This window comes from Sphingobium sp. 15-1 (genome assembly GCF_013375535.1).
Classification (GTDB): domain Bacteria; phylum Pseudomonadota; class Alphaproteobacteria; order Sphingomonadales; family Sphingomonadaceae; genus Sphingobium; species Sphingobium aromaticivastans.
Map to the genome: position 1 here is coordinate 1,878,251 of NZ_JABXJG010000001.1, position 115,343 is coordinate 1,993,593.

101 protein-coding genes, 1 tRNA gene and 1 other annotated feature (1 of these 103 cut by a window edge) are annotated in these 115,343 nt (G+C 62.7%); of the genes, 43 read left to right on the forward strand and 59 right to left on the reverse strand.

Going from position 1 to position 115,343, the window contains the following annotated elements; all coding sequences use genetic code 11:
* Together HUK72_RS08820 and HUK72_RS08825 are read right to left on the reverse strand one after the other, a co-directional pair.
* A protein-coding gene (locus HUK72_RS08820) for an MATE family efflux transporter (RefSeq protein ID WP_176596455.1) crosses the window boundary here: on the reverse strand, window positions 1-230 show its beginning. The gene continues 1,219 nt to the left of window position 1, outside the view; 230 of the gene's 1,449 nt are visible here — the first part of the coding sequence; its start codon is at window positions 228-230; the stop codon falls past the left edge of the window.
* A 42-nt stretch (window positions 231-272) separates the two neighbouring features.
* Entirely contained in the window at window positions 273-3,122 is a 2,850-nt protein-coding gene (locus tag HUK72_RS08825; RefSeq protein ID WP_176597799.1) for a valine--tRNA ligase, read from the reverse strand.
* Window positions 3,123-3,198: 76 nt separating this feature from the next.
* On the opposite strand from HUK72_RS08825, the gene HUK72_RS08830 reads away from it, so the two are divergent.
* Window positions 3,199-3,915, forward strand: a complete 717-nt coding sequence (locus HUK72_RS08830; RefSeq protein ID WP_176596456.1) for an alpha/beta fold hydrolase — start codon at window positions 3,199-3,201, stop codon at window positions 3,913-3,915.
* Between the two features lie 54 nt (window positions 3,916-3,969).
* Here HUK72_RS08830 and HUK72_RS08835 read toward each other — a convergent pair whose 3' ends face one another.
* The 4 genes from HUK72_RS08835 to HUK72_RS08850 form a co-directional block, all read right to left on the reverse strand.
* Window positions 3,970-6,012, reverse strand: a complete 2,043-nt coding sequence (locus tag HUK72_RS08835) for a S9 family peptidase (RefSeq protein ID WP_176596457.1) — start codon at window positions 6,010-6,012, stop codon at window positions 3,970-3,972.
* Between the two features lie 218 nt (window positions 6,013-6,230).
* Complete coding sequence (locus tag HUK72_RS08840) at window positions 6,231-6,722, reverse strand: DUF2497 domain-containing protein (protein ID WP_176596458.1); 492 nt, start codon at window positions 6,720-6,722, stop codon at window positions 6,231-6,233.
* 69 nt (window positions 6,723-6,791) lie between these two features.
* The gene (locus HUK72_RS08845) at window positions 6,792-8,258 is read right to left on the reverse strand and encodes a TolC family outer membrane protein (protein WP_176596459.1); all 1,467 of its coding nucleotides are present in this window, start codon (window positions 8,256-8,258) and stop codon (window positions 6,792-6,794) included.
* Between the two features lie 19 nt (window positions 8,259-8,277).
* The gene (locus HUK72_RS08850; protein WP_176596460.1) at window positions 8,278-8,910 is read right to left on the reverse strand and encodes a protein-L-isoaspartate O-methyltransferase; all 633 of its coding nucleotides are present in this window, start codon (window positions 8,908-8,910) and stop codon (window positions 8,278-8,280) included.
* Between the two features lie 204 nt (window positions 8,911-9,114).
* Between HUK72_RS08850 and HUK72_RS08855 the strand changes: the two genes are divergently transcribed.
* A tRNA-Cys gene (locus HUK72_RS08855) sits at window positions 9,115-9,188 on the forward strand.
* A gap of 29 nt (window positions 9,189-9,217) precedes the next feature.
* Here HUK72_RS08855 and HUK72_RS08860 read toward each other — a convergent pair.
* Window positions 9,218-10,420, reverse strand: a complete 1,203-nt coding sequence (locus tag HUK72_RS08860; protein WP_176596461.1) for a site-specific integrase — start codon at window positions 10,418-10,420, stop codon at window positions 9,218-9,220.
* A 197-nt stretch (window positions 10,421-10,617) separates the two neighbouring features.
* Between HUK72_RS08860 and HUK72_RS08865 the strand changes: the two genes are divergently transcribed.
* The 3 genes from HUK72_RS08865 (at window position 10,618) to HUK72_RS08875 (ending at window position 12,903) form a co-directional block, all read left to right on the forward strand.
* Window positions 10,618-10,839, forward strand: coding sequence for an AlpA family transcriptional regulator (locus tag HUK72_RS08865; protein ID WP_255325651.1), 222 nt, complete (start codon window positions 10,618-10,620; stop codon window positions 10,837-10,839).
* Window positions 10,836-11,129 (forward strand): hypothetical protein, encoded by a 294-nt coding sequence (locus HUK72_RS08870; protein ID WP_176596462.1) that lies wholly within the window; start codon window positions 10,836-10,838, stop codon window positions 11,127-11,129. The genes HUK72_RS08865 and HUK72_RS08870 overlap by 4 nt, the downstream gene beginning before the upstream one ends.
* Before the next feature lie 412 nt (window positions 11,130-11,541).
* Window positions 11,542-12,903 carry a hypothetical protein gene (locus HUK72_RS08875; protein WP_176596463.1) on the forward strand — a complete coding sequence of 454 codons (1,362 nt, stop codon included), beginning with the start codon at window positions 11,542-11,544 and terminating at the stop codon, window positions 12,901-12,903.
* Between the two features lie 135 nt (window positions 12,904-13,038).
* Here HUK72_RS08875 and HUK72_RS08880 read toward each other — a convergent pair whose 3' ends face one another.
* Both HUK72_RS08880 and HUK72_RS08885 read right to left on the reverse strand, forming a co-directional pair.
* Window positions 13,039-13,467, reverse strand: coding sequence for a hypothetical protein (locus HUK72_RS08880; protein WP_176596464.1), 429 nt, complete (start codon window positions 13,465-13,467; stop codon window positions 13,039-13,041).
* A gap of 4 nt (window positions 13,468-13,471) precedes the next feature.
* Window positions 13,472-13,924, reverse strand: coding sequence for a hypothetical protein (locus tag HUK72_RS08885; RefSeq protein ID WP_176596465.1), 453 nt, complete (start codon window positions 13,922-13,924; stop codon window positions 13,472-13,474).
* Between the two features lie 394 nt (window positions 13,925-14,318).
* On the opposite strand from HUK72_RS08885, the gene HUK72_RS08890 reads away from it, so the two are divergent.
* Window positions 14,319-14,654 (forward strand): hypothetical protein, encoded by a 336-nt coding sequence (locus tag HUK72_RS08890; protein WP_176596466.1) that lies wholly within the window; start codon window positions 14,319-14,321, stop codon window positions 14,652-14,654.
* 281 nt (window positions 14,655-14,935) lie between these two features.
* On the opposite strand, the gene HUK72_RS08895 is transcribed toward HUK72_RS08890, so the two are convergent.
* Window positions 14,936-15,301, reverse strand: coding sequence for a hypothetical protein (locus HUK72_RS08895; RefSeq protein ID WP_176596467.1), 366 nt, complete (start codon window positions 15,299-15,301; stop codon window positions 14,936-14,938).
* 1,079 nt (window positions 15,302-16,380) lie between these two features.
* Window positions 16,381-16,959 carry a recombinase family protein gene (locus tag HUK72_RS08900; RefSeq protein WP_176596468.1) on the reverse strand — a complete coding sequence of 193 codons (579 nt, stop codon included), beginning with the start codon at window positions 16,957-16,959 and terminating at the stop codon, window positions 16,381-16,383.
* 191 nt (window positions 16,960-17,150) lie between these two features.
* Between HUK72_RS08900 and HUK72_RS08905 the strand changes: the two genes are divergently transcribed.
* Entirely contained in the window at window positions 17,151-17,381 is a 231-nt protein-coding gene (locus HUK72_RS08905) for an AAA family ATPase (protein WP_176596469.1), read from the forward strand.
* Between the two features lie 36 nt (window positions 17,382-17,417).
* Here the strand turns inward: HUK72_RS08905 and HUK72_RS08910 are convergent.
* From HUK72_RS08910 to HUK72_RS08925, 4 genes are all read right to left on the reverse strand, one after another.
* Window positions 17,418-18,646, reverse strand: a protein-coding gene (locus HUK72_RS08910; protein ID WP_169576924.1) for an IS3 family transposase whose coding sequence is annotated in 2 segments (ribosomal slippage) — window positions 17,418-18,358 and window positions 18,358-18,646 — 1,230 coding nt in all. Because the reading frame shifts where the segments join, the coding sequence is not laid out codon by codon here.
* Window positions 18,249-18,365 (reverse strand) — a sequence feature (AL1L pseudoknot). (Overlaps the previous gene by 117 nt.)
* A gap of 15 nt (window positions 18,647-18,661) precedes the next feature.
* On the reverse strand, window positions 18,662-20,170 hold the full coding sequence (locus HUK72_RS08915) for a hypothetical protein (RefSeq protein WP_176596470.1): 1,509 nt from the start codon (window positions 20,168-20,170) through the stop codon (window positions 18,662-18,664).
* A 5-nt stretch (window positions 20,171-20,175) separates the two neighbouring features.
* Window positions 20,176-21,258, reverse strand: a complete 1,083-nt coding sequence (locus HUK72_RS08920) for an IS630 family transposase (RefSeq protein WP_176595971.1) — start codon at window positions 21,256-21,258, stop codon at window positions 20,176-20,178.
* A 61-nt stretch (window positions 21,259-21,319) separates the two neighbouring features.
* A complete protein-coding gene (locus tag HUK72_RS08925) occupies window positions 21,320-21,718 on the reverse strand; it encodes a hypothetical protein (RefSeq protein ID WP_176596471.1) in 399 nt (132 codons plus the stop codon).
* Between the two features lie 74 nt (window positions 21,719-21,792).
* On the opposite strand from HUK72_RS08925, the gene HUK72_RS08930 reads away from it, so the two are divergent.
* The 7 genes from HUK72_RS08930 (at window position 21,793) to mobF (ending at window position 30,390) form a co-directional block, all read left to right on the forward strand.
* Complete coding sequence (locus HUK72_RS08930; protein WP_176596472.1) at window positions 21,793-22,824, forward strand: IS630 family transposase; 1,032 nt, start codon at window positions 21,793-21,795, stop codon at window positions 22,822-22,824.
* 263 nt (window positions 22,825-23,087) lie between these two features.
* Window positions 23,088-23,903: a hypothetical protein gene (locus HUK72_RS08935; RefSeq protein ID WP_176596473.1), complete on the forward strand. Its 816-nt coding sequence runs from the start codon at window positions 23,088-23,090 to the stop codon at window positions 23,901-23,903.
* A 473-nt stretch (window positions 23,904-24,376) separates the two neighbouring features.
* Window positions 24,377-24,550 carry a helix-turn-helix domain-containing protein gene (locus tag HUK72_RS08940; protein ID WP_176596474.1) on the forward strand — a complete coding sequence of 58 codons (174 nt, stop codon included), beginning with the start codon at window positions 24,377-24,379 and terminating at the stop codon, window positions 24,548-24,550.
* 112 nt (window positions 24,551-24,662) lie between these two features.
* Window positions 24,663-25,217 (forward strand): hypothetical protein, encoded by a 555-nt coding sequence (locus HUK72_RS08945; RefSeq protein WP_176596475.1) that lies wholly within the window; start codon window positions 24,663-24,665, stop codon window positions 25,215-25,217.
* A gap of 207 nt (window positions 25,218-25,424) precedes the next feature.
* Window positions 25,425-25,796 (forward strand): hypothetical protein, encoded by a 372-nt coding sequence (locus HUK72_RS08950; RefSeq protein WP_176596476.1) that lies wholly within the window; start codon window positions 25,425-25,427, stop codon window positions 25,794-25,796.
* The gene (locus tag HUK72_RS08955) at window positions 25,793-27,628 is read left to right on the forward strand and encodes a type IV secretion system DNA-binding domain-containing protein (RefSeq protein WP_176596477.1); all 1,836 of its coding nucleotides are present in this window, start codon (window positions 25,793-25,795) and stop codon (window positions 27,626-27,628) included. Before HUK72_RS08950 ends, HUK72_RS08955 begins: the two co-directional genes overlap by 4 nt.
* Window positions 27,628-30,390 (forward strand): MobF family relaxase, encoded by a 2,763-nt coding sequence (gene mobF, locus HUK72_RS08960; RefSeq protein WP_176596478.1) that lies wholly within the window; start codon window positions 27,628-27,630, stop codon window positions 30,388-30,390. Before HUK72_RS08955 ends, mobF begins: the two co-directional genes overlap by 1 nt.
* Before the next feature lie 220 nt (window positions 30,391-30,610).
* Here mobF and HUK72_RS08965 read toward each other — a convergent pair whose 3' ends face one another.
* The 4 genes from HUK72_RS08965 to HUK72_RS08980 form a co-directional block, all read right to left on the reverse strand.
* Window positions 30,611-33,748, reverse strand: coding sequence for a type I restriction endonuclease subunit R (locus tag HUK72_RS08965; RefSeq protein ID WP_176596479.1), 3,138 nt, complete (start codon window positions 33,746-33,748; stop codon window positions 30,611-30,613).
* Between the two features lie 127 nt (window positions 33,749-33,875).
* Window positions 33,876-35,474 carry a restriction endonuclease subunit S gene (locus HUK72_RS08970; RefSeq protein WP_176596480.1) on the reverse strand — a complete coding sequence of 533 codons (1,599 nt, stop codon included), beginning with the start codon at window positions 35,472-35,474 and terminating at the stop codon, window positions 33,876-33,878.
* Window positions 35,471-35,881, reverse strand: coding sequence for a nucleotidyltransferase substrate binding protein (locus HUK72_RS26975; protein ID WP_218035938.1), 411 nt, complete (start codon window positions 35,879-35,881; stop codon window positions 35,471-35,473). The genes HUK72_RS08970 and HUK72_RS26975 overlap by 4 nt, the downstream gene beginning before the upstream one ends.
* The gene (locus HUK72_RS08980) at window positions 35,871-37,469 is read right to left on the reverse strand and encodes a class I SAM-dependent DNA methyltransferase (protein WP_176596481.1); all 1,599 of its coding nucleotides are present in this window, start codon (window positions 37,467-37,469) and stop codon (window positions 35,871-35,873) included. Before HUK72_RS08980 ends, HUK72_RS26975 begins: the two co-directional genes overlap by 11 nt.
* A 525-nt stretch (window positions 37,470-37,994) precedes the next feature.
* Between HUK72_RS08980 and HUK72_RS08985 the strand changes: the two genes are divergently transcribed.
* The 7 genes from HUK72_RS08985 (at window position 37,995) to HUK72_RS09015 (ending at window position 48,021) form a co-directional block, all read left to right on the forward strand.
* On the forward strand, window positions 37,995-38,600 hold the full coding sequence (locus HUK72_RS08985; protein ID WP_176596482.1) for a hypothetical protein: 606 nt from the start codon (window positions 37,995-37,997) through the stop codon (window positions 38,598-38,600).
* Complete coding sequence (locus tag HUK72_RS08990; protein WP_176596483.1) at window positions 38,597-40,123, forward strand: HEPN domain-containing protein; 1,527 nt, start codon at window positions 38,597-38,599, stop codon at window positions 40,121-40,123. Before HUK72_RS08985 ends, HUK72_RS08990 begins: the two co-directional genes overlap by 4 nt.
* Before the next feature lie 679 nt (window positions 40,124-40,802).
* Window positions 40,803-41,543 (forward strand): ArdC family protein, encoded by a 741-nt coding sequence (locus HUK72_RS08995; RefSeq protein WP_176596484.1) that lies wholly within the window; start codon window positions 40,803-40,805, stop codon window positions 41,541-41,543.
* 152 nt (window positions 41,544-41,695) lie between these two features.
* Complete coding sequence (locus HUK72_RS09000; protein WP_176596485.1) at window positions 41,696-43,045, forward strand: site-specific integrase; 1,350 nt, start codon at window positions 41,696-41,698, stop codon at window positions 43,043-43,045.
* The gene (locus tag HUK72_RS09005) at window positions 43,042-44,829 is read left to right on the forward strand and encodes a hypothetical protein (protein WP_176596486.1); all 1,788 of its coding nucleotides are present in this window, start codon (window positions 43,042-43,044) and stop codon (window positions 44,827-44,829) included. The genes HUK72_RS09000 and HUK72_RS09005 overlap by 4 nt, the downstream gene beginning before the upstream one ends.
* Window positions 44,826-46,988, forward strand: a complete 2,163-nt coding sequence (locus tag HUK72_RS09010) for an integrase (RefSeq protein ID WP_176596487.1) — start codon at window positions 44,826-44,828, stop codon at window positions 46,986-46,988. The genes HUK72_RS09005 and HUK72_RS09010 overlap by 4 nt, the downstream gene beginning before the upstream one ends.
* Window positions 46,989-47,157: 169 nt before the next feature.
* Window positions 47,158-48,021 carry an ArdC family protein gene (locus tag HUK72_RS09015; RefSeq protein ID WP_176596488.1) on the forward strand — a complete coding sequence of 288 codons (864 nt, stop codon included), beginning with the start codon at window positions 47,158-47,160 and terminating at the stop codon, window positions 48,019-48,021.
* A gap of 84 nt (window positions 48,022-48,105) precedes the next feature.
* Here HUK72_RS09015 and HUK72_RS27205 read toward each other — a convergent pair whose 3' ends face one another.
* Window positions 48,106-48,237, reverse strand: a complete 132-nt coding sequence (locus HUK72_RS27205) for a hypothetical protein (RefSeq protein ID WP_255325652.1) — start codon at window positions 48,235-48,237, stop codon at window positions 48,106-48,108.
* A gap of 109 nt (window positions 48,238-48,346) precedes the next feature.
* Here HUK72_RS27205 and HUK72_RS09020 point away from each other — a divergent pair, with 109 nt between their 5' ends.
* On the forward strand, window positions 48,347-48,601 hold the full coding sequence (locus HUK72_RS09020) for a zincin-like metallopeptidase domain-containing protein (protein ID WP_176596489.1): 255 nt from the start codon (window positions 48,347-48,349) through the stop codon (window positions 48,599-48,601).
* A 41-nt stretch (window positions 48,602-48,642) separates the two neighbouring features.
* Window positions 48,643-48,903, forward strand: a complete 261-nt coding sequence (locus tag HUK72_RS26980) for a hypothetical protein (RefSeq protein WP_218035940.1) — start codon at window positions 48,643-48,645, stop codon at window positions 48,901-48,903.
* A gap of 21 nt (window positions 48,904-48,924) precedes the next feature.
* Here HUK72_RS26980 and HUK72_RS09025 read toward each other — a convergent pair whose 3' ends face one another.
* Entirely contained in the window at window positions 48,925-49,317 is a 393-nt protein-coding gene (locus tag HUK72_RS09025) for a DUF5818 domain-containing protein (protein WP_176596490.1), read from the reverse strand.
* A gap of 9 nt (window positions 49,318-49,326) precedes the next feature.
* Here HUK72_RS09025 and HUK72_RS09030 point away from each other — a divergent pair, with 9 nt between their 5' ends.
* Both HUK72_RS09030 and HUK72_RS09035 read left to right on the forward strand, forming a co-directional pair.
* Window positions 49,327-49,500 carry a hypothetical protein gene (locus tag HUK72_RS09030; protein ID WP_176596491.1) on the forward strand — a complete coding sequence of 58 codons (174 nt, stop codon included), beginning with the start codon at window positions 49,327-49,329 and terminating at the stop codon, window positions 49,498-49,500.
* A 174-nt stretch (window positions 49,501-49,674) separates the two neighbouring features.
* The gene (locus tag HUK72_RS09035) at window positions 49,675-50,016 is read left to right on the forward strand and encodes a hypothetical protein (protein ID WP_176596492.1); all 342 of its coding nucleotides are present in this window, start codon (window positions 49,675-49,677) and stop codon (window positions 50,014-50,016) included.
* A gap of 4 nt (window positions 50,017-50,020) precedes the next feature.
* On the opposite strand, the gene HUK72_RS09040 is transcribed toward HUK72_RS09035, so the two are convergent.
* From HUK72_RS09040 to HUK72_RS09105, 14 genes are all read right to left on the reverse strand, one after another.
* Window positions 50,021-50,161 (reverse strand): hypothetical protein, encoded by a 141-nt coding sequence (locus HUK72_RS09040; RefSeq protein ID WP_176596493.1) that lies wholly within the window; start codon window positions 50,159-50,161, stop codon window positions 50,021-50,023.
* A gap of 65 nt (window positions 50,162-50,226) precedes the next feature.
* Complete coding sequence (locus HUK72_RS09045) at window positions 50,227-51,834, reverse strand: long-chain fatty acid--CoA ligase (protein ID WP_176596494.1); 1,608 nt, start codon at window positions 51,832-51,834, stop codon at window positions 50,227-50,229.
* Window positions 51,835-51,967: 133 nt separating this feature from the next.
* A complete protein-coding gene (locus HUK72_RS09050) occupies window positions 51,968-52,876 on the reverse strand; it encodes a TIGR03620 family F420-dependent LLM class oxidoreductase (RefSeq protein ID WP_176596495.1) in 909 nt (302 codons plus the stop codon).
* A gap of 155 nt (window positions 52,877-53,031) precedes the next feature.
* A complete protein-coding gene (locus tag HUK72_RS09055; protein ID WP_176596496.1) occupies window positions 53,032-53,820 on the reverse strand; it encodes an SDR family NAD(P)-dependent oxidoreductase in 789 nt (262 codons plus the stop codon).
* Between the two features lie 30 nt (window positions 53,821-53,850).
* A complete protein-coding gene (locus HUK72_RS09060; protein ID WP_176596497.1) occupies window positions 53,851-55,377 on the reverse strand; it encodes a class I adenylate-forming enzyme family protein in 1,527 nt (508 codons plus the stop codon).
* A complete protein-coding gene (locus HUK72_RS09065) occupies window positions 55,374-57,122 on the reverse strand; it encodes an MFS transporter (protein ID WP_176596498.1) in 1,749 nt (582 codons plus the stop codon). Before HUK72_RS09065 ends, HUK72_RS09060 begins: the two co-directional genes overlap by 4 nt.
* Window positions 57,119-59,479 carry a TonB-dependent receptor gene (locus tag HUK72_RS09070; protein ID WP_176596499.1) on the reverse strand — a complete coding sequence of 787 codons (2,361 nt, stop codon included), beginning with the start codon at window positions 59,477-59,479 and terminating at the stop codon, window positions 57,119-57,121. The genes HUK72_RS09065 and HUK72_RS09070 overlap by 4 nt, the downstream gene beginning before the upstream one ends.
* Window positions 59,480-59,893: 414 nt before the next feature.
* Entirely contained in the window at window positions 59,894-60,571 is a 678-nt protein-coding gene (locus tag HUK72_RS09075) for a nitroreductase (RefSeq protein WP_176596500.1), read from the reverse strand.
* A 50-nt stretch (window positions 60,572-60,621) separates the two neighbouring features.
* Window positions 60,622-61,074: a nuclear transport factor 2 family protein gene (locus HUK72_RS09080; protein WP_176596501.1), complete on the reverse strand. Its 453-nt coding sequence runs from the start codon at window positions 61,072-61,074 to the stop codon at window positions 60,622-60,624.
* An 85-nt stretch (window positions 61,075-61,159) separates the two neighbouring features.
* Window positions 61,160-62,101, reverse strand: a complete 942-nt coding sequence (locus HUK72_RS09085) for a hydroxymethylglutaryl-CoA lyase (RefSeq protein ID WP_218035941.1) — start codon at window positions 62,099-62,101, stop codon at window positions 61,160-61,162.
* 17 nt (window positions 62,102-62,118) lie between these two features.
* Entirely contained in the window at window positions 62,119-62,928 is an 810-nt protein-coding gene (locus HUK72_RS09090) for an enoyl-CoA hydratase/isomerase family protein (protein ID WP_025547197.1), read from the reverse strand.
* Window positions 62,918-64,069 carry a CaiB/BaiF CoA-transferase family protein gene (locus HUK72_RS09095; RefSeq protein ID WP_176596503.1) on the reverse strand — a complete coding sequence of 384 codons (1,152 nt, stop codon included), beginning with the start codon at window positions 64,067-64,069 and terminating at the stop codon, window positions 62,918-62,920. The genes HUK72_RS09090 and HUK72_RS09095 overlap by 11 nt, the downstream gene beginning before the upstream one ends.
* A 14-nt stretch (window positions 64,070-64,083) precedes the next feature.
* A complete protein-coding gene (locus HUK72_RS09100; RefSeq protein WP_176596504.1) occupies window positions 64,084-65,817 on the reverse strand; it encodes a hydantoinase B/oxoprolinase family protein in 1,734 nt (577 codons plus the stop codon).
* Between the two features lie 5 nt (window positions 65,818-65,822).
* Complete coding sequence (locus HUK72_RS09105) at window positions 65,823-67,868, reverse strand: hydantoinase/oxoprolinase family protein (RefSeq protein ID WP_176596505.1); 2,046 nt, start codon at window positions 67,866-67,868, stop codon at window positions 65,823-65,825.
* A gap of 508 nt (window positions 67,869-68,376) precedes the next feature.
* Between HUK72_RS09105 and HUK72_RS09110 the strand changes: the two genes are divergently transcribed.
* The gene (locus HUK72_RS09110; RefSeq protein WP_176596506.1) at window positions 68,377-69,129 is read left to right on the forward strand and encodes an SDR family NAD(P)-dependent oxidoreductase; all 753 of its coding nucleotides are present in this window, start codon (window positions 68,377-68,379) and stop codon (window positions 69,127-69,129) included.
* Window positions 69,130-69,187: 58 nt separating this feature from the next.
* Here the strand turns inward: HUK72_RS09110 and HUK72_RS09115 are convergent, their stop codons facing one another.
* The 4 genes from HUK72_RS09115 to HUK72_RS09130 all read right to left on the reverse strand — a co-directional run bounded on the left by HUK72_RS09115 (window position 69,188) and on the right by HUK72_RS09130 (window position 74,646).
* Complete coding sequence (locus tag HUK72_RS09115) at window positions 69,188-69,598, reverse strand: nuclear transport factor 2 family protein (protein WP_025547189.1); 411 nt, start codon at window positions 69,596-69,598, stop codon at window positions 69,188-69,190.
* A gap of 44 nt (window positions 69,599-69,642) precedes the next feature.
* Complete coding sequence (locus HUK72_RS09120) at window positions 69,643-71,769, reverse strand: PQQ-dependent dehydrogenase, methanol/ethanol family (protein WP_176596507.1); 2,127 nt, start codon at window positions 71,767-71,769, stop codon at window positions 69,643-69,645.
* 237 nt (window positions 71,770-72,006) lie between these two features.
* Entirely contained in the window at window positions 72,007-72,510 is a 504-nt protein-coding gene (locus HUK72_RS09125) for a hypothetical protein (RefSeq protein WP_176596508.1), read from the reverse strand.
* Window positions 72,511-72,615: 105 nt separating this feature from the next.
* Entirely contained in the window at window positions 72,616-74,646 is a 2,031-nt protein-coding gene (locus tag HUK72_RS09130; protein ID WP_218035942.1) for a TonB-dependent receptor domain-containing protein, read from the reverse strand.
* Between the two features lie 432 nt (window positions 74,647-75,078).
* Here HUK72_RS09130 and HUK72_RS09135 point away from each other — a divergent pair, with 432 nt between their 5' ends.
* Window positions 75,079-76,164, forward strand: a complete 1,086-nt coding sequence (locus HUK72_RS09135; protein WP_218035943.1) for a LacI family DNA-binding transcriptional regulator — start codon at window positions 75,079-75,081, stop codon at window positions 76,162-76,164.
* A 62-nt stretch (window positions 76,165-76,226) separates the two neighbouring features.
* Here HUK72_RS09135 and HUK72_RS09140 read toward each other — a convergent pair whose 3' ends face one another.
* Window positions 76,227-76,994: an SDR family NAD(P)-dependent oxidoreductase gene (locus tag HUK72_RS09140; RefSeq protein ID WP_176596510.1), complete on the reverse strand. Its 768-nt coding sequence runs from the start codon at window positions 76,992-76,994 to the stop codon at window positions 76,227-76,229.
* A gap of 242 nt (window positions 76,995-77,236) precedes the next feature.
* Here HUK72_RS09140 and cofH point away from each other — a divergent pair, with 242 nt between their 5' ends.
* The 7 genes from cofH to HUK72_RS09175 all read left to right on the forward strand — a co-directional run bounded on the left by cofH (window position 77,237) and on the right by HUK72_RS09175 (window position 85,845).
* Window positions 77,237-79,678: a 5-amino-6-(D-ribitylamino)uracil--L-tyrosine 4-hydroxyphenyl transferase CofH gene (cofH, locus tag HUK72_RS09145; protein ID WP_176596511.1), complete on the forward strand. Its 2,442-nt coding sequence runs from the start codon at window positions 77,237-77,239 to the stop codon at window positions 79,676-79,678.
* A complete protein-coding gene (gene npdG, locus HUK72_RS09150) occupies window positions 79,675-80,352 on the forward strand; it encodes an NADPH-dependent F420 reductase (RefSeq protein WP_176596512.1) in 678 nt (225 codons plus the stop codon). The genes cofH and npdG overlap by 4 nt, the downstream gene beginning before the upstream one ends.
* A gap of 86 nt (window positions 80,353-80,438) precedes the next feature.
* Window positions 80,439-82,067, forward strand: coding sequence for an MFS transporter (locus HUK72_RS09155; protein ID WP_176596513.1), 1,629 nt, complete (start codon window positions 80,439-80,441; stop codon window positions 82,065-82,067).
* Window positions 82,068-82,173: 106 nt separating this feature from the next.
* Window positions 82,174-83,595, forward strand: a complete 1,422-nt coding sequence (locus HUK72_RS09160) for a hypothetical protein (protein ID WP_176596514.1) — start codon at window positions 82,174-82,176, stop codon at window positions 83,593-83,595.
* A 56-nt stretch (window positions 83,596-83,651) separates the two neighbouring features.
* Window positions 83,652-84,443: a hypothetical protein gene (locus tag HUK72_RS09165; protein WP_176596515.1), complete on the forward strand. Its 792-nt coding sequence runs from the start codon at window positions 83,652-83,654 to the stop codon at window positions 84,441-84,443.
* A gap of 110 nt (window positions 84,444-84,553) precedes the next feature.
* The gene (locus tag HUK72_RS09170; RefSeq protein ID WP_025547170.1) at window positions 84,554-85,138 is read left to right on the forward strand and encodes a hypothetical protein; all 585 of its coding nucleotides are present in this window, start codon (window positions 84,554-84,556) and stop codon (window positions 85,136-85,138) included.
* A gap of 74 nt (window positions 85,139-85,212) precedes the next feature.
* A complete protein-coding gene (locus HUK72_RS09175) occupies window positions 85,213-85,845 on the forward strand; it encodes a VOC family protein (protein WP_176596516.1) in 633 nt (210 codons plus the stop codon).
* A 94-nt stretch (window positions 85,846-85,939) separates the two neighbouring features.
* On the opposite strand, the gene HUK72_RS09180 is transcribed toward HUK72_RS09175, so the two are convergent.
* Window positions 85,940-86,731, reverse strand: a complete 792-nt coding sequence (locus HUK72_RS09180; protein ID WP_176596517.1) for a sulfite exporter TauE/SafE family protein — start codon at window positions 86,729-86,731, stop codon at window positions 85,940-85,942.
* A gap of 336 nt (window positions 86,732-87,067) precedes the next feature.
* Between HUK72_RS09180 and HUK72_RS09185 the strand changes: the two genes are divergently transcribed.
* Window positions 87,068-87,742, forward strand: coding sequence for a glutathione S-transferase family protein (locus HUK72_RS09185; protein ID WP_176596518.1), 675 nt, complete (start codon window positions 87,068-87,070; stop codon window positions 87,740-87,742).
* Window positions 87,743-87,923: 181 nt separating this feature from the next.
* Here HUK72_RS09185 and ndk read toward each other — a convergent pair whose 3' ends face one another.
* The 3 genes from ndk to HUK72_RS09200 all read right to left on the reverse strand — a co-directional run bounded on the left by ndk (window position 87,924) and on the right by HUK72_RS09200 (window position 90,362).
* Complete coding sequence (gene ndk, locus HUK72_RS09190; protein WP_046766171.1) at window positions 87,924-88,346, reverse strand: nucleoside-diphosphate kinase; 423 nt, start codon at window positions 88,344-88,346, stop codon at window positions 87,924-87,926.
* Window positions 88,347-88,452: 106 nt separating this feature from the next.
* Window positions 88,453-88,902: a DNA polymerase III subunit chi gene (locus tag HUK72_RS09195; protein WP_176597803.1), complete on the reverse strand. Its 450-nt coding sequence runs from the start codon at window positions 88,900-88,902 to the stop codon at window positions 88,453-88,455.
* A gap of 14 nt (window positions 88,903-88,916) precedes the next feature.
* Window positions 88,917-90,362, reverse strand: coding sequence for a leucyl aminopeptidase (locus tag HUK72_RS09200; RefSeq protein WP_176596519.1), 1,446 nt, complete (start codon window positions 90,360-90,362; stop codon window positions 88,917-88,919).
* A 373-nt stretch (window positions 90,363-90,735) separates the two neighbouring features.
* Between HUK72_RS09200 and HUK72_RS09205 the strand changes: the two genes are divergently transcribed.
* The 5 genes from HUK72_RS09205 to HUK72_RS09230 all read left to right on the forward strand — a co-directional run bounded on the left by HUK72_RS09205 (window position 90,736) and on the right by HUK72_RS09230 (window position 96,931).
* A complete protein-coding gene (locus HUK72_RS09205; protein ID WP_176596520.1) occupies window positions 90,736-93,000 on the forward strand; it encodes an LPS-assembly protein LptD in 2,265 nt (754 codons plus the stop codon).
* A gap of 86 nt (window positions 93,001-93,086) precedes the next feature.
* Entirely contained in the window at window positions 93,087-94,472 is a 1,386-nt protein-coding gene (locus HUK72_RS09210) for a peptidylprolyl isomerase (RefSeq protein ID WP_176596521.1), read from the forward strand.
* Complete coding sequence (pdxA, locus tag HUK72_RS09215) at window positions 94,450-95,487, forward strand: 4-hydroxythreonine-4-phosphate dehydrogenase PdxA (protein ID WP_176596522.1); 1,038 nt, start codon at window positions 94,450-94,452, stop codon at window positions 95,485-95,487. The genes HUK72_RS09210 and pdxA overlap by 23 nt, the downstream gene beginning before the upstream one ends.
* Before the next feature lie 5 nt (window positions 95,488-95,492).
* Entirely contained in the window at window positions 95,493-96,350 is an 858-nt protein-coding gene (gene rsmA, locus HUK72_RS09220; protein ID WP_176596523.1) for a 16S rRNA (adenine(1518)-N(6)/adenine(1519)-N(6))-dimethyltransferase RsmA, read from the forward strand.
* Between the two features lie 257 nt (window positions 96,351-96,607).
* Window positions 96,608-96,931, forward strand: coding sequence for a hypothetical protein (locus HUK72_RS09230; protein ID WP_176596525.1), 324 nt, complete (start codon window positions 96,608-96,610; stop codon window positions 96,929-96,931).
* Between the two features lie 277 nt (window positions 96,932-97,208).
* On the opposite strand, the gene HUK72_RS09235 is transcribed toward HUK72_RS09230, so the two are convergent.
* The 9 genes from HUK72_RS09235 to ptsP all read right to left on the reverse strand — a co-directional run bounded on the left by HUK72_RS09235 (window position 97,209) and on the right by ptsP (window position 108,606).
* Window positions 97,209-97,727 carry a tetratricopeptide repeat protein gene (locus HUK72_RS09235; RefSeq protein WP_176596526.1) on the reverse strand — a complete coding sequence of 173 codons (519 nt, stop codon included), beginning with the start codon at window positions 97,725-97,727 and terminating at the stop codon, window positions 97,209-97,211.
* A 92-nt stretch (window positions 97,728-97,819) separates the two neighbouring features.
* On the reverse strand, window positions 97,820-99,007 hold the full coding sequence (locus HUK72_RS09240; protein WP_176596527.1) for an RsmB/NOP family class I SAM-dependent RNA methyltransferase: 1,188 nt from the start codon (window positions 99,005-99,007) through the stop codon (window positions 97,820-97,822).
* A gap of 123 nt (window positions 99,008-99,130) precedes the next feature.
* Window positions 99,131-100,588: an IMP dehydrogenase gene (gene guaB / locus HUK72_RS09245; protein ID WP_176596528.1), complete on the reverse strand. Its 1,458-nt coding sequence runs from the start codon at window positions 100,586-100,588 to the stop codon at window positions 99,131-99,133.
* Window positions 100,589-100,986: 398 nt separating this feature from the next.
* Window positions 100,987-102,936 carry an ATP-dependent zinc metalloprotease FtsH gene (gene ftsH / locus HUK72_RS09250; protein ID WP_176596529.1) on the reverse strand — a complete coding sequence of 650 codons (1,950 nt, stop codon included), beginning with the start codon at window positions 102,934-102,936 and terminating at the stop codon, window positions 100,987-100,989.
* Between the two features lie 75 nt (window positions 102,937-103,011).
* The gene (locus tag HUK72_RS09255; protein WP_066555398.1) at window positions 103,012-103,203 is read right to left on the reverse strand and encodes a hypothetical protein; all 192 of its coding nucleotides are present in this window, start codon (window positions 103,201-103,203) and stop codon (window positions 103,012-103,014) included.
* A 131-nt stretch (window positions 103,204-103,334) separates the two neighbouring features.
* Window positions 103,335-104,279: a tRNA lysidine(34) synthetase TilS gene (gene tilS / locus HUK72_RS09260; RefSeq protein WP_176596530.1), complete on the reverse strand. Its 945-nt coding sequence runs from the start codon at window positions 104,277-104,279 to the stop codon at window positions 103,335-103,337.
* Between the two features lie 7 nt (window positions 104,280-104,286).
* Window positions 104,287-105,189 (reverse strand): hypothetical protein, encoded by a 903-nt coding sequence (locus HUK72_RS09265; RefSeq protein ID WP_176596531.1) that lies wholly within the window; start codon window positions 105,187-105,189, stop codon window positions 104,287-104,289.
* A 99-nt stretch (window positions 105,190-105,288) separates the two neighbouring features.
* Window positions 105,289-106,227: a helix-turn-helix domain-containing protein gene (locus tag HUK72_RS09270; RefSeq protein WP_176596532.1), complete on the reverse strand. Its 939-nt coding sequence runs from the start codon at window positions 106,225-106,227 to the stop codon at window positions 105,289-105,291.
* A 102-nt stretch (window positions 106,228-106,329) separates the two neighbouring features.
* The gene (ptsP, locus tag HUK72_RS09275; protein WP_176596533.1) at window positions 106,330-108,606 is read right to left on the reverse strand and encodes a phosphoenolpyruvate--protein phosphotransferase; all 2,277 of its coding nucleotides are present in this window, start codon (window positions 108,604-108,606) and stop codon (window positions 106,330-106,332) included.
* A 142-nt stretch (window positions 108,607-108,748) separates the two neighbouring features.
* On the opposite strand from ptsP, the gene HUK72_RS09280 reads away from it, so the two are divergent.
* Together HUK72_RS09280 and HUK72_RS09285 are read left to right on the forward strand one after the other, a co-directional pair.
* Entirely contained in the window at window positions 108,749-109,906 is a 1,158-nt protein-coding gene (locus tag HUK72_RS09280; protein WP_176596534.1) for a pyridoxal phosphate-dependent aminotransferase, read from the forward strand.
* A gap of 232 nt (window positions 109,907-110,138) precedes the next feature.
* Window positions 110,139-111,308 (forward strand): pyridoxal phosphate-dependent aminotransferase, encoded by a 1,170-nt coding sequence (locus HUK72_RS09285; protein WP_176596535.1) that lies wholly within the window; start codon window positions 110,139-110,141, stop codon window positions 111,306-111,308.
* A gap of 241 nt (window positions 111,309-111,549) precedes the next feature.
* On the opposite strand, the gene HUK72_RS09290 is transcribed toward HUK72_RS09285, so the two are convergent.
* Genes HUK72_RS09290 through HUK72_RS09310 form a run of 5 tightly spaced genes read right to left on the reverse strand, consistent with a single transcriptional unit; the run spans window position 111,550 to window position 114,154 of the window.
* Window positions 111,550-112,017, reverse strand: coding sequence for an SRPBCC family protein (locus HUK72_RS09290; RefSeq protein ID WP_176596536.1), 468 nt, complete (start codon window positions 112,015-112,017; stop codon window positions 111,550-111,552).
* On the reverse strand, window positions 112,014-112,505 hold the full coding sequence (locus HUK72_RS09295) for a VOC family protein (RefSeq protein ID WP_176596537.1): 492 nt from the start codon (window positions 112,503-112,505) through the stop codon (window positions 112,014-112,016). The genes HUK72_RS09290 and HUK72_RS09295 overlap by 4 nt, the downstream gene beginning before the upstream one ends.
* An 11-nt stretch (window positions 112,506-112,516) precedes the next feature.
* Window positions 112,517-113,311: a VOC family protein gene (locus HUK72_RS09300; protein ID WP_176596538.1), complete on the reverse strand. Its 795-nt coding sequence runs from the start codon at window positions 113,309-113,311 to the stop codon at window positions 112,517-112,519.
* Between the two features lie 12 nt (window positions 113,312-113,323).
* Entirely contained in the window at window positions 113,324-113,686 is a 363-nt protein-coding gene (locus tag HUK72_RS09305) for a DUF1428 domain-containing protein (RefSeq protein WP_176596539.1), read from the reverse strand.
* Window positions 113,687-113,713: 27 nt separating this feature from the next.
* Window positions 113,714-114,154: a VOC family protein gene (locus tag HUK72_RS09310; RefSeq protein ID WP_176596540.1), complete on the reverse strand. Its 441-nt coding sequence runs from the start codon at window positions 114,152-114,154 to the stop codon at window positions 113,714-113,716.
* A 128-nt stretch (window positions 114,155-114,282) separates the two neighbouring features.
* Here HUK72_RS09310 and HUK72_RS09315 point away from each other — a divergent pair, with 128 nt between their 5' ends.
* Window positions 114,283-114,954 carry a winged helix-turn-helix transcriptional regulator gene (locus HUK72_RS09315; RefSeq protein WP_336950692.1) on the forward strand — a complete coding sequence of 224 codons (672 nt, stop codon included), beginning with the start codon at window positions 114,283-114,285 and terminating at the stop codon, window positions 114,952-114,954.
* Here the strand turns inward: HUK72_RS09315 and HUK72_RS09320 are convergent.
* Window positions 114,938-115,249, reverse strand: coding sequence for a multidrug efflux SMR transporter (locus HUK72_RS09320; protein ID WP_176596541.1), 312 nt, complete (start codon window positions 115,247-115,249; stop codon window positions 114,938-114,940). The two genes, HUK72_RS09315 and HUK72_RS09320, sit on opposite strands and share 17 nt — an antisense overlap.
* Between the last annotated feature and the right edge of the window lie 94 nt (window positions 115,250-115,343).

Here is a 115,343-nt window from a genome sequence, read left to right on the forward strand (position 1 = left end):
GCCGCCATGCCGAAACCGAAGACGACGGAGAACATGAGGAACATGATGATGTTCGCGTTCGCCGTCGCCGCCAGCGCCCGCTCACCCAGGAAGCGCCCGACCCAGATCGCGTTGATCGACCCGTTGAGCGACTGGAGTATGTTGGAACCCAGCGTCGGCAGCGCGAACAGCAGCAAGGCCGGACCGATCGGCCCCTGCGTCAGATCCCTTGCTTTCGTCCCTCCGTCCATCGTCTCTCTTCTTCCGTCGTGACGCCGATGAACGGAGGCCGGTCAGGCCAGCCGTTCCAGCGCTGCTTTCAATCTCTCCGCTTCGGCGGCCTTTTCGGCATGGTCCTCGCGCGCCTTGGCGACGGCTTCGGGCTTGGCCTTTTCGACGAAGCTGGGGTTGGAAAGACGCCCGGACAGGGAATCCCGTTCCTTCTCCGCCGCCGCCAAAGCCTTGGCGAGCCGCGTCTTTTCGGCGGCGATGTCGATCACGCCTTCCAGCGGGATGATGAAAGTCGCCTCATCGACCACGATCTGCACGGATGCCCCGGCTGGCGCGGGCCGGTCCGTCACGACCTCCAGCCGGGCCAGCTTGGCCAGGGCGGCATAATGCTGGTTGATCCGGTTCTGCGTGCCGCCATCCGCATCGCGGACATAGGCAGTCAACTTGGTTCCGGGCGCGATGCCCAGCTCATTCTTGGCGGCCCGCGTATCGCCCACCAGCTTGATGAACCATTCGATCGATGCCTTCGCCTCCGCATCGACCTGCGCCTGCGGATTCGGCCATTGGGCGACGATCAGATTGCCGTCGCGCTCGCCCAACGCGCCCCACAGCTCCTCGGTGATGAAGGGCATGAAGGGATGCAGCATGACCAATATCTGGTCCAGCACCCAGCCGGCGACCGCGCGCGTTTCCCTGGCCTGCTCCGCGCCATAAGGCGGAATTTCCGCCTCCTCGTTCAGCGTCGGCTTGATCCGTTCCAGATACCAGTCGCAGAACTGGTCCCAGACGAAATGATAGATCGCATGGGCGGCGGCGTCGAAGCGCAGTTCCGCCATCGCCTTGTCGAGCGCGGCGACGGTCTCCACCACCTCCCCGATGATCCATTTGTTGACCGGCAGGGTCGCGGCGGGCGCGGCGACGGACGCGCTGGCGCCGATCCCGTTGGACATGGCGAAGCGGGTCGCGTTCCACAACTTGGTCGCGAAATTGCGATAGCCCTCGACCCGCTTCTCATCCATCTTCACGTCGCGGCCCTGGCTTTCCATGGCCGCCATGAAGAAGCGCAACGCGTCCGCGCCGAACCTGTCGATCAGGCCCAGCGGGTCGACGACATTGCCCTTGGACTTGGACATTTTCTGCCCGTCGGCGGCGCGCACGAGGCCGTGCAGATAGAGCTTGCGCCAGGGCACGTCGCCCATGAACTCCAGCCCCTGCATCGCCATGCGCGCATCCCAGAAGAACAGGATGTCGAAGCCGGAGATCAACAGGTCGTTGGGATAGTGGCGCTTGAGCGTCTCGGTCTGCTCCGGCCAGCCCAGCGTGCCGAACGGCCATAACGCCGAGGAGAACCAGGTGTCGAGCACGTCCGGATCGCGATAGAGAACCGCTTTCGTCGGATGATGCCCGATTTCCGCCGCCTCGATCCGCGAGGCGGCAATGACGATCTCGACGCTCTCGCCATAATAGTCCCGCGCCTGGGCGAGCATTTGCTCCTCGGTCTCCGCGACGAAGATATGCGTGCCCAGGGAAGGAATGATGGCGCCGTTATTGGTATGGGGTCCGAACCAGGCCGGAATCTGATGCCCCCACCAAAGCTGGCGCGACACGCACCAGGGCTGGATATTCTCCATCCAGTTGAAGAAGGTCTTTTCCCACGTCTTGGGCACGATCTCGATCCGCCCGTCGCGCACCGCCTGGATCGGCGCGACGGCCAGCTTTTCCGCATCGACATACCATTGGTCGGTCAGCCAAGGCTCGATCACGACGCCCGAACGGTCGCCAAAGGGCGTCTGGATGGTGCGCGGCTCGGCGTCGGCTTCGACCTCCTCGCCTTCCTTGGTCTTCGTGACGTGCGGGACCAACAGGCCCAAGGCCTTCATCTCCGCCACGACCAGCTCGCGCGCGCCGTCAACGCCGTCGCGGCGGAAGCGGTGCAGGCCAAGGAAGCGCTCCGGAATCAGCCCGTCGGAGGTCTGAACGACATTGGCGTCGGCATCGAACATGTTGAGCATGTCGGCCGCCCTGAAGCCCGCCCGCTTGCCGACCTCGAAATCGTTGAAGTCATGCCCCGGCGTGATCTTGACCGCGCCCGACCCCAGTTCGGGATCGGCATGTTCGTCGGGCACGATCTTGAATCGGCGGCCAGTGATCGGCTGGAGAATCTCCTTGCCGATGACATCCTTGTAGCGCGGGTCTTCGGCATTCACGGCAACCGCCATGTCCGCCAGCATCGTCTCGGGCCGCGTCGTCGCGACGACGATATGGTCCGCGCCATTGGCCAGCTTCACCCCATCGGCCAGCGGATAGCGGAAATGCCAGAAACCGCCCTTCACTTCCCTGGTCTCGACCTCCAGGTCGGAAATGGCCGAACGGAAATGCGGGTCCCAATTCACCAGCCTTTTGTCGCGATACAGCAGCCCGCGCTCGCGCAGTTCCACGAACGTCTTGACGACGGCCTTCGAAAAGCCCTCGTCCATGGTGAAGCGCTCATTGGCCCAGTCCATCGAGCAGCCCAGACGGCGAAGCTGGCGCGTGATCGCGCCGCCGCTTTCGGCCTTCCACTCCCAGACCTTCTCGACGAACTGGTCGCGGGTGTAGTTGGTGCGCTTGTCCTGTCGCGCCTCCATCTGCCGCTCGACCACCATCTGCGTCGCGATGCCCGCATGATCGGTGCCCACCACCCACAGCGCATCCTTGCCGCGCAGCCGCTCATAACGGATCACCACATCCTGCAACGTATTGTCGAGCGCATGGCCGATATGCAGGCTGCCCGTCACGTTCGGCGGCGGGTTGACGATGGTGAAGGGCTCCGCGCCCGGCCGGGCGGGGCGGAACAGGCCATTCTGTTCCCAATGGGCATACCAGCGGGACTCGATTTCGGCGGGGTCGAAAGTCTTGGGCAATTCGGTCATAGGCTGGCCTTTACGCAAGGCGGCGGCGGCGTCAAATATCCGCTGCATCTTTCCTCCATAAGAGGCCAAAAAAGCCGTGACCGCGACCCGGAAACCACTCAGCATCGTCCTTATCCCCGGCCTGATGAACGACGGCTGGGTGTGGCATGGGGTGATCGGGCCGCTCAGCCGATGGGGACAGGTCGTGATCGCACGCACCGACGGCTGCGATTCTCTTGCCGCCATGGCGAGCCGGATCGCTGAGAGCGTCAGCGGCCCGATGGTCGTGATCGGTCACAGCATGGGCGGCCGGGTGGCGCTGGAACTGGCGGATCAGGCGGCGGAGCGGATGGTGGGGCTGGTCCTGCTCGACACCGGCGCCGCCTTGCCCGATCTGCAAGAGATCGAAGGACGGCGGAAACTGGCCGCCCTTGCCCGAGCGGAAGGCATGGCGAGCGTCGCGGAAAAATGGCTCCCGCCGATGTTGGCGCCGGATCGGCGGGAGGATGCCGCACTGATCGGCGGCATCACCGCCATGCTGCAACGGGCCGATCCCGACATCTTCGCCGGCCAGCAGCAGGCGCTGATCGACCGTCCCGACCGGCTCGCCCTGCTGGCGTCGATCCGATGCCCGATGCTCGCCATTGTGGGCAGCGAGGATGAATGGTCACCCCCCGCCCAGCATCGGGACATGGTCGATCGCGCGCCCAATGCCCGGCTGGAAGTGGTGGAGGGTGCAGGGCACATGCTCCCGGTGGAAGCGCCCAAGGAACTGACGGAGATTTTGACCGGATTTATCGAGACGCTCGCATAACCTCCTTCCGTCATTCCCGCCTTCGCGGGAATGACGATAAAATATGGGACGGCCTTATTTCTTCGTCCACCTGTCCAGCCAGCCCAGCGCCTCGTCATACCATTGCAGCGAGTTGCGCGGTTTCAGCACCCAATGATTCTCATCCGGAAACACCAGCAGCTTCGACGGCACATTGCGCCGCTGCAACGCCGTGAAGGCCGCCAGCCCCTGGGTATAAGGAATGCGGAAATCCTTCTCGCTCGTCACCACCAGCATCGGCGTCTTCCACTGGGTCACATGGTTGACGGGGTTCCATTTCTCGAACTCCTCCGCCTTCTCATAATAGGGCCCGCCATGTTCCCACTCATCGAACCATAGTTCTTCGGTCTCATAAGCCATGGCGCGGGCGTCGAACACGCCGTCATGCTGGACGATGCATTGGAAGCCGTCGGACCAGTTGCCCTCGATCCAGTTCATCATATAGCCGCCATAGCTCGCCCCGAGCGCGCAGGCCCTGCCCGCGTCGACCTGCGCATCCTTCGCCGCAGCCGCCGCCAGACCCAGTTTCAGATCCTCCAGCGGCTTGCCGCCCCAATCCTGGTTGATGCTATCGGTGAAGGCCTGGCCATAGCCGGTCGACCCATGGAAATCGACGATCACCGCCGCATAGCCATGCGCCGCGAAAGCCTTGGGATTCCAGCGATAGGACCAACTGTCGTTGAAGCTGCCCTGCGGCCCGCCATGGACCAGGAAGGCCACCGGCAGCTTGCCCGTCACGCCCTTGGGCTTCACGATCTGGCCCCAGACCGTGTCGCCATTGGCGCCCTTGAAGCTGTAGCGCTGGACCGAGACGTCATCGACCCCCGCCAGCTTCTCCGCATTGACGCTGGTGAGGCGCACCGGCTTGCCCTTGGCGGGCATCTTCCAGAAATCGGCGGGCGTCTGGATGCTGTCGAGCGCATAGACGAAACCGCCCTTGGGCAAAGGCACGACGCTGCCCGCATGGCCCGCCTGCGTCAGCCGCGCGACCTTGCCGGAGGCCGCGTCCACCCGGAATACCGGATGGTCCAGCACATCGTCGGCAGTGACGAAAAGAACCTTCCCATCCGCCGTCCAGACGATGGAGGCGACCGAGCGATCCCACGCCTCGGTCAGCGCCCTCGTCTCGCCGGTCGCGATGTCGCGCAGCATCAACACTTGCCGGTCGCTTTCATAGCCGGGCCGCTTCATCGCCGCATAGGCCAGCCATTTTCCGTCCGGCGACACGGCGGGCATGGTGTCCGTCGCATCATTGGCGTCGGTCAGATTGACCGGCGCCGCGCCGCCATCCGCCGGAACCGCGAAAATATCGAGATTGGTCGACAGCGATTCGATCCGACCCGCTTCGCGCAAGGCGAAGAACAATGTCTTGCCGTCGGCGCTCCAGGCGATTTCCTCGGCCCCGCCAAAGGGCTTGGACGGGCTGTCCCCGACCAGCGTGCCCATGACCGACACGGCCTTGCCCCCCGAAAGCGGCATCACGAAAATCTGCGAGCGCTGGCCGTCCGCCCATGTGTCCCAATGGCGCGCGAAAAGCTGGTCATAGACCCGCCCCGTACCAGCGCTGGGCGGCGGCGTGGGCTTCGCGTCCTCCAGGGTCTTCGCCCCCACCGGCCGGTCCGCCCACAACGCGACCCGATCGCCTGCGGGACTCAGCAGAAAGCCGGAAATCCCGCCCGGCGCCTGCGTCACCTGCTCGCTTTTGCCGCCCGCGAGCGCCATGCGCCAAAGCTGGTCGTCCCCGCTCTGGTTGGACAGATAATAAAGCGCCTTGCCGTCCGCCGAAAAAGCCGGCGCGCTTTCATTCCTGTCCGCGACCGAGGCGATCATGCGCGGCGCCGCGCCCGCCTTGCTCAAGTCCAGCAGGTAGAGGTCGGTCCGGCCCTTGTTCCCCGCAAGGTCGGTCACGCGCATCTGATAGGCGAGCCATTGCCCGTCGGGCGAGACCGCGGGCGCCGACACGCGATGCAGGCTGACCATATCGCTGGGCGTGAACGGACGGGCAGAAGCCGGCGTGAAGGCGAGCGCCGATTGGGCCAGGGCCAGAGCGCCAAGTCCCGCATGCAGAAGATATTTCATGGATAAACACCCTTGAATCGGGTCGTGCCGCTCTCTTGCGGGCGGCGTCGACAGCTATGGACAAGGGTGTAGGCAGCGCCTTGCCAACTCGCAAGGATCAACCACCAGCGCGTAACAAAAGAACAAAGACGGAGGGAATCAGCGGCAACCAAGCGCAAGCGGAACGCGGGATGAGCAATCGCCCGTTCCGCGTCCGCGAATCGGCCCGACCTGTCGGCTCAACGGCCGGTGATGCGGGCGATTTCCTTGGCGACCATATCCTCGACCATCTGCGGCAGCCGCGCGTCGAGCCATTCCCTCAGCATCGGCTTCAGCATCGAGCGTACCAGCCCGTCGAGCGTATTGTCCTCGCCCTCCTTGGGCGCCACCAGCATGGAGGACAAGGCGGACAGCGAGTGCCGGGCCGCGACTTCGCTCTCGACGGACAGGATGGACGCATCTCCCTGCTCGGCCACGGGCCGAGGAGCGCGGGACGTTCGATGGGCGGGCATGGGTTCCTCCACAGCAACCTCGTCGGTCAGTTCCAGCACTTCATCGCTGGCGGGGTCCTGCACCGCCTCCGCGACGGGAACAGGCCGGGCCTTCTGCGCCGCCTCGCCACGCACGCGGCGCGGCAAAGTCTGCACCGCTTCCTCGCCCTCTTCCGCGATGATCCGCTTGATGGACGAGAGGATGTCCTCCATCGAGGGTTCCTTGCTCATGTCGCCCATGGTTAACCCCTGTTCCAGTGCCCGTTAACGCTATACCACCAAAGGAACGCTTTTGGGGTTAAAATTGCGTTAAGGCTGCGCCAAACCGGGGTCCACATTGGCGTTTTGCGCCGGGGAGTCAACGGTGCGCGTCGATTGCAGCTTCGGCGCCGGGTCGAAATCCCAATCGAACCACTTGCCCTTCACCCGGTCGTAATTGACCATCGGGTCGTAGAGCGCGCCCGCCTCCAGGTTCAGATCGTCCGCCTCCGCATGGCCCATGGCGGCGAGCAGGCTGAAACCCGCGACATAGGCGTTGCGCCGCGCCGTCACCAATTGAACCTTGGCGTTCACCGCCTCCTGCTCGGCATTCAATATGTCGAGGATGGTGCGGCTACCGACGGAATTTTCCGCCCGCACCCCTTCCAGCGACAGGTTCGCCGCGTCGACCGCCTTCTGATTCGACTGGATGCTCTCCAGCGAGGCCTGCCAGCTCGCATAGGCCGACCGCGCCTGCGCGATCACGCTGCGCTCGACCTCGATTTCCTTCTCCATCGCCTGCGATTCCAGCGCTTGGCTGCGCCGCACCTGCGCCGCCGGACGGCCGCCCTGATAGAAGGGGATGTTCAGTTGGACGCCCGCCGCCGCCTGCTTGTTGATCTGCGATCCGGTGGCGCTGCTGGTCAGCGTGTCGAGATAATTGGTGTAGCCGGCCTGGGTGAAGGCGGTCACCGTCGGCAGCACCGTGCCCTTGGCCGCGCGCACGTCGAATTGCTGCGCTTCCCGCAGCTTTTTCGCAGCGAGAATGTCCGGATTGTCCTTGAGCGCCACCTGCACGGCGCTGTCGGGCGTCGCGGGCAGGCCCGGCAAGGGCGGCGGCGGCTCCAGATTGTCCGGCGCATCGCCCACCAGCGCGATGTAATTTTCGCGGGCAGTGATGAGATTGGCATCCGCGCCCTGCAGGTCGGACCGCGCCAGCGCCAGCCGCGACTCGGATTGCGCGACGTCGGTGCGGGTCACGTCGCCCACCTCGAACCGGTCGCTGGTGGCCTGGAGATTGACCTCCAGCGCCCGCACATTGGCCTGGTTGAGCGCAACCACCGCGCTGTTGCGGATGACGTCCATATAGGCGGCGACGACCTGCGAAAAAACGGCCGCCTCCGTACCGCGCAGATCGGCCTGCCCGGCCGCCACCCGCGTCTTGGCGGCCTTGATGCCGTTGCGCACGCTGCCGCCCGTATAGAGCGGCACACTCAACTGAGCATTCGCGTTCAGCGTCCGCTGCGGCGAGGTGAAGCTGATCGTCGGCTTCAGGATGCTTTCGGAATAGCTGCCCGTCGCGTCCAGCCCGGGACGCCCCGCCGCCTTCTGGATCGGCACGGTCTCATCGGTCGCCCGCTGCCCGGCGCGCGCGCCCGTCAGGGTCGGATTGGACCGATAGGCCTTGGCGAGCGCGCCCTGCAACGTCTCCGCATGGGCCGCGCCGGCCAGGGCGGAGGACATCGACAGCAGCAGGAATAGGGCGTTGCGCCCCGAAAACTGAACTTTCGCCGTCATGTCCTCCCCAATCGCTCCCTCAGAACACAAATCGTTCCGGCGCGGCAAAGCCCGGAAGCACAACCATTTCCAAATCAGCGAGGCGGGACAGACCCAGCACGCCCGACACCACCCGGCCGCTGCACAGACGGGTGACGCCGCGCTCGACAATACCCGTCACCACCCGCGCGCCATCGGCAAGCTGCTGAACGAGCGCGGCGGGCACTTCCTCCACTGCGCCGTCGATGAACAGCATATCATAGGGCGCGCCGGCGGCGGAACCGGCCTTCAGCGGACCGCGAACGACCGAAACGCCAGCCACCGCGATCTCCGCCCCGCCCTCTTCCTCGACCGCCGTCACCTTCGCGCCCAGCGTCGCGAGCAGCGCCGCGCTGTAGCCGGTAGCGGCGCCGATCAGCAGCACCTTGTCGCCCTCGACGATCTGCGCTTCCTTGAGCAGACGGCCCGTCACCAGCGGCGGATTGAGCGCGCGCCCGCCAGCCAGCGGGATCGGGCGGTCGACATAGGTCATGGCGCGCCGCTCGGCCGGCACGAAATCCTCCCGCGCGACATGGGCCATCGCCGCGATCACGCGCTGATCATCCACATCGCTGGTGCGAAGCTGGCTTTCGACCATGGCGGTCCGCATCGATGAAAAATTCTGCTCGGTCACGACAATTCCTCGATCAGGATAGCTTCTATGATGACTGTATTAATAAGGCAATACAGCAAAGGATATAATTTCGGGACCTCTAAATCAGCGGACTGGCCACGCCAAGCGGCTTTCCGCGCCCGATCGCCAGAATCTTGCGGGACAATATCATAGCGCTGCTTGACTTTGCATAAAAAGCCGCACATTTGCGGCCACCCACGCCGAGGCCCGATGGCGGAGTGGTGACGCAGCGGACTGCAAATCCGTGCACCCGAGTTCGATTCTCGGTCGGGCCTCCAGTAAGCCATTGATTTATAATGACTTTTTTCTAAGCCGCAATAGCTTGTCCTTGACCCCTGATATTTGTGTGTAATTCTGGTGTAATGCCGACAGGAATTGGGCGGTCGATGGCGTTAATAGCCTCATCGATATGCTGGCCGTAGATATGGGTATAACGCAGCACCATTGCCAAGGTCTTGTGCCCGCTGATCCTTTGTATCGTCGGTAGATCGACACCAGCCTGAACCAACCGCGTGATCGCCGTATGCCTCATCGTATGCGGGGTGATTTTCGAGGTATCTAGCTTCGCCCTTTCCACAGCGCGAGCAAACTGACGCCCCATATTGGTCCGATAGCCTACCTTTGATTCGTCACCATTAGCGGCAGGAAAAATCCAACCAGACGAATCACCATCTGCCTTACGCTGGCGACGAAGAGCCGCTGTCAGGCTTGGCGTGATAGGCTGCTCCCTCTGCCCTGCTTTAGCTTGAGGAATAAATATGCGGCGGTGTTCGAAATCGATCTGGTCATAACGAACCCGTAGAATCTCACGATGACGCATGGCTGCACCGAGTCCAAAAGCGACAAACAACCAGAGACGATCATCGTCATCCGCCATAGCTGCCGCCATTAGTGCATCAGACTCCGCCTCTGAAAGGATCGTGATCGGCTTTAGTTCTTCGGCAGCCTTCTTCAATTCAGGCACGCGATCAGCACCGATCCATTTCCAAGATACTGCCGAACGGAACATATGAGATAGGGTAGCAAATTCGCGGTTGATCGTGGCATCCGAAGCGCCAGCCTCTCCCCTCTCTTTCCTGTAACAATCAACATCGAATGTCGCGATCTTATCCAGCCGATCCTTACCGAAATACGGCTTGAGGTGCATTGCCAGATGCTGTCGCTTTGCCCGAATGTTTTTACCACCCGACTCTCCCAACCGAACAAGATAGTCGTCTGCCGCTGCGGCGAATGACATTGCAATCTTCCTACCCTTGGGAAGGTCTAGCCGATCTTCTCTCGCCTTGGTTCTCAGCGTTTCGATGGCATCTTCAACTTGCTGCCGTGTGACGCCATCACTCTCCCGACCGATAACCCGGTGGATTCGCCGACCATCCACCATGATGTTGATTTTATAGCGGGCATCACCGTTAGCCAGCTTTTCTACATGGATACCATGCTCATGCAGTTTGCCGCCCGGTTGCAAAGCTCGAATTGCAGGACGAGTAAGTTTAGAGAATTTAACTGACACAACGACTCCATAAAAATGAAATTATCGTGCACCAGCAAAATCGATGGAGTCAAACTCTTTTTTAGAAACAAAATCTTATTTATAACCACTACATACCTACAACTAAAATAGACACTATACTGTACCAACATCGATTGACGGCCGATTTTTCATCACGCTAAGCGATGGCCTTCCCCAATTAAGGAAGGATTTTTTAAATGCACCAAAGTAATATGAGAATATCGCTGTCCCAAGCTCTATCCGGCATCCGTGGAAGACTCACCCGTGAGGATGCTGCCGCCTTTTTGGGCTTTAGCTCGAAGACGCTGGCTGAATGGCAGGGGAAAGGGCTTGGTCCCAAAAGCCATAAGCTAGGCGGACGGCGTTTCTACTATGTGGCCGATCTGGAAAGCTTCCTGCATCAGGAGGCCAGCCGATGAGCCGCCCAGCGAAGATGATCGACAGCCCTTACACCGCCTGCTTTATTCCTCTTTCCGAACACGAATATCTCAGGAAGCTGGTGGAAGCCAAGGCGTTGAAGGTGGACGGGGGCATCACCAAACGCAAGGCCATCACCATTACAAGCAAGACCTCTGAGACAACCCTACTCAAGGTTGCCAAGGCATATGGCTTTGGCGTTGTGCGGGCTGGCACTCATTACCTAATCTTCAACGGCAAGATAGTTTTTGAGACGCTTCTAGATAGCCTTGCAATGTCAGTAATGGACTGAAAATGCTTATAAAATCACATCCCCATGTGAATTTGAGAAAAATCTCCATGATATCTGATCATCGAGCCATAACCCTGCCGATATTCCTTCATTTTCGATTATTTTTACCCGGATTATAAATCCATTTCCTTTCTCAGATTGATGTATGTTTAAAAGCTATGGATTCATTTCGTATTTCAGATAACATAATTATAAATATACCTAAACGTTATATATAAGAATATAAATTAAGAAAAAAAATAATAATCATAGAGAGAAGTTATCTATAACTTGTTACGTTTTTATTTTTTGATCTCTTTATGAGAATACAAAGACATCATACAAAACAATCTTATTAAGAAGCATTGCGCCGTGGTATTTGGCCACTACCCCAAATGGACGCCTGTATCGGCTATACATTTGGAGAAACAGATTGCTTACTATCCACCCTGCCGTTGATGACGCCTCACCCGTCACGCATGATGGTGATATTGATGCGGAGGCATTAGCAAATGCCCGCTATTTGACGCTTTCCAGCACGCCTTCATCCCCTGCCATGATTGCACTGGTCGACGCTCTCTATCTTGAAGTTCACGCCCTCGCCTGTGGCAAAAACCAGTCAAGCAAGCTTCGGCAGACCGTTGGTGGTCTATTAGCTGATCTAATGCGCCATCCGGCGGATTATCATTACCGTTCGCTGCATCCGTCAGGTTTCAAAGGGGCTGCGGTCGGCTACCGTCCATTCACAACCGCTATTCAAGGCATGAAGGCTCTTGGGTATCTGGAAGTGGTCATGGGCTTCTGGCAGTCGGAAAAGCCCAATCAACCGGGAATGGCCACCCGCTATCGGCTTACGCCAGCCTTCCTCAAATATGCTGCGGATTTTCGCGTCTGCGCTGTTGATTGGTCCGGTCATTTCCGACCCCCGCCCACCGGATCATATAACCCGAACCCGGTTTTGGTGCGCTCTGCGGCGGTGAAGGACTGGAATAAGCGATTGAAAGGGGCGCTCCTTCCCATCAGCCCAGATGATGCCGTTGCCGCCGCATTGGGTCAGCAGGTCAACGAGATCAACCATTGCCGCCCCTCCTTCATTCTTTGGGCAGAGGATAAGCGCCCCAATGAGCCTTACCGCGCCTATAGTGACTATGAGGTCCACAGCCTATTTTATCGTGGGTTTAGCAACGTTAATGGCGGCCCTAACGGCTGGAACAAGGGCGGCAGGCTTTACGCCTTAGGAGGCTATTATCAGCAATTTCCTGAAACGGTTCGGGCCACCATTACCATCAATGGGGAGGCAACGAAGGAAATAGACCTCACGGCCTCGCATTTGACGATTCTATATGCCTGCCATGGCATCCCTATCGATTCCGTTCACGCCTATGAAATAGAAGGCTTCCCCCGCGCCGTCATAAAAGCTTGGGTGACGATGACCTTGGGCCACAAGGGCTTTCACACGCGCTGGCACAAGGACGTAGTTGCAAAGGTCAAAGATAAGAAGGGCATCGACCTTAAGGCATATTCCATCAAGGCCGTTCAAGCCGCTGTTCTGGAAAAGCATCCCCTGCTGCGGGATTGGGAAAGCAGCGAAATCCGATGGGGCGATCTGCAATATCTGGAAAGCAAGGTCATCGTGGATACCGTTCATGCCCTTACAGTGGGTCAAGGCATTCCAGCCCTGCCGGTTCACGATTCCCTCATTGTTCCTGTTTCGAAAGTGGAAATTGCCCGGAAAGTGCTGATCGAAATGTTTGAGAAGCACATCGGCATGACCCCCGCACTTAAAACGGAGTAGGTTTAGCCGTGAATATGCTCTCATGGTCATTTTAAGACCCATACAGTGCCATTGCGGCCTTCTGGCTGCCCAAACGGCCAAGTCAAATAAAACGCCCTTAGAAATATTCTGGGGCGCTTTATTATATTCGTATTTCTATGAGAGCTTTGATCTTAACCGTTCCATTCTCACATAGCTGGCGGCTTCCTGATCGGTCTGGAATGATTTTCCTAGCGCTTGATAGGAATTCCCATCAGGCACTACCCCCAAATCAGCCAATTCTTCCCCAGTGTAGGTTTTTAGGCTGGCTGGCGCATCGCCGGATGGCTGAGCATTCGCCTGTGTTTCACGGCTGGCGTTGGCCGCCGTTGTGAATGATATGCCATATAGAACGATGCCGCCGATAAAGAGCGCGGCCCCAGCGATTGCCATCATCATTTGTTGCTGTTGAAGGCCGATGTTGATGACCCTGCCGCCGCCATACCCTCCATAGCTACCGACCGCCACAGAGGGATCGAATAACAGCATGGCGTACAGGAAAAGGGCAGCGCCTACCGCTATAAGGATGAGACCAGTTCGCTTCATGGCATCACTCCTGAATTATCTGACACACGCCAGCGCCGCCGCCTAAGCCCAACATGCCCTTTTTCGGCCCCCACATGCCGAAGTTCTCACCCTCAATAATTTGAAAGGCATTGTCGCCCACGAACAGCACTGTGTGCGGCTGGTATCCGGTATAGCCGCCATAAGAATTGCGGGCATTGATGAGGACGTTGACTGCCCATCCTTTCCAAGACACGCCGTTGCCTTTCAACCAGCCCTCTTTGCAGTAGCCGGGGTACAGAGCGCCTATTTCATATTGCGCGCTATAGGGGTCTTTGAGGTAGCTTTGTGCGGCTGCGCGGACGCCCGCCATGATGTTCGCCGGTGATGCACTTAGCTCGCCAAGCGTGACAGGGGGCTGCCCCTTCTTTGCAATTGCAGGTGAGGTTATGAGCGCGGCCCCAATTGCGGCGGCTGTCCAATAACGTTTAAATGGCATTCTGCCCCCTATTTATGTTGGAGGCATAGCCCGACCGAAGCCGGGTGTTGGAATCCCTGCACAAGGACAAGGCCCTGCGCTTTTGGGCCGAAACCTTGGACAGCACGCAGGCACCCGGCCGAGAAACTCGACCGAGCCTTGTGACAAAGGGGATTCCACGCCCCACAGCCTGCTTACCTCAAGCTGCCTCATCCTCATGGCAAAACAGGGTGTTGCCGTAAACCCCTTGGTTCCGACTATCTGTTTCGAACGCGAAACGCCTTCACCAAAGCGGCAAGGCTGGTAATCAGCGCCGCCACGCCCATCAGAAATGAACCATCGATATTGCCCATTGCCGACTCCTTTCCTGCCACATATGTTCTCTTTTTGTTCTTAAATAGGAAAGGCGATTCTCATGGGTGTGCGTATTGAACCCATTCCCGATTCTGTCCGGGTGAAAATATCGGGTGATATCGAAACGGTTCTTTCCGTCCCTTATGAGGATGATGATAGATTCTTGGTTGGGTTGAGCGACGGAACGCTACTGGTAGGCCACTATGATGAGAATCTACGCTGCCGATTTGACGTGGCGCGGGATGGCGCTGGAATAATCCATTTTGAAAATGGATCAGCGGTAATTAACTGGAAGATGGAATGGGCAACCATCGGGATATACGATCCCAATGTCGTAGAACCACCCGAACCAAATCCAATGCCATTGTTTCCAGATTTAGAGGAACTATTGCATTAAACCTAAAAGTCTTGATTGTTGTCTATTGCATTTACTTAAAGATGTTCGATCTATATTTGAACATGGGAGATTTTAAAGCCCGTTGGAGGTCTTTTATTGGCGAGAGGTAGGGTAGTAGCCTCAAGCCTCCTATCCGTGCCTGACGGGCCTCTGAGAGGGCTGTGGGGGCATTTCAGATGGACAGGTCAGGTCGATTGACCTTCATCCATCTGAAATTTGCCGTTTTATGGCTGAGAAGGGTGGATAGGAGACCGGCGGGTTAGCAGCGCAGCCGCCGGTTATCACGCTTGGCTGATGTAGTGATCGAACTGGCGCATTTTGCCCCAGCATTCCAAATCATGCTTTTCAATGGAGGCCATCAACACATCCTGAAGGGCTAGAAATTGTTTAAATACGTAGGCTCTATCCAAGGCAGTGCTAGATGCCGCAGTCTGAATATCGAATATGAAATCCTTTTTAGTGGTTCGCAGTAAGCCAGCAATGGCCTCGACCATAGCAAGAGCCTCTTCGGCATTGTCCAATTGAAGGGTTATGTTGATGGGATAAGGTTCTACAGGCGCACATTCATCAATGTAGCCGATAATTTGCTTGTCAGTTGCATCGGTAATACCACGATCCATAGTTAACTCCATCGAAGTGCCGTTCATCAACCCGCTTTTCTCATAGCTTGGTGAATGTCCGGTTTCGAGAAGATGTCAGGAACGAAGAACCGGCAGAAAGTGGTCGTTTGCCGCCGGGCAGCTTTCCAAACCGACCGGCACCTTGCTCCGCATATGGAGAAACCTAGCCGGATGATTGCCATAATATGGGGAGCAAGCGAGATAGGTCATCGGCATGTAGGATCGCAACGTAGCCCAACAATAACGGGACCACAGCGACCACACACACGGTTGCAAAAGCAAGCCGGGTCGACCCTTGCTCATTGAAGGATTTCACAATTTCGACAAGCGCCTGCCAACGATTCATAACCACCTCGAAAAAACACAGCCACTAAAATCAATGCGATTTTTGTGAGGTCATGTTTGTTCAGCAGGTGGTCTCCTTAGCCGAAATCAGGGAGTTAAGTCCTACGGACTATGAACCCCCATGTACGCGCCCAAGTCAACAGGGTCGGCGGTCAAAAAAGTGAAATGAAAGCTTTGACAAAGCAAATACGTTTAAAATCAAATCCTTATAAAGAAAGATGTCCACAGGAAATTTCGCGGATGTCTAGGTCCACTTGGAACACCAGCCTGCCCAGGATGTCGCTATAGCTGAATTCGGATACAAACAGGGCGTAGGCAATGGTGTTTTGCGCCTAGGATTGGCCGCCTATTCCTCCGCAAACTGGATAGAAGAATATGGATCGATGCTCCTGTGAGGATGACATTTTCCCTACGGAAAATACTGCACGGACCGGTTTCATCCGGGTCATGAAACTGTAGGACATCGCCCTTTCTCAAAAGGCAAAAAAATACCCCGCCGGAATGGCAGGGCATTGCGTTGGGGGTGAAACGGCTGGCGAGAAAACCGGCCACCGATCAGAATGAAAGAAGGTAGGCCAATCCCGCGCCTACCATCAGTCCGATAGGCACAATGATGAAGGGGCTGATCCCCTTGTTCGACAATGGCATGAAGCGTAGGCGCGGGCCTTCACATTCCTCTAATGACTTCAATCGCCTCTCAGGTCGGAATGGTCGAATGTCAGCCATGCTGTTCCCCGCGCATACCGCTGCACCACTTCGGCTTATGCAGCGCGCTTTTCCACTCTTTGAATAGCGGCGCGGCTTACCTGATATTCCCTTGCCAATGCACCAAGGGAAATTCCTTGCTTCCGCTTTTCAATGATAATGCGCTGCTGATCATCAGTAAGAGCCTGCGGACGGCCTAACGTCTTGCCTTCTGCCTTGGCCCGCTTCAACCCTGCCTGCGTCCGTTCAACCAGCAAATCGCGTTCGAATTCGGCAACGGCAGCGATGACACCCATAGTCATCTTTCCCGCTGGGCTGGTCAGGTCCACGCCACCAAGAGCAAGGCAGTGAACCTTCACACCTTCTGCTGCCAGCCGCTCGACCGTGCCCCTTACGTCCATAGCGTTGCGGCCTAGCCTGTCGAGCTTCGTGACGATGAGAATATCCCCGGCTTCCAAACGGTCAACCAGTTTGGCAAAGCCCTTGCGCTCCATCGCAGCGATAGAGCCGGAAACAGTTTCAGCAACGATGCGCTTGGGATCGACCGCGAAGCCAGCCGCAGCAATCTCCCTTACCTGATTATCTGTCGTCTGATCACCAGTGCTAACACGGCAATAAGCAAAAGCGCGGCTCATTTCGTCATCCTTGTATCGAATCGGTATAACGAAACTATCAATGTAACGAATATATGTAGAGTCTAATTTTCGATACATGCGGGAAGATTGTATCGGAAACGGACGATTAAGATCTACCTTGCCGCCGCCCCGGCATCATGAGTAATCCCATTTGCATATAAGCTGCGGCTGCAACGGCAAAGAGGGGCACAATGCGGATCGAAGAAATCGATGTTAAAAACTTTCGCGGTATCAGGGAATTGTGCCTCAAGGGTTTGAAAAGCACCGTTGTAATCGCCGGTGCAAACGGGTCAGGTAAGTCCTGCGTGTTTGACGCTATTCGCCTTTTGAAGTCCGCTTACGGCGGATATCAACAGAATGAGTGGCACCACTGGATGGCGGAATTCCAGATCAATTTTACCAACAATGCCGAAGCATTCTGAACCGCCCCGGGATTGCCGGAGGCCATTTGGTTTAAATTATGCGGCCATGGGTGTTTCGTCCAGCATGGCGTAGTAGCGCTCCTCGGCTTCGGCAGGCGGGATGTTGCCAATGGGCGCGAGCAACCGCCGGTTGTTGAACCAGTCTACCCATTCGAGAGTGGCGTATTCAACGGCTTCAAAGGATCGCCACGGTCCTCGCCGGTGGATCACCTCGGCCTTGTAAAGGCCGTTGATGGTCTCCGCCAAGGCGTTGTCATAACTGTCGCCCACACTCCCGACCGATGGCTCGATCCCAGCCTCGGCAAGGCGCTCGGTATACTTGATCGAGACATATTGGCTGCCGCGGTCGCTGTGGTGGATCAGGCCGCCATGATGAACTGGTCGCCGATCATGGATTGCCTGCTCCAGGGCGTCGAGCACAAAGCTGGCATGGGCCGTCCTGCTCACCCGCCAGCCCACAATATAGCGGGCGTATACGTCGATCACGAAGGCCACGTAGACGAACCCCGACCACGTCGCGACATAGGTGAAGTCCGACACCCACAGCATGTTCGGTGCCGGCGCATGGAACTGACGGTTGACCTGATCGAGCGGACACGGAGCCGCCTTGTCGCTGATCGTCGTCTTCACCGGCTTGCCCCGGATCACGCCCTGCAGGCCCAAATCACGCATCAACCGCTCCACTGTGCAGCGGGCAATATCAAAGCCCTCCCGCTGCATCTGCCGCCACACCTTGCGCACGCCGTAGACCTTGAAGTTGGCATCGAACACGCGCCGAACCTCGGGCTTCATGGCCTCATCACGCTGGACACGTGGTGACAGGCGCGAGGGATCGCGTCGCGATGCCACACGTTCATGATAGGTGGATGGGGCGATCGGCAGAACCCGGCAGATCGGCTCGACCCCATACTCATCCCGATGCTCGTCAATGAAGGCAGTCATCGCTTGAACGGGCGGTCGAGCTCCGCCTGGGCAAAATATGCCGACGCCTTGCGCAGAATCTCGTTGGCCTGGCGAAGCTCACGGTTCTCGCGCTCCAGCGCCTTCAAACGGTCTGCCAGTTCGGTGGGAACGCCAGGACGTTTGCCGCTGTTCACCTCAGCCTTCTTTACCCACTCTAGCAGCGTGTGCCCCGAACAGCCGATCTTCTCGGCAATGGATATGATCGCCGCCCAGCGGGACGGATGGTCGCCTTCGTGGTCCAGCACCATGCGGACGGCCCGCTCACGAACCTCCGGTGCAAACTTGTTCGTCGTCTTGCTCATCGTAGACCCTTCCTCTCAGGAGTTAGGGCCTCCGGCAATCCCGGGGCGGTTCAGTGTCTGATAGTCGGAAAAAGCCTCAAGAAGTGCCACTAAGCAGTCGCGAACCATTTTTGGAGGTGTTACCTTTTCAAATAGCTCCCGAACGTAAACTGGATGACGCGCCGAATATCTCTTGTCGTTGGATACGACGACGCCTTCCGTTTCCCTTGTCATCGCGTTCACGTCTTGCGCTATGCCAAGGCTTATCAAGGAAGAGCCGACTATCTGGGCGCTAAGAGATGAACGGTGCGTACTTGCTAGTCCGACTAAAATCAAAAACTGCTGATGTTCTACGCTACCTAAATGAGAAAAATCGTTCTTGATAATTTCGATGAATCCTAATCCGGTTGTCGCCTCAAGCATACCGATTAGGAGCTGCCGATCCGCTTTTTGAAAGAGTTCTGCTTGACGCTGGGCACTGGTCATTGCCTCAAGGCGAGTCCACGGTCCGAACGTTTTAAGCTTGTCTAAGATCGCTTTAACGTCAGGCTTCGTAACACGTCCAATTGTTTGAACTGTTGGCGTGACAGAATCTAATGTAGCCTTCACCCGCCGGCTCCAGATATTCTGGCGCTCGGAGAATACAATGCAGATATTTCTTGTACTTGCGCTCGCAAGCGCCTCATAAACTTCGCGCGCCATCGGATCGATTTTATCTATAAATAGATAAAATCCACCTGTGTTTATCTGTTCGAGAGAAATTATGACATTCTTTATGTCAGAAACTGAATCCCTCAGAAAATATACAGGGAGCCGCGTCGTGCGACTTATGTATAGCGCTGTCGTCATTAGAGCCGTGGTCTTACCAGATCCAGCAGGCCCTACGAGGGCAATACAGGTTTTCCCGTTATGATTGTCCAACACAGCGCTGGAAAATGAATCGAACGATTCTAGCGACGCAGGAACCTCATCGACAATATCGCTCCACGACGGTTTGTATCCCTTGTAAAACTCTCTTATTGTGCCGGTAGAGGCCTTTTTGGACAGCGGAATAGTCGTTGGACCCACGACGGTGACGCTATTTAGCGCCCGCTTCTGTGCATCCGATAGCTTATCGCTGATATTGCGAAGCTCAGGCCGCCTCGCTGTCGCGAGTTCCCATGTAGTCGGCGGCTTTGGGATTTCAGTTTCTAGCCATGTAGCAAAATCAGCTAAGGTTCCTGGGACGTGCTGGAGGTTGAGGCTATCAAGGTGATAAGCCTCAATTTGCGTAGCCGATGGGGTAATGACATACCCGCGGATCGGAGATCGCTTTACGGTCGATCGCATTTCCGAAATCGCGTGCTGAAACAAAGGCTCATTAAGACTGCTGCCGATAAAAACAAAAACGAAGTCGCTATAATTTTGGCCAAGCTCCCGATACCAAATCGGCAACCGTGAAGATCCATCTCCGTATTCTTGGGGAGAAAATATGAAGCCGTCTTCTGGCCTATCGGCACTCCCATTAAGTTTTACTAATTGTACTCGATTGAATACCGGGTCCATACTCTCTAGTGGATTGATTCCAACGTTTGGAACCCTCGGTTTCGGGCTGCGATGATGTCGTCGGGATTGGCTTTCCAGATGAAGGGTTTGGGGTTTGCGGCGTTGTATTCGCGGATGAAGCGATTGATGGCGGCCTGGAGATCGACGAGGGAATGGAAGACCCCGTGTTTGAGCCGGCGTCGGGTCAGCTTGGCGAAGAAGCCCTCGACGGCATTGAGCCATGAGCTGGAGGTTGGCGTGAAATGGAAGGTCCAGCGCGGATGGCGGGCGAGCCATTGCTGGACCTTGTCCTTTTTGTGTGTCGCATAGTTGTCGAGGATCACGTGGATCGCTTTGTCCGCCGGCACTTCGCGCTCGATACGGTTGAGGAAACGGATGAACTCCTGATGACGATGGCGCTGCATGTTCTGCCCGATGACCGTTCCGTCCAGCACATTGAGAGCGGCAAACAGCGTGGTCGTGCCGTGCCGCTTGTAATCATGGGTCATGGTGCCTGCGCGGCCCTTCTTCATCGGCAGGCCGGGCTGGGTGCGGTCGAGCGCCTGGATTTGCGACTTCTCATCGACGGACAGCACCACCGCATGAGCCGGCGGATCGACATAGAGGCCGACGATTTCGGTGAGCTTCTCGGCAAACGCCGGGTCGTTCGACAGTTTGAAGCTGCGCCAGCGGTGCGGGCTGAGACCGTGCGCCTTCCAGATCGCCTGCACCGTCGAGGCGGCAACGCCAGCCACCTTCGCCATGGCGCGCAACGTCCAGTGGGTCGCCTCGTGCGGGGGCGGCTCATGCGTCAGGCGGACGATCTCGGCGACATGCGTGGGCGGGATCGGCGCCTTGCCGGGCGGACGGGATTTATCGCGAAGCAGACCCTCGACGCCTTCGTTCATGAAGCGTTCCTGCCATCGCCAGACGCAGGTCTTGGACTTGCCCGTCGCGGCCATGATCGCCGAGGTACCCAGACCATCGCCGCTCAGCAGCACAATACGGGCCCGCCAAACGTGCTTCTGCGGGCTCTGCGGGGCCGCTGTAATGTCGCACAATCGCTGACGGTCGGCGGCGGACAGGGTGAAAGTGATGCCATCGCGCATCCTCTCAGACTCGCACGCCAGCAAGCCGATGGGAATCCCCCATCGGACTCTTTTGTTCCGGTCAATCCACTAGAGGTGAATTGCGTGCAAAAACGCGCAATTTCTGCGTCTTGGACAAGCCCAATGCGACTTCCATACAGTCGTCAATGTTCAGGGTGTAGATGCGCGGCCAAGGATAAGTCGCAATTTTCTTGAGATCGGAAGATGGCCTCGTCGATGTGAGCCGATCTCTCAAAAATTCGTGTAGCTTTGCAGAATCTTTAGCATTGATGGCGGAATAGACAGAGCCAAGAGGTTCGTTGTTATAATTCCATTTCTTTAGAGCAGCGAGTTCGGCAGCGAGGGCAGGCCCCATCGGCAGATCATCGAAATTGGCATCTTTGGATTTGTAGGACGCCCCTGCTCCAAGAAGTAGAACGAGCCGTCCTTCTAGGTATGCCGTCTTGATATCCGGTAACACGGTGTATGGCCTCGATCTATAGACCGGGCATGAAAATATATTGATTTCGAGTTGGTTGATGGGTATGATTGACCATGGAAACAGACGCCCGGAAATTGAGCGCATCAGCGCTTCACGAGCTTCGCCGGCAGGTGATCCGCCTTCACAAGTCGGGCCACAAGGTGATGCGGATTGTCGAGCTGACGGGCCTTTCGTGGCCGGCAGTTCGCAAAGCGATCGACAACTATGAAGCGGAAGGCAGCAAGGGTCTTAAGCCCAAGGAGCGTGGCCGGTCCCAAGGTGACGGACGGAGCCTGAGTCCAGAGCAGGAGTTGCACATTCGCCGGCTGATCAGCGAAAAGCGTCCCGAACAACTGAAGATGGAATTTGCGCTGTGGACCCGCGGCGCGGTGATGGAATTGATCGCGCGGGAATGTGGCATTCCCCTGAAAATCCGAGCGGTTGGGAATTATCTCAAGCGGTGGGGGTTCACACCGCAAAAGCCGATCCGTCGCGCCTATGAGCAAAACCCTCAGGCCGTGAGGGCCTGGCTGGAGACGAGTTATCCTGCGATCGAAAAGCGGGCAAAGGCCGAGGACGGCGAAATCCACTGGGGGGACGAGACCGCAGTCGTCAACACGGACGTGCGCGGTCGATCTTATGCTCCAAAGGGAGAAACTCCAGTGGCCTACGCGCCTGGGAGCCGTGCCAAGTTGTCGATGATCTCAACGGTCACCAATCAGGGCAAGACGCGCTGGATGATCATCGAGGACAACTTTGGCGCCGAACGGCTGATCGAGTTTCTCGAAGCCCTGATCAAGGACGCTGATCGCAAGATATTCCTGATCCTCGACAATCTTCGGGCCCACCACTCAAAACTGGTCAAAGCATGGCTCGAAACGCGCAAGGACAAAATCGAGATCTTCTATCTCCCCAGCTACTCGCCCGAATTGAACCCGGACGAGCGGCTCAATGCCAGCCTGAAGCATGCCATCAGCACCACCGTGCCGGAGAAAACCAAGGCCAAACTCAAAGCCGCGGCCCAAAACCACATGACTGGCCTCGCAAATTCTCCAGAAAAAGTCCGCGCTTTCTTCAGAGACCCCCGTTGCAAATATGCAGCCTAACTATCAACGTGCCGGATCAATAATTTGCAACAATGAGACGCTTTTACATAGCTATCCTGTCTAGGAAAGAGCGCGATTGCCTGTATGTCGAACGGCGCCGCCAACGCCGGCGCCGAAACTGAAGATGCGTGTGATCAAGCTGGACGAGGACGAGGGGACGTTTGTGCTTGAGCGGATCGACAAGCCCGCCAACGCCAGCTAACGGACTTCGACGAAAGCCGCGTAATCCCTACCTAGGTGGACCGTCAGAGGAGGCTGGGTTGATGGGCGACTATCGGGACGACGCACGAAAGCAGCTGAAGCGCGCGCAGGCCGAGCTAGCCAGCGGCGACGACCAGCGCCTGAAATATGCCGCGCTAGAACTGCGCGAGGCGATGGAGTCGGTGACCTACGATCGCGCCGAGGCCTACAAGGACGACTTCCCACCTGAGCAGTATGAGGCTTGGCAACCGCGCCGCGTGATGGGCCTACTGCTCGAAATCGATCCCAATGCCGACAAGGATAGCACGATCGCGTTTGGCGAGGAGCCAAGCCTCGGCGTGAAGCCCGCCGTCATGCACACTCTGGGCACCGAGAAGGTGCTCAACATGAAAATGCTGAAGAAGCACTACGACGCGTTGGGCAGCTACCTTCACGTCCCGACGCTCAAGCAGATGGCGGTGTCAGACAAGATTGACTTCGCCGCAATGCGCCAACGGTGTGAGATCATCGCCGCCTTCATCACGGACGTCTTGGGATCGCCGGTATTCAACTCGACCTTCGGCAACTTCGCGACCATCGACTGCATGAAATGCGGCAAGCCGATCAAGCGCCGGTGGCCGGAGGGCAAGGAGCAGATCGAGGCGAAGTGCTTCGAATGTGGCGCCGGCTACCTCGTAAAGGACATCGGCAACGCGCAGTGCGAATGGAAGCCGGACGTGGTCGAGCTGGCATGCGCGAACAAGGAATGCGGCACGAAGATCAACCCGTTCCGGCATGAGGTCGAGCTCGGCGTCGGTTGGGATTGCGAGGACTGCGGCGGTCGGAACGTCATGCGCCTGGGTGTCGCGCACATCCCCAAGGCAGAAGACGGCTTCTGACTTGTTCCAGGAAGCCGTGATGACCGAACATCGCGGCCATGCGCTGCGCGATCGGCACCGGCGTCGAGAACAGCCCTCAGAAACGGCTGCAAAGTCCCAGTCCCTGTCATCATGGCCAAAGCGCAACGTCTGCTCCGGAGCGCCGAAAAATCTCATTTGAATGGCGTGAAATGGCGCAGGGCAGTCGACAAACCGTCACTGGGGAATCGTCTTCTTCCTCAGTCTGCGCACACGAAGGCAGTCTATCTGATACCCCATGCCCCTCATTATCTGGTTCGCTGAGTCAGGTTGGCTGGAACCAGCAACACGTTCGATTTTTGGCTACAGCAAAGATTTTCGGACGACGCCATCCATTTTCGTATATGCGCGTCATCGGCAGTTTCCCAAGGCTTTCCCATTGCTGGACGACGCACAGGCGAACGTGTGCAACCTGAAACGTCTCTCGCCGCGAATCGGCAAACACGGAGACGCACATGGAACCTCTCGCCATTTCCATCAATGATACCTGCAAGGCGCTCGGCGTCGGGCGTTCATCGGTTTACGTCCTGATCAAATCTGGTGGCCTGGACGCGATCAAGATCGGCAGGCGAACCTTGCTGACCACCGAGTCTATCCGGCGCTTGGCGCTATCACGATCCATCGCCTGATTTTCAGGCGCTCGACCACCTAGCCTGATTGGTGGGGCGGGCCGCTCCGCGCCTGCGCTTCCCCTCAACCCCAATAAAAACACGCCATCGTGATTTCACGAAAGGATATCCCATGCCCATTTTCGATCGCACCTTGGATCGGCTTGCCGATTTCATCTGGCAGGGCCGCAAGGTCACTCTGCGTTTCACCGTCGACTACCGCACGGCCTGCTTCACCTTGCCACTCATCAAGAAGCTGCTTGCCGACAGCGAGGACGGTGAGACCTATCGTTGCTCCATCACGCATTGGCATTTGAACGAGCGTCCGCCGCTCCATATTCACCGGGGCGAGGTTTCGACCGTGCGTATCGACGGCCCATTGCAGACGGCGGGCACGAGCTATTTGCCGCTTGGCGGATTGATCGAGTCTCCCGGCGTGACCGCGCATCTCGATCCCGTCGAAGCCGATCGGCTCGACAGACGGGTGCAGGAAGCTGTCGAGCGGGCGATTCGTGACTGGATCATCGAGCATGGCCTTTACGACCAGCCCCGCCCCCGCCGGGAGATCGACCGGCGCAAGGCTGACCGGGCGGCCCGCACAGTAATCGCCCGATGGGTGACGGAGCAGTTCGGAGAGCCGGAACCGGCGTCCCCGTCCGATAGCCGGAAAGGGCCGGACCATGCCTGAGCCGGACGCCAATAGGATAGTGTTGTGGGGCTGCGATGCTACGCATCGAGCCAGCAATTCAGATACACACCTCACGCACGGGTGCATCCAGCTTTTCCGCCATTTTTCGGGACAGCGATCCGACAGCACCGTTTTCCGGCGCTCCGAAAATGGCGGATTTCCTCCACTTTCCGAGACAGCGGATCGCTGTCGCGGTGGAGGCGGACGATGAAGCTGGTCCGTCACACCCTCCGCCTGCCCGTGGCGCTCGACAAGACCCTTCGGACGCTGGCTGAACGGCAAGGCGTCAGCGCCTATGCGATGCTCCAGCGCAGCGTCAAAGCCGGGATCTCGACACAAATGAACCCGCCAGCCCGCGACACTAGCAATAGTGAAATGGTCGCCGAACTGGCATCGGTCAGCACCCGTATGGTCGATGTTGAGCGGATGCTGGACCGGGCGCTGTTCACCGCCTGCGCCGCCTATTGCTACGCCCGCAGTGCGGCGACAGGCGCGCGCAAGTCGGATGAAGTCATCACCGCCGAGATCAACGCTGCCTACGACCGCCAGCGCCGTCTCTCGCAGGAGAAGCGACCATGACGCAACCCCATGACCGCCGCATCCACGCAGACGCCTTGCGGCGGCAATATCGCGGTAACCAGTGGTCCCGCTTCAAGCGGCAGGCCGGTATGATGCTGTCATCCGTTGCCTTGGGCGCAGTCGCCGCACCTTATGCGACGCTGAATCAGGACAGGCTGGATGCCCTTACCGCCTGGTCCGTGGCGAGGGCGAAGCTGTGGCTGGCTTCGGGCACGTTCGCCGATGCCGAGGTCAGCGTCCGCATTGGCGGCCAGACCTATCCCGGCCGGTCCGCCCGCGCCGTGATCGCGCATCCCTATTGCCGACAGTCAGTTGAGATGGCCTATGCTGATGCCAAGCGCGGGGGCGGACTCGGCTTCGCCGCTTGGCTGTCCTGCCTGTTTCTGTTTCGCGGAGCCGTCCGGCGGCGGCATGAACGCGCCTTGCGGGATCGCGTCATCGCCGGAACCCTGGTCACGACCGAGAAGCAGCTTGCCAAGATGACCGGCGCCGAAGCAAATTCCTGCGCGCTCGCCATCGGCACGGTGCCGATTCCGTCGCGGCTGGAAACCCGGCACTTGTCGATGATCGGCACGACCGGCTCAGGTAAGACCACGGCGCTGCGTCAGTTACTCGACGGCATCGAGGCGCGCGGCGAAGCCGCCTTGGTCTACGACACCAGCGGCGAGTTCATCGCGCATTACTACCGTCCCGAACGCGGCGACGTGATCCTGAACCCGTTCGACGCCCGATGCGCCTTCTGGTCGCCCTTTGCCGAGATCGCCCATCCCGCCGACGCCGACCGCATCGCGCATCAGCTTATCACCGAGACGGGCCAGAGTGACCGCGACGTCTGGCTGGAAACCAGCCGCATCCTTGTCGCCAATATGATCCGCGCCTTGTGGCGAGAAGGCAAAGGCACCTTGCCGGACCTGTTGGACGCGCTTCAGGACCGGACGAAAGATGACCTCAAAATCTGGCTGGCGGGCAGTTCGTCGGCGCGGACCTTCGCCGAGGATGCCGATCGGGCGACGGGCAGCGTGTTGTTTATGCTCGCCAAGGCCGCAAACCTGATCCAGTTCCTCCGCGCAGATGGCAGCGGCGGCGAACCTTTTGCCTTCCGGAACTTCATTCACGGGCTGGATAAGCGCACCGGGGCGCGCCCGTGGATTTTCGTCCCCCGCAAGGAGGATTATTTCGAGGCGTCCAAGCCCTTGCTCGCCTGCTGGCTGGAATGTGCGGCGAGCGCCGTGCTGGGGCTGCCCCCCTCGCCCGACCGGCGCATCTGGTTTGTGCTGGACGAGTTGGCCGATCTTCCCCGCGTCGATAATCTGGCGCGTCTGCTACCCGAAGGGCGCAAATTCGGGGCAGCTGTGGTCCTGACCTTTCAGGCGCTGGGCCAGATGCGGCATCGCTACGGGCCGCAGATCGCTGAATCCATGCTGGGCTGCTGCAATACCAAGCTGTTCCTGCAAACCATCGACAGCGAAACCCGGCAATGGGCCAGCCAGACCATCGGCGAGTGCGAGGTCGAAATCCAGACCATGACCGACGCGCTGGCCGAAGGTGACGACGAGGCCCGCACCACCTTGGGGCGGATGCGTAAGATGCGGCCCGCCGTGTTGGAAAGCGAATTGCGCCTGCCCAAGTTCGAGGGGTATTTGCTGTTCCCTGACGGCTTGCCGGTAGCACGGATCAGGCTCACCGCCGATCATGTCGCGCAACGCGGCCCTGCCCGCCAGCCCGGATTCGTCGCAGGCGATCCCGACACCACGCTTTGGAAGCAGGCGGGAGCCGTCGCGCCCGCGCCGCCTCCGACCCCGCCCTCATCCAGCAGCGAAGGACCGGTGTGATGGTGGCGTCAGTATCGGCGCTGACCAGTTCGGCGCAGGCCAGCAGCTATTATGAGGCCGACGACTATTATTCGGAAGGCGGGCTTTCGCCTTCCGAATGGCAGGGCGCGGGCGCGGAGGCGTTGGGCCTGTCCGGCGAGGTGGACCGCGACCAGTTCCGCGCTTTGCTGGACGGCAGGATTGCCGATCAGCAGCTTGGCACCTTTCGCGACGGCCAGCTTGAGCATCGCCCTGGCTGGGACGTGACATTGAGCGCGCCCAAGTCAATTTCCATCATGGCCGAGGTGGCGGGCGACCGGCGGTTGATCGCCGCGCATGGCGAAGCGGTCAGAACCGCAATGGCCCATGTCGAGAAACATATGGCCGCCACCCGCGTCCGGGACGGCGGCACCGTCGCCCGCGAGGCGACCGGCAATCTCATCATCGCCAGCTTCCTGCACGGCACCAGCCGCGCTCAAGACCCGCAGCTTCACACCCACAATGTCATCATGAACGCAACGCGGGACGAGGATGGCGCTTGGCGCAGCCTGGAACCCCGCATCCTCTACCAGCTTCAAAAGCAGATCGGCGCAATCTACCGGCAGGAACTGGCCTTGAAGGTACGCGAACTGGGCTATGAGATCGAGACGGGCAAGGACTCGCTGTTCGAGATAAAAGGCGTTTCCGCCGAGGTGATGACCGCGTTCAGCACCCGCAGCGCCGAGATCGAGGCGGCATTGGCGGAACGCGGCACATCCCGCGATACGGCCAGCGCCGTTGAGAAGCAGGTCGCCACGCTCGACACTCGGCAAGCCAAGGTTGCGACCGATCATGTCTCCCTTGTGGCAGACTGGCGCGAGACGGCGAGCAAGGTCGGGTTTGAGCCGGAGGCGCGTCTGGCGATGATCGAGTTGGCCGAAGGGAAGGCCGCCGACCCATCCCGCCGCGCCGATATAGAAATGCAGAGCGAGGGAGCCGCCGACCGCGCTGTTGCCCATGCCGCCGATAAGCTGGGCGAACGGCAATCAGTGTTTTCCGCCGCCGCCTTGCAGGAAGAAGCCGGGCGGATCGGGCTGGGCAAGATCGGTTATGTGCAGATCGAGACCGCCATAGAGGCAGCGACGAAACAGGGCGAGTTGATCGACCGAAGCTTTCAGGATCGGCGCGGTGCGGAGTTTGCGGGGTTCACCACCCGCCAGAATGTCGAAACCGAATCCAAGATGCTGCGGATCGAGGCGGAGGGGCGCGGCATGTTCGCGCCCATCACGTCAGAGCTTGCTGCCGCCAAGGCCATCGCTGCCGCATCGGCGCAGGCGGAACGGGCAGGTTTCGGTTGGAACGCGGATCAGCGCGCCGCCACTGAGCAGCTATTGACCAGCCGTAACCGAATCACCGCCTTGCAGGGCTACGCGGGCACCGCCAAGACTACGACCGTCTTGGCGACCTTTGCCCGCGAGGTCGAGGCGCGCGGAATGGCGGTGACAGCATTGGCCCCCACCGCATCGGCGGCGATGGTGTTGGGCGAGGCGCTAGGCACGCGCGGCGATACCGTCGCGCGACACCTGTTGTCGCCGGAGCGGCCCCAACTGGGCCAGCCCGCCGGATGGATCGTGGACGAGGCTTCCTTATTATCCGCCCGCGATACCGCCCGGCTGTTCGACCTGGCCGACAAACATAATGCCCGCGTCATCCTTGTCGGCGACGTGAAGCAGTTGGGATCGGTCGGGGCGGGCGCGGCGTTCGCGCAGTTGCAGGGCGCTGGCATGGAAACCGCCAAGCTCGGCGAGATTATACGGCAAACCAACGATGCAACCAAGGAGGCGGTGCGGGCCTCCATCGAAGGCGATGCCAAGAAGGCGCTCGCCGCATTGGATAATGGCGGCGGCCAGATTGTCGAGAATGCTGATCGAGCCGAACGCTTCGCCGCCATCGCCGAGCGGTATGCGGCGCTGGACAAGGCCGGTCGCGCCCGCACCCTTGTTATCGAGCCGTCGCGCGAAGGTCGCGACGCGCTTACCGCTGACATTCGCGCCGCGCTCTCCAGATCGGGGGCACTGACCGGCCCCGCCGTCACCATGCAGAGTCTCGCCAACAAAGGACTGACCCGTGCCGAGGCGCGCGATCCCCTGAGCTACGACAAGGGCGATGTGGTCCGGTTCACCCGCGACTATGCCGACAAGGGCGTGACGCGCGGCAAAGCCTACAGGGTGGAGAGCATCGACCCGGCGAAAGCCGCCATCGCGCTCAAATCCGAAGATGGGCGCGAGATCGATTGGCGGCTACGACAGTGGGGCGCGGGCAAGGTCCAGACGTTCACAGCACAGTCGATGGACCTGAAAACCGGCGATACCATCAAATTTACCCGCAACGACCGCGAGGCTGGGCGGATCAATGGCGCGTGCGGCTCGGTGATCGCGGTAGATGAGCAGACGCGCACCGCCATGATGCAGACTCCGGACGGCAGGACCGAGGCGCTGAATCTTGATGCCGCCCGCGACCGGCATATTGCCCATGCCTATGTCGATACCGCCTTTGCCGCCCAAGGCCGCACCGCCGATCATGTGATGATCCATGCCGACAGCCGTGCGACCAATCTGATCGATCAAAAGAGCTTTTACGTCGGGATTTCCCGTGCAAGGGAATCGGCGACCATATTCACCAATGATCGCAGTAAGCTGGTATCGGCGATCAACGAACGGGCAGGCCAGGTGCAAACCGCCATCGCACAAGCCGTTCGGCCTACGCCTGTGGCCGATAAAATAGCGGAGGTCGGGTTGGGCTAGGTTTCAGTCCCGGCATATGGCGGATCGGTCTGGTTCTGGAGTCTGGAGTCCATATCTTGGCGATGTATTCGTAGGGCGTAAGGCCGTTGAAGGTCTGAGCCTCCGTCGAAATTGTAAGCGGCAATTTGCGTGCATAGTTGCGCTTCTGCGGCAACGCGCGACGCTCGGCCCTGACCAGTTAACCGTTTTGAAATTTGAAGCGGGTCGTCACGCTTCCGCCTTATGCCGAGATTTCCCGCAGCAGGACTTCCGCCTGCGCGAGAACAGTTTGTACTGCCTCGTCCGCCAGATCGGGCGGGTAGCCGTATTTTTTCAGGATACGCTTGACCAACACCCGCATACGCGCGCGAGCGCTTTCGCGCTGATGCCAGTCAACGGTCACGTTGCCGCGCAATTGTTCGAGCAGTTCGTGGGCGATCAGCCGGAGCTTTTCATTGCCCATTGCCTCCACAGCGCTCTCGTTCTCAGAAAGGGCATCGTAAAAGGCGATTTCTTCCGGGCTTAACCCCTGCTCCTCTCCCCGCGCACGAGCGGCCTGCATATCCTTGGCCAGCGCGATCAGTTCTTGGATCATCTCCACGGCAGAAATCGCGCCCGCATGATAGCGGGCCACGGCTTCTTCCAGCCGGTTGGAGAACGCGCGGCTTTCAACCAGATTGGTCTTGGACCGGCTAACAATCTCGCCGTTGAGGAGCTTCTTCAACGCCTCCAGCGCAAGGTTCTTTTTCTCCATCTTCTCGACTTCCATCAGGAATTCGTCGGAGAGGATCGAAATGTCGGGCGACTGGATGCCCGCGACTTTCAGAATGTCGATGATTTCCGAAGAAGCAACGGCCCGATCCACCAGTTGCTGGACAGCAAAGGAGCGATCCTTCTCGCTGATTTTTCCGGTGGCTGTCGTCTTGGCGAGCGCCGCCCGGATCGCCTGAAAGAAGCCGACCTCATCGCGGATCGTCCGCGCCTCGTCGCTGGCAGAAGCCAGCGCATAGGCTTTGGAAAGCTCCAGAACCATGTCGAGATAGCGGCGATGGGCGCGCTTCTTGTCCTCAGCATCCTTTTGCTTGGCGGCCTGAGATTCCTGCCACTTGAGTACCCAATCGATAGCCCCGCCAAGGCAGATGAGGCGTTCGCGCGGCTGGCCATCGATGCCGGGCCGATAATCAAACCCGTGGAACAGGTCGCGGATGGCCTCATACCGTTCCATCATCGCGGCTACGGCGGCGGCTTCATCAATGCCGGTCTTGTCGCGGTCTGAGTCGGTATATTGGCCAAGAGCACTGCGCAGGTTCTGCGCCACGCCAATGTAGTCCACCACTAGCCCGCCGGGCTTGTCCTTGAACACCCGGTTCACGCGGGCGATCGCCTGCATCAAGCCGTGCCCGCGCATCGGTTTGTCGATATACATCGTGTTCATGCAGGGCGCGTCAAAGCCGGTCAGCCACATATCGCAGACGATCACCAGCCGCAGCGGATCATCGGGGTTGCGCGCTCGCTTGGCGAGGTCGTCCCGCCGCTTCTTCGCGCCGATATGTTGCTGCCAGTCGAGAGGGTCGGACGCAGCCCCGGTCATCACGATTTTGACCGCGCCCTTATCATCATCGGTCGAATGCCATTCCGGGCGGAGGGCGATAATGCGGTCATATAGCGCCACGCAAATGCGGCGGCTCATGCAGACGGCCATCGCTTTGCCGTTCATCGCCTCGATGCGCGCTTCAAGGTGCGCTACCATATCCGCCGCGATTTGGGCCAGTCGCTTATCCGCCCCAACCAGAGCCTCCACGGCGGACCACTGTGCCTTCATCTTCTCGGCTTCGGTCAGCGACGCATCTTCGATCAACGCTTCTATTTCCGCGTCGATGAGAGGCTTTTCGTCCTCGTTCAATTCGATGCGGGCAAGGCGGCTTTCATAGAAAATCGGCACGGTTGCGCCATCTTCCACAGCGCGGCTGATGTCGTAAATGTCGATATATTCGCCGAAGATAGCCGGGGTGTTGATGTCCGCCGCTTCAATCGGGGTGCCGGTAAAGCCGATGAATGAGGCGTTCGGCATCGCCTGCCGGATGTAATGGGCATAGCCATAGCGCCGCAGCCCGGTTTCCCGGTTGAGCTTGGACTCAAAGCCATATTGGCTGCGGTGGGCTTCGTCCGCGATAACGATGATGTTGCGCCGGTCGGACAGCAGCGGGAAACTCTCTTCCCCGCGCTCCGGTGAGAATTTCTGAACGGTGGTGAACACCACGCCGCCCGCCGCCTTGTCGAGAAGCTGTTTCAAATCCTGGCGACTGTCGGCCTGCTCCGGCTTCTGCCGGATCAGGTCGCGGCAAAGTCCGAAGGTGCCGAAAAGCTGATCGTCCAAATCGTTGCGATCGGTCAGGACAACCAGCGTCGGGTTTTCGAGCGCCTCGGATTTCACCGCCAGCCCGGCAAAGAAGGCCATCAACAGGCTCTTGCCCGATCCCTGCGTGTGCCAGATGACGCCAATCTTGCGATCCCCGTCCGGGCGGGTTGCCTCTACCGCCTGCCGCACCGCCTTTTGCGCGCCGTGGAACTGGTGATAGCCCGCGACAATCTTGAATGGCCCTTCGCCCTTGTCGCCAAACACGATGAAATCGCGGATCAGCGCCAGCAGGTTTTCGCGGGTGAATACCCCGCGCAGCAGCGTTTCCAGTTCCGGGGTTCCCCGATGGGCAAAGTCCTGCCCGTTCACCGTCCGCCACGGCATGAAGCGTTCCGCATCGGCGGTGATCGATCCGATCCGGGCTTCCATGCCATCAGACGCGACCAGCACCGCATTGGTGCTAAACAGGCTGGGGATTTGGTGGAGGTAGGTTTGAAGCTGGTTGAAGGCGTCGGCAATCGTGGCGTTCTGCGACGCGGCATTCTTCAATTCCAGAACGGCGAGCGGCAGGCCGTTGACGAACAACACCACGTCTGGGCGGCGATTGGTTCGGTTCTCGACCACAACAAACTGGTTCACCGCCAGCCAGTCGTTGGCATCGGGGGTGCTAAGATCGATCAGCCAGATTTTGGTGGAAGCGGACTTGCCGTCATCCCCTCGAAACTCGACATCGACGCCTTCGGTCAGCAGCTTGTGGATGCGCCGGTTTTCCTCGACCAGCGAGGGAAGATCGCCGGTTAGAACGCGCCGCATGGCCTCGTTGCGGGCGGCCTGTGGTGCATCGGAGTTGATCCGCGCGACCGCCGCTTCCAGCCGCCCGACAAGCACGACATCGCCGAAAGAACGCCGCTCCGGGGCGCTGCCGTCGGGTGCGATCACAGAGCCGTGAAGGTAGGACCAACCAAGCTCTTGTAGCGTTTCCAGTGCCGCCAATTCGACAATGTCTTCGGTAATGCTCATCTCGACGGTTCGCCGTTCGCGGGGTATGAGGAGGGCATGGGCTGGTTACTGCGTAGCGGGGGCTGGCCCGCCATGTCTGAGAACAATGCGACAACAGGTGCCGGGCAATGACTGCGGCGTCCGGCCATCAGGCAGCCTCAACCTTCGGCGCGACGCGCACCGCACCGGACATCAGCCGGGGCAGGAGGTAGTCGCGGGTTTCGGCGAGGCTCTTGCTCTCGGCACGACTTTCCAGCAGCCGTTCCAGCATCACGCCGACGAATTCTTCAAACGCCGGGAAGAGCTTTGAATCTGCGGCGATCACTTCCTGTGCCAACAAGGCAGGCGGCGAAATGCGTTGGTGGCTCTTGGACGTGCCGGTGACCATGCCCTGCATCAGTGTCCGGAAATCGGGATCACGGAAGAGCGCAAAGAGCAAACTCCGCGAAGCGCCAGCCTTCGGAACAAACACGAGAAATTCTGTTGAAGCGATCTGCGCCAAGCCCGAATTGGCATTCGGCAACCAAACCCTCAGAATTTCCGGGTTAAGCTTGGAAAGCAGGATCGCCCCCGCAGGCACTGGCGTCTTGTTACTCTTGATAGTCGATCCAGTATCCATAGACGGCTCTTGCCCCTTATCGAACGCGGGCAGGCTGTAGTGCTCGAAGGCGACTTCCGGTTGAACTTGTGGATTGACGCTACCCTTTCCTTGGGTCGCGATGTCAGCAAGTTTCAGTCGCTTCCACCCCACCGGCAAGCCGTCGTCGCCGAAGGCAGCGGGGAAGAGGGCGGCGAGTTCGTCGGCGCGAGCGGGGTCCGGGGTCAGGCCGCCCATGATCGCCACCGGATCAGCCTCGCCCGCCGCCTTGCGCCGCACGGGTCCGAAATCGACAAACCAATCGCGAAAGATCGCCTGCGCTTGTCGCTCCAGCGTCTCATTCATCCGACGGTTGAGTTCGATGCGGTCGTCAATGGCCCCTATCGTTTCAGCAATATTCCGCTGTTCATCAAGCGGAAGTGCGGGGATTTCCAGCGAACGAAGTCGGTCTGTGTCCAGCACGCCAGTTCCGTGCCCGGCAGCACTGACCAATCCCAGCAAAACCGGCTTGGCTGCGGTGAGCGCGAAATACAGGAAGTCGGGGTCAATCGTCGGCCCAGCGACAACTGCCTTGATGTCCTGATTGAATGAGATTGGCCGGGCGCTCCGCACGACACGAATTTCATTGTGCAGCGACATACCCCGCACGGCAACAAAGGATGCGTTTTCGGGCGCAAGCCTTGTGCCTTTGCCGATAGCCGCCTTGGTGACATGCGCATCGGTTGCGCCTTCCCACTGACCCATGTCCTTTGGCGTGAGCCACGGAATGTCCCCGTTCCAGAAGGCGCTATTTGCCTTGCTGGGGGTGCCGCCGGAAAGCAGGGTTGCAACCTGACCAAGCGGGACTGTCAAAGGAAGCCCGTCCCGATCAATCACCGCCTGAAAGCTCGGCGCGACCGTATGCCAATCGACCACATCGACCCGGAACGGCAGGTCGCTTTCCGAAAATGCTTCGGCCAGATCGCCCAGCGCCGAACGGGGCAACGGCCCCTTGCCCTTTACCGCAAGGTCCAGATCGGAATGGGGCTTGGCGCTCCACTTCGCCCGGCTGCCAAACACGCGCACGGATACCCCGGCGGGCAGGTGCCGGGCAATGATCTCATGAACGATCCTCGCATGGTCCGGGCGCAAATCTATCGGCTGTTTCATGCCAGCCCTTCACGCAGGCGATCCCGCAGGAACCGTGCTTCGGACAGAAAATCGGGCACGATAGCGAATACCTCGCGCGCCTTTTCCTCGTCATAGGTGTGGCTGGTGGTGCCACGCGCCCGGCGATATTCCTTCCACAGCGACCAATCGCTGCGCAGCAGGCCGCGTTCGCTGCCAGAGCGGATCAGGTCCTGAAAGGTCATGGTGTCAAACTCGTCCGGGTTGGCCGAAGTCGCCTCCAGAAACCGCTTCAGCATCTTGTGGGCCAGTTCATAGGTGAACTCGAACCGCTGGATGCAGGCATCGCGCACCAGATCGTCGCTGCTGTCCTGCGCATGCCGGTCCAGCGCCACCTCCAGCGAGGCGATGGCCTTTTCGAAAGGTTCGATAGAGAGGTCAATCGGCATCGGGAACCACCATTGCCAGCCGCTCGCGGATCAGCGCGGTGAGCCGGTCACTTTCGTTGAATTGATCGTCCAAAGCTGCGGTCAGCGCGGCGAAGCGCTCCGCAAAGGGCACGCCGTCGTCCTCGGCATCTTCCGCCCCAACATAACGCCCCGGTGTGAGAACATGGCCGTGTTTGCGGACTTCCTCAAGTGTGGCCGATTTGCAGAAACCGGGGATGTCCTGATACTCGCCCAGTCCCGCTTCGGGCTTGGCCCGCCAGCGGTGATAAGCTCCTGCAATCGTCGCGATGTCGCTTTCGGAAAACTCACGCCGGGTGCGGTCCACCATACGACCAAGGTTGCGAGCATCGATGAACAGGAATTCGCCGCGCCGGTCGCGGTGGCCGTTCGCACTTTTGTCGCGGGCCAGAAACCACAGGCAGGCGGGAATCTGCGTCGAATAGAAAAGCTGGCCGGGCAGCGCGACCATGCAATCCACCACGTCGCCCTCAATCATCGCCTTGCGAATGTCGCCCTCTCCCGATTGCTGCGAGGACATCGAGCCATTGGCCAGCACCACGCCCGCCGTGCCACGCGGGGCCAGGTGGTGGATGATATGCTGCAACCACGCGAAGTTGGCATTGCCCGCTGGCGGCTGGCCGTATTTCCAGCGAACATCGCCCTCAAGCTGCGGCTGCCACCAGTCCGAAATGTTGAACGGCGGGTTGGCCATCGCATAGTCGAACTTGAGCGTAGGGAAGGCGTCGTTGAGGAACGATCCTTCGTTGTTCCACTTGATGTCCGCATCGATGCCGCGCACCGCGAGGTTCATCTTGCAGAGCTTCCACGTGGTATGGTTACGCTCCTGACCATAGATGGCGATGTCGCTGCGGCGGCCCTGATGGTTTTCAATGAACCGCTCAGACTGCACGAACATGCCGCCGGAGCCGCAGGCTGGATCGTAAACCCGGCCATGATGTGGCTCCAGCATCTCCACGATGGTCTGCACGACGGAGCGCGGCGTGAAGAACTCGCCCCCGCGCCGCCCTTCGGCCCCGGCAAACTGGCTGATGAAATACTCATAGGCGCGGCCCAGCAGGTCTTTCGACTTGCCATCGGCGCTGCGCATCCCGACCTTGGAGAACAGGTCGATCAGTTCCCCCAGCATCGTCTTGTCGAGTTGCGGGCGGCCATATTCCTTGGGCAACACGTCCTTGAGCACGGCGGCATTGGCGCGCTCGATGGAGTCCATCGCATTGTCGATCAGGTTGCCGATGTCGCCCACCCGCTCTTTGCCGGTGTTCACATCGATGAAATTGATCTGCGGACGCTTGGCGTTGGCCTGTAAATGCTCCCAGCGGGCATCCTGTGGCACCCAGAACACATTGGCGGCGAGATATTCTTCGGCATCTTCGGGATCGGCAAATTCTTCTTCTGCCAATTTCGCGCGATGCGCCTCGAAAGCCTCGGAAATATACTTGAGGAAAATCAGGCCAAGCGCCACGTGCTTGTATTCGGACGGCTCAAGATTTCCACGCAGCTTGTCAGCTGCCTTGAAGAGATCAGCCTCAAATCCAAGATCACTGCCGCTATTCAATTGAGATGCCATTGAATCATAGTCCCCTTCGCCGGGGAGGCTTAGCGGAGATGTCCGTCAACGGGCAACTGAGCAATGACGGCAAAGATGAAAATTGAATGATGCCGATGTGAGTTCTTCCATCGGGCGAAAAGTCAGTCCGTGGTTGGCTTTGACCCTTCCCGGCGCTGCAATTCGTTTTCCACCGCCTCGCGAATGAATAGGGCAAGCCGCCGATTGCCGACAAGCGCCTCGATCCGGCGGATTGTGTCAGTTGATAGCCGGATCGTCGTCGGCTTCATTCCAAGTGGCGGGCGTCCCATCGAACTGTCGCTATCGGGCATGGCTCAAATCTCCAAATCAAACCCATTGACGCTACCGTTTATTTGTATATACGCCATCGTTTATTGAATAAACGATGGCGTATATGCGCCGATGCAGTGCCCAGAAAGGCCCGCTTCGCCACCGTCATCGCGAATCACGAGGAAGTGTCGGGACCGTTCCGCATCCGTCCGTCACGCCCCCTCTCTCTGCGATGGATGCGAAACGGAGGTAAATATGGTTGTCTCCAAATCCCGCCGCGCCTTGTTGCACGGCTTGACGATTGCGCCGATCGCGGCGTCGGCAATCGCTTCTTCCTGGACGAAGGCGCTGGCGTCTCTCCATCAGCGCTATGAGGACGAACCGGCTATGCTCGTTCGGACCAAAGCAGGCCGTGGACTAAGCGCTGACCGTTATGGCAGCGCGGAGATCGCCTTCACTCCGATCGAGGCGGGTTTCTTTGCGCGAGACATTCGCGTGACCCTGCATCAGGCGGGGGCCGTCGCCAAGCTGGCGCTTTGCGCCCATCTTCTGGACATTGGTTTTCCCGATGACTGGAACGCAACGCATATCCGCCAGGACATCGCAAAGGCGCTGGCCTACGCCAACGCCACGGGTTTAGGGCATGACTGCCCCGACATGGCGCGACTCGCGATCATTCTCTCGCCCTATTGGAAGTGGGGCTATCCGCATCTGATTGGCGACCCGCCTATGGATGACGGCGACTTCACGCCTGATAGGGTCCGTCCGCTTGTGCGCGCCTTGCTAGACCGCGTGGCAGACGGAACCGGCCACCCCCGCCCACAGGGATTTGAGCGCCGCCAGCGGGAGGCGCAGTCATGATGCTGCGCACCGATGCCGATCATCTGCCCGTGCCGATCCGGGCGGAGCTTCTTCGCATCGCAACGATCCTGTTCGAGGCATTCGAGGAAACAGCCAAGGGCAGGCTGTCGCAGCAGTATCGGGCGGGCCAGATTCTGACCCTGATCCTGCATGGCTCCCATGCCGAGAGGGATTGGGAACAGGTCGCGCCGGGAGAAGCGTTCCGCCTGCTGGCGATCGTCAATTATCCCCGCCTCGCCCGCAGTGAAGGCGACTGGCGGCTGGTGCAGGACCGGTTGCGCCGCGCATGGGAGTTTGGCGAGATCACCCGCCCGGTGCGACTAACCGTCGAAAGTCTGGAGCGGATCAACAGCGCTCTTGTCGAGGGCGTTCCGCATTTCGTCACCATCGCGGAGCAAGGAATAGCCCTCTACCAGATGGATGGCCTGCGCCTGCAAGCGCCGCGTCATCTCCCTGTGCGCGACCGGGCCATACGCGGCGTCGCGGAGTATCGGCGTTGGCACAGGAACGGATGCGATTTTCTGGCGGGCGCGATCTTCTACCGGGATCAGGGCAACACGCCGATGGCGGCGCTGCTGCTGCATCAGGCGTGCGAACATTTCTATCAATGCGTGCTGTGGTCGATCACCCTCCACGGCCCGCGCACCCACGCGCTGGACGAATTGCGCGAAGCCGCCGAAGCGCTCGACGCGCGCCTGTGTTCAGCGTGGCCGCGAGTCAGCCGGTTCGAGCGCCGCGCCTTCGGTTGCATCCGCCGAGCCTATGTCGAGGCGCGCTATGGGCGATCCTACCGCATCTCGCCGCAGGAACTGGCATGGGCGTTCGCGCGAGCCGAAATATTGGCGGAACGGGCGGAGTGCGTCTGCGCCGATCATCAAGCCTCGCTTGTCGCAGGGCCGCCAGCGCCGATGCTCCCGCCACCCAAAGAACGAATCATGATTGCCACGCTTCCCCAGCCCATCCACCGCGCCAATATGCTGCAACGGACATGGCGGGTTGCGCGCCGCGCGCGCCCTTTGCGGGTCCGATGGAATCGGCTCATTCCCGTTCACCGTTTCTGGCGTTCGGACAGGTTCATGCGATGGGTTGACCGTATCCCCTTGGCTATGATCGGCCTGTGTTTCTTTATGGCTGGCGCGGAGGCCCTATGGCAGGTGAGGTCCGTCTATCCAGCGCAGGCAGCCCGTTCCAAACCCGCCGACCCGTCCGCCGTGTTGGACTTCAATGTGCGCGCAGATACGGTGCTGGGCGCAGTCATGGTCGTTGCAGAGCGGGCGGGCTACCGCGTCAAAGCCAACGAGGACATTTGGGCGGTACGTTGGACCGGAGCCTATCGCGCCAAGGCAACGACCTTCGACGCGCTGGCGGACATTCTCTATGGTTCCGGCCTTTGCCCTGCCATCAGGGACGAAACCATTGCCGTGCGCTATTGCGACAAGAGCCGTCCACCGATTGTCGCGACAGTCGCTTGCGTTTCGGGCGCACAAGAACGTTTGAAGAAAAGCGCGCGAACGAATCGGTAGGCTGACAAAATCAGTCGGGATTGCAGTGTTTCAGGCGCTCATTCCGCGAAACTGACTTTTCCAATTCAAAGTTGAGAAAAATTTGCCTCCATTCACTCAAACTGACTTTTTCAATCGAAAATTGAGCTCTTCAATCCTTTACTCGGAAATGCCAACACAGCTTCCCGGTCGTCCACTCAACTTCCAGCTTATGGGTTGGGTTAGCTGTCACCTTGCTTCCCACATCACCGGCGCTCAAGCCGCTGCAAGGTGCAGCCTGCTGATCCAAACCCAGCGCAAGTAGGAAGCGGTGAATGACGGGCCGATTCGCCGCACTTGTTGCGGTGAATAACCTCGACAAGACCGGGCGGTTGCCACTTGTCCGATATACGGAACGCACGCGCGGAAGCCGACATTTTCGGCTTGGTAGGCAGGCTTGCCATCCCTGACGTTGAATAGGAGCGGCTGCGCCACCCCGCCTTGAGCGCCGCAGCGGCGCGGCCTTTTTCCGTTTCGAAGAAGAAAGAGGCGCTGCCTCTCTCTCCCTGCAAGGCCATGCTTTGGTGGCCGTGGCTCGCTGCGCTGCGCCCGCACCACCCACCGGCACCAGACCTTGCCCCCTCTCTCTCCGCCCCTCGCCGGGTCGGCAGGGGTCATGCGCGGCATGACCCGCTGCGCGGATTGGATGGGAGTGAAGATCATGACCAAGCAAGACCCCCACAGCCGCATCACCGACCGCATATTGGCCGAGTTGGAACAAGGCACCCGCCCGTGGCTCAAACCGTGGAGCGGGGGAGACATGGCCGCATCGGGGCAGACCCGACCATTGCGCGCCACCGGCCAGCCCTATCGTGGGATCAATGTTCTGTTGTTGTGGATCGAGGCACAGGCATCCGGCTTTGTCAGCCCGTCATGGATGACCTACAAGCAGGCGCAAGCCTTGGGCGCGCAGGTGCGCAAGGGCGAGCGCGGCGCAACCGTAGTCTATTACGGCGACAGCAGCAGGACCGTGCATGACGAGGCGAGCGGCGAGGAAAGGGAATGGGCGTTCCGTTTTCTGAAAAGCTACACCGTGTTCAACGTGGCGCAGATCGACGGATTGCCTGAGCGATTCCGTATCGTGCCGGAACCATCGCCGGAGGTGGAGCGAATCGGATCGGCCGAGGCGTTCTTTGCCAGCATCCCGGCAACCGTGAACCATGGCGGCGATAAGGCGTATTATGTGCCGTCAGCCGACCGCATCCAACTTCCGCCCTTTGCGGCCTTTCATGATGCCCACGGTTACTACGCCACCCGAGGTCATGAAACTTGCCACTGGACTCGACACAAGAGCCGCCTTGATCGCAGCTTTGGCCGCGAGAAATGGGGCGACGAAGGGTATGCACGCGAGGAGCTTGTAGCGTTATCTGGACAGTCTGCGCCGGATGCAACCGTGCGGTAAAATCCGCAATGTACATCGACGGCGGGCAGTTATCTGGCTGGCCGTAGCGCTGACCCAAGAGCTGGCGGAGGCCAGCCTGATGACTGCCGAGTCAACCACGCATGGGCCGGTCCACCTTCCGGGAGGGGGGGCAGGGGGAGGGTTTCACGTCGGTGTCTGTCATCGTCGTTTCCGAGGGGCGGGAGATCTCTGGCCTCGATGCGCATGTGCCGCGGATCCTTCGAGATGGCGCGCTCTATGACGCTGACCTCGACCGCTTCTTTCTCGACCTACCGTTGTCGGGTGTCCGTTCGCGCCATTCGCTGCGCGCCTACGCCTATGATGTTGCGGTCTGGCTCCGCTTTCTCGATGCCTGCGGCAAGACGATGTGGACCGCGGAGCGCGATGACGTGACCGCCTATCATCGTGCGCGTCGACGCGACGAAGCCGCCCAGCGGATCAGCGCTGCAAGCTGGAACAGGGCGGTCGCGAGCCTCGATCGTCTCTACCGTTGGGGTGAGCAACAGGGACTGATCGCCGAGGCGCCGTTCAGTCGGCGTGCTGTATGGCGCCCGGCGCATGGCGGCGGTCGCGGCATGATCGCGGCGCGCAACGATGCCTATGAACGTGTCGCCAGGCGATCGGATGTGCGGTTCGTCACGATGGACGACTACCGCATTTTCCGCGAGGTCGGCCTGCGCGGGCTCACCCCTGACGGCACCGAACGCCCCGGCGCTCGCGACCGTAACGGGCTGCGCAACGCACTGTTCGCCGATCTTCTCGTCACCACCGGCCTGCGCCTCGAAGAGGCGTCGGGCTTGCTCACCGCCGAGCTCGCGGCGATCGACCGCGCGGACGGCGATGCCCGACAACTTTGGCTGCCTCTCCCGCCGCCGCTCACCAAGGGCGACCGGGGACGTAGCGTTCTGCTCCCGCGTCGGCTGCTTCGCCAGATCGCCGCCTATGTCGCCGTCGAGCGAGCAGCGGGCGTGGCCAAGTTCGCCGCGCGCGATGGGGCGGCCAGCTTCGAGCGACCGATCCCTGTCCCCCGCGCCGGTCTCGACCGTATGCGCGATGTCTGCACCCCGGAGGAACGATGCCGCCTGATCCTGTGCGACGAGGATGCAACGCCCCGCGAGCCGGCGGCGCTATGGCTGACCGAGGTCGGGCAGCCTGTCCGCCCCAACTCGTGGGAGGTGATCTTCACCCGTGCCTGCAACCGGTGCGAGGAGAACGGCTTCCCGCTGTCGATCAGCCCGCACCAGCTTCGCCACACCTTCGCAGTCCATATGCTCGCCTTGCTGATCCAGCAGCGGCTGCGCGAAGCAGCATTGCCGGCGGGACCGGTGGAGAGCTATCGGCTGATCCTCGGCGACCCGCTGCAACAGGTGCAACGCCTGCTCGGCCACGCCAGCCTCGCCACCACCTATATCTACCTCGACCATATCGCGACCCGCGCCGATACGGTGGACGCAGCCGTTGAGGAACTGCTGGCGTTGCTGCCGGGGCCGCAAAGCGTATGAGCGGTCATCCCCGTAAGGGCCGGCCTGTCGCCTTCGCGCCGATCACGCCGGAGCCGCAGAAGCCCGATCCGGTGCTCGGCCTCAAGTTCACCATCGAGGCCCGGCATGGCGGAACGGTCCAGGTTGATATGGCCGCACTCGATCCTCGCCCGCTCGCTATCGCCTTCGCCGGCGCGCTGCGTCGATCAGCAGCGCTCGGCGGCCCCATCGGTGCGGCCAGCGTCATCAAGCAGTATGTGCAGGTCTATCGTCACTTCTTCGCCTGGCTTGGCGATGGTGCGCCCGAGGTGACCGGCGTCAGCGATCTGCGCGCAGTCCATATCGATGGGTTCGCCTCCGCGCTCGAACAGCGCGGGATGGGCGCGATCCACCGGCACATATCGGTCGGCAAGATCGTCAACACATTGCGCGCGATCGAGGCAGACCGGCCCGATCGGATCGCGCCCGACCTGCATGAGAGGGTGCGCTACACGCTGGCCACATCGGCGGGCCGCTCGACCCCGCGCGATGCTTATAGCCCCTTCGTCGCCCGCGCGTTGCGCGACGCCGCGAGGACCGATGTCGAGGCGATGTTCCGCCGTCTCGGCGCCGACGACCGCACCGATGAGGGCGATCCGGTCATCGCCAGGGCGCGCGCCGATGCCGAAGCGATCATCGCGCGGCAGGGCTTTATCGTTGCAGACCATCCGGCGCTGAAGAGCCTCTATTTCATGCGCATGCGGCGCGGTCTGCCGATCAGCACGCTGGTCGATGACCTCCATGGCCGGCACCATCTGCTCGCGAGCGACCTGCCGGCACTGCTCGTGCTGCTCACGCTCGATACCGGCCTCGAGCCCGAGTGCCTGAAGGCGCTGACCATAGATTGTCTCACCAACCCGCATGCCGGCACGGTGGAGCTGCGCTATCTCAAGCGCCGCGCCCGCGGCGCCGAGCACAAGAGCATGCGCATCCGCGACGGCGGGGGCGGCACGCCTGGCGGTCTTATTCGTCGCCTGATCGAGGTCACGGCGACTACCCGCAAGCATCTGAACGACGATCGTCTTTGGGCTTATCACAACGCTGGCGCCCTGCGGGCAGGTATCCGCCACCCGACGGAACGGATCGATGCCTGGGTAGCTCAGCACGATATTGTCGATGACGACGGCAAGCCCCTCCACCTGCTGCTCTCCCGGCTCCGCAAGACCCACAAGGCGCTATGGTACATCAAGACCGAGGGGCATATGACCCGCTTCGCGGTCGGCCACTCGCGCGAGGTGGCGGCGCGCCACTACGCCGATCTGCCGTCGCTCCGGCCCCTGCACGAGATGGCCGTCGCCGATGCTTTTCGCGCAGCAGTCGCCGCCGCGATACCGACCGTGCTTCCGCCCACCGCCGAGCAGGCGCTGCGCGAAGCACCCGAACAGGCCGCGCCGTTGCTGCCGCCCGATACCGTGGGTCCGTTGCTCGACGGCGAACAGGATGTCTGGCTCGCCGCCTGCGCGGGCTTCCACAACAGTCCCTTCGCCGAGGCCGGATCACCCTGCGCGCAGCCCTTCTGGGGTTGCCTTGATTGTTCCAACGCCGTCATCACCGTGCGCAAGCTCCCCGCGATCCTCGCCTTCCTCGCATTCGTCGAAGAGCAGCGGTTGAGTCTGTCCGCGACCGACTGGGCGGCCAAGTTCGGCCGCGTCCATGCTCGCATCACCGCCCAGGTCGTGCCGGCCTTCTCCGATGCCGTCATTGCCGATGCGCGCCGGCAGATGGAGAGCGAGCGGCTTTATCTGCCGCCGGAGGTCCGCGCATGACCATGCCCGCCCATGCCCAGGCACCGGCCTTCGACGATCGCCCCGTGCTGGCGAGCGCGCCGCTCAAGGAAGGCCATATCCGTGAGGAGCTATCACGCGTCGGCGACCCGAGCTGGGATCTCGGTCCCGCCGTCTTCCGCGAGAACGCCCGGCGCTGCCACGTCACCGTGCATTTCGACGTGCTCGAACATGCCGATGTGCAGGCGGCGATGCGCGCCTATCTCTACGCGCGCCTCAACGTCGATCTTCCGGGCTATCGAACGAAGTTACCACCGGCGAGCATCCGCCAAGTATTCAACCGTGCCCGCCGGTTCCTCGCCTTCGCCCGTGAGCGGCTCGGACGGCTCGACGTTTGCCGTATCGATCAGGCATTGGTCGATGCCTATGCCCGTCATCTTCGTGACGATCCTGCCCGACGACCCGTCATCGTCGGCCACCTCCTCGAAGTGGTTTCCGATCTCTATTACTATCGTGACCACCTCGCTGGCGGAGGCCTTGCATTCGAGCCTTGGGCCGGACAGGCGCCCGCCCGCGTTGCGGGCTACCGCCATGTCCTGGAGAACCGCACGCCGCGCTTCCCGGAAGAGGTCATCGCCGCGCTACTCGCTTGGTCGTTGCGCTATGTCACCATGTTCGCAGACGATATTCTGGCCGCCCGCCGCGAGCTTGCGCGGCTCGAAGCGCGCCGGGATCGCCTTGCCGCCGCCGACGCCGGCCTTCCGGACGCTGATCGCCGGCAACGTCGCCGCACCCGCCTGAAGGCCTATTTCGGTCGCCGACGCCGCGAGGGGCGCGGCGCACCGATCTGGGGCACCGCTCATAACGGCAAGCTGCGCATCGACCCCAACACCGGCGCCGTGACCCCACCGATCAACGCCCATCTCCTGCATCTCCATGCCGGGATCGACGTGCAGGCCGAACCAGGCGCGCATTTCATGCTGACCGGCGGTGAAGCGAGGTTGATCGACGCAGTGGCGGCCGAGCTGGGGGTGGAGGTCGGCGGCATGGACACGCCGATCTCGATCGATCCCGAGAGCGGTCAGCCATGGCGCGCACGTTTCGATGCGAAGACCCTCGCACATGAGGAACGGATGCTCCAGGCGGCCGCCTATATCGTGTGTGCCTACCTGACCGGCATGCGCGACTGCGAGGTGCAGGCGATGCAGCGCGGGTGCCTCTCGATTGTGCGCAGTGAGAATGGCCTGATCGAGCGGCATCGCATCCGGTCGACCATATACAAGCGCCGGGCGGCCATGGGCGAGGCGGCGAGCTGGGTGACGATCGAGCCGGTCGCAGCCGCGATCGCGGTGCTCGAACGCCTGTCGGCACGACCGGCGCGCGCGAGCGGCAGCGATACGCTCTGGCCGGTGCTGCGCACGAGCGCCGTCACCAAGACGCATCTGTCGAGCGAGGTGGTGCGCCAGCTCAACGCTTTCCGCGATCACCTCAACACCGCCTTCGGCAGTCCCGATGCGCCGGTCATCCCACCCGGACCCGATGGCGAGCCGTGGCGCATCACGACGCGGCAGTTTCGGCGCACGATCGCGTGGCACATCGCCAACCGACCGTTCGGCACCATCGCCGGCATGATCCAGTACAAGCATGCGTCCGTCGCCGCGTTCGAGGGCTATGCCGGGACCAGCGCATCGGGGTTCCGCGCCGAGGTCGAGGCGCAGCGCCGGCTCGGTCAGATTGACGACCTGCTGGACTATTTCGACCGGCGGCAGGGCGGCGCATCGCTCGGCGGTCCGGCGGGACCGCGTATCGCGCGGACGCTCGACGATGCCGCCGTCAGACAAGGGCCTTTGCCCGCCATGATCGCCGATCGCGCCCGCCTGCGCGTCATGCTCGCCAGCGTCGCGCGCACCTTCCATGTCGGCCCGCTCGCGGATTGCTTCTTCGATCCCGCGACCGCGCTCTGCCTCAAGCGCGTGACGACCCCCGATCCCGCGCAGCCGCTCACTGCCCTGTGCGAGCCGACCCGCTGTCCCAACGCCTGCATCACCGCTCGCCACAGGCCGGCCTGGGACCGCGCGGCTGCCGATGCCAGGGCGCATTTACGCGAACGGCGCATTTCCGATCTCCAGCGTCAGGCGCTCCAGGGCGAGCTGGATCGTCTGACCGCGGTGATTGCCGGGATCGATCCTCCCGCGCCGTAGACCACCCCGGCTGTTGGCGGAGTCCTGCGCCGGTCGGCGCGCCCGCGCAATGGCTTCGCCGTCCTTCGCTTCGCTGCGGCCCTGACGGGTGCGCGAGCCCCCCTGTGCCCGGCGCGAACAGGCCTCCGCCGCCGGGGATGGTCCCCGGCGCGAGAACGGAGAACAGATCATGTCAGCCTCACCACGTGTCGACATCTACGCTCGCGTCACGCAAGCGATCGTCGATGCCATCGAAGCCGGCACCGGCACTTGGCGCATGCCGTGGCATCATTCCGGCGCCGACGTCACCCGCCCGACCAACATCGCCAGCGGCAAGCCTTATCGCGGCATAAATACGGTCTCGCTCTGGGCCGCCGCCTATGGCAGCGGCTATGCGAGCGGCGTCTGGGGCACTTATCGCCAGTGGCAGGCGCTCGGCGCGCAGGTCCGCAAGGGCGAGCACGCCAGCCTCGGCGTCCTCTGGAAGGAGTTTCGCGCGAAGAGCGACGACGCCGGCGACGATGACGAACACCGACGGCTTTTCGCCAAGGTGTTCAGCCTGTTCAACGCCGACCAGGTCGATGGCTATGCGCCCGAACCGGGGCCGGATCTGCCCGAGAGCGAACGCCTCGCCGCCGCCGAAGCCTTCATCGCCGCCCTCGGCATCGATACCGTCTACGGCTCGGCCAGCGCCTATTATCATATCGCCGAAGACCACATCCACATGCCGGATTTCAGCGCCTTCCACGATGCCCACGGCTTCTACGCCACCCATATTCATGAGGCAGCCCACGCCAGTGGCGCAGCCCATCGGCTCGACCGGGATTTCAGCGCCAAGTGGACCAGGCACGCGCTCGCCATGGAGGAAGCGACCGCCGAGTTGACCGCATCGTTCCTGCTCGCCGATCTCGGGATCGCGCACGAACCGCGACCCGATCACGCGGCCTATATCGCTTCCTGGCTGCAACTGCTCAAGGACGAGCCCCGGGCGATCTTCACCGCGGCGAGCAAGGCGCAAGCGGCAGCCGACTGGATGCACGCCCAGCAGCCATGATCCAGCAGCGACCAAGGCTGAGCGGCCGATCCCTCGCGGGCTCGGCCGCTTCGTCGCGCATGCCGATGCGCGGGCTTCGCCCGCTCACCAGCGGACGCCGCTGGCGCGGCGGCGCTGATTTCTTTGGCCTCCCTCGATGCGGGTCTGGTCGGCGCTCCCTGCTAGGCCCGCCACGGCGCGCCGCAAGCCCGGCTTCGCCGAACTGCTCCATTTCATTTCGCCCCTCCGGGTGCGGCCCGCCGCTTGCGCGGGCCTCTCCGGTCGTTCTCGCCGCCAACCCCGCCTCGGGGGAGCCATGGGGTTTTGGGCAGTGCTGGAGGCACCGATGGTTTTTACCTTCCAACCGCCATTTTTGGCTGGACTGTCAGGATATGTAGCCGAATTAGGCGCGGCGTTCCTGGCCGCCGATCTTGGCTTGGCCGCCGAGCCTCGTCCGGATCATGCCAGCTATATAGCGAGTTGGATCAGGGTGCTGCAAAACGATTCGCGCGCCATTGTGCAGGCCGCAGCCCATGCCGAGCGCGCCGTGGCCTATCTGCATCAACTGGCGAATCCCGACGAAGAGAAAGAGGCGGCATAGTCAGCCGATGAGCAAGGCCGCCCCGGACAGGGGCGACCACCTTGTTTGGTCCGCCCACCCAACCCCATGTGCGGGACATTCCCTTCGGCCTGCCCTTGTGGTATAAGTATTGGGAAACCAATGTGATTCCTGATTGCAGCCTGACCGAACTGTGGCCTTTTTGGGGGCCTATTTTTCGACTGGCAATCAATAAATCTCTGAAAAATCAAACAAATTTGTTACCAATTCGATTCCGGCTCGGCCTCCAGGGGTTGTGGATTCCGCCGCTTTCCGCGGCTTTCAGCTTATCGGAAGCCGGTTGACGCAGGAGCCCCAGGCAGGGTTTACATGCCTGCGGTGCTGATCAAACGCTGCAATGGCTCGATGGCCTCGATCCAGTTCACGGATATGGCCTCGGCCCCTGTCCGGATGCCTTCGACGACGACGTTGGCTTGCAGGAGATGACCGACATCCCCAAGGCCGCTAATCTCCCAGAACACGCCGTCGCGCGCCTGCACATACAGGCCGACGGCACCCGCTAGGAGAATCCCTTCAAGGCGAAAATAGGAGCCGATGTTCATGCAGCCCATGTAGGCGGCATCGGTGACAATGCCATGAAAGAAGCTTTGCGCCGTGGGTCGGACAGGACAGGCCGAGCCGTCCGCGCCGATTTCCAAGAAATGACGGCGCGGGCATTGATTCGTTTTGCGGTTGCCGGAAGCAGAACCGATCCGCATAGGTCGAGCATGGACGACAAGACGACAAAGCTGATCATGGCGGTTCTGCATCGCGCGCCGCAATGGATCAGGCATGACCTGCTCTCCAAGGATGCGGGCGTCAAGCAGCGCGCGGAGGAAAGCCTCGCCGCCATGATCGCCAATGCGCTCGTTTCAGGAACCGAGGATTCGGCGGCGAGTTAGGGTGTGTGGGGATTCAGTTCAGGGTGGAGCGAAAATGGTGGATTTCGAGAACCGGCGCGCAGCGTACTCAAAGTATGTGAGCACTGGAAGCGCAGAAAGCCGCCATTTGCAGCCCGCCATGGGCTGAATCCCCACACACCCTAGAACGGCATCCGCCCCTGCAAGGCCCCATCCATGGCATGTCGCAATTTCCCCGTCGCCCTCATGCCCGCTGCCATTGCCATTTCCGCAATGCTGGCCGCTCCCGCCGATGCGCGACAGCCGGGCATCGATGCGGAAGTCCAGTGCGCCGCCGGCCGCCGCTTCCTCCTGCGCGCGGACGCCGATCGCGCCACGATCATCTGGAAGGAGGGGCAACTCACGCTGGAACGCGGAACCCTGACGCTCGGCCGATATTATCGCAGCCCGCAAGCGGCCCTCATCATCGATGGCGACTATGTGTCGTTCGTTCCCAAAGGCGATGGGAGCTGGCGCGACTGTCACATCATGCCGAAGGCCGCGACGCAGGGCGATTGACCCGCTATATATCGATGTCGCCCGCGAGCTCGCGCGCCACGATCATCTCGAACAGCCGTTGCCCCGGGTCTTCGATCACGTCGATCCCATCGCTTTGGCCATGCCGCCCGATGACATTATCGTTCGCCGGCCACCAATATCCCACATGGGATCGCCCGCATGTGAATGCTTCGGGGACTTTATGCCTGTCCCCGTTACGGGAAACATCGCTCATATTGGCGACAGCTCGTCGGCAAAATTTTCCCTCAGCCGTTTCTTGTCGATCTTTCCCGTTGCCGTCAGGGGGACGGGAGCGAATATGACCTTGTCGGGCATCCACCATTTGGCGATTTGCGACGCCAGATGATCCAGGATGACCTGCTCCTGAAGTTGCGCGCCGTCATGTCCCTCTATGATGAGGATCGGACGCTCCTCCCATTGGGGATGACGGACGCCGATGACCGCGGCGACCTTCACCCCGGCACAGGCGGCCGCGACATTCTCTATGTCGATCGAACTGATCCACTCGCCGCCCGATTTGATCACATCCTTGCTGCGGTCGGTGATCCGCAGGAAGCCATGTTCATCGATCGTGGCGATGTCCCCGGTGTCGAACCAGCGGTCGTCGGATGTGGCGTCCTTCTCGCTTCGGAAATAGCGCTGCACGGTCCACGGCCCTCTCGCCTGCAACGCGCCAGGCGTGGCGCCGTCATGCGGCAGCGCCGCCCCATCCTCTCCGACGATGCGCAGTTCGACGCCGAACTGCGCGCGGCCCTGGCGGGTCCAGAGTATCTCTTCCTCCGCTTCCTGGCCCAGATGCGCGATCTGCGGAGTCGGGGTCGATATGACGCCCAGCGGGCTCAGCTCGGTCATGCCCCAGACCTGGCGGACCTTGACGCCATGGCGACGCTCGAACGTCTCCGCCATGGCGCGCGGAACCGCGGAGCCGCCGATCATGATGCGGTCCAGGGTGCCGCTATCCTCGCCGGTGCGCGCCAGATGGTCCAGATACATGGTCCAGACCGTCGGCACCCCGCCGGAGAAGGTCACGCCTTCGTCCCTGATGAGGGAATGGAGGCTCTCCCCATCCATGCGGTCGCAGGGCAAGGCGAGCTTGCAGCCGCTGATGGCCGCCATATAGGGCATGCCCCATGCCGTCGCATGGTACATCGGCACGCATGGCATGATGCAGTCGAAGGCCGAAAGGCCAAGCGCGCCGGGAAGGCCGTTGGCGAGCGCATGGAGCACGATCGACCGATGGCTGTAGAGAACGCCCTTCGGATCCCCGGTGGTCCCTGACGTATAGCATAGGACGGCGGCGCTGTTCTCGTCGAAGCTCGGCCAATCATAGCCGTCCGCTTCGCCCGCGATCAGTTCCTCATAGCTCTCAAACCCCTCATCCGGGGCGCTGGCGAGCAATATGACCGCCTCCACCGCCGAAATCCGGTCGCGCAGCCTGTGGACCAGCGGCAGGAAGCTCCTGTCGACGAAAAGAAGGCGGCTGCCCGCATGGTTGATCGTGTAGACGATCTGATCGTCGGAGAAACGCGGGTTTACCGTGTGCAGAACGGCGCCCATGCCGGGAACCGCGTAGAACAGCTCAAGATGCCGATGGGTGTTCCAAGCCAGCGAGGCGACCCGGTCGCCGGGCCGGATGCCGCGCCGCGCCAGCGCCAGCACAGCCTGGCCCGCGCGGCGGCGCAGTCCGCGATTGTCATAGCGCCAGGCCGGTTCCCCGACGAGACGCGAGACGATCTCCCGGTCGCCGTGCGCGGTGGCGCAATGGCGCAATATGTCCCCGATCATCAGGGGAGTCCGCTGCATGAGGCCTTCGATCATGCCTTCCCCTCCCCTGGCTCGTTTTTGGACCGGCGATGTTGCTCCTGCCGGCGTTCACGCAATGGCGGCACGTTATTCTCCATGGTTGGCGCGCGCTTTTGCCGCGGGCGAAAGGTCGCCTGCGGTCCTCCGCCTATCTTGCCGGCGCGAGCAGCGCCAAAGGCGCCTCTTCCGGATTTTCATAGGCGCCCGCCGGGTTCAGGCCGAAGATGCAGACATGGTCCGCGCCAGCGTCCCAATGTTCCTGAATCCGGGCGCGGATGGTCCGTTCATCGCCCCAGGCGACGATCGCATCGATCAGCCGGTCCGATCCGCCGTCCGCGAAATCATCATCGTCAAAGCCCAGCCGCTTCCAATTGTTGCGATAATTGGGAAAGGTCAGGTTCCAGGCCAGAGCCCGGCGCCCGGTGGCGCGCGCTTCATCGGGATCGCTTTCCAGCGAAACCAGAAGGTTGACGCACAGCAGCTTGTCCGGTCCCAATATGGCGCGGGCCATGGCGGTATGGGCGGGCGGCGAATTATTGGTGTAGGCGCCGTCGGCATGGGACGCCGAAAGCTCGATCATCTTGGGCCCCAGCGCCGCCAGGACGGTCAGCGGCCGTTCGCTGGGCAAGACGGTCGAATCCATCCTGAAGCGTTCCATGGCTTCCAGATAGGCCTTCATCGTGGCGACCGGCTTCCTGCTGTAGGTCTCGCCCCGCAATTCCTCCACCAGTTCGGGATGCGAGACGCCAAGGCCAAGGAGGAAGCGGTTGCCGGATTGTTCGGCCAGGGCGATCTGGGCGCCCCTCATCGAGACATGATCGCGGCCGTAGATGTTGACGATGCCGGTCACCATGTTCAGTTCCCGCGTGTTCGCCAGCATCCAGGAGGAATGGACCAGGCTGTCGCGCCCGGCGGACACGTCCGGCACCCAGAGCGTGCGATAGCCCCAATTTTCCACGCGCTGCGCGAATTTCGCCGCTTCGGCGGCGGGCATCAAATCCGTGAAGGCAAAGACACCGAGCGGCCCCATGCGGGAGGCAAAGGTGGATTCCGCCATAAATCAGTTCTCCTTGCTAAAGCTGTATCTCATCGCGCCGGGAAAGCGCTTTCCCCGACGGTCGGCCTGGCAAAGCCCAGCGGGATAGCGTGCGGGCCGCCTCCCGAAATGCGGCTTGTTCGTCCCTGTGCGGCCCGGCAACGGGCCAGCCTGCCTCACAGAAAGACGAAACCGCCGTCGACCATCAGGCATTGCCCGGTCATATAGTCGGAGCCGGAAGAGGCGAGGAACCGCGCCACTCCGGCCAGATCTTCAGGGACCGACGCGCGGCCGAGCGTGATCTGGGGAATGAGATTGTCCATCGCCTCGTCACGCTCCCGGGTCAGCCCCTCTGCGCGGAAATCCCCCTCTATGCTATCCCAAAGGTCCGTCTTCACGACGCCGGGCCCGATGGCGTTGACGGTGATCCCATGCTGTCCGAACGCGCGCGCCCCGCCCTGGGTCAAGGCGGCCACGGCGAATTTGCTGGCGCCATAATGGACCAGTGGCTCATGACATTGTTTCGAGGCGATCGACCCCGTGTTGACGATCTTTCCGCCCTGTCCCTGCTCGATCATCCGCGCCGCGGCCTCCTGCATGCATATCAGCACGCTCAGCCCGTTCACCGTCATCATCCTGTGCCAATCCTCCTCGGTGATCGAGAGCAAGGGCTTTCCCTGAGCGGTGCCGGCATTGTTGAACATGACGTCGAGCCTGCCGAATTGGGCGACGGCCCGCGCAATCATGGCGCGCACGCTCGCCCGGTCGGTCACGTCCACCTTCACGGCGATCGCCCGGCCGCCGGCTTCCTCAATCTCGGCGGCGACGGCCGACGCGGCGGCATGATCGATGTCCGCAATCGTCAATTGCGCGCCGTCGGCGGCCAGCGCCCGCGCCATCGCCCGGCCGATGCCGCGCCCGGAACCGGTGACGATGATGGATTTGGTCGAAAGATCAGAGCTCATATTTCCATCCCATTTGGACGTTGATCGTCTTCATGCGTCCTCGGCTTCGCGCATGCGCAGCAGCATCGGAATCACCTCCCGCCGCAAAACCTTGCCCGACATGTTATGCGGCAGCGCCTCGACTATCCGGATCATGCCGGGCACCTTGAACGCCGCCAGCCGGGCCGAGCAATGCTCCTGGATCGCCGCTTCGCTGGGCGCGGCGCCCGGCATCGGCACGATGGCCGCCGCCACCATCTGGCCGTGATCCGGGTCGGGAAGGCCGACCACGGCCGCCTGCCCCACATAATCCAGTTCACTCAAGACCTGCTCGACCTCGGCCGCATAGATCGGCCTGCCGTCCCGGTTGATGAGGTCGCTGGCGCGGCCCAGGACATAGACATAGCCATGCTCGTCGATGCGGGCATAATCGCCCGTGCGATACCAGCCGTCCGGCGTGATCGCCTTTCCGGTGAGGTCGGGCTCCTTCCAATAGCCCATCATCATCGCCGGCCCGCGCCCCTGCGCCTCGCCCACTTCGCCCGGCGCGACTTCCCGCCCGTCCGGCCCGAGGAAGCGCATCCGCGCGCCCGGCGCGATCTTCCCGGCCGATCCGGTCGGCGGGGGAGCGCCCGCCGGGTCGTTCATGACAAGCGGCCAGCATTCGAACGCGGCATAGGCGTCCAGCACAGGCGTTCCGGTGATGCGGCGCCAATCCTCGAAAACGGCTTCGTTGCGCGCCTCTCCGCCGGAAATGCAGCAGCGCAGATGGAAGTCCGCCACCGCGTCGCGCCGGTGCCAGGCATTGGCGATCTTCACATACATGCTGGTCGACCCCGCGAAGAAGGTGATGCCATGGCCCAGCATTGCGTCCAGCACGCCATCCGGGGAAAATTCGCGCATCAGATGGATTCTGGCGGCGCGGGTGGTGGCGGTCAGCGAGAGGATGACAAGCCCCATCATCCAGGAAAGCGGCACGGCGACCAGGATCGTGTCGGCAGCGTCGATCCGCCAGATGTCCGCCACGCCATCCGTTCCCTCCGCGATCGAGCGATGCGAATGCGCGACCGGCTTGGGCACGCCCGTCGTCCCGGAGGTATAGCCGATGACGCCGACCGCGTCGCAATCGACCTGCGGCAAATCTCCGGCGAACGGCGCGATGTGGGGAATGAGTTCGGCATCGCGGACAAGATCGAAGATTTCCGTGCGCGAGCCTGTCCTGCTGACGGCGGCCGCCGCGGCGGTCCGGCTCTCCCCTTCCGCAAACAGGAAATGCGGTTCGGCATTGGTCAGCGCATAGTCGAGCTCGTTGGGGCCCGTAGAGGCGTGGACGACCGCCATCACGCCGCCCGCGCGCCACACGGCGAAGCTGAGTATCAGGAACTCCGCGCAATTGCCGCTCATGATGAGCACGCTCTGCCCCGGCGCGAGTCCGGCGGTGATGAGCCGCCGCGCCAGACGCTCCACGGCCCGATCGAAATCCGACCAGAGGATTTCGCGATCGCCGTCGACGATCGCCACCCCCTGCGGAAAGGACTGGGCCGCCCTGCGAAGATGGTCGCTTGCCAGATTGATCACGATAGCTGCCTTTCGAATTGCCGATGCTCTGCATGGGCCGCGACGCCGACGGGCTCCTGCTCGACCGCTTCGCCCGCTGCCCGCGCCCGCTCGACCTTCGTCGCCTCCGCCGACTGGACGTGCCGGGCCGCCATCCACAGGGCGGCCACCGCGATCGGCACCGCCAGCAGGCCCGCCATCAGCCCGGTGGCCAGACTGCCCTGCGCGGCGGAAACCTTGCCGACCAGATAGGGCCCCAAGGCCGAACCCACGAGCGTGCTGACAAGGATATAGGTGACCGACGCCGTTCCGCGCATGCGCGGCATGACGATTTCCTGAATGGTGGCGGCGCCGGCCGCCATCCACATGATGCCGACGAAGATGACGGGAAGGTTCAGAAGGAAGAAGATCCAGGGATTGTGCGTCAGGCACATGCCGATCACAAAGGGAACCGGGATCACCGTGGACGCGATGCCGACATGGATTCGCCCCGCCGCGTGCCGACGCAACATGATGTCCGACAGGCGGCCGCCGACGAAGACGCCCGCCATGCCGCAAATGGCCGCCGAAGCGCCCAGGACCATGCCCACCGTCGCCTTGTCGACCGGCAGCGAACGCAAAGCCAGAGGAGCCGTCCAGAAACCCATGTTCAGCACCAGCATGGAGGAGAAGCCGAAGCCGATCGTCGTGTAGAGAAAGGCCGGCGCTTTCCATGTCAGCGCAAAGGTCGCGGGATCGCGCGCCCGCAGCATCTGGGCGGCGGTGAAGGCGGCATACCATCCGATGGCGATCGCGATCCATTGCATCCTGTCGCCGGAAGCGGCGATCAGCCCCCATGCCGCCGACGCCACGATCAGGGCTGCCGCGATATTGACCGCAAGGACCTTCGGACCGGTGCGGGCAGCCTGGTAAAAGGTGAAAGGAGGAATGACGCTGGCAATATCGTCGAACAGGCGCAGCCAGATGTCCTTTTCCGCCGGAGGATAAGTGCCGTCGGACAGCCCCCTCCTCGGTTCGCGCAGGGTCGAGACGAGGATCGCGATCAGCAGGCCCGGAAGACCGACAACCATGAAGGCCGCCTGCCATCCCCGCAGGCCGAAGGGTCCAGCCTCCCCGAAGGACGAGAGCCACGAAGCCACGACCAGCCCCCCGATCGCGAACGCCAGGCCCTGACCGAGATAGAAGCCGGTGCTGAAGATGCCCAGCGCCGTCCCGCGCCGCCCCCGCGAGAACCAGTCGGATAAAAGCGAATAGGCGGAAGGAACGGCGGACGCCTCCCCAATGCCGACGCCGATGCGGGCGGCGACCAACTGGCCGACGCTGCCGGCCAATCCGCAAAACACCGTCATCATCGACCAGATCGAGATGCAGATGGACAATAGGCGCACCCGCTTCCACCGGTCCGCCAGACGGCCGAACGGAAAACCGAACAGGGCATAGAAGACGCCGAAGGCGGTTCCGTGCAGGAAACCAAGCTCCGCGTCGCTGAGCCCGAAATGCGCCTTGATGTCTTCGGCCAGGATCGAGAGGATGGTGCGGTCCATCCAGGTCAGGGTATAGACTCCGACAAGCACCATCAGAACATAACGGGCATAGGGACCGTCGACCGCATTCCGTTCCGCCGCGGCTCCGCCCATGACCTTGTTGTCCGGTGCAAGCGATGCGCTGCTGGCTTCCAAACCCGTTCCTCCTTCACCCGCCCGCTTATAACGCCGCTGAAGGGCGACCGGCTGCACGACGGCAAGCCGGCCACCCTTGAACGTCACTGGATATTATATCGCAGCTTCAGGCCGATCTGCCGGCCGCGCGAATAGGAGCCGAACGTCGACGTCGAAGACCCCACGCCTGTATAATCGACTTCCAGCAGCCGCTTGTCAGTCAGATTCCGGCCGAACAGCGACATCGCCCAGCGGCCATCCTCCGGCCCGAAATCGATATGCGCGTCCAGTTGGGCATAACCGTTCTGCACCATGCGCGGATCGTTGAACGATCCCGCATTATATTTGGTGCGCGCAAAGACGGACGCGCCGGCCGCGATCTGGTTGCCGTTCCCGACCGGCTGCACATATTCGACATTGAAGGAGCCCGTCCATTTGGACGAATAGGGCGTCGGCGTCCCGGAAAGATCCTGCGCGCCGCCGACACAGCCGGGCGCCAGCCGCGCATTTTGCAGCGTGTTGCAGGCCGCCCCCACGAAGGAAATATATTTGGCGTCCAGATAGGCGCCGTTGAAGCCCAGCCGCAAATTGTCGGTCACCCGATAATTGAGGTCCAGCTCGACGCCCTGCGACCGCGCCTTGCCGATGTTCGACACGACCAGGTTGAAGCCCTGCCGCACCGACTGCTGCAGGCCGTTAAATTCCTCGCGGAACACCGCGATCGAATAATCGAGGCGGTTGTCGAGCAGGAGTCCCTTTATCCCGGCCTCCACCATCCATGCCTTTTCCGACCCGAAGCCGGCATTGGCCGGGCTGGTGGTATAGGTATAGTCGAAACCGCCGACCTTGGCCCCCTTCACATATTTGACATAGGCCATGTTGTTGGAGGAAAATTTATACTGCACGATCGCCTGCGGCTGCCACTGGCGGTCGACCAGATGGAAGGTGCCCATGGGGAAGGCGTGCTGGATTCCGCCGAGCACCGCCGCGAGGACTCCGTCCAGCGAGGGGTCGCGCGCGGCCAGCAGCGCGGCGCGCGAGGTGTCAAGATCGATGTTCGGAATGATGCGCGCCGCGAACATGCTCTGCCCGGCCTTCTTCCGCGTGTCGGAATAGCGGACGCCGCCGGACAGGCTCAACTGGTCGGTCAGATGGTAGGTGAGATCCACGAAAGCCGAGAAGACCCGGTTCTTCTGGTCGAAGGTGAAGTTCCGCGAGAAAGGCGTCGCCGCGGTTCCGGTGAGCCCCAGGGCGCCCAGATTGAGTTCCTGGTTCGCGTCGATCGCCAGGGTGTCGCGCTGATAATAGCCGCCGACGGTGGCGTCGAGCTTGCCGAAAGTGCCGCCGAAGCGCAGTTCCTGGCTGAACTGCTTATAGTGGGTCCATTGCCCGTTCACGAATGCGGGACTGTGGTTGATGCCGTCGGTGCCGTATATCACGACGCCGTCGCTCTTCCGCCATGCCGTGGTCGAGGTCAGCGTCCCGCCCGCAATGTCGTAATTGATGTCGGCCTGATAAAGTTGCGCTTCCAGCTCCGCCAATTCGTCGGTGAAGAACGGCGCGACATTGGTGTTGACGTAGCGCGTGTCCTTGTCGCCCACCACGGGATAGAGCGAGGTATTGCCCACCAGCGGCTGGTTGGTCGGCACCAGCGTGTTGCCGCGGTCCTTGATCCGGTCAAGCTCGGCGCGCAGCACGATGTCCAGCCCGTCGGCCGGCTGCAGCCGCAGCGACGGACGTATCGCATAGTTGCGCGTTTCGGGTTCGCGTTCGCCCTTGACCGGATTGTCATATCGTCCCCGGTCCAAATTCTGGAAAAGCCCCGCCACGCGCAGACTCATGCCCTCGCTGAGCGGAACGGTAACGCCGGTCTGCGCCTGAAATTCGCGGCCATAAAATTCGTAGCCGATCGAACCGTCAGCCTCGAATTCGTCGCCGGGCTTCTTGGTCGAGATATTGAGCGCGCCGGCCGTGGCGCTGTTGCCGAACGTCAGCACCTGCGGCCCCTTCAGCACTTCCACCCGCTCGACATCGAAGATCGGAATGCGGGCTTCCTGGTCGCGGCCATAGGAGACGTTGTCGACGAATTTACCGACGGCCTGTTCGAAACCCGCATTGCCGCCCGACCCGAACCCGCGGATGACCGCCACGCTGTTCGCGGCGCCATAGGTGTAGTTGAAGCTGGGCGTGATCTTACCGATGTCGATCATCTGCGTGATATTCTGCCGCTGCAAAGTCTCGCCGCTCAAGGCGGTGATCGCCACGGGAACGTCGCGAAGGCTTTCGGAACGCTTGCGCGCCGTCACGACAATGTCGCCAACCGATGAGCCGCCGCTTGCGGCCTGGTCCGCGCCCGCCGCCTGGGGAGCTTCCTGCGCCTGCGCCGCCCCGGCCGCCAACGCCACGGCGGAAACCCCCGCCAGTGCCTTGGCCGCCGCGATATGCCATTTTCCCATTGCGATCATCCTCTTTCCCCTCCTTATGATGCGCCGGTCTCGTCGCCGTCGCGCGCTTTTCGATGCTGTGGCTCGGGTCCGTTTCGAAACGGATCGCCATTCAGGCCGATCCGGACAAACGTCCTCCCGCCCACGGACAGAAAAAATTTAATATAGGTACAGAACACGCCCCTTCCGTCATCGCGCACCGCGATTTCAGGATATTTTGAGGTCGCGCTATTCAACGATCTTCGACGAAGAGAGATTTCTCTGCTTCACGAATATCCATGGCATGGATTTTCCGCAGCTATCGTCCATCTCTCCCGTCCTGGTCCTGGAGGCCGATCTGCACTTCCCGACATCTTTCGGGCCTTATGCGCAATCAACCTCTTCATTATCGATTCGTATCCTAGGACACAGGGCGGCGCGTGTCAATGAAACGTTTCATTTATGAAAAGTGACATGATCCTGGACGGCTGTCTTGCCGATCCAGTAGCGGCTGGCCGCCGAATCCAGGTCGGGATAGCCGAAGGATATGCCGAAAAGCATCTTGAGCGACGGATCGATGCCCAGCACCTCACGAGCCGTTTCCGCGAAAAAGCCGAGCAAGGTCTGGGGCACGCCCCCCAGGCCATGGGCCGCAAGCGAAAGCAGGAACGTCTGGGCATACATGCCCACATCCCCGGCGATCCGGACGCTGTCGTAGAATGACGGCATGAACAGCAGGCAGGCATGCGGCGCACCAAAGAATTCGAGATTCCGCAGCATCGTCATGCGCCGCTCGTCGAACGCCTCGCGCGCGACGCCCAGCGCTTCGTAATAAGCGGCGGCCTGCGCCTTCTGGCGGTCGCTGTAGGCGCCGTAAAGTTCATCATATCCAAACGGAAAATCAGGCGTCAGCCGTCCCGCCGCCTCCGCCTCCAGCATCGCCTTGCTCAGCTCGTCGCGCTTCGCGCCGGAGACGATATGCACCGACCAGGGCTGGATATTGGCGTTCGACGGGGCATGGCGCGCATCGTCGACCACCGCCTGCATCAACGCGTCCGGCACCGGCGTTGGAAGAAAGGCGCGAACGGACCGCCTTTCGCGAACGACATCGTGAAACAATTTGCTCTCATGCATCGCAAATTCACCTTATTGAGATAGAAGCGGATACCGCCGGGCGCCGTTCGTCAAGCGTCGACCAGTCGTTTTCCGAACAAGGCGACGTCCAGTTGGAGCGGGTCCAGAAATTCGACAAGCTCGGCAAAACCCTCGCCCTCGACACGCAGGTAGAAACCGTAGAAGGGCTGGGCATAGGGACCATATCGGCCCGCGCCGCCGGTGCTGGACGCCCGCAAAAAGGCGCGATAGCCGTCGATCATGATTTCCGAGAACGTCATCTGCGGACGCGCCGTGAAATGCACGAGCAGGGGCGCCAGCCGCTCCATCGTGTCGTCCGGGCCATAATAGGTGCCCGATACCGGGGATTCGCCTATGAGCGTATACACCGCATCCGCATTGAGCATGCGGTAGCAAGCTTCGAAATCCCCGGCCACATCACGCTCTATGAAGCGATCGACCAGTGCGCGGGTCTTCTTCTCCGCGACCGCCCGCTCTTCGGGGCTCAGACTATAATCAAGCATGTCATCTCTCCCAAACGGCCCATGGCAGGGATACCGCGCCCCACTAAATTATGAAACGTTTCATATCTCACTTTCCAGCCAGACATCAAGACGCGACGCGCATCGTCTTGGGCAGGCCCGCGCGGGCGAGCTGGCCGCCAAGCGCGCCGGGTGGCAACATCGCGGCGACGGCCGATCGCGCAACCAGCAGCCGGGCGAGATCGATCCCGGTATCCACCCCCATCAGCTCGAACATGAATATGAGGTCCTCGATCGCGACATTGCCCGTCGCCCCCGGCGCATGCGGACAGCCGCCCAGTCCGCCGAGCGACCCATCGAAGATCCGGATACCCGCCTGATAGGCTGAAAAGGCGTTGGCAAGCGCCAGCCCACGCGTATCGTGCAGGTGGATGGCGATGGGCAAATCGGCAAAGCGTTCCAGCATCGCCGCGCTCAACCCGGCGACCGCGATCGGATCGGCATAGCCCACCGTGTCGGCTATGGTGATGCCGTCGACGCCGGCGGCGGCGACCTCTTCAGCCAGCCGGAGGGTCGCCTCGGGATCGACCCTGCCTTCGATCGAACAGCCGAACGCGGTCGACAATCCGACATCGATCCCGGGGCGACGATCCGCAGGAAGGCTTGCCAGCATCGCCACGATCTCGCGCAATTGGCCGATCGATTCCCGGGGCGTGCGGCGGACATTGGCCAGATTATGGCTTTCGCTCACCGAGATGACGAAGTTGATCTTGTCGACGCCCGCTTCGGCGGCGAGCTGCGCGCCCTTGAGATTGGGCGCGAGCGCCGTCACCGCCAATCCCTCAACCCCCCGGGCGTAGCGGACGATGTCGGCCGCGTCGGCAAATTGCGGCATGAGCGCCGCGGGCACGAAGGAGCAGACCTCCATCTCCCGCAGTCCAGCCGCGCGTTCGGCGTCGATCCAGGCTTGCTTCTGCCCGGTCGTCGGACCGGCGGCCAGCATCTGAAGACCGTCCCTAAGCCCGACTTCCCGAATGACGACAGGCCGAATGACGACAGGCCGAATCACGACAGGGTCCATCGCGCTCACCGCCCCTGAAACACCGGCGGGCGCTTCTCGTTGAAGGCCGCGATCCCCTCGCGCCGGTCTTCCGTCCCGATCAGGCGGCTATAGGCCTCAACCTCGAAGAACAGCCCCGTCCGCAAATCCATCTGCAGGCCAAAGCCGATCGACTTCTTCGCTTGCGCGATCGCGATCGGCGCGTTGGCGCAGATCGTCGCCGCGGTCTCCAGCGCGGCCGCCATGATGGCGGCGCCGGGCATGATCTTGTTCACCAGCCCCCATTCCAGCGCCTCGGCCGCCCCGAAAATGGCGCCGCTCAGGATGAGTTCCTTGGCGCGGGGCGCGCCGACGATCCGGGCCAGATGCTGCGTGCCGCCGCCGCCAGGCATGATGCCCCGCATCACTTCGGGAAAGCCGAAGCGGGCATGGTCCGCGGCATAGGCGAAATCGCATCCGAGCATCAGTTCCAGCCCGCCCGCAAGCGCCGCCCCATTGACGACCGCGATCGTCGGGATCGGGCAGTCGCTGATCGCGCGCACCATCCGCTCGAACAGATAATGCTGTTCCTGAAACGCCGCATCGTCCATGCCGTTGCGTTCCTTGAGGTCGGCGCCGGCGCAGAAGATGCGATCGCCTTCAGCCGTCAGGATTATGCACCGATAGAGGGACGGTTTCGCCTCCAGAGCGCCGAAGATCCGGACAAGCTCCTCGCCCATCCTGGTGTTCAGCGAATTGCCGCGGCCCGCCCTTGCAAGCGTGATGCGCAGCATATGATCGCCGGGATGATCGAGGCGGACGGTTTCCAGACCGTCGAAGCTGAGTTCATGCGCCATGATGGCTCCGCGTTTCCAGGGGATCGTGCGCGCCCAGCCGGGGGCCGGGCCGGCCGAGCGGCGGGCGGCAACTGTCAAAAGCGAGCGGAAGGCCGACCGTCTTCAACTCATTGCCGGAGGTGGCGCCGATGATGCCCAGCGCGCCGACCTGCGCGCTGCCCATCACCTGATCGATGCTGTTCACCCGGCCGCAGGGAACGCCGGCCGTCTCAAGCTCCTTCTCCAGATTCGGCCGTTTGCGTTCGCAGATCATGGCCTGCAGCATGGGAAGAAGCGCGCTTCGGTTGCGGACGCGCATGTCGTTGGTGGCGAAACGCGGGTCGCCGCCCAGCTCGGGCGCGCCAAGCACGGAACAAAGCGAACGGAACAATTTGTCGTTGCCCGCCGAAATCATCAGCTCCTCGCCATTGCGGCAGAAGAAGGTCTGATAGGGCACGATATTGGCATTGCCCGAACCATGCCGTTCAGGCGCTTCGCCGGAATTCAGATAGTCCGAAATCTGAACCGTCTGCCAGGCGAGCGCGGTTTCATAGAGGGACGTGTCGATCGTCGCGCCCACGCCCGTCCTCGACCGCTCGATATAGGCGGACAATATGCCCATGCACGCCCACATTCCCGTACCCATGTCGTTCACCGAGATCGGAATGCGGATGCTGGGATCGCCGGCGCGGCCGAGCAGGCTCATCATGCCGCTCACCGCCTGGATCAGCGGATCATAGCCGGGACGATCGCGCAACGGCCCGGTCGAACCGAAAGCGGTGATGTTGCAATAGATGAGCGCGGGCTTGGCCGCGCGCAGCGTCGCCGCATCCAGGCCGACGCGCTCGACGATGCCCCGCTTGAGATTCTGAACGACGATGTCGGCTTCGCCCAGGATCAGATCCGCGATCTGCCCGACCGACCGGCTGTCGCGAAGATCGGCGGTGACGCTCTCCTTGCCCAGATTGACGGCGTGGAACATGATCGCCGCGTCGCCATGGCGCACCGAACCCCATGCGCGGGCGTGATCGCCCATCCCCGCATTCTCGATCTTGGTGACGGTCGCGCCAAGCTGGCCCAGAATATGGCCGGCATAGGGCGCCGACAGGCTGTGGCCGATCTCGACCACCTTCACGCCCGCCAGCGGAAGGGGACGCGTCATGTGCTGGTCCCCCATCAAACGGCTGCCTTCCCGGTCGCGGAACCGCTATCCGGCGCCGCCTGGCGATAGTCCCGGCGCGCAGCGGCCACCGTCACGTAGCCGTCGGCCAGATCGGCGGCGATCGCCGCCTGATCGCGGGCCTCCGGCTTCCCGAAACCGCCACTGCCGGCCGGTTGCACCAGAACCCGGTCGCCCTTCCGCACGATGACATGGCTGCCGCGCGCGGGAACCGTCTCCACCGTGCCGTCGGACCGTTCGATCTCGCATTTGAAGCAACTGCCGGGCAGGCCACCTTCCAGACCGTCGGGCACCTGGCGCTCGCGCTCTCCGGCGACAGTGAAGGTCGCTTCGTCATAATCGACGCGATAGACCCGCCGCGCGGCAAGGCCGCCGCGATGGCGGCCCGCGCCGCCGCTGTCCGCCACCAGGCTCCATTCGTCTATGCGCAACGGATAGGCCTGTTCAATCGCCTCCACCGATTGCGCGCCCGCATTGCCGACATAGACGCGGATCGCGCTCACGCCGTCCTTGTCGCTGCGCGCGCCCATGCCGCCCGCATGCACGTCGAACAGGCTGGCGAAGCGCCGGCCCGTCCGCGCCACCCGATCCTCGTCCGGATCGGAACCGGCGAAGATTCCCGCGCACGCCGCGCAGTTGCTCTGCGCCGTGACGCGCTGGGGCACCGCAGGCGCAAGGGCTTTCAGCAGCATGTCGATCACCCGCGGCGACGTCTCCGTCACGCCGGACACGACGGAGGCGGGAAAGCTGCAGTTGAGGACGCTGCCTTCCGGCGCGATCACCTTCACCGGCCGATAGCAGCCCTGGTTGATGGGGATCATGTTGTCGGTGATCGCCTTCACCGTGAACCAGGTGCTGTTGTAGGTGACCGACAAGGGGCAGTTGATGCCGCCGCGCACCTGCGCTCCGCTGCCGCTATAGTCGAATTCGATCGTGTCGCCCTGCTTGGTGATCCTGACCCGAATGGGGATCAGGGGCCGCTCGCCGTCGACCTCGTAGACGGCGTCGATCTCATCCTCGCCCAGATACACGCCGTCGGGCATGGCTTCGAGCGCCTGGCGCATCAGCGCCTCGGAATGGTCCAGCGACCGCGACATGGCCGACTTCAGGGCGTCGGCGCCATAGCGCTCGACCAGAGTCAATATGCGCTGGCCGCCGACGAAGCAGCCGGCATATTGCGCCTGCATGTCCAGCAGCCGCGTCTCGGGATCGCGCGTATTTTGCAGGATCAGGGTCTTCACATCCTCGATCAGCTTGTCGTCGCGATAGAGCCGGACGGGAGGAATGCGAACGCCCTCGCCAAAAATGTCCCAGGTCTCCGCCGCGAAGCTGCCGGGGGACTGGCCGCCTATGTCGCTCCAATGCCCCTTGGTCATCACATAGGCGACGATCCTGTCGCCCGCGAAGACGGGCCTGGTGAACTGAACGTCGGGGTGATGATTGCCGCCCCCCAGATAGACGTCGTTGCTGATGATGACGTCGCCGGGCCGCAGATTGTCCGCGCCGATCGCCTGGACCGTGGCCTTGGTCGAGATGACCGCCGCGCCGAGCATCGTGGGTATGTCATTGCCCTGCGCGACCAGTTGCATCTCATCGTCGAAGATCGCGGCCGATGCGTCCCCGCCGGAATGGATGATGGGGCTTCCCGCCGTGCGGGTCATGGCGATCTTCATCTCGCGCGCGATCGCATACAGGCTGCTGCGGATGATTTCGTAGGTTATGGTATCCATCGCTGTCAGAGCTCTACAATGAGGTTGCTGAAGGCATCGAGGTAAGCCACGTGCCCGGTGTCGACGACGAGGCAACTGCTCGCTTCCTCGATCACGGCCGGGCCGTGCACCCGGTCGCCATCGCGAAGCCTGCCGCGCTTGAAGACGGGAACGTCGATCATCTCCCCACCCAGATAGAGGCGGCGCACGCGCGAAGTCTGCAACGGTTCGAGATCGGATGTCCCGTCGCTCGACCTTATGGTTCCGCGCCAACCCGTCTCCGCTTCGGCGCGCGCCCGGATGTTGACGCAGATGATCGGCTGATCCGGCTTGATGAAATTCCACTGCCGCATATGCGCGGCCTCGAAAGCGGCGCGGATGCCCGCCACGTCCACCGCGCCTTCCCCGATGTCGACCGTCATCGCCTCCGGCTGGCCGGCATATCGGCAATCGACCCGCCGCGTCACCCGGATGTCGGCGCCGCCGCTGACATAGGATGACAGGTCGGCCCGCACTTCGGTCTCGAGCGAGGCGAACATCGCCGCCAGCGCTTCAGGATCAAGCGCGGCCAGTTCGCTCTCGATCGAGGTCTGCCTGTCGATCGACTGATCCGCGACGGTCATGCCGAAGGCGCTGAACAGGCCCGGCAACGCAGGCACGACGACCTTCCTGATCTCCAGCTCGCTGGCGAGATCGATGGCGTGAACGGGACCGGCGCCGCCATAGCAGACATAGACGAAGTCCCGCGGATCATAGCCCCGCTCGACCGTCATCAGCCGCATCGCCTGCGCCATCAGGGCGTTGGCCACCGCCCGGACGGTCCGCGCCGCCTCCAGGACGGAGGTGCCGAGCGGTTCGGCAAGATGCTTTTCGATCGCCCGCCGCGCCGCCTCTACATCCAGCGGGAAAGTGCCGTTCAGGAAGCTGTCCGGATCGATATAGCCAAGCACGAGGTTGCAGTCGGTCACGGTCGGCCGCGTGCCGCCGCGCCCATAGCAGGCCGGGCCTGGGTCCGCCGCCGCGCTTTCGGGGCCGATGCGCACACCGCCGCCCACATCGATCCAGGCGATGGACCCGCCGCCGGCGCCGACCGAGTCGATGTCGATCGTCGGAGACCGCACGGTATAGGAATGAAGCAGGCCCGAAGTGCGAAGCTCCGGCTTGCTGTCGCGGATCAGCGACACGTCGAAGGTCGTGCCCCCCATGTCACCCAGGATCGAGTTCGAAAGGCCAAGCCGCTCCGTCACGCGGGTGGTCGCGCTCACGCCGCCCGCAGGCCCGGATTCGAGCAGCACGACCGGCCGCGCCTCCACGAAGTCGGGATGGGCCAGGCCGCCGTTCGACTGCATGAAGAGCAGCTCGCCGCCGAAGCCGAGTTCGCGCAGCGCGCCCTTGAAGGTGCGGATATAGCGGCTGCACACCGGACCCAGCATCGCGTTCATGACGACGGTGCTGGTGCGCTCATATTCCATCAGTTCCGGATTGACGTCGTGGGAGGTGGTGATGAAGCGATCCGGCAACCTCTCCCGCAATATCTCCGCCACGCGCAGTTCATGCGCGGGGTTGGTGTAGGAGTGAAGCAGGCACACGGCGACAGCCTCGATGTCCGATCCGGCGAGCTGGTCGGCCAGCGCCTTCACCTCCTCCTCGTCCAGCGGCTTGGCGATATTGCCTTTGGCGTCGATGCGTTCGTCGACCTCCAGCCGCCAGCGCCGTTTGACCAGTTCGCGGGGCGCCTCGAACTGAAGATCGTACAGATCGGCGCGATCATGCCGCGACACCCGGCGGATCTCCAATATGTCGCGAAACCCCTTGGTCGTCACCAGGGCGGTCCTGGCCCCCTTATGCTCGACCACCATGTTGGTCGCCATGGTCGTGCCATGACCGACGAAATCGATGTCCTCGCTCTTGTAGGCGCTGATCTCCAGGATCGCCTTGAAACCCTCGATCGCCCCTATGACGCGGTCGGCGGGCGTGGTTGGGACCTTCACCGACCAGTGACGGTCCAACTCATCGTCGATGAGAACGACGTCCGTGAAGGTTCCGCCAACATCGATACCCACTCGCCTCATGCCAACATCCTCAGTTGAATTCGAATTTCTTTTTGCGCCGATCGGACGAGACCATCTTACACCTAACCGCCGTCTCCGCCGCCCCGCGGCAAGAAGCCCATTGGAATCTTCCCGCAATCCAGCGCTCCTCCTGCCCCTACCGCACCCCATGGCGGCTGTCAATGAAACGTTTCATATTTATTGTGGCGTTTGCATGAAACCCGGCTCCCGCATGCCCCTTCCGCCGCCGTTATTCCGGGAGGAGCACCCTATCGCTCGCGCCCAAGCCGACGGGGAAGCGGATGCGGATCATTTCGACATGAATCGTTTCATTGACACTATGCCATGCATGCCTATATGCCGTGATCCAGGGAATGCGCCCGGCGCGGGACCGGATATTTCTCCCTCCCTTGCAGACGATCCAATCGCGGAGACGTTCCGTCACCCATCTGCGGACATCGGCGCCGGGCCTTTCTTGTCGCGCAGCCCATCATTGGCGGCTTTGACCGCCGCGAACGGAGAAGAAGGCATGAGCAAATTGGCCGGAAAGGTTGCGGTCGTCACGGGAGGAAGCAGCGGCATTGGCCTTGCCACCGCGCAAGCCTTCGTCGAGGCGGGCGCCTTTGTCTATATTACCGGCCGCCGCAAGGCCGAACTGGATGCCGCGGTGGCGCAAATCGGCGGGAATGTTGCCGGCATCCAGGCCGACTCGGCCCGGAAGGACGATCTGGAAAGATTGTTCAGGACGATCGCGGCGGACAAGCGGCGGATCGACGTGCTGTTCGCCAATGCCGGCGGCGGCGCGATCATCCCCCTCGCGGACGTGACCGAAGCGCATTTCGACGATGTTTTCGACCGCAATGTCAAAGGCGTGTTCTTCACCGTCCAGGCCGCCTTGCCCCTGCTGGTGGAGGGCGCGTCCGTCATCCTGGTGGGATCGACGGCGGGGAGCATGGGCAATGAGTCGTTCAGCGTCTACAGCGCCAGCAAGGCGGCCGTCAGAAATTTCGCCCGCAACTGGATATTGGACCTGAAGGACCGGCATATCCGGGTCAATACGCTCAGCCCCGGCCCCATTCGCACCCCTGCCCTGGTCGGACTGGCGGGTCCCGATGCCGATCAGCAACAAGCCCTGCTGGACCGCATGGCCAGCCTGGTGCCGCTTGGCCGCGTCGGGGAGCCGGAGGAAGTGGCGAAAGCGGCCCTCTTCCTCGCCTCCGACGATTCGAGCTACGTCACCGGCTCGGAGCTTTTCGTCGATGGCGGGCGCGCCCAGATTTAGCGGGGCGCCCCTTGGCAAAGCGCGCAGGCGGCATGTCCGCCTGCGCCTGCTCCATCCGCTATGCCGACACCAGCTTCTTGCCGAAAAGCGCGACCTCGATCTGCACCGTGTCGAGAAACTCGACTATCTCCGCAAAGCCATCGCCCTTGGCGTGCAGGAAAAAGCCGTAATAGGGCTGATCATATGTTCCATATGCGGCCGCCGCGCGCCCGGACGCGCGCAGAAACGCCTTGTCGCCATCCACCAGCACGTCCGAGACCTTGATGTCCGGCGCGCCCGTGAAGCGCGAAAGGTGCGGCGCCAGGCGGGTGAAAAGATCGTCCACCCCCTCATAAACGCCCGACGCGGGCGTTGTGCCCGTCAGGATGTAGCGCCCGTCCGCATTGAGCATGCGGAAGGCCTGCTCAGGCCGTCCGGACTCAAGATGATCCGCGAATTGGCGGACCAGTTCACGCGTTGCTTCACACATATCGCCATCTCCTTGTTCGCCCCGAAAGCCGTTGCCGTGCAATCTCAGAGCCCCCCTCTCACCTCGGCCTGCTCCGTGTCCCGCGCACGCGCGCGGGCGCGGATATATTGGTAGAGATCCTCTATCTCCTGGTCCGAAAGGTCGTCGAACAGAGGCATTCCCCGCGAGACGAGCGCTCCGCCTTTCAGAATCTCCTTGAATGCGGACCGGTCCAGCGCCACGCCCGACTCCCGCAAATCCGGCGCGTTGCCCGAAGCGATCGCGGCAGCGCCGTGACACATGCCGCATGTCAGCACGGCGTAGACTTTCGCCCCGGCCCGAACCCGTTTCGGGTCAAGCGCAAGGCGCAGATCGTCCAGCTTATGCACTGCGAAATCCGGAGGCGGCGTCGCGGGCAGGCTCGCCTTTCCGCCCAGGGCGAAGCTCAGCAGCCGCCTCGGCTGAAGCCCATATTTCCAGCCCTGATCAGGGCCCGGACCACCCATGCCGCCCATGGCGCCATAGCCCACGAGGATAGACACATATTGGCGACCATCCACCGAATAGCTGATGGGCGGAGCGATAATGCCCAGCTTGGTATCAAAGCTCCACAGTCTTTCCCCAGTCGTCGCGGAATAGGCGTATAATTTTCCTCTATTCGTGCCCTGGAAAACGAGATTGCCCGCAGTCGTCAACGTACCGGCGTTGAGCGAAGTCGGATAATCCACGCGCCATCGCACCTTTTGCGCGACCGGATCCCAGGCCAGCAGCGACCCTTTGCCGTCGAGCCGATCGCCGGGATCTTTCATGGGCTCGATGGCGGCGCCAATGCGGAAGCTGATCCGCTTTTCGTTCGGATCGACGTCCACGGCCTCCGCCCTGGTCAGCGCGGGTCCATATTTCATGCCCGACTGCATATAGGGAATATAGGCCAGGCCGGTCCGGGGATTATAGGACATGGCCTGCCAATTATGCGCGCCGTAATTGTCCGGATAGATGATCGCGGCCCCCTTTTCGCCGCGAATGCCGGGCCGCTCGACCGGCCGGCCGGTGGCCAGATCGATATGGTCGGCCCAGGTCACCTTTCCGATCTTCCCGGCCGAAATCAGCTTTCCGTCGGCGCGATCTATGACATAGAAGAAACCGTTGGTCGGCGCCTGCATCATCACCTTGCGCGTCTTGCCCTGCACGGCGATGTCGGCCAGGATGATGTCGGCGGTCGCCTTATAATCCCAAACCTCGTTGGGATTATATTGATAGTGCCATTTATATGCCCCGCTATCCGCATCGACGGCGACGACCGACGCCAGGAACAGATTGTCCTGGCCCTTGGGATCATTCGATCGGAACTTGTTGTTCCAGGGGCCGCCATTGCCGGTGCCGATCAGTATCTGATTGAAGCTTTCGTCAAAGGTGATGGCGTTCCACGGCGTACCGCCGCCCCCATATTTCCACCATTCCCCCGACCAGCTTTTCGCGGCCATGGCCATCGCATCATTTTCAAACCCCTTCGCGGGGTCTCCAGGTACGGTGAAGAAGCGCCATGCGAGCTTGCCCGTATTCGCATCGAATGCGGTCACATAGCCCCGGCTTCCGAATTCCGATCCGCTGTTGCCGATGATCACCTTGCCCTTGAAGGCCCGGGGCGCGCCGGTGCTGGTCGAATTGCTGCCGGGAACCAGGAAGCTGCTCTGCCAGACGAGCTTGCCGGTCCGCGCATCGACCGCCACCATCCTGCAATCGCGGGTCGCCACGAAAATTTTGCCGTCCGCATAGGCCACGCCGCGATTGGTCGCCCATGCGCGCCGAATATCGCGCGGCGCCGCCTCATTGGCCTGCGGATCATAGGTCCACAGCAGCCGTCCGGTCCGCGCATCGACGGCATATATATGGCCGAAGGCGCCGCTGAAATAGAGCGTCCCGCCCACCTCGATCGGGGTCGCCGCCAGCGCCGATTGCTCATCCAGATCAAGCGACCAGACGAGTCCAAGCTGGCCGACATTCTTGTCGTCGATCTGCGCGACAGGCACGAAACGCTGCTCGTCATGCCCATTGCCATAGCCGACCCAGTCGACATCGCGCCCCTGGGTCGGCGCGCCAGACGACCGGTTGCAGGCCGGCAAGGCCAGCAGCGGGGCAAGGAGCAGAAAGGCGCCCCATCGGCTCTTTCGACGAACGGCCGGGCACGGCATCAATATCCCCCTTTCCCAATGACTGAAGCATAGGCCGCATTCGCAAGCCGAACCGACGCCGCGAAGCATGTGGCGCGCCGGCATGCCTTCAGCGGCACGCCGGCCCGTTCAATGGATTGCAGCGCCTTCGCCGTCACCGACGCCTGAGCAAGAACTCCGGCGGCAAGGCGCCGGCGGATGCGGGTGGAATGGGCATTGCCGGCCGGGAAAGCCTCTAGCCCGGACGGTAGGCCGCGTTCAGGCGCCCGCCATGGTCCAGACGTCCCGATCGTCCTCCGGCGGCACCACTGCGGCGCCATACATTTTGGTCGCCATTTCGATCGGATCGTTCCATTCGATGATCTCGGCATAGCCTTCTTCCACGGCGCGGAACCAATAGCCGTAATAAGGCTGCGAATAGCTGCCGTAACGGGCCTTGCCGCCCTGCCCCACCGCGCGCAGCAGCGCCATGTCGCCATCGACCATGATGTGCGAGAATTTGATGGTAGGCCGAACAAGATAGCGCTCATATTGCGGGGCCATCTTGGTGAAACATTCTTCCTTGCTGAACTTGCCCGAAACGGGGGTGTTTCCCAGTAGCACGAAATAGCTGTCGGGCGTCATCTTATCCAGGACTTCCTCGTAAGTCTGCCCTTCGACATTATCGATGAAATGCTTGACCCATTTGCGGGTGTTCTTCTCGATCCGCAGCTTCTCTTCGATGTCCATATTCTCCGTGGACACTATATTGCCTTCGGCCATCCTCTCTCGCCTCTCTCCATGGGGGTGCAAGCCATCGGCATTCCGCCGACCTTGGACCATATTTACCCTTCGTCCGGCACCGCGTCAATGAAACGTTTCATATGATCAATAGCGGTAGGACAGCGTGGCGCCGAACGTTCTGGGCGCGGCCGGAACCTGATTGTCGCCAACGGGCGTGGCGGAAGGCCCCGCAATGACGAAATAATATTTGTCGAGCAGATTCTTGCCCCACAGCCTGATGTCCAGCGGGCCGTCGCCGGGCGTCCAGGAAATGCTGCCGTTGATCAGCGTATAGGAATGTTGGCGCAGCCGCTTGTCCGCCACCCAATAATAGCCGTCATTATATTGGACGCCCAGACTGGTAACGATCTCCCCAATTTGGGTGGGCAGACTGTATCTTGCCGACATATTGCCGACGAACTTCGGCGTGCGAGCCGTGGTCTCGCCCTTTGCGTTGACGGGGCCGCCAATATTGTTGCCGTTGGCGTCCCTCGGCTGATAGTTGAAATAATCCGTATAATGACCGTCCATGATCGACAGGGCGCCGCTGAGCTTCAGCCTTGCGGTGGGAACATAGTCGAAATTCGCCTCAAAGCCCTTTATCCTCGACCCGGCAGCGTTATCGACGACATTCCCGCCAAATTCGGAGACATTCACCTGCTGATTCGTATAGTCATAATAGAAGCCGTTGATGTTCAGGCGAAGCTTGCGATTGAACAATTCGGTTTTCAGGCCGGCTTCATAGGATGTCAGCTTCTCCGGATCGAATTTTCCGCCGGGCTGAAGCAGATTATATCCGCCGCTCTTGAAGCCCGTATTGAAGGAGACATAGCCCAGAATGTCCGGCGTGAATTTATAATCGAGCGCGACCCTGAACGTCGGCTTCTTCACGCTTTGGCTATCGGTCAATCCACCCGCCGGAAAGAAGAATCTCTGCTTTTCCCAGGTATAGCGCGCTCCACCCGTCAGTTTCAGGCCGGGCAGGACTTCAACGGTCGCCTGAGCGAAACCGGCCAGGGATTCCGTCCGCTGCTGGTCGAAAGGCACATAGACCGTGCCGTTGACCGCGAAATCGTCATAGGACCCTCGCGCATTATAGTAGAATGCGCCGACCATCCAGCTCAGGGCCGCATCGCCCTGACCGGCGATCCTCAGTTCCTGCGAAACATTGCGGAAGCGCGTATTCCAGAGGATGTCGATGACGGGCAAGTCCGTTTGATCCTGATCCAGCCCGTAAACGCTGCGCAATTTCCGATAGGCGGAAATGCTGGTGAGATTGCCCCAGCCGAAATCATGATCGACTTTCAGTGAGACGCCGCCTGACTTGACGGAAAGAGAATCGGGTTGATTGATGTTCACGTTGAACTTTCCCGGATAACCGATCGGTTCGGAAGCACCCGGAAGGGGGGAAGAAGACCCAGCTATCCGCTGATAACTGATCGTATTGGCGATGTCGGTATAGTCGGCCGAGACATGGACGATCGTCGCGTCGGACAGATCGATTTTCCATTTGTTGCGGACCGATATATTGCCGATCGCCTGCTTGTTGATCTCCGACCCGTCGAAGAAATTGCGGCCATATCCTTGGCCCTGATCCTCATACAAGGCCGAAATGCTGGTCGATACCGCATCGCTCAGACCGGTCGAGGCGTAGACCGAAGCGCTGACATAGTCGTAATTGCCATATGTCACGGCGAAATCCAGATGGGGCTCTTGCGTCGGCTCCAGCGTCTGGACCTGGATGACGCCGCCCGTCGCATTGCGGCCGAACAAGGTGCCCTGCGGCCCGTTGAGCACGTCGATCTGCTTGACGCCCTTCAGGGAAAAGAGATTGGCGAGCGGCGCCGCCATATAGACATCGTCGACATAGATCGCGACCGCGGCTTCCGATGTGGGATCGAAGAGGTCCGATCCGACGCCCCGGATATAGGGGCTGGCGCCACCGACCTGACTGTTGAAGATCAGGCTTGGCGTCGCCTGGGCGAGATCGGAAGTGCTCGACACGCCCTGCTGCGAAAGAGCCGCCGCCGACAGGGATGTCACGGCGATCGGCACGTCCTGAAGACGCTCGCTGCGATGCTGGGCGGTGACCACAATCTCTTCCAACTGCGCCGTCGATTGGTTGGCCTCGCGCACGCTCGACGTCGCTGACTGGGCGTTTGCGGCAGCAGGAGCCGATGCGGCGGAGAGCGCCAGCAAGGAGCCATGCAACAGCCGGGACCGCACGCTGTTTGAGCGCGAGCCCGTCCGACCGGAATATAGTGCCTGTGACCGCATATTCGCGTCCTCCCCCTTCTTCATTGTCGATTTTCCGCAGCCGAGCATGGCTCAGGCATGGCGAAGCCGTTTCGCGCACCTATACCGTTCGAATCGAACTTGTCAATGAAACGTTTCATATAAGAGCGAATATCGATTGCTCCGCCGCCAGGGGAATCGGGAAGGGATGCTTCTGATGTTTGCATCGATCCCGGTTTCGCCCTATGTCGTAGGGGACAGGCACATAATCGATAAACGGCGGGTCCCTTATCCATCGGGCCGACATGCCGGGAAGATGCGGGTAAGAATAAGGTGGCGAAACAGGATACAAGACCCACGATCAGGCATGTCGCCGCATTGGCGGAGGTATCGCTTGGAACCGTTTCCCGCGTCCTCAACAATCATAATTCCGTCAAGCCGGCGATCCGCAAGAAAGTGCTGGAGGCCATCGACCAGCTCGGCTTCAAGCCCGACGCGATCGCCCAGAGCATGCGCGTGGGATCGACTCGCACGATCGGCTGCATCTTGCGCGATCTCACCATCCCGCCGCTGATGGCGTTCATCAGCGCCGCGCACGACACGTTGGACGCGGCGGGCTTCTCGCTCCTCATCTCCAACACCGAAGGCCGCGAGGAACGCGAGCGCACCCTTCTTTCCAGCCTGTCCCGGCGCCGGATCGACGGGATCATATTCGGCAACTACACGCCGATCGTCGGGGAATTCCGGGATTTCCTGCTGGAACTGAACGTGCCGATCGTGCTGTTCGATCGCAACGAAGCATCCTTCGACGCCGTCATCGTCGACCATCGCGCCGGCGTTTTTCAGGCGACCAAGAGCCTGCTGGAGCTGGGCCACAGGCGCATCGCGCTCATCACCGGCGATCAGCACCTCTATCTGGCGCGCGAACGTCTGCAGGGCTATCAGGAGGCGTTCGCGGAAATGGGCCTGTCGCCCGATCCCACCCTGCTCTCCTCGAAAAGCTTCCTCGCTAGCGCGGCCTACGACGTCGCCACCGACATGCTGCAACGGCCCGAGCCCCCCACCGCCATATTGGCGGGCGGCATGGACATGCTTTCAGGCGTGCTCCGGGCCGTGCACGACCGGGGCCTGCGCATTCCCGAGGATATTTCGGTGATCGGCGCCGCCAATTCGGACCTGGCGGAGCTTCATTCACCCCCGATCGCGATGATCGATTGGGATTATGCCAAGGTCGGCCGATTGGCGGCCACCCTTTTGCTCGACAGGATCAACGGCACCGCCGAAAGCGAGGCCCGGCATGTGATCGTGCCGACGCATTATATCGCCCGCCCTTCGATCGGCGCGCCGCGAGCAACGGAACCCGCCAAGCCCAAACGCAAATCCGCAAAGCCGAAAAAAGACGCGGCGGCGGCGGTTTAAAACGTGAGAGGACAAACCGCGTCCGGCGGCGGCCTAAACGGCCGCCGCCTGCCCGCAGACCGTCACACGGACCCATATCCGCCGTCGACCGGCACTATGGCGCCGGTGCAATAGCTTGCCGCGTCGCTCGCCAAGAACAGGACCGCCGCAGCCACTTCCTCCTGCTTTCCGAACCGCCCCATCGGCGTCATGTCCATCCAGACCTCGGCCCAGGCGCGAACCTCTCCGCCGATTTCCGCCGGATCGGTCATCGGCGCGGCGATATAGCTTGGAGCGACCGCATTCACCCGCACATTATGGGGCGCAAAGGCGACCGCCAGCGATTTGGTGAGGGTGTGCACCGCCCCCTTGCTGGTACAATAGGGCAGCGGATTTTGCGGACGCAGGCCACCGAAACCAGCCAGGGAGCCGATATTGACGATCGAACCAGCCCCCCTTTCAACCATGCGGCGCCCAAAAGCCTGCGAACAGTAGAAGACGGCGTCGACATTCACCTCCATCGTGCGCTTCCATGCCGCCGCCGTGGTTTCGAGCGGGTCCATGACAAGCACGATGCCCGCATTGTTGACCAGAATATCGATCGGGCCGACATCCTCGGCCAATGCCTCCACCCGATCGGCCTGCGTCAGATCGGCCTGCCGATGATGCGCGACCCGCCCGGCCGCGACCAGGGCCGACGCCGTTTGCTGGGCGGTTTCGCCATCGATGTCGACGATCACGACTTCCGCGCCCGCCTCCGCCAGCGCCCGCGCAATCTCCGCGCCGATCCCGCGTCCTCCACCCGTCACCAAAGCCCGGCGCCCGTCCAGGCGAAACCTTTCAAGATACATTCCGATCTCCTTTTCTTGCGCGCATCGGGGCGTGCCTGAATGATCTGGGATAAACGCGCTCAAACCAAGGCGGCGTTCAAATTCCCGCGCATCATGGCTAGCATCGCACGCGCCATCTTGCAATGAATCGTTTCATTTACTAGATGACGGTCTCCCGCTGCTGAAGAACGGGGCGCCAGCCCTTGCGCCCGACAATCGGGAATCGATGCCCTCTTCAGATGGGATGCGACAGGAAGATGCACATGTCAGTTGAACCCGATCCGACATCGGATAGCGCGGCTTCTTATCCCGGCGATCGGCTGCTCTCCAGCGAGCTTCCCGCCTTGATGGCGCAGGCGCGCCGGATTCGCGACGGGGGTCACGGCCGGATACGCACCTTCTCCCCGAAAGTGTTCATCCCGCTCACGCATCTCTGCCGGGACGTCTGCCATTATTGCACTTTCGCCAAGCCGCCCCGGCGCGGCGAGCCCGCCTTCCTGGACCGCGAGGCGATTTTGCGGATCGCCCGCGCCGGTCGCGACGCCGGCTGCACCGAAGCCCTGTTCACTCTGGGCGAAAAGCCGGAACTGCGATATGCGGCGGCGCGCCACGCCCTGTCGGAACTGGGCCACGAAACGACCATATCCTATCTTGCCGAAGCCATGCGACTCGTCCTCGAAGAAACAGGACTGCTGCCGCATGCCAATCCCGGAACCCTCTCCCGCGACGAGATGGCGTTGCTCAGAACCACGTCCGTTTCCCAGGGCCTGATGCTGGAAAGCACATCGGAACGACTGTGCCAGCCCGGCGGCCCGCATCATGGATCGCCGGACAAGGCGCCCGCGAACCGGCTGGCGACCATCGCCCTTGCCGGCGAGCTGCGGATTCCCTTCACCACAGGCATCCTGATCGGCATCGGAGAGACGCGTGCCGAACGGCTGGAAGCGCTGGGCGCGATCCGCGAATTGCACCGGCGGCATGGCCATATCCAGGAGATCATCGTCCAGAGCTTCCGCGCCAAGCCGGGGACCAGGATGGCGACGGCCCAAGAGCCGGACCTGGAAGATCTGCTGTGGACGCTGGCCGCCGCCCGCATCATGTTCGGGCCGCAAATGCACATCCAGGCGCCGCCAAACCTGTCGGCGTCCGATTACCCGCTTCTGCTCGACGCCGGGATCGACGATTGGGGCGGCATCTCCCCCGTCACGATCGACCATGTCAATCCCGAGGCGCCCTGGCCCCATATCGCCAAACTGCGCGATCATACGGCCGCGGCGGGCGCGACGCTGGTTCCGCGCCTGCCTCTCTATCCCGACTTCCTGCGCGACCTGAACCGGTGGGTCGACCCGGCATTGACGCCCGCGATCTTGGCCAGGAGCGATGGCGGCGGCTTTGCCCGGGAAGACCGCTGGACGGTCGGTGATGCCGGACATCCTGCGCCTCCCGCGCCATCCTTGCGCCATCGGTCCGCCCACCCCTCGATCCTCTCGCTGACCGAGCGAGCCATGGCGGGCGACGAACTGGCTGAGGATGACGTCGCCCGGCTGTTCACCGCCCGCGACGATGATCTGGCGAGCATCTGCGACGCGGCGGACAGGCTGCGCGCAAAGACCACGGGCGACGCGATCTCCTACGTCGTGACGCGCAACATCAACTATACCAATATCTGCGGCTATCATTGTCATTTCTGCGCCTTTTCGAAAGGCAGCCGCCACGACGCGCTGGGCGGACCCGCCTATAATCTCGACCTGGACGAGATCGCTCGGCGCACCGCCGAGGCGTGGGATCGGGGCGCGACCGAGGTCTGCATGCAGGGCGGCATCCATCCGCATTATACGGGACAGACCTATCTCGACATTTGCCGCGCCGCCCGCGACGCGGCGCCGGGCATCCACATCCACGCCTTTTCCCCGCTCGAAATCCATCACGGCGCGGGGACGCTGGGCCTCTCTCCAGCGGCATTTCTCGAAAGATTGCAGGATGCCGGCCTGTCCAGCCTGCCGGGCACCGCCGCCGAGATCCTGGACGATGAGGTGCGCGCCCAGATCTGTCCCGACAAATTGTCCACCGCTTCATGGCTGGACATCGTCGAAACCGCGCATCGGGTGGGTTTGCGCACCACCTCCACCATCATGTTCGGCCATGTCGACCGGTACGAACATTGGGCGCGCCATATCCTTGCCCTGCGCCGTCTCCAGCAGCGCACCGGCGGATTGACGGAGTTCGTGCCTCTACCCTTCGTATCGAAGGAAGCGCCCATGGCCCTGCGCGGCCGCTCCCGCCAAGGCCCCACATTCCGGGAGGCGGTGTTGATGCATGCGATCGGTCGGCTCGTCCTTCATCCGCTGGTGCCCAATATTCAGGTGTCGTGGGTGAAGATGGGACTGGAAGGCGCGCTGCACTGCCTCCGGGCGGGCGCCAACGACTTTGGCGGCACCTTGATGAATGAGAGCATCTCAAGGGCCGCGGGCGCGCAACATGGACAGGAATTCTCGCCGCCCGAGATGGAAGCGGCGATCGGCTCGATCGGACGCCGACCCCGGCTTCGCACCACCCTCTATGCCGATGCAGGCGAGGAACGGCGCGCAAAGGCCTTCGCCGCCGCCCCCCTCGCTCCGGTGGTGCTGACGCCGCCGCATGGCGCGGCGCGCAAGCCGAAAAGCCCTCCCTCCTCCCAACTCATGACCTGCGGGAATTCACTATGACGACAGACAAGCCGACCATTGCGGTCGTAGGCGGCACGGGCAATCTGGGCTGGGCGCTCGCGCGGCGGTGGGCCAAGGCGGGTTATCCGGTGATCATCGGATCGCGCGACGCGGCGAAAGCCGAAGCCGAAGCCTCCCGACTGAACGGGCAACTGGCTTCTCCGGCGATGCGGGGAGCCAGCAATGGAGAGGCGGCAAGGCAGGCCGACATTATCGTCGTCACCGTGCCTTTCGCCTCCCAGGCCGCGATATTGGAGGACATACGGCCGATGGTCGCGGGCAAGCTGGTCGTGGACACGACCGTTCCGCTCATGCCACCCAAGGTCGCCCGGGTGCAACTCCCGCCCGAAGGCTGCGCCGCGCTGGTCGCGCAACGCATGCTGGGGGACGATGCGCAGTTGGTGTCGGCCTTTCACAATGTCGCGGCCCACAAGCTCGCCACCGACGACAATGTCGATTGCGACGTGCTCATATTCGGGGATCAGAAGGCAGCGCGGGCGCGCGTCGTGGCGCTTGCAGAAGCGGCCGGGCTGCGCGGTCTCCATGCGGGGCCGCTCGCAAATTCGGCGGCGGCCGAAGCGCTCACCTCCGTGATGATCTTCATCAACAAAAATTACGCTGCCGATGGCGCGGGGATTTGCATCACCGGCTCGATCGCGCAACTGGTGGATTGAAGGCTCTCCGCCGCGCCGGTCCCTGACCGGACGGCCTCCATGTCAAAGTGAACAGGCTGACGCCGTTCGGATAAAGGACGAATAAAATGGGAGAGACCGTCAGCGGCCCGCGCCATATCTCCGGCAAAGGCCATTCCGGGCCGGCCGCTTCCCCCTATCTGGCGGATGGCCGTTACGCCCATTTCGTTCTTTTCGTCCTTCTGGGCGTATATTCCGTCGCCTGGATGGATCGCACGATCCTCTCGATCCTGGCCGAAGACGTTAAGCGGCATTTTCAGCTCACCGACGCCCAGCTCGGCTTCCTGCATGGCACGGCGTTCGGCGTGTTCTACGCCCTGTTCGGCTATCCGCTGGGCCGCCTGGCCGATCAGTGCAGGCGCGTTCGCCTGATGTCCGTATGCCTGGTACTGTGGTCGGCCATGACCGCCTTTTCCGGGCTGGCGGCGAATGTCGGGCAGCTTGTCGTGGCGCGGATCGGCGTGGGCATCGGAGAGGCCGCAGCGGCGCCGATCTCCTACTCGCTGCTGTCCGACTGGTTCTCCCGCACGCGTCGCGGGATGGCCTTGGGCATATATGGCGCGGGCCTTTATCTCGGTCAGGGCCTGGCCTTCACCGCTGGCGCCTTCGTGGTGGTCCGCTGGACGGAGACCTTCGGCAAAGTGGGACCATTCGGCCTAGAGGGCTGGCAGGCGGCCTTCCTGATATTGGCGATTCCGGGCATGGCGCTGGCGGTGGTCGTCGCGACGCTGCGCGAACCCTTGCGGGGGCTGGCCGACGGAATCGAAAGGCCAAGCACGCCGGGCCTCTGGTCAAGCTTCTTCGACGATGTCGCGAGCGTGATCCCGCCCTTCACCCTGTATCAGACGGCGCGCTGCGGGCCGCGCATATTCGGCCATAACATCCTCTTCGCGGCTTTCGCCATCTTGCTGAGCTGGGCGCTCATCCATGCGACGGGCGACGTGCTGCAATGGCTTGCGCTCGGCCTGGTGTCCTACGCCATCTTTTCCTCCGCGCAGATATTGCGGACCCGCGATCCGGCGGCCCATGCCCTGACCTGGCGCACGCCCGCCTTCATGTGCGCGACATTGGGCTTCAGCCTCGCTTCCATGCTGACCATCAATCTCGGCTTCTGGACCGCGCCGCTCGCCCTTCGCTCCATGGCCCTGGATAAAGCGACCGTCGGCACCGTGCTGGGCCTCACCACGACCATATTCGGCATGCTGGGCGTCATATCGGGCGGACGGCTGGCAGACCTGATGCTGCGCCGAAGCCCGGCAGGCCGGATTCATGTCGGCCTGGCCTCCGTCATCATCCCGATCCCCTTCGTGATCGGCATGTGCATCACCCGGAATCCAACGGTCTTCTTCCTGTTGAACGTCCCGGTCGTGTTCTTCGGCATCATGTGGCTGCCCGCGGGCGCCGCCACCATCCAGGAGCTGGTCATGCCCCGCATGCGCGGCACGGCGGCCGCCATCCTGTCCCTGATGAGCACCTTCATCGGCTCGGCGTTCGGCCCCTATCTCGTCGGCAAAGTGTCGGCCGCCCAAGGCAGCTTGTCCATCGGCATCCTCGCCAGCCTACCCGCTTCGCTCGCGGCCTTCGCGCTGCTCTGGATCGCCCGTCGCCAGGTTCCCGAGGCCGAAAGCTCGAAGGCCGCCAGAGCGGGGCATGCGGAAGATGCCGGTGCGCGCGTGAAATCCCGCCCTCAAATATGAATCGTTTCATTGCACCGCTGGAGAGCTGCTGCTATTATCGATTCAACAGCGCAAGGGAACGCTGGTGGGGATGCTTGGCAGTCCAAAAAACGAAAAGGCAATAATCATGCAGCATGGAGAGCGCCTCGCAGAACAGGCGAAATTATTGTCCGAAGCACCGGAATATTTCCTGGAAATGCCGACCGCCGACCTCTTCGCCATCGGCGGGGAAGAATTGGAGGCGATTCAACTCTCGCTCCTGCAACGCCGCTTTCAGGAATTGCGGCCCAGGATCGCCCTGCTCGATCGGCTCGCTTCCGAAGCCGGGATCACGCAGATCAACGATCTTTCCGACCTGGCCAGGCTTGGCCTGCCTCACACGGTCTATAAATCCTATTCCGCGCAAGATGTCGAAGAAGGGCGCTATGACCGCCTGACCGCCTGGCTCGACGCGCTGACCGCTTTCGACCTTTCGCATATCGACGTTTCCGAATGCGCGTCCCTGGAATCCTGGCTTCGCCGCATCGAGGAGGCGACGCCGATGCGGCCCATATCCTCGTCCGGAACGACCGGCAAAATATCGATCCTGCCAAGAGGCCTGCCGGAAGACGCAGCCCAGCTCGCTTTGCTCGTCCGGTCGTTCGAACCCTATCGCGACGAGCCCGGCATGGACATTCGCGATGGCGACGTCACGCTCCTGATGCCATGGCCTGCGGACAGCGGCCGGCAATCCTACAGCTATTTCATAGAGTTGCTGCGACGCACCGTCTATGCCGGCCAAGAGCATCTGGTGAAGACCTTTGCCAAGGGCTGCGTGACCGCCGACGAATTGAGTCTCGCCAGCCGGCTTCGCCGCGCCGAAACCATGGGGGAGGAGATCATCCTCTCCGACGCGGAAAAGCAGATCGCCCATCAGGTCAACGAACGGCTGCGGAACATGGTCGCCATGACCAACGCGTTCATCGACGAAGCAATCGTCGGACAGAAGGGAAAGCGCGTCCTCATCTTCAGCTTCCTCCAGAAGCTCCACGAGCTGGCGGCGATCTGCAAGGAACGCGGCATCAAGGCGGAATGGTCGCCCGACAGCGTCATCATAACCGCCGGCGGCACCAAAGGCTTCGACTTCCCCGATGGATGGCAGGAAACGCTTCGCGAAATATTCCCTTATCCCATCAGGGACAATTATGGGATGAGCGAGACCACATCGGGCGGAATAGGTTGCTCCCAGGGCCATTTTCATCCCCTGCCCTGGGGGATCAACATGGTGCTCGACCCCCGAACCGGAGAGGCCAGGCCGCGCAAGGGCAGACAGACGGGCAGGCTGCTCGTCTACGACCTGCTGGCAACGAGTTTCTGGCCGGCCACGCTCTCCGGAGATCTTGTCACGATCGACTTCGATGGCGGATGCGCTTGCGGGCGGGAAGGCCCTTACACCCTTGCGACGATCGCCCGCCTCGAAGCGGATCAGGGCGGGAATGACAAGATCAGCAGCGCGCCGATGCTGGAGGCGTTTGCGAAACTGGGCGCGTTCACCTCGACCCTGTCATGACCGGCTGAAGCGCCCTTGCCTGCGTCGCAACGTCGAAGAGAAAATCGAAAGAGGCCATGATGATCCGGAACGTCTATATGATGAACCTCAATTCCCTCGACGCCTTGCCGCGCTGGGAACGATGGTATTGGCGTCATCATGCGCCCGAAGCCGTGGAAGCTATGGGGCCATGGCTCCGCCGCTATCAGAGTTGGCGGGCGATCCCGGAGCGGGAGGACTTCAGCCCGCTCGGTCATTATAATTATCGCTGGACCGAACTCTGGTTCAACGACTTCGAGATCATGGACCGCCCGCTCGTGCTGACCTGGTGGGATAGGCAGGACGTGGAAAGCGACACCCCCCTTGAAGACCCCTATCATGGCGGCTGGTCGGGGAGCATGGATGGTCCCCATCCGATCGCCCAATCCTGGGTGCCCGCCATTCCCCAGATCAGGATCGACAATCATCCTTCCGCGACCGAGGAACCGGCGGCGTTCCGCTGGACCGGGCTGATCCGCTTCCCCACGGGGGGAGAAGCGGCGGACCGATGGTTCACCGATCATGTCCTGGCGGGCCTGGCGCGTACCGAGGGCGTGCTCCGCATCCGGTCGAGCCGGACATTGCATGTGCCGGAGGATATTCTGCGGAACCTTTCGAGCCGGGAGCCGCAGCAGTTCATATGGGAACGCTTTGTCGAGATCGATGTCACGCGATTGAGCATTTTCCGTGCCGCCGCGCTTTCGCTGCTGGAATGGGACCCGGACAAACGCAGGCTCGCGCATGGGGTCGAGCCCTATCGGGATCTGATCAGCATCGTCACGCTCGAACGCCCGGATTGGCGCCTCCACGACATCGTTCCGAAAGGATGACATCGGCAGTCCCCGCCAGGCCCGCATCCCCCAATGGCAAGCTGACATCGGCGCGCGAAGCGGATATGATGAAACGATTCACGGTTTAAATCGCATTTCAGGAGACGGACATGAAATATGACATTCGCTTGTTGACCAAGGCGGCCGACGATCTGCTCAGGAAAGTCACCAATCCCCGGCATCGCAAGATATTGATCAATTACCGCCGCCACGCCATTTTGGAGGTCTGCGGGCGGTATGAGGAGATACTTGCGGAAGACCTGACGGTCGAGAACCCCGATTATCTGATGTATGTCGGCGGCGCGCCCGTTCCCTATAAGGGCCGGGACCGGGTCGAAGCTCTCTACGGTTCGATGGTCAAGACCAATATCTGCGTCATGATGTTCGAAAATGAACTGCTTCGCGTCGACGATACGGGTTTCTCCACCAGGGTCACCTTCCATATCTTCATGCCGGCCGCGATCGCGATCCATTTCGGCGCTCCGATCGAAGCCCATCAGCTCGACGAGATGGTCATCCAGACCACCGACCGGATCATGGTCTGGGACTATAATGAGGACTGCAAGCTGACGGGCGAGAATATCTGGGTCGGCGGCGCCAGCTACCGCATCTGCCCGCCGGACGAGGTGATCACCATCGAAGAGTGCAATCGGATTCTCATGCCGCTGATCGACAAGGTCCCCGAGCCGGGTTGAACCGGCGCAACCGACGGGCCGAGCGGCCGCCAATGGCTGCCCGACGTCGAAAACCGCGATAGGAGTATGCAATAATGACTGGAAGCACCGCGCCCGAATGGCCGAACGGGGTCAGGGCACTCAACAAGCTGTCCGCCTCGATCCGGCAGATCGGCGTCATCGTCCGCGACATCGACGCCGCCATGCGCTATTGGAGCGAACTGACGGGCGTCGGCCCGTTCGTTGTTTTCCGGAACCTCGCGCTGGACGATGATTATCGCTATCGCGGCCGTTTGTCGAAGCCCCCCGTCGTGGACCTCGCGCTCGGCTATTCGGGGGCCATCCAGTTCGAGCTTATCCAACAGCTCAACGATGCCCCCAGCGGTTTTCTGGACTATATCGCGGCCGGGCAGGAAGGCATGCAGCATGTCTCGCCGCAATTCGCCTCACCCGAGGAATATGACGCCGCTTATGCGCATCTCTGCGGCAACGGGCTGGAGGTGGTTCATGAGGGGCGGATGAAGGACACGCCGTTCCGAATCGCTTATTTCTCCCTGCCCGGCGGCGGATTTCCGCAATATGAGATCAGCGAGGTCCGCCATCCGTCGATGGTGCCCGCCTTCGATCGCATTCAGCAGTTGAACGAGGAATGGGATGGCACGACTCCGGCCGTGATCGAGATCATGGACCTGGCGGAGATGGGCAAGGTTCTGGGACTGGAAGCCTAGCGCCCCTTGCCATCGCGCATCATGACCCATGCGCTGGAAGGCGACGGCTTGGCCGAATCGGGCTCATGCCGTTGCCTTCGAATGACCTCCGGGATCAGGCGATCAGGCGCCATCCCACCACCACCAGCACCGCCGCCAGCAAGGGCTGAAGCACGCGATCCGACGTGCGCGTCGCCAGCAGAGACCCGATCACGATGCCCGGCAGCGATCCGACCAGCAGGTTGACCAGCAGCACCGGATTGACGTTGCCGATCCACAAATGGCCAAGCCCCGCCACCAGGGTCAGCGGCACGGCATGGACGATGTCGGTCGCCACCAGCCGCTGCATCCGCATGCGCAGTGGATAGAGCGCCAGCAGCAACGTCGCGCCGATCGCGCCCGCCCCGACCGAAGTCAGCGTCACCATCGCGCCCAGCAACGCCCCCGCCAGCACGGTCAGCGCCGGTTGCCAGCGGGTGAAGCGGTCCGCCGTGCCGACCCGGCGGGCCAGCGCCCATTGATGGAACCGCCCGCGCAACAGGGTGGCGGCCGCCGTGCCGATCAGCACCACGCCCAGCGCGCCCGTGACCACCCCGGCCTTGATCTGCCCGAGATGCATTTGCGACAGGATCGCCAGCACGATCAGGGAGGCGGGAATGCTGCCGATCATCAGCCGCTTCACCACTTCATAGTCCGGGCCGCCGTCCGCCCCGCCCTGATGATGGTGCACCGCGCCCCCGACCGCCTTGGTGATCGACGCGAACCACAGGTCCGTGCCGACCGCCGTGGTGGGCGCGACGCCGAACAGCAGGATCAGGATCGGCGCCATCAGCGATCCGCCCCCCACGCCGGTCATGCCGACCATCAGGCCCACAAAAAGGCCCGCGATCGCGTGCAACCAATCCATATTCCGCCCCAAGCTCTCTATGAGTAATTTGGTAGACATCTAGGGCCCAAAGCCCGCGTCAGCCAGCCCCCATTTTGGATTGGAAATTTATCGCCGCCAAAACAATTGCTGTTCCGGCGGGCGGACGATGTTCGCGATCCTCTCGACTTCCCTTGCCTCTGCCGTCTAAGAGCCTGTTTGAGAATGCGCCTATTGGCGCATTGCGGCACCAGCCCTCTCCCCCCACCCGGCCACCCATAAAATACTGCCGTTGGGTGGCCGGGTGGGGGAGAGGGCTGGTGCCGCCTCGGAAATCGCTCTTCCGCGATTTCTCAAACGGACTCTAAGACGGAACGCATGATGAAGCTGTTCATTGGCAACAAGGCCTATTCGAGCTGGTCGCTGCGCGGCTGGCTGGCGTGCAAGCTATCCGGCCTTCCCTTCGAGGAAGTCGTGGTCCCGCTTTATGACGAAGCGTGGGAAAAACGGCGGGAGGGCGACGAATTCGCGCCCTCGTCGGGCAAGGTGCCGATTCTCTGGGATGGGGACGAGACGGTCGTCTGGGACAGCCTGGCCATCGTCGAATATCTGAACGAGAAATCGGGCGGCGACAGATTCTGGCCCGCCGACCCCGCCGCCCGCGCCATGGCTCGCTCGATGGCGGCGGAAATGCATTCGAGCTTCGCCGCGCTGCGCCGCGAGCACAGCATGAACATCCGCCAGATCTACCCGCCCGTCCCGCCGTCCGAAGCGGTGGCGCAGGACATCGCCCGCATCATGCAGCTCTGGGCCGAAGCCCGCGCCCGCTATGGCGGCGAAGGGGAGTTTCTGTTCGGGGAGTTCGGCGCGGTCGACGTGATGTTCGCGCCGGTCGTGACCCGCTTCATCACCTATCAGCTCCCCGTGGCCCGCTTTGCGGAGGCCTATATGCGCGCGGTGATCAACCACCCCTGGATGCAGGAATGGATCGGCGGCGCCCAGGCGGAGGAATGGGTGATCGACAGGTTCGAAGCGCCGCCGCAACTGGGGTGAGATTAGGCTGACAAGCGCTTGCTGGGGCCATCTGCTCCCGTTAATCGCGCCGTGCTCCTGCGCAGGAGCACGGTGCGCCCTAAGGACAGCGCCGCGGTCAGACCGTCCACTCCCATTATCAAAAGAAAAAGGGCCGGCGGGCTTATCGCCCCCGGCCCCTTTTCCAAACGAACGCGCCGGATCAGCCGACGATTTCGTCCGCCTTGAAGAAATAGGCGATCTCGATCGCGGCATTTTCCTCGCTGTCCGAACCGTGGACCGAATTGGCCTCGATCGATTCGGCATAATCCTTGCGGATGGTGCCCTCATCGGCATTGGCCGGGTTGGTGGCGCCCATGATGTCGCGGTTCCGCTTCACGGCGTCTTCGCCTTCCAGAACCTGCACGACCACCGGGCCGGAGATCATGAAAGCGACCAGATCGGCAAAGAAGGGGCGCTCCTTGTGCACGGCGTAAAAGCCCTCGGCCTGCTCGCGGCTCATGCGGATGCGCTTGGAAGCGACGACCCGCAGGCCCGCTTCCTCCAGCTTCTTGGTCACGGCGCCCGTCAGGTTGCGACGGGTCGCGTCGGGCTTGATGATCGAAAAGGTGCGGGTCACGGCCATGAGGCTCAAAAGCTCCGAATTGTTTGGGATAAGATGGCGCGCCCTTTAGACCGGGCCGATGGCTATCGCAAGGGGCGTCCGTAAAGGCCCGGATTTACGGCTCCGGCTATGGACCTTGCACCCATTTGCGGCCTTCCTGCCGCCAGAATCGCGGCGTCACGCCATCCCGTTTGGCAAGATCGCGCCAGCTCGCCCGCGCGCCCTCTATGGTTTCCGCGTCGAAGAAATAGAAAGCGCGTTCGAATCCCAGCGCTTCCTCGCGCCAGAGGCCGTCCGCCAATGCGACATGCCGTGCCCCATTGGCGGCCAGATCGGCGGCTGGACAATCCTGCGCCAGCAGCACCGGCTGCACCGATTCGCCGCCCTCCCCCGCCCGGCCATGCGCCAGGAAGCTTTCCGGCGGCCCGGCCCACAGCCCGGCGGAGATTCGCTCCAGCCGATCGGACTCCTGCGCCACCACCAGCAACCGCGCCCCCATGTCCAGGATGCGGCCCGCAATGGCGGGCAGCACCTGTTCCACCGGATCGCGGCTGAGCTGGTAGAAGTCGACCTGTATCGGACTTTCTGGCATCAACCTTCAAACTTGTCCGCGACGTAGCGGTCTAGCAGCCGCACGCCATAGCCGGTCGCGCCCTTGTCCCAGGTCGCGCCGGGCTTGTCGGCCCAGACCATGCCGGCAATGTCGAGATGCGCCCATTTGACGCCCTCGTCGACGAAGCGCTTGATGAACTGCGCCGCGGTGATCGACCCACCATAGCGCGGACCGATATTCTTCATGTCGGCAATCGGGCTGTCGATCAGCTTGTTATAGGCGTCGCCCAGCGGGAAACGCCACAATTGGTCGCCCGCCGCCTTGCCCGCCGCGATCAGATCGTCCGCCAGCCCGTCGTCGTTGGAGAAGATGCCCGCATATTCATTGCCCAGCGAGATGATCATCGCCCCGGTCAGCGTGGCAAGATCGATGATCACCTCCGGCGCATAGGTTTTCTGCGCCCAGGTGATGACGTCGCACAGCACCAGACGCCCTTCGGCATCGGTGTTCAGCACCTCGATCGTCTGCCCGGACATAGAGGTGACGATATCGCCCGGCCGCTGCGCATTGCCGTCGGGCATATTTTCGACCAGGCCGCAAATGCCGACGACGCGGACCTTCGCCTTACGCCCGGCCAGCGCCTTGATAGCGCCCGCCACGGCCCCGGCGCCGCCCATGTCCCATTTCATGTCTTCCATGCCCGCGCCGGGCTTCAGCGAGATGCCACCCGTATCGAAGGTCACGCCCTTGCCGACGAAGACCAGCGGCTTTTCGGTCGCGCCATTGGAGCCGTCCCATTCCATCGCCAGCAGGCGCGGCTCGCGCACCGAACCCTGCGCCACGCCCAGCAGCGCGCCCATGCCCAGGTCCGCCATCGCCGCCTTGTCCAGCACGGTGATCTTGACGCCCAGTTCCTCCAGAGGTTTGCAGCGCTCGACGAAGCTTTCGGGATAGAGGATGTTCGCCGGTTCCGACACCAGCTCGCGGGTGAAGGCCACGCCCGCCGCGACCGCCGACCGGCTTTCCCACGCCGCCCCGGCGTCGCTCGAAACCAGCGTGATCTGCTTGAGCGTCGGCTTGGCCTTTTCCGCCTGCCGCGTGCGATAGGTGTCGATCCGCCAGCCGCGCAGCGACGCGCCGAAGGCCAACGCCGCCGCCTTGTCCCCGCTCGCGCCGCCGAAGAATTCGACCGCAGCATGGCTCGCGCCGCTGGTCGACAGGCGCGCCGTCAGCGCGCTGCCCGCGCGCTCATAATCCGCATCGCTGCCCGCGCCGGTGCCGACCAGCACCACGCGCAGCACCTTGCCGCCCTCTTCCACGAAGCTCTCGAAGCTCGACCCCGCTTCCCCGGCGAAGCGCGCCGCGGCGGCGCCCGCCGCCAGCACGGGCGCGGCGCTCAAGGGCAAGGCGTCGAAACCGCCCTTCGGCACGGCGAAGACCAGCGTATCGGCTTCGGGACGGACGGGGCTGAACGCGATTTCCATCTAGGGTCCTTTATTTCCTGCAAGGCTTTATATCTTCCGGGCCGATCGACATTCAATCAAGCTGAGTGATGACGCTCGCCGCATTCCGTCATGCTGAACTTGTTTCAGCATCCATTTCTCCCCACGAACGAATGTCTCCGAAGGCGAGATGGATGCTGAAACAAGTTTAGCATGACAAAGTTCGTTAAAGGCAATCACTTCATATCAGGCTGCATGTCGACCGGCTGAGCACATCAGATAGTGCGGCTTACCCTGTCTGGCAAAGCCGTTCGACTGATTTTCCGGCAAAACTCTTGGCCGAGACGATTGCAGCGCAGACAAAGCAGTGCGATAGGCGGGAAACAAAGTGCCCCGTCAAAGAGGCCCCATCCTTTTGCAGAACAACCCTTTCCCCTTGCGTTTGAAACAGCTCCTGGCCGCCAGCGCCGCCTTTCCGTGCCTGGGCGCCGTCCCGCATGCCGCCGCCCAGCAGCTTCAGGAACCGCAGACGACGATCAGCGCGCCCGACGCCCCGGTGCCCGAAAGCGACGAGCAGATCGGCTTCGCCGCCGACGCGCTGGAATATGACAGCAATAGCGAGGTCGTGACTGCCAGCGGCAATGTGCAGTTGCTGCGGGAGGGCAACCGGCTGCGCGCCGACAAGGTCGTCTGGAACCGCACCACGGGGAAGGTGGAGGCGACCGGCAATGTCTCCGTCACCGATCCGGAAGGCAATATCGCCTATGGGGACCGGTTCGACGTCACTGATTCCCTTCAGGACGGCATGGTCCAGAACATGCTGCTGGTGCTGCAATCGGGCGGACGGCTGGCCGCCGCCAACGGCCAGCGGGTGAACGGCGTCTACACGCTGCGCAAGGCCGCCTATACCGGCTGCGTGGTCGAGGATCATGAAGGCTGCCCCAAGGAGCCGACCTGGCAGATCAAGGCGGTCAAGGTCGTCTATGATCCGGTCAAGGCCCGCGTCAAATATACCAATGCCAGCATCGAGCTGTTCGGCCTGCCGCTGATTCCGATGCCCGGCTTCTCCCATCCGGTGGGCGACAATGGCGGCAGCGGCCTGCTGGTGCCAAACCTGCGCTACGACCGCACCAACGGGTTCGAGGTCGCGCTGCCTTATTATCTGAAGCTCGCGCCCAATCGCGACGTCACCATCACGCCGCATGTCTACACCGGCACGCTGCCGATGCTGGAGACCAATTACCGCCATCTGTGGGACCGGGGCGCCTATCAGATCACCGGCTACGCCACCTATGGCAGCCGCGTCGCCACCGGCAGCGCCTCCTCCACCACCCCGGCGGATTCGCAGAAGGACTTCCGCGGCTATCTGGACGCCAGCGGGGCGCTGCAACTGACGCCGGAATGGAGCATCGGCGGATCGATTCGCGCCGCGACCGACCGCACCTTCCTGCGCCGCTACGACATCAGCCGGGACGACCGGCTGCGCTCGACCCTGAACGCGCAGCGGATCGGCAGGAACAGCTATTTCTCCATTGCCGGCTGGGCGGTGCAGACGCTGCGCACCGGCGATTCGCAGGGGCAGATGCCGATCGCGCTGCCCGTCATCGACTATCGCCTGCGGATGAAGGACCCGCTGCTGGGCGGCGTGGCGCAGTTGCAGGCGAACAGCCTGGCCATCACCCGCACCCATGGCCAGGACACGCAGCGCGCCTTCGCCGCCTTCGAATGGAATCTGCGCAAGCTGACCCCCATGGGCCAGGAACTGACCTTCACCACCTATTTGCGCGGCGACGTCTATCACAGCAGCGACAATCTGCGGAACAGCGTGATCAGCTATGCCGGCGATCCGGGCTGGAAGGCGCGCGGCATCGCGGCGGCGGCCATCGACATGCGCTGGCCCTTCATGGGCGAGGCGTTCGGCGGCGTGCAGCGCATCGCCCCCCGCGTCCAGATCGTCGCCGCGCCCAAGATCGCGAACCTCTCCGTCCCCAATGAGGACGCCCGCGCCATCGACCTGGAGGACAGCAACCTCTTCGCGCTCAACCGCTTTTCCGGCTATGACCGGTTCGAGGATTCGACCCGCGTCACCTATGGCCTGGAATATAGCCTGTCGCTGCCGGACTTCTCGCTGGAAAGCGTGGTCGGGCAAAGCTATCGCCTCAACAGCCGCGAAAGCATCCTGCCCGACGGCACCGGCCTGTCGGACCGCCTGTCCGACATCGTCGGCCGCACCACCGTCCGCTACAAGGATTTCATCAGCTTCACCCACCGCTTCCGGCTGGACAAGGACAATCTGTCGGTCCGCCGCAACGAGATCGACGCCACCATCGGCAGCCGCAAGACCTATGCGACGGTCGGCTATCTGCGCCTCAACCGCGACGCGAACCTCAATCTGGAGGATTTGCAGGACCGTGAGGAACTCCGCCTGGGCGGCCGCGTCCAGTTCGCGCGCTTCTGGTCCGTCTTCGGCTCAACCGTCATCGACCTGACCGACGCGAAGGAAGACCCGCTGTCGGTCGCGGACGGCTATCAGCCCGTCCGCCATCGCCTGGGGATAGCCTATGAGGATGATTGCCTGACGCTCGGCCTCACCTGGCGTCGCGACTATCAGGTGCTGGGCGACGCACGAAAGGGCAACAGCTTCCAGCTTCGGCTGGCTTTTCGCAATATTGGCATATAAGGATCAGCCTTCCCGCTTCCTGCTCAGGGCCGGTTAAGGCGGATCGGTGCATCTCGTGCCGAACCGATTGGAGAGTTTTGTCGACGATGCAGCCTGTCGTTTCCCCGTTTTCCCGCATTGGCAGCACGGCCGCCAAGGGCCTGCGCACCCTGCTTCTGTCCTCCGCCCTGCTGGCGACGGGGGTGACGGGGGTTGCCGCCCAGACGGTGGGCGACGACGATAGCGTCGCCTCGCAGCAGCTCAATCTGCCCAAGGATGTGACCGTCTTCGGCAAGAGCGACCCCAATGTCCGCAAGGCGACCGCCATCGTCAACGGCCGCATCATCACCGGCACGGATGTCGACCAGCGCCTGGCCCTGATCATCACCGCCAATGGCGGCAAGGTGTCGGATGAGGAAAAGGAAAGGCTGCGCGTGCAGGTGCTGCGCAACCTGATCGACGAGACGCTCCAGATTCAGGAAGCCTCCGCCAACGACATCAAGGTGGACAAGGCGGAAATCGAGCAGAGCTATGAGCGGGTGGCGGCCAATTTCCGCCAGTCGCCCGCCCAGTTCGACCAATATCTGCGCCAGCAAGGCAGCGCGTCCGCCAGCATCAAGCGCCAGATCGAGGGCGAACTGGCCTGGAGCCGCCTGCTCCGCCGCAACATCCAGCCCTTCGTCAACGTGTCGGAGGATGAGGTGAAGTCGGTGGTCGACCGCATGAACGCGGCCAAGGGCAGCGACGAGTTCCGCATCGGTGAGATCTACCTGTCGGCCACGCCGGAAAATCAGCAGCAGATCGTCGCCAACGCCCGCAACATCATCGAACAGATCAAGCAGGGCGGCAGCTTCGCCGCCTATGCGCGGCAATTCTCCGAAGCGTCCACGGCGGCGGTCGGCGGCGATCTCGGCTGGGTCCGCCCCGCGCAGTTGCCCGACGAACTAGCGCAGGCCGCGAATGAGATGCAGGTCGGCCAGATCGCAGGCCCCATCAGCGTGCCCGGCGGCGTGTCGGTCATCTATGTGATGGACAAGCGCAAGGTGCTGACCGCCGATCCGCGCGACGCGCTGCTCAGCCTCAAACAGCTTTCCGTCAGCTTCCCCGCCGGCACGACCAAGGAACAGGCGAGCACCAGGGCCGCCGCCTTCGCCGCGCAGGTCAAGACGATCAAGGGCTGCGGCCAGGCCAATGAACTGGGCGGCAAGATTGGCGCCGACGTGGTCGACAACGACAATGTGAAGCTGCGCGACCTGCCGCCGCAATTGCAGGACATCCTCTTGAACCTCCAGGTGGGTGAGGCGACGCCGCCCTTCGGCTCGATCAACGACGGCGTGCGCGTGCTGGTCGTCTGCGGCCGCGACGAAGCCTCTTCCGCCGCCGCGCCCAATGCCGAACAGATCATGGCGCAGTTGGAGGAAGAACGGGTCAACAAGCGCGCCCGCATCTATCTGCGCGACCTCCGCCGCGATGCCGTTATCGACTATAACTGATCCGGCGGACCCTCAAACGATGGGGCCGCCCTTCGCCGTATCGCTGGGCGATCCGGCGGGCATCGGGCCGGAAATCGTTGCCAAGAGCTGGGTCATGCGGGAAGCGCGGGGCCTGCCGCCCTTCTTCGCGGTGGGCGACGCCGCGTCGCTGCGCGCCGTCTGGTCCGGCCCGATCGAGACGGTCAGCACACCCGAGGAAGCCGCCGCTGCGTTCGACAGCGCCCTCCCCTGCCTGCAAGTCGCAGACGCGGGGGAGATCATCCCCGGCTCGCCCTGCATGGACGGGGCGCGCACCGCTTTCCAGGCGCTGGAGGTCGCGGTCGGCCTCGCCCGCAGCGGATCGGCGGCAGGGATCGTCACCGCCCCGGTCGGCAAGGAGCAGCTTTACGGTGTCGGCTTCACCCATCCCGGCCAGACCGAATTCATTGCCGAACGCTGCGGCGTCGCGCCGCACAATGCGGTGATGATGCTGGCCGGGCCGTCGCTGAAGGTCGTGCCGGTCACCATCCATATCCCGCTGGCCGATGTCCCTTCCGTGCTGACGATCGACCTGATCCGCGCTCGCGCCATCACCACCGCCAAGGGGCTTCAGCGCAATTTCGGCATAGGCCGTCCGCGCCTGGTCGTCGCCGGTCTCAACCCCCATGCGGGCGAGGGCGGCGCGCTCGGCCGGGAGGAGATCGACATCATCCGCCCCGCCGTGGAATCGCTCCAGGCCGAGGGATATGACATTAGCGGCCCGCTCGCCGCCGACACGCTGTTCCACACGCGCGCCCGCGAGACCTACGACGCCGCGCTCTGCATGTATCATGATCAGGCGCTGATCCCGATCAAGACGCTGAACTTCGATGAAGGCGTCAACATCACCCTGGGCCTTCCCATCGTGCGCACCTCGCCCGACCATGGCACCGCCTTCGGCATCGCAGGCAAGGATAGCGCCAATCCCGGCGCGATGATGGCGGCGATCAAGATGGCCGCCGAAGCCGCCCGCGCCCGGCTCACCCCCGGCTGCTGAGGCCCATGGCTACCGATACCCGCCCCCAGCTCCCGCTGCCCAAGCTCCCGCCGCTGCGCGACGTCATCGCCGCCCACGGATTGCAGGCCAGCAAGGCGCTCGGCCAGAATTTCCTGCTGGACGAACAGTTGCTGGACCGCATCGCCGCTATTCCCGGATCGCTGGAAGGCCAGCCCGCTTTCGAGGTCGGCCCCGGCCCCGGCGGCCTGACCCGCGCCATCCTCCGCGCGGGCGCGAAGCTCGTCGCGGTCGAGCGCGACCGGCGCTGCCTCCCCGCCCTGGCCGAACTGGACGAAGCCTTCCCCGGCCAGCTCCGCGTCCTTTCCGGCGACGCCATGCAGGTCGACGCCCGCGCCGAAGCGGGCGAAGGCGCGCATATCATCGCCAACCTGCCCTATAATGTCGGCACGGCGCTGCTGATCGGCTGGCTCTCGGCGGAGTGGACGCCGCTCCCCTGGTGGTCGACCCTGACGCTGATGTTCCAGATGGAAGTGGCCGAACGCATCGTGGCGAAACCGGGCGGCGACCATTATGGCCGCCTTGCCGTGCTGTCCCAATGGCGCAGCGACGCCCGCATCGCGATGAAGGTCCACCGCAGCGCCTTCACGCCCCCGCCCAAGGTCATGTCCGCGGTCGTCCACATCACGCCCAAACTCGCCCCCGAAGGCGTGCAGTTGAAGCATCTCGAACGCCTGACCGCCGCCGCCTTCGGCCAGCGCCGCAAGATGCTGCGCCAAAGCCTGAAGGGCCTGCCCGGCGCGCTGGACGCGCTGGAGACAGTCGGCATCGACCCACAACGCCGCGCCGAAACCGTCAGCGTCGAGGAATTCGTGGATGTGGCGCGGGTGTTGGGACGCGTTTAGCTTTCAAATCCGGCTTGGGTGGGTAGGGGACCGTCTGCTTCGGAGCCGATAGCTGTGGTAACCTAACCATCCTCATGCAAGATAAAGTTCATGACATTGGATGAAGAAAGCGAGCGAGCAACATGTATGTTGCTAGGCAAGGCCATCAGACGGATTGCTCGATTCCGGGAAACAGAAATTCTCATAGAATTTGAGGACGGCACGCGGCTTTTTGTCGATAGCGCAACGCCTTTGCAGCTATCTATTCAAGAGGCCGTATGAAAGGTTTGAACGGCGACGACGGGTGGAAAGCGGTCATTAACTCGATAGTCCTACAGCGGCACAGGAAAGGAAATGCCGTGCGGAAAATGAAGTTATCTCAACGGGCGCTTATATATGGAATAGCCTTCGCATTATTCGCCGCTGGCTTTGCGGTCCGGTTTCTTTCCCTTCCCGCATGGCTCAATCTCACGATTTACGGGATTTTCGCTGCGCCAGTGATCTGGTTGGCCTGCCGCGAATTGATCAAACGAAAAGCAGAAAAGCGGATAGACCGAGAGGCCGCTTGGCGCGCCTTTATCCGCGACCGCAACGTCCGTTAGTGGTCGTTTTCAGACCATCCTTTCAATCATCCGGCCCCGAACTTGGGTGACTGGCTTGGGATCAACGTAACCCACCGGCCACAGCATCGCCAAAAAACATCCTATTTTTCCACCCGACCAGGATTTTGCCTGTCCTATTCCGAGCCCGCAGGCTTATCCCGCATCCCTCTTTGAAACGTCAGATAATCGCGTCACCCCGCATACGCGCGCAGGCACGCGCGCGCGTACACTGTGAACTTCGGCATGATATGGTCGAAAACCGCCCCGAAAAAACAGGTCAAGGCGTCTCGGTTGCAGACCCCTTGGGCGCAGGCACGCTATCCTTCGCGCTCAACACCGTAGCGGGCGGCCCCTTCTCGATGGCGGCGGCAAGCTGCCCCACGGCGGCGCAATTTCCCTTGCACAGCCCCTGCGCCTGGGCAAGATTTTCCTTGGCCTTGGCGATCGCGCCCTTTTCGACCATCGCCTCGCCCTGTCCCACCAAAGCGGCGACGTCATTGGGCTCCAGCAACAGCGCCTCGCGATAGAGGCGGATCGCCTTGCCCTGCAAACCCTGCGCCCGCGCCACCTGCGCCAGCTCGATATAGGCGGTGCGGTTGCGCGGATCGACCGCCAGCGCGCTTTCCAGCGCATCGGTTGCGCCCTGATAATTGCCTGCCTTGCGCGCCGCCTCGCCAGCCTTCTGCCATTCGATCGAGAGCGGCGAAATCTGCGAATCCGGCCGCTGCGACAGGCCTGCGCTGGAAACCGTGGTCAGCAGGACAGCCAAGGCGATCGAAGCAGGGGTAAAACGCATGCACAACTCCAGCCATGTTTCAGGCATTGATTCCGACCCAAATTCCGGCTGACAAGTGTCGCGATTTTGCGCCCGCTTGTCCATCGACTCTTTCAAACGGCCCGCCGCAAGCGCGCAACATAGAAGCCGTCGGTGCCGTCATGGCCCGGCGTCAGCAGCAGCCCGTCGCCATGGGCGCGGCCCATCGCCGCTTCGATCCGTTCGACGGTCCATCCGTCATGCCGTTCCAGAAATGCCCGCACCTGATCCCGCCCCTCCCGGTCCGTCAGCGCGCAGACAGCATAGATCAACGCCCCGCCCGGCGCCAGCAGCGGAGCCGCGAAATCCAGGATTCGCGCCTGTTCCGCCACCAGCCGGTCGAGCCGCGCCGGGGTCAGCCGCCAGCGCGCCTCCGGATTGCGCCGCCAGGTGCCGGTGCCCGAACAGGGCGCATCGACCAGCACCACATCCGCCCGCCCTTTCAGGCTGTCCAGCGCGCCCGCCTCATGCCCCTGGTCGAGCAGCAGCGTCTCTATGAAGGTCGCCCCCGCCCGCTCGGCACGCGGATCAAGCCGCGCCAGACGCGAACGGATGGTGTCGGCGGCGATCAGCACACCCTTCCCGCCCCCATTGCCACCCATGGCCGCGGCCAGCGCCAGCGTCTTGCCGCCCGCTCCGGCGCAAAGGTCGATGACGGTCATGCCCGGCGCAACCCCGCAGGCGGCGGAGATCAACTGGCTGCCCGCATCCTGCACCTCGACCTGGCCCCATTTCCAGGGATCGCTCTGCTCGACCGGCGCGCCTTCGGGCAGGCGCAGCGCATCGGGCAGCCCGGCTATGCGGGCGGCTTCCGGATAATGCGGCGCAACCCTGTCCGGATCGGCCTTCAGCCGGTTGACGCGCAGATCGACCGGCGCCCGGCCAAGCAGCGCGTCCCGTTCCACCGGCGCCGCCAGCAGAGGCTCGATCCAGCCGGGCACGACACCCGCCGGAGCGCCCGCTTCGTCATCGGCAATCGGCGCGGGCCCATGCGCCGATCCGTCGAACAGAGCCGCCAATTCCGCACGCTCGCGCGCCAGACCAACCATGGCGGCGCGCCCGCTCTCAGGCCGCTCGGCCACGCGGCGCACCGCATCATAGACATGGTCGCGCACCGCCCGCCGGTCGCGTGACCCGGCATAGCGGCGTTCCTTGAAATAGCGGGCGATCAGCGTGTCCGCCGCCGGCCCGCCATCCCGCGCCGACGCGATGATGGCGTCGAGCAGTTCGATGGCGGCCTGAACACGAGCGGATGGAGTCATGACGAAACGCTCCCCTCCCCTTCAGGGGAGGGGCTGGGGGTGGGGGCGTGCCTCGAACGCTGCGCCCGGTACCAATCCCCCACCTCAACCCCTCCCTGGAAGGAGCAGGGCTTGATCGAGGCCTTAACGCGTCGGATAATTGGGCGCTTCCCGCGTGATCGTCACGTCATGCACATGGCTTTCCGAAAGCCCGGCATTGGTGATCTGGACGAAACGGGCCCGCGCCTGCAGGTCCTTGATCGTGGCGCTGCCGGTATAGCCCATGGCCGCCTTCACCCCGCCGACAAGCTGGTGGATGACGTCCTTCGCCGGCCCCTTGAACGGCACCTGGCCTTCAATGCCTTCGGGCACCAGCTTCATCTGGTCCTTGATGTCCGCCTGGAAATAGCGGTCCGCCGACCCCCGCGCCATCGCGCCGACGCTGCCCATGCCGCGATAGCTCTTATAGGCGCGGCCCTGATAGAGGAAGGTCTCGCCCGGCGCCTCCGCCGTGCCGGCCAGCAGCGACCCGACCATGACGCAGCCAGCCCCCGCCGCCAGCGCCTTCGCCACGTCGCCGGAGGTGCGCAGGCCGCCGTCCGCGATCACCGGCACGCCCTGCTTGGCGGCTTCCTCGGCCGAATCCATCACGGCGGTAAGCTGCGGCACGCCCACGCCCGCGACAACGCGGGTGGTGCAGATCGACCCCGGCCCGATACCCACCTTCACGCAATCCGCGCCCGCCCCGATCAGCGCCTTGGTCGCCTCGGCGGTGGCGACATTGCCGGCCACGACCTGCACATGGTTGGACAGCTTCTTCACCGCCTCGACAGCGACCGCGACCTGCCTGCTGTGACCATGGGCGGTGTCGATGACGATCAGGTCGCACTCCGCGTCGATCAGCGCCTTGCTGCGCTCCAGCCCTGCATCACCCACGGTCGATGCCGCCGCCACGCGCAGGCGGCCCGAAGCGTCCTTGGTCGCCTGCGGATAGGTGACAGCCTTCTCGATATCCTTGACGGTGATGAGGCCGACGCAATGATAATGATCGTCCACCACCAGCAGCTTTTCGATGCGCCGCTGGTGCAGCAGGCGCATCGCCTCGTCCTGGCCCACACCCGTCTTCACCGTCGCAAGATTATCGTGCGTCATCAGTTCGCTGACCGGCTGGGCCGGGTTTTCGGCAAAACGGACGTCGCGGTTGGTGACGATGCCGACCAGCTTGCCCGATGCCTCGACCACCGGAATGCCGCTGATCTTGTGGCGGGCCATCAGCATCTGCGCATCGGCCAGCGTCGCATTGGGGGTGATGGTGATCGGGTTCACCACCATGCCGCTTTCGAAGCGCTTGACGGCGCGCACCGCGTCCGCCTGCTCCTCGATCGAGAGATTGCGGTGCAACACGCCGATCCCGCCCAACTGCGCCATGACGATCGCCATGTCGGCTTCCGTCACCGTGTCCATGGCGGACGACAGGACAGGGATGTTGAGCCTGATCGCCTTGGTTACATGAGTGCTCGTGTCCGCCTGGCTGGGCAGCACATCGGATTCGGCGGGCTGCAACAGCACGTCGTCAAAGGTGAGGCCAAGGCGGATATCCATGTGAAAGCCACTTTCTGCTGCGCGACCGGCCGGGAGGGGGCAGCCGGATCGCTGGGGGATTCGTGGCGGCCCATGTAACCATTAACCAGCGAAACGACCAGACCCCCGGAGGCATTTTATTGCGTGAGCGCAGGAGAGCGGCGTTAGGTATCGGAAATGGGTGGGGAGCGGACGGTTCGCTTGCGGCGCTCTCCTTAGGGCATGCCGTGTTCCTGCGCAGGCAGGAGCCCAGTTCCGACCCTTGTGGACTGTCGGACCGTCCGAACTGGGTTCCTGCCTGCGCAGGAACACGGGGCGCTTAGCGTCCGCTATTGCCTAAAAACGGCCAGCGGCACCCTTATGCATGGAAAAAGGGCACCGCCATCCGGCAACGCCCCCTTCCTACCACTATATCTCGCTCAAGCGCCCGCGGGCGTCGGGTCTCCAAATGGCCCCTTGCGCCGCCGCGTCTTGGGGATGGAAGAGCCTGCCGCCGGGATCACCGAGGGCTTGATCGTCGTGCCGTCGTCCCGGGTGATCTCGCCCTTGTCGAGCAGCGTCTTGATCTCCTCGCCGGAGAGCGTCTCATATTCCAGCATCGCGTTGGCGAGCAGGTGCAACTGGTCCTCATGACCCTTCAGCACTTCCTGCGCCCGCGCATAGCCCTGCTCGACCAGCCCACGAATTTCCTTGTCGATCAGCTTCGCCGTCTCGTCCGACATATGGACGCGCTGGCTCTGCGAATAGCCCAGGAAGGTTTCGCCCTGCTGCTCCTCATATTGCAGCGGCCCCAGCTTGTCCGACATGCCCCATTGCGTGACCATGTCGCGCGCCAGCTTGGTCGCGTACTGGATGTCGCCCGAAGCGCCCGACGACACCTTGTCATAGCCGAAGATGATCTCCTCGGCCACGCGGCCGCCCATGGCGACGGCCATGTTCGCGTGCATCTTGTCACGGTGATAGCTGTAGCTGTCCCGCTCCGGCAGGCGCATCACCATGCCCAGCGCGCGGCCGCGCGGGATGATCGTCGCCTTGTGGATCGGATCGGACGCCGGTTCATGGACCGCGACGATGGCATGGCCCGCCTCATGATAGGCGGTCATCTTCTTCTCATCGTCGGTCATGACCATGGAGCGGCGCTCGCTGCCCATCATGACCTTGTCCTTGGCCGCCTCGAACTCGTCCATGGCGACCAGACGCTTGCCCCGGCGCGCCGCCATCAGCGCCGCTTCGTTGACAAGGTTCGCCAGATCAGCACCCGAGAAACCGGGCGTGCCCCGCGCAATGGTGCGCGGATTGACGTCCGGCGCCAGCGGCACCTTCTTCATGTGCACGGCCAGAATCTTCTCGCGGCCCTCAATATCCGGGCGCGGCACCACGACCTGACGGTCGAAACGACCCGGACGCAGCAACGCGGGGTCCAGCACGTCGGGACGGTTAGTCGCCGCGACGATGATGATGCCCTCATTCGCCTCGAAGCCATCCATCTCGACCAGCAACTGGTTCAGCGTCTGCTCGCGCTCGTCATTGCCGTTGCCCAGACCCGCGCCGCGATGGCGGCCGACCGCGTCGATTTCGTCGATGAAGACGATGCACGGCGCGTTCTTCTTGGCTTGTTCGAACATGTCGCGAACACGGCTCGCGCCGACGCCGACGAACATTTCGACAAAGTCAGACCCCGAAATGGTGAAGAAAGGCACGCCCGCCTCGCCCGCAATGGCGCGGGCCAGCAGCGTCTTGCCCGTACCGGGCGAGCCGACCAGTAATGCGCCCTTGGGAATCTTGCCACCCAGCCGCGCGAATTTGGTCGGGTCCTTCAGAAATTCGACGATTTCCTGCAATTCCTCGCGCGCTTCGTCGATGCCCGCGACGTCATCAAAGGTCACCTTCCCATGCTTTTCGGTCAGCAGCTTGGCCTTCGACTTGCCAAAGCCCATGGCGCCGCCCGCGCCGCCGCCCTTCTGCATCTGGCGCAGCACGAAGAAAGCGATGCCCAGGATCAGCAGGAACGGCAGCGACTGGTAGATCAGGATCATCCAGAAGCTGGGCTGCTCCTCCGCCTGGCCGGAATATTTGACATTATAGTCGTCCAGCAGGCCCGTGAGGCCCGGATCGTTCACCGGAACGGTGCTGAACTTCTGCCCGCTGGTCAGCGTGCCGGTGATCCGGTCGGTGGCGACCGCAACGTCCTTGACCTGCCCTTCCTGCACCTTGGCGCGGAATTCGGAATAGGCAATGCCCGTCCCGGCGCTGGACGCCGTGCGGCTGTCGAACATCGAGACGAAGAGCAGCAGGGCGACAATCACCCCCGCCCAAATCATCGCGCTCTTGATCCAGGGGTTACCCTGCGGGTCCTTCTCGTCGTTCATTCACCACTCTCTTTCACCCGGCAAGATAGGGTGCCGCAGCAAAATCGCAAGCAGAGCCGCATGCGCAGCCGCCGTTCAGCCGCCGACAAATTGCGACAAAGCGATATAGGCCAGGATCACCGCGACCCCCGCCGACAGACCGCAGAGCATATAGCCCGTATAGAGCAGCATCGGCGGATGGGGTCTTTCCATCCTGTGGTTACGCTGCGCCGCTGAAAGAATGACACTGGCCAGCAGGCCGTATGTCACTGCCGCAAATTCAAACATGAATCGAAAATTCCCACGCTCAACTGGGTTCATTAACCAGCATAGGCGTTAAGGAAAGGTCATTGCGCGCCCTCAAATCGACGGATTGTGGGAGTCCCGCGCCAGACCGTGGAACCTTTCCGTAACGACCTTCACTGCCAGCGCCGCTGGGGCGCGACTTTGAGGGTCCAGCGCTCCCCGCCCTTCAGCACGAGGCGGCCGATGCTCATCTTCCCGCCCCGGCGCGCCGCCGCGATCAGCCGGTCGACCGCATCCCCACGCGGCGGCGCGGCATCCGGCTGCAACCGCGCCACCATCCGCAGGATCAAGCGGCGCAGCAGTTCGCGGGGAAGGTCGGTCCGGTCCAGCGCCAGCCCGTCCCCGTCCGGCAGCACATGGCGCGCCTCCAGCCCCTCGACCGCCCAATCCAACGCCTCCTCAGCCTCCGCCAAGGCCGCAGCGCTACGCCCTGCCGCCGCCGCGTCGATCCAGTCCACGCCGCTCAGCGCCATGCGCAGCGCGGCCCGGTCGAAACGCAGATCGCTGTTGGAAGGATCATCGACCTGCGGCAAGTCCCGCGCCAGCGCATAGGCGTGCAGGTCCGCCTTGCGCACGTCCAGAAGAGGCCGCAGCACCGTCCCCTGACGCGCCCGCACGCCCGCCAGCCCGCCGACACCCGCGCCCCGGTTCAGCCGCATCAACAGCGTCTCCAACTGATCGTCGGCATGATGGGCAGTCAGCAGCCAGTCCAGCCCACGCGCCGCCCGCCACTCTTCCAGCAAGGCATAGCGCTGCGCCCGCGCCCAACTTTGCACATTGCCCCGCACCGCGCCCTGCGGATGCAAGGTCGCATGCGCGATCCCGGCCTGCCTGCACCAGTCCGCCACCATCGCCGCTTCGGCAGCCGAAGCCTCGCGCAAGCCATGGTCGACCGTCGCCGCCTCGACCCGCCCCGGAAAGGCCCGCGCCGCCAGATCGAGCAAGGCCATGCTGTCCGGCCCGCCCGACACCGCCACGCCGAAACGGGCGCTGGCGGCATCCTCCACCAGCGCCTCGATCGCTTCCCTCAGCCGCGCTTCGGGCTCGCTCTCAGCCACGGGCCCGTCAGGCCGTGCACTTGGCCCTGGTCCGGCCCTTGTCCATCATGCCGCGCAGGCCGGTCGACAGGCTGCCGCCATAGACCTGTTCCAGTTCCGCATAGACTTTGCAGGCATCGGCGGGCTTCTTGAGCTGGATCAGAGCCTCGCCCAGATAGGCCAGGCTGTCGGCCGCGCGGTCGCCCTTGGGCCGCTTCTGGTAATTTTCGTAGAAGGCGACGGACGCCAGCGCCGGCTTGCCATCGTCCAGATAGGCGCGGCCCAGCAGGTTCGCCGCCTTGCTGGCGACCGGGGTCGCGCCATATTTGTCGACCGTCGCCTTCAACTGCACCTGCGCCTCCGGATAGAATTTCGCGCCCCACAGGCGGAAGCCATAGGTATAGGCGTCATCCGCCTCATTGCCGGTCGAGGGCCGCTCGATCGCGGCGACGGCGGTCTTGCGCTCCTCGCTCGCGCCATTGGCGGCCGGGCGAGGCGTCGCGGGCCGGACCGGCGCCGGAGCGGCGGACGAGGACGGACCGACGGCCGGCGGCGGCGCCACAGCGGGCGCGGCGCGGCTTTCCTGCTCCGCCTTGTAGCGGTTGAACGCCTCTTCCAACTGTTTCAGCTTGAAGCTGTTCTCCTCCACCTGCCCGGTGATCGAGGCCAATTGCGATTCCAGCGCATTCACCCGCGCCGTCAGATCAGCGACCGGCGTGGAACTGGGCGATCCCGGTACCACGGCAGGCGCAGCCGGGCGCGTGATCTCCGCCTCCAGCGGCGCGCCGGCGGGAAACACCTTGCGCTGCACCGCGCGCATTTCCTTTTCCAGCCGGTCGACCCGCACGTCGACGCTGACATTCTGGGCCGCGACCGGCGGCGCGAGCGCGATCAGCGCCAGTGCAGCGGTCGCGAAAAAAGCGTTACGCATGATGATCCCCGACTAATATCCGGTCTTAACCATAGGGCGATAATCCGCCCGGTAAAGCGCGACTTTGCGCCAAATTCCGCTGAATCGCCCCTGAACGGATCAGTCGGCTGCAGCGGGTGCCGGAGCCGGCGCGGCAGGTGCAGATGCCGGCGCAGACGTTGGAGCCGCAACGGGAGCCGGGGCCGGAGCAGGCATCGCCGGACGCGTGCTGGCTGCCGCCGGAACCGGCGTTGGAGCAGAAGCGGGAGCAGGCGCCGCCCGCGCCAGCAGCGCCTCCGCATTCACCGGCACGTCGGCAATGGTGCGGTCCGGCGGCCCCAGCGGTGCGATCGGCTTGCCGCCGACCGTCACGCTCAGCGCCTGCGGACGCCCGGTCAGGATCATCGGATTGCGGGCATTGGCGGGAAGGGTGAAGCTCTCACCCTTCTTCATCAGCCCATCCTTCAACCGCTCGCCCGCTTCGTCATAGATGCGCAGCCACACATCGTCATTGGCGGTGAAGACGACCGTCTGCACGACCGGCGCGGCAGAACGCGCGCCCGCCGCCGGTTTCGCCGTCGCGGGCGTCGGCGCCGCCTGCTGCGCGGCGATCTCTTCCCCGGTCGGCGGCGTCATCACCTGCGTCCGCCAGACCGCGAAGCCCGCCACCAGGATCACGACGATGGCCGCCGCCGTCCAGGCGAGCGCTCGGGAGGGCACCCGCGCCGGATCGGCAGGCTCGAACGCTTCATAGCGGTTGCTGCCCAGTTCCGAATTATGCACGGCGTTGCGCACGTCGGCGGCGATAGCCACCTCGTCCACATCGATGGCGCGGGCATAGGCGCGGGCAAAGCCCACCGCATAGGGAATGCCGGGCAGAGCGGCATAATCGTCGCGCTCTATCGCTTCCAACTGGCGCTGGGCGATGCGGGTCCGCGTGGCGACATCCTGTATCGACAGCCCCTGCGCCTCCCGCGCTGCGCGCAGACGCGCGCCGGGAGTGTTGGGCCGCTGTTCCGACGCCGCGGCGCCGGGTTCCTGTTCAGCTTCTTCTGCCATGCTGCTCCGCGACTTTTTGAAGGCCGGCCTTGTCTCATTGCGGGACAGGGATTGTCAACGCCGCGTCGGCCCGATCGAGCTGAACGCGCCGCCGCAATCCCCTTAATTCAATTCAATAGCATGTTCCCCGGCCCAGTCGACCAGCGCCGAACGAATATCGACGACACCCCTGTCCAGCAGGTCGCGCATGAACGCCCGCAATTGCGCCGCGTCGATCGTCCGGATCATCGCCTTGACCGGCCCGACCGAGGCGGGGGTGATCGACAGGCGCCGCACGCCAAGGCCGATCAGCGCCATCGCCTCCAGCGTGCGCCCGCCCATCTCGCCACAGACGCCGACCGGCACCTCCTGCGCCTCGCAGGCGCGCACCACGCGGTCGAGGAAGCGCAATATGGCGATGCTGAGCCAGTCATAACGCTCCGCCAGCCGGGGATGGGCGCGGTCGGCGGCGAACAGGAACTGCGTCAGGTCGTTGGTGCCGATCGACAGGAAATCCAGCTTGGGCAGCAACAGGTCGAGCACTTCCGCCAGCGCCGGAACCTCCAGCATCGCGCCGTAACGCACCGCGACCGGCAGCTTCTTCTTCTGCGACACCAGCCATTGGCGCTGATGCTCGACCAGCGCCCTCGCCTGTTCATATTCCCAGGGTTCCGACACCATCGGGAACATGACGTGCAACACCTTGCCCGCCGCCGCTTCCAGCAGGGCGCGGGCCTGCGCTTTCATCAGGCCGTCCCGGTCCAGCGCCAGCCGCAGCGCGCGCCAGCCCATGGCGGGATTGTCCTCCAATTCCTCTTCAGCGTCGCGGGTCATATAGGGCAACGCCTTGTCGCCGCCGATGTCGACGGTGCGGAAAATGACCGGCCGGTCGCCCGCCGCGTCGAGCACGTCGCGATAGAGCCGCTGCTGCTTCTCCCGCTGCGGCAGGGTGGCGGAGACGAGGAACTGGAACTCCGTGCGGAACAGGCCGATGCCGTCCGCGCCCACCAGGTCCAGCGCCTGCGCATCTTCGCGCAGACCCGCATTGACCATCAGCTCGATCCGCTGCCCGTCGGTGGTCACCGACGGCAGGTCGCGCATGGCCGCAAATTCGGCGCGGCGCTTCTGCGTCACATGCAGCTTGTTCTCGAACGCCTCCTCCATGTCCGGCGTCGGGCGGATCAGCAGATTGTTGTCGGCCACGTCCAGCAGGATCAGGTCGCCTTCATTCACCTGATGCCGGATGTCGCGCACGCGGCCCAGCATCGGCACGCCCATGGCGCGGGCGACGATGGTGACATGCGCGGTCAGCGACCCTTCCTCCAATATGACGCCCTTCAACCGCCGCCGGTCATATTCCAGCAGCTCCGCCGGCCCCAGATTGCGGGCGATCAGGATGGCGTCCTGCCGCAATCCGAGCTGCGCCGCCGTGCCCAATTGCCCGGACACGATGCGCAGCAGCCGGTTCGCCATATCCTCCAGATCGTGCATCCGGTCCTGGAGCAGCGGGTCGTCGATCTGGCGCATGCGCATGCGGGTGCGCTGCTGCACGCGCTCGATCGCCGCCTCGGCGGTCAGGCCGCTGTCGATCGCCTCGTTGATCCGCCTGATCCACCCCTCGTCATAGGCGAACATCTTGTAGGTTTCGAGCACCTCCTGATGCTCGCCTTCCGTGCCGAACTCGGCCGTGCCGGTCATGCGGTCGATCTGCTCGCGCATCTTGGTGAAGGCGGAAATGACGCGCGCGCGTTCCGCCTCCGTATCCTCCGCGACCGTATGTTCAATATGCACGCGAGGCTGGTGGAACACCGCATGCCCCCCCGCCATGCCCATGACCAGTTGCAGCCCATGCAGGATCGAGGTGCCCGTATCCTGCACCCGCGAATCCGACGGGCCGTCGTCGGCCAGCTCGGCATTGGCGATCAGTTCCGACAGCACCATCGCCACCGTCTGCAGCGCCTCGATCTCCACTTCCTCATAGCGGCGCGGCTCGACATGCTGGACGCAGAGCACGCCGATGGCGCGCTCCCGCCGCACGATCGGAACGCCCGCGAAACTGTGGAACAATTCCTCGCCCGTCTCGGGGCGATAGCTGTAATCGGGATGCGAGGCCGCTTCGTCCAGGTTCAGCGTCTCGACATTGGTGGCGATCATGCCGACCAGGCCCTCGCCCATCGCCATGCGGGTGACGTGCACGGCTTCCTGCTTCAGCCCCCGCGTCGCGAACAGCTCCAGCACCCCTTCGCGCACCAGATAGATGGAGCAGACCTCGCTCGACAGCGATTCCCCGATGATCTCGACCACCTTGTTCAGCTTCGCCTGGGCGCTGGTGCGCGCGGCCATGACTTCCTGCAGGCGGATGAGGATCTGGCGGGCGGCGGCGGCGGGCGTGCTGGGCATATTTCAAGCGCTAACAGATCGCGCACTCGCTTTCCAAGGCGAATATGCGCGGCTTTGGCGGATTCTGCTTCCCATCCATGGCGGAAAGGGAGAGCAGTTTCGTTTACGGCCGTAAAATCTCTAGAGTCAGGGAGACGAGCATATGGCAGAAATCGACAACAAGGCCTTTGAACAGGATCTGATCGACCGTGGCTATTCCCGCCGCCAGATGGGCAAGGTCGCGGCCTTGCTGGGCGCGGGCGCGGCCGCCCTGCGCGTCACCGGCGCCATCGCGCAGCAGGCCGCCAAGCCGGTCGAGGGCGCGGTGCGCATCGGCGCGAACGAATGCTGGACCGGCCCCTTCCCCGTCGCCGCCGAAGCCGCCTTCAAGCTGGTGCAGGAAGGCAATCGCTACGAACCCAATGACGAGCATGCCAAGCTGTTCGAGGCCGTCGCCGCCGTGGAGGGCATCCCCGCCGACCGCATCACCGCCTGGCCGGGCTCCAGCGATCCGCTGAGCCGCGTCGCTGTCGCCTACGCCTCGCCCACGCGCGGCATCGTCACCGGCAACCCCGCCTATGAAGCCATCTGGCGCACCGGCGATTGGCTGGGCGCCAAGGTGACGAAGGTGCCGCTGACCAAGGATTATGCCCATGACGTGAAGGCGATGCTGGCGGCAGACCCCAATGCGGGTGTCTATTATATCTGCTCGCCCAACAACCCGACTGGCACCATGACGCCGTTGGCCGACATCCAGTGGCTGGCCGACAACAAGCCCAAGGACGCGATCCTGGTCGTCGACGAAGCCTATATCCACTGGTTCGACGGCCCGAACGCCGCGAAGATGGCGGCCAGCCGCGACGACGTGCTGATCCTGCGCACCTTCTCCAAGCTGTTCGGCATGGCGGGCATGCGCCTGGGCCTCACCTTCTCCAGCCCGGTCATCATGGAAAAGATGATGCGCTATGACGGCGGGCAGGTGACGGCGATGCTGCCGATGACAGCCGTCGCCTGCGGCACGGTGTCGGTCGCGCAGGCCGGCCTCATCAAGCAGCGCCGCGCCGAAATGGTCGCCGCCCGCGAAATGGCGATCGCCCATCTCAAGAAGAAGGGGATCAAGGTCATTCCCGGCAGCCAGGCGAACATGTTCATGATCGACTGGGGCAAGCCCGCCAAGGACATGCAGGCCGCGATGCTGGCGGAGAAGGTGCAGATCGGGCGCAACTGGCCGATCTGGCCCAATGTCTCCCGCGTGTCGGTCGGCTCGGCGGACGAAATGAAGGCTTTCTGCGACGCCATCGACAAGGTCTGGAAGGCCTGAGCCAAGGCGTTCGGGGATGCGCTTCTCCTTCGTCACCCCGGGCTTGACCCGGGGTTCCGATGCCTGAGGATAGCGCAGACGCAAAAAGCGGAACCACGGATCAACCCATGCCCTGAACCAACCGCATAAAATTTCGAGAATCCGGGGCGGCGCATTGTGGAAATGCGCCGCCCTTTTCGTTCCTCCCCTTGGAATATGCGCAGATGACCGAACAACAAGGGGAACAGACGACATGACCATGATGTTGGAAAAGGACGCCCGCGAAGACCTGCTCGAACGGGGCTATTCCCGCCGCACGATCGGCAAGATTTCCGCGCTGATGGCGGCAGGCGCAGCAGCCGGCAACCTGCTGATCCAGCCCGCCTTCGCGCAGCAGCAGGCCGCGCGCGGCATCAAGGGCGCCGTCCGCATCGGCTCCAACGAATGCTGGACCGGTCCGTTCGAACCGGGCGTGCAGGCCGCCGCCAAGGCCGCCGCGGTCGGCAACTGGTACGACCCGGACAATTACAAGGGCGACCTGATCGCCACCGTCGCCAAGGTGGAGGGCATTCCGGAATCCCACGTCATGTTGTGGCCGGGTTCGGGCGGTCCGCTGGTCAGCACGGTCGCGGCCTTCTGCTCGCCCACCAAGGGCCTCGTCACCGCCGATCCGACCTTCGAATCCGCCTGGCGCACCGCCGATTACCTCAAGGCCCCCATCGCCAAGGCGCCGCAGGCCATCGGCAAGGGCCATGACGTCAAGGCGATGCTGGCCGCCAATCCGAACGCTGGCCTCTACTATATCTGCTCGCCCAACAATCCGACCGGCACCGTCACGCCGCTGGCCGACATCGAATGGCTGCTCGCCAACAAGCCGGCGGATTCGATCCTGCTGGTGGACGAAGCCTATATCCACTTCTCCGAGGCGCAGAGCGCGGCGAAGCTGGTGGCGGGCCGCAAGGACCTGATCGTCATGCGGACCTTCTCCAAGCTGTTCGGCATGGCGGGCGTGCGGCTGGGCCTGACATTCGCGGACCCGGACGTGCAGAAGCGCATCGGCCTGTTCGGCCCCACGGCGGGCGGGCTGTCGATTACCGCCATGGCCTGCGGCAACGCAGTCTATCCGGAGGCTGGACTCATCAAGGCCCGCCGCCAGGAAATGATCGCCAACCGCGAGGAAACCATCGCCTGGCTCACCAAGAAGGGGATCGAAGTACACCCCGGCAGCCAGGCCAACATGTTCATGGTGAACTGGAAGACCAAGACCGCCAAGGAGGTTCAGACCGCCCTCCTCGCCACGCCGGAAAAGGTGCAGATCGGCCGTGCCTGGCCGATCTGGCCCACCGTCTCCCGCGTCACCGTCGGGTCGGCGGACGACATGGCGAAGTTCTGCGCAGCGGTGGAGAAGGTTTACAAGGCCTGATTTCTCCCGATGGCCAAGGAAGGGCGTCCGATGCAAGCCGGGCGCCCTTTTTTGTGCGCCGGTCAGGTAGCAGCCCAATTCTGGTTTTGGCCCATCGCTGCCGTTAAGCGCGCCGTGTTCCTGCGAAGGCAGGAACCCAGTTCAGACGATCCGATGATGCACTAAGGACGGGCCTGGACTCCTGCCTTCGCAGGAGCACGGTTGACCCTAGGACGGACGTCCATGTCCGCCCCCCCCGCCCCTAAGCCGTCCCCGCCGAAGTCTCGCACAGCGCCTTGAACTGCTCGGCCATCTGATCCCAGCCGGGATGGAAGCCCATTGCCTTATGCTTCTCCAACGCCTCCGCATCCCAATGCCGTGCGGTAGCGGTGAAGCGCGTTCCCTCCCCCTCGTCGGCAAAGCTCCAGATCGCCGTCATGAAGGGCGTCTGCGGAATCCATCCCGAAGCATAGGCGTCGGTGGTGACGATCTTTTCCTGCGGCACCACCTCTAGGAAAATGCCCTCCATCGGCCCGCTATCCTCGCCATTGGGCCCGAACATGCGCACCGCGCTGCGCCCGCCGGCGCGCAGATCCTCCTCGATCACCTCGGCGCGCCAGGGCTTGGGACAGAACCATTGGTCCTTGAGGTCCGTCCACACTTTCCACACGATCCCGCGCGGGGCGGCGATATGGCATGTCACCGACAGCTCGAACTCCGCCGCGCTCATGGCAATGTCCCCTCGAAAGCCGCCTTCATCCGACCGGTGTCCAGCTTCTGCATGGTCATCATTTCCGCCATCATCCGCTGGATGCCCGGCCCGTCGCCGGTCTTGTAGAGGTCCATGATCTCCTGGGTCACGAGCTGCCAGGACAGGCCATATTTGTCCTTCAGCCAGCCGCACGGCCCCGGCGATCCGCCATCGGCGGTCAAGGCGTCGAAACAGCGGTCGATCTCCGCCTGATCCTTGCAGGCGACGGAGAGCGACACCGCCTCGGTGAAACCGAATTCCGGCCCGCCGTTCAGCGCCTGATAGCTGTCCCCGAACAGGGTGAATTCGACCAGCAGCACGTCCCCGCCCTTGAACGGGCTGGGGCTGGGATTGCCGTCGGGATAGCGGCTGATGAAATCCACCGATCCGCCAAAGATCGAGACATAGAAGCGCGCGGCTGCCTCCGCCTGCCCATTATACCACAGGCAGGGTGAAATCTTCGACATGGTTCCTCTCCTTATCCCTGGGCCGAACGCATGCCCACCAGCGCGAACATCGCGCCTTGCGGATCGAGCGCCTGGATGATCCAGGCTCCGCCCGGCACCTCCATCGGCCCGTTGAGCAGGGTGCCGCCGCCGGCCTTCACCTTTTCGGTCGCGGCATCGATGTCCGGCACGACGAAGTAGAACAGCCATAGGGGTACCGGCACCTCCTTCGGGCGCGCCATGATGCCGCCGCTCATGCCGTCGAACGCCGTCGACCCATCCTGCGAGAAAAGCTGGTAGCTGCCCATCTCGCCCATATCCATGGCCTCGCCCTTCCCCCAGCCGAACTGGGCTGTGTAGAAGGCCAGATCGGCGTCGAAATCGCCGCTGTACAGCTCATGCCAGCCGACATGCCCGTTCGCCATCGCAGGCGGCGCGTCCATCCCCTCCGGGCTGGAACCCTTGAGCAGCATGAACACCGCGCCGCCCGGATCGGCCATCACCGCAAAGCGCCCGACGCCCGGAATATCCTCCGGCGCCCGCTTCACGCTGCCGCCCGCCTCGGTCAGCCGCTTCGCATCGGCATCCACGTCGGCCGATCCGACATAGCCGCCCCACCAGGGCGACATGCCGCAATCCTTGGCCTCCGCCGGGATCGCCATGACGCCGCCCGTCGGCCCAGCGCTGCCCGAAATCACCTGATAGTCATGGCCGCCGCCAAAGGCCTGCGCCGTCCAGCCGACGACATCGCCGTAAAAGGCAAGCGCCGCCGCCGGATCGCTGGTCATCAGTTCATACCAGAAGAATTTGCCGTTCAGATCGGTCATCGTTCCTCTCCTTCAAGCCTTGGCGTCGAGCAGCACCTCAAACCCGCCATAGATCAGCCGCGCGCCGATGAAGGGCATGTCCTCCCCCTCCTTGGGCTGCATCCGGGGATCGTTCATCACCTTCTCCGCGCCCGCGTCGCGTGTTTCCTTGTCGGGCCATTCGATCCAGGAAAAGACGACCTCCTCATCCTCCTCCGCGATGACGGCGGTGCGGAAGTCGTTGACCTTGCCGGGCTTGATGTCGTTCGCCCAGCATTCGACGATCCGCAGCGCGCCATGCTCGATGAAGATCGGCGCGGCATAGGCCGCCACTTCCCTGTACCGTTCCTTGTTGCCCTTGGGCACCGGGATCACGAAACCGTCCATGTAGCTCATCGTCTCTCTCCTCATGAAAGGCAGAGTTCAGGCGGTCGCTTCCTTATGGGTCGCAAGCGCCGCTTCCATATCCATCCACGTCACTTCCCAGATATGGCCGTCCAGATCGGCAAAGCTGCGGCCGTACATGAAGCCATGATCCTGCTGCGGATTGGGTTCCGTGCCGCCCGCCGCCAGCGCCTTTTCCGTCGTCACGTCGACATCCGCCCGGCTCGCTTCGCTCAACGCCAGCAGCACCTGCGCGGTTTCATGCGCATTGGGGATTTTGCGCGGCGTGAATCCCATGAACCGCTCTTGCGTCAGCAGCATGACATGAATGCTTTCCGAAAAGCTCAGCATCTGCGCGCTGTCGTCCGCGAATTCCCTGTTCGGGACCGCGCCGACCGCCTCGTAGAAGGCGATGGAGGCGGGCAGGTCCGTCACCGGCAGGTTCACGAAAATCATCTTCGGAGCGGGGGCATTCGACATCGCGCATCTCCTCGGGATCATGGGGGCCGGTCGCTTCCATGAACGACTCAGCGACTTGAACTTCATGGACCCGCAGATTATCTTATACAACAATTAAGTTAGAAAAAATAACCAAGGACTCCAGTCGCGTGAAGAAACGGGCCTATCAGGATGGTTGTGCGACAGCCCATGCGCTGGACCTGGTCGGGGACCGATGGGCCATGCCGATCATGCGGGAATTGATGCTGGGGCCCAAGCGCTTCACCGATCTGCGCGCCAGCCTGCCCGGAATCAGCGCCAATGTGCTGACGCAAAGGCTGGAGGAGCTGGAGGCTAGCAGCATCCTCATCCGCCGCCGCCTGCCCCCGCCCGCCGCCAGCCAGATTTACGAGCTGACGGAGTGGGGCCGCGAGTCGGAGATATTGTTCCAGGTGCTGGGCCGCTGGGCGTCCCGATCGCCCACCATGCAGCCGGGCCTGCCGATGAGCAATGTGTCGGTGATCCTGTCGATGCGCACGATGATCGACCGCAGCCGCATCGGTGACATGGACGCCGTGATCGGCCTGCGCTTCGGGGAGGAGTCATTCCGCCTGGTCCTGAAGGATGGCGACTTCACCGCCGACCGGGGCGAAGCGGCCGGGGCGGACGTGATCCTGTCCGGCGACCAGAATGCGCTGGCGGCCGTGGTCTATGGCGGGTTGCGATTCGAGGATGTCGCGGGCGCGCTCCAGGTGGAGGGGGACAGGGCGTTAGCCGAGCGCTTCGTCCGGCTCTTCCTCTTGCCCCCCATGGCGCCCTCGACGGTCATGCCAGCTTCATGAGGACCAGGCCGCCCAGGATCATCATGGCGGCCAGCAGGCGCAACGCCGTCGCCGCCTCGCCCAGAAAGACGATCCCGACCAGAAAGGCGCCCAGCGCGCCGATGCCGGTCCAGATCGTATAGGCGGTGCCGAGCGGCAGGCTCCTCATCGCCAGCGACAGCAGGGCGAAACTGCCGATCATCGCGATCAGGGTGATGAGCGTCGGTGTCAGGCGGGTGAAGCCCTGCGACTGTTTCATCGCAAACGCCCAGACGATTTCCAGCAGACCGGCGACGATCAGAGTGACCCAGGCCATAGTGCCCTCCCTTGCAAGAGAGCCGGGCCGTCCCGGACTTATGCCCGCTGGGCGGGGGAGGACGTGGCCTCGCTTGTCGGGCGGGATAGAGGGT

Excerpts from the sequence above, each read along its gene's own strand:
- HUK72_RS08825 (WP_176597799.1), bottom strand. The coding sequence starts at position 3,122 with ATGACCGAATTGCCCAAGACTTTCGACCCCGCCGAAATCGAGTCCCGC.
- HUK72_RS08835 (WP_176596457.1), bottom strand. The coding sequence starts at position 6,012 with ATGAAATATCTTCTGCATGCGGGACTTGGCGCTCTGGCCCTGGCCCAA.
- HUK72_RS08840 (WP_176596458.1), bottom strand. The coding sequence starts at position 6,722 with ATGGGCGACATGAGCAAGGAACCCTCGATGGAGGACATCCTCTCGTCC.
- HUK72_RS08845 (WP_176596459.1), bottom strand. The coding sequence starts at position 8,258 with ATGACGGCGAAAGTTCAGTTTTCGGGGCGCAACGCCCTATTCCTGCTG.
- HUK72_RS08865 (WP_255325651.1), top strand. The coding sequence starts at position 10,618 with ATGCACCAAAGTAATATGAGAATATCGCTGTCCCAAGCTCTATCCGGC.
- HUK72_RS08870 (WP_176596462.1), top strand. The coding sequence starts at position 10,836 with ATGAGCCGCCCAGCGAAGATGATCGACAGCCCTTACACCGCCTGCTTT.
- HUK72_RS08880 (WP_176596464.1), bottom strand. The coding sequence starts at position 13,467 with ATGAAGCGAACTGGTCTCATCCTTATAGCGGTAGGCGCTGCCCTTTTC.
- HUK72_RS08885 (WP_176596465.1), bottom strand. The coding sequence starts at position 13,924 with ATGCCATTTAAACGTTATTGGACAGCCGCCGCAATTGGGGCCGCGCTC.
- HUK72_RS08890 (WP_176596466.1), top strand. The coding sequence starts at position 14,319 with ATGGGTGTGCGTATTGAACCCATTCCCGATTCTGTCCGGGTGAAAATA.
- HUK72_RS08895 (WP_176596467.1), bottom strand. The coding sequence starts at position 15,301 with ATGAACGGCACTTCGATGGAGTTAACTATGGATCGTGGTATTACCGAT.
- HUK72_RS08900 (WP_176596468.1), bottom strand. The coding sequence starts at position 16,959 with ATGAGCCGCGCTTTTGCTTATTGCCGTGTTAGCACTGGTGATCAGACG.
- HUK72_RS08905 (WP_176596469.1), top strand. The coding sequence starts at position 17,151 with ATGCGGATCGAAGAAATCGATGTTAAAAACTTTCGCGGTATCAGGGAA.
- HUK72_RS08915 (WP_176596470.1), bottom strand. The coding sequence starts at position 20,170 with ATGGACCCGGTATTCAATCGAGTACAATTAGTAAAACTTAATGGGAGT.
- HUK72_RS08920 (WP_176595971.1), bottom strand. The coding sequence starts at position 21,258 with ATGCGCGATGGCATCACTTTCACCCTGTCCGCCGCCGACCGTCAGCGA.
- HUK72_RS08930 (WP_176596472.1), top strand. The coding sequence starts at position 21,793 with ATGGAAACAGACGCCCGGAAATTGAGCGCATCAGCGCTTCACGAGCTT.
- HUK72_RS08935 (WP_176596473.1), top strand. The coding sequence starts at position 23,088 with ATGGGCGACTATCGGGACGACGCACGAAAGCAGCTGAAGCGCGCGCAG.
- HUK72_RS08940 (WP_176596474.1), top strand. The coding sequence starts at position 24,377 with ATGGAACCTCTCGCCATTTCCATCAATGATACCTGCAAGGCGCTCGGC.
- HUK72_RS08945 (WP_176596475.1), top strand. The coding sequence starts at position 24,663 with ATGCCCATTTTCGATCGCACCTTGGATCGGCTTGCCGATTTCATCTGG.
- HUK72_RS08950 (WP_176596476.1), top strand. The coding sequence starts at position 25,425 with ATGAAGCTGGTCCGTCACACCCTCCGCCTGCCCGTGGCGCTCGACAAG.
- HUK72_RS08955 (WP_176596477.1), top strand. The coding sequence starts at position 25,793 with ATGACGCAACCCCATGACCGCCGCATCCACGCAGACGCCTTGCGGCGG.
- mobF (WP_176596478.1), top strand. The coding sequence starts at position 27,628 with ATGGTGGCGTCAGTATCGGCGCTGACCAGTTCGGCGCAGGCCAGCAGC.
- HUK72_RS08965 (WP_176596479.1), bottom strand. The coding sequence starts at position 33,748 with ATGAGCATTACCGAAGACATTGTCGAATTGGCGGCACTGGAAACGCTA.
- HUK72_RS08970 (WP_176596480.1), bottom strand. The coding sequence starts at position 35,474 with ATGAAACAGCCGATAGATTTGCGCCCGGACCATGCGAGGATCGTTCAT.
- HUK72_RS26975 (WP_218035938.1), bottom strand. The coding sequence starts at position 35,881 with ATGCCGATTGACCTCTCTATCGAACCTTTCGAAAAGGCCATCGCCTCG.
- HUK72_RS08980 (WP_176596481.1), bottom strand. The coding sequence starts at position 37,469 with ATGGCATCTCAATTGAATAGCGGCAGTGATCTTGGATTTGAGGCTGAT.
- HUK72_RS08985 (WP_176596482.1), top strand. The coding sequence starts at position 37,995 with ATGGTTGTCTCCAAATCCCGCCGCGCCTTGTTGCACGGCTTGACGATT.
- HUK72_RS08990 (WP_176596483.1), top strand. The coding sequence starts at position 38,597 with ATGATGCTGCGCACCGATGCCGATCATCTGCCCGTGCCGATCCGGGCG.
- HUK72_RS08995 (WP_176596484.1), top strand. The coding sequence starts at position 40,803 with ATGACCAAGCAAGACCCCCACAGCCGCATCACCGACCGCATATTGGCC.
- HUK72_RS09005 (WP_176596486.1), top strand. The coding sequence starts at position 43,042 with ATGAGCGGTCATCCCCGTAAGGGCCGGCCTGTCGCCTTCGCGCCGATC.
- HUK72_RS09010 (WP_176596487.1), top strand. The coding sequence starts at position 44,826 with ATGACCATGCCCGCCCATGCCCAGGCACCGGCCTTCGACGATCGCCCC.
- HUK72_RS09015 (WP_176596488.1), top strand. The coding sequence starts at position 47,158 with ATGTCAGCCTCACCACGTGTCGACATCTACGCTCGCGTCACGCAAGCG.
- HUK72_RS27205 (WP_255325652.1), bottom strand. The coding sequence starts at position 48,237 with ATGAAATGGAGCAGTTCGGCGAAGCCGGGCTTGCGGCGCGCCGTGGCG.
- HUK72_RS09020 (WP_176596489.1), top strand. The coding sequence starts at position 48,347 with ATGGTTTTTACCTTCCAACCGCCATTTTTGGCTGGACTGTCAGGATAT.
- HUK72_RS09025 (WP_176596490.1), bottom strand. The coding sequence starts at position 49,317 with ATGCGGATCGGTTCTGCTTCCGGCAACCGCAAAACGAATCAATGCCCG.
- HUK72_RS09030 (WP_176596491.1), top strand. The coding sequence starts at position 49,327 with ATGGACGACAAGACGACAAAGCTGATCATGGCGGTTCTGCATCGCGCG.
- HUK72_RS09035 (WP_176596492.1), top strand. The coding sequence starts at position 49,675 with ATGGCATGTCGCAATTTCCCCGTCGCCCTCATGCCCGCTGCCATTGCC.
- HUK72_RS09045 (WP_176596494.1), bottom strand. The coding sequence starts at position 51,834 with ATGATCGAAGGCCTCATGCAGCGGACTCCCCTGATGATCGGGGACATA.
- HUK72_RS09050 (WP_176596495.1), bottom strand. The coding sequence starts at position 52,876 with ATGGCGGAATCCACCTTTGCCTCCCGCATGGGGCCGCTCGGTGTCTTT.
- HUK72_RS09055 (WP_176596496.1), bottom strand. The coding sequence starts at position 53,820 with ATGAGCTCTGATCTTTCGACCAAATCCATCATCGTCACCGGTTCCGGG.
- HUK72_RS09070 (WP_176596499.1), bottom strand. The coding sequence starts at position 59,479 with ATGATCGCAATGGGAAAATGGCATATCGCGGCGGCCAAGGCACTGGCG.
- HUK72_RS09075 (WP_176596500.1), bottom strand. The coding sequence starts at position 60,571 with ATGCATGAGAGCAAATTGTTTCACGATGTCGTTCGCGAAAGGCGGTCC.
- HUK72_RS09080 (WP_176596501.1), bottom strand. The coding sequence starts at position 61,074 with ATGCTTGATTATAGTCTGAGCCCCGAAGAGCGGGCGGTCGCGGAGAAG.
- HUK72_RS09090 (WP_025547197.1), bottom strand. The coding sequence starts at position 62,928 with ATGGCGCATGAACTCAGCTTCGACGGTCTGGAAACCGTCCGCCTCGAT.
- HUK72_RS09095 (WP_176596503.1), bottom strand. The coding sequence starts at position 64,069 with ATGACGCGTCCCCTTCCGCTGGCGGGCGTGAAGGTGGTCGAGATCGGC.
- HUK72_RS09100 (WP_176596504.1), bottom strand. The coding sequence starts at position 65,817 with ATGGATACCATAACCTACGAAATCATCCGCAGCAGCCTGTATGCGATC.
- HUK72_RS09105 (WP_176596505.1), bottom strand. The coding sequence starts at position 67,868 with ATGAGGCGAGTGGGTATCGATGTTGGCGGAACCTTCACGGACGTCGTT.
- HUK72_RS09110 (WP_176596506.1), top strand. The coding sequence starts at position 68,377 with ATGAGCAAATTGGCCGGAAAGGTTGCGGTCGTCACGGGAGGAAGCAGC.
- HUK72_RS09115 (WP_025547189.1), bottom strand. The coding sequence starts at position 69,598 with ATGTGTGAAGCAACGCGTGAACTGGTCCGCCAATTCGCGGATCATCTT.
- HUK72_RS09120 (WP_176596507.1), bottom strand. The coding sequence starts at position 71,769 with ATGCCGTGCCCGGCCGTTCGTCGAAAGAGCCGATGGGGCGCCTTTCTG.
- HUK72_RS09125 (WP_176596508.1), bottom strand. The coding sequence starts at position 72,510 with ATGGCCGAAGGCAATATAGTGTCCACGGAGAATATGGACATCGAAGAG.
- HUK72_RS09140 (WP_176596510.1), bottom strand. The coding sequence starts at position 76,994 with ATGTATCTTGAAAGGTTTCGCCTGGACGGGCGCCGGGCTTTGGTGACG.
- cofH (WP_176596511.1), top strand. The coding sequence starts at position 77,237 with ATGTCAGTTGAACCCGATCCGACATCGGATAGCGCGGCTTCTTATCCC.
- npdG (WP_176596512.1), top strand. The coding sequence starts at position 79,675 with ATGACGACAGACAAGCCGACCATTGCGGTCGTAGGCGGCACGGGCAAT.
- HUK72_RS09155 (WP_176596513.1), top strand. The coding sequence starts at position 80,439 with ATGGGAGAGACCGTCAGCGGCCCGCGCCATATCTCCGGCAAAGGCCAT.
- HUK72_RS09160 (WP_176596514.1), top strand. The coding sequence starts at position 82,174 with ATGCAGCATGGAGAGCGCCTCGCAGAACAGGCGAAATTATTGTCCGAA.
- HUK72_RS09165 (WP_176596515.1), top strand. The coding sequence starts at position 83,652 with ATGATGATCCGGAACGTCTATATGATGAACCTCAATTCCCTCGACGCC.
- HUK72_RS09170 (WP_025547170.1), top strand. The coding sequence starts at position 84,554 with ATGAAATATGACATTCGCTTGTTGACCAAGGCGGCCGACGATCTGCTC.
- HUK72_RS09175 (WP_176596516.1), top strand. The coding sequence starts at position 85,213 with ATGACTGGAAGCACCGCGCCCGAATGGCCGAACGGGGTCAGGGCACTC.
- HUK72_RS09180 (WP_176596517.1), bottom strand. The coding sequence starts at position 86,731 with ATGGATTGGTTGCACGCGATCGCGGGCCTTTTTGTGGGCCTGATGGTC.
- HUK72_RS09185 (WP_176596518.1), top strand. The coding sequence starts at position 87,068 with ATGATGAAGCTGTTCATTGGCAACAAGGCCTATTCGAGCTGGTCGCTG.
- ndk (WP_046766171.1), bottom strand. The coding sequence starts at position 88,346 with ATGGCCGTGACCCGCACCTTTTCGATCATCAAGCCCGACGCGACCCGT.
- HUK72_RS09200 (WP_176596519.1), bottom strand. The coding sequence starts at position 90,362 with ATGGAAATCGCGTTCAGCCCCGTCCGTCCCGAAGCCGATACGCTGGTC.
- HUK72_RS09210 (WP_176596521.1), top strand. The coding sequence starts at position 93,087 with ATGCAGCCTGTCGTTTCCCCGTTTTCCCGCATTGGCAGCACGGCCGCC.
- pdxA (WP_176596522.1), top strand. The coding sequence starts at position 94,450 with ATGCCGTTATCGACTATAACTGATCCGGCGGACCCTCAAACGATGGGG.
- rsmA (WP_176596523.1), top strand. The coding sequence starts at position 95,493 with ATGGCTACCGATACCCGCCCCCAGCTCCCGCTGCCCAAGCTCCCGCCG.
- HUK72_RS09230 (WP_176596525.1), top strand. The coding sequence starts at position 96,608 with ATGAAAGGTTTGAACGGCGACGACGGGTGGAAAGCGGTCATTAACTCG.
- HUK72_RS09235 (WP_176596526.1), bottom strand. The coding sequence starts at position 97,727 with ATGCGTTTTACCCCTGCTTCGATCGCCTTGGCTGTCCTGCTGACCACG.
- HUK72_RS09240 (WP_176596527.1), bottom strand. The coding sequence starts at position 99,007 with ATGACTCCATCCGCTCGTGTTCAGGCCGCCATCGAACTGCTCGACGCC.
- guaB (WP_176596528.1), bottom strand. The coding sequence starts at position 100,588 with ATGGATATCCGCCTTGGCCTCACCTTTGACGACGTGCTGTTGCAGCCC.
- ftsH (WP_176596529.1), bottom strand. The coding sequence starts at position 102,936 with ATGAACGACGAGAAGGACCCGCAGGGTAACCCCTGGATCAAGAGCGCG.
- HUK72_RS09255 (WP_066555398.1), bottom strand. The coding sequence starts at position 103,203 with ATGTTTGAATTTGCGGCAGTGACATACGGCCTGCTGGCCAGTGTCATT.
- HUK72_RS09265 (WP_176596531.1), bottom strand. The coding sequence starts at position 105,189 with ATGCGTAACGCTTTTTTCGCGACCGCTGCACTGGCGCTGATCGCGCTC.
- HUK72_RS09270 (WP_176596532.1), bottom strand. The coding sequence starts at position 106,227 with ATGGCAGAAGAAGCTGAACAGGAACCCGGCGCCGCGGCGTCGGAACAG.
- ptsP (WP_176596533.1), bottom strand. The coding sequence starts at position 108,606 with ATGCCCAGCACGCCCGCCGCCGCCGCCCGCCAGATCCTCATCCGCCTG.
- HUK72_RS09280 (WP_176596534.1), top strand. The coding sequence starts at position 108,749 with ATGGCAGAAATCGACAACAAGGCCTTTGAACAGGATCTGATCGACCGT.
- HUK72_RS09285 (WP_176596535.1), top strand. The coding sequence starts at position 110,139 with ATGACCATGATGTTGGAAAAGGACGCCCGCGAAGACCTGCTCGAACGG.
- HUK72_RS09290 (WP_176596536.1), bottom strand. The coding sequence starts at position 112,017 with ATGAGCGCGGCGGAGTTCGAGCTGTCGGTGACATGCCATATCGCCGCC.
- HUK72_RS09295 (WP_176596537.1), bottom strand. The coding sequence starts at position 112,505 with ATGTCGAAGATTTCACCCTGCCTGTGGTATAATGGGCAGGCGGAGGCA.
- HUK72_RS09300 (WP_176596538.1), bottom strand. The coding sequence starts at position 113,311 with ATGACCGATCTGAACGGCAAATTCTTCTGGTATGAACTGATGACCAGC.
- HUK72_RS09305 (WP_176596539.1), bottom strand. The coding sequence starts at position 113,686 with ATGAGCTACATGGACGGTTTCGTGATCCCGGTGCCCAAGGGCAACAAG.
- HUK72_RS09310 (WP_176596540.1), bottom strand. The coding sequence starts at position 114,154 with ATGTCGAATGCCCCCGCTCCGAAGATGATTTTCGTGAACCTGCCGGTG.
- HUK72_RS09320 (WP_176596541.1), bottom strand. The coding sequence starts at position 115,249 with ATGGCCTGGGTCACTCTGATCGTCGCCGGTCTGCTGGAAATCGTCTGG.